Genomic DNA, 104,769 nt, shown 5'->3' on the forward strand with positions numbered 1-104,769 from the left:
TATGGTTGGCTTGATACAAAGCTGTCAACGGAAGAACAGCGTAATCTGAGGGATGCTTACCAAGAAAAATTGAATCAGTTTAATCAGACCTTGCCTGAAAATCAAGCAGTCTATGGTTCGGTAACAGCTTTTGATAAGCAAGAAATCAAAGGCATGCTGGGCGGCATGTTCTTCATCGGTATCTTCTTGTCGATCGTCTTTATGCTGGGAACCATTCTCATCATCTACTACAAGCAGATTTCAGAAGGGTACGAGGATCGGTATCGCTTTGTGATTCTACAAAAGGTCGGTCTGGATGAAAAGCAAATCAGGCAAACCATTCGGAAACAGATCTTGATTGTTTTCTTCCTGCCGCTGGCCTTTGCCTTTATCCATCTGACTTTTGCCTATCATATGCTGAGCTTGATCTTGTCTGCTCTTGGTGTTCTTAACTCAGCTCTCATGTTGGCTGTGACACTGGGTGTCTGTGCAATCTTCTTTATCAGCTATGTGATTGTCTTCATGATTACTTCCCGCAGTTATCGTAAAATTGTCTCTATGTAAGAAGTTGGGGTTTCCCAGCTTCTTTTTTGCTTTCTTTGCCCGTTGAAAAAGGGCAGATAAAAAGAGACTTTGGTAAATCCAATAATCTATGATATAATAAACCATCTATGCTTTGGAGGGAGATTTTATGAATATTTTTCGAAAAAAAGATGTCAGTAAAAACAGGACGGGAATGCGGCGGCATCTGAAGCTGATGGATTTGATTCTTTTAGGGATCGGTGCCATGGTTGGTACAGGGATTTTCACGGTTACAGGAATTGGTGCGGCGACTTATGCTGGTCCAGCTCTGATTGTGTCGATCGTGATTTCTGCCCTGTGTGTCAGCATCTCTGCCCTGTTTTATGCGGAATTTGCCTCTCGAGTTCCAGCTAATGGCGGAGCTTACAGCTATATTTACGCTGTTTTAGGAGAATTTCCGGCTTGGCTGGCTGGTTGGCTGACCATCATGGAATTTATGACAGCTATATCAGGTGTGGCTTCTGGCTGGGGTTCTTACTTGAAAGGGCTTTTGAGCGGCTTTCATATCCAGCTACCGACAGCCTTGAATGGCACATTCAATCCAAAAGCAGGTACTTATGTGGATCTGTTGCCTATTCTGGTTTTGGTCTTTGTGACAGGCGTAGTACTTCTAAACTCAAAAGCAGCCCTGCGCTTTAACTCAGCCTTGGTCGTCCTCAAATTCTCAGCCTTGGCTCTCTTTATTCTCGTTGGGCTTTTCCATCTTCGACCTGAGAATTGGTCTAACTTTGCGCCTTTCGGTTTTGGTCAGATCTATGGCGGTCAGACGGGGATTATGGCTGGAGCTTCTTTGATGTTCTTTGCCTTTCTGGGCTTTGAGTCGATTTCTATGTCTGTGGATGAGATCAAAGAGCCTCAAAAAAATGTGCCACGCGGCATTGTCCTTTCCCTTGGGATTGTGACCATCCTCTATATCTTAGTAACCTTGGTCTTGACAGGATTGGTACACTATACCAAGCTAAATGTTCCAGATGCAGTAGCCTTTTCACTTCGCAGTATTGGACTAGATTGGGCTGCCAATTATGTTTCTATCGTAGCGATTTTGACTCTGATCACGGTCTGTATCTCCATGACCTATGCCTTGTCTCGGATGATTTATAGTATAGCGCGTGACGGACTTTTACCGCGGTCTTTCAAGGAATTAACTGCTACTAGCCGTGTGCCTCAAAATGCTACTATCTTAGTGGGGATTGCCTCAGCTATTTGTGCGGGTATCTTTCCTCTTGCTAGTATCGCCTCTTTCCTCAATATCTGTACCTTGACTTATCTGATTATGCTGGCCTTTGCCATTTTGAAGTTGCGTAAGGAAAAGGGGCAGCCCAAGGCAGGAGAGTTTAAAACTCCGCTAGTGCCTCTAACTCCGATTTTATCTATTATCATCTGCCTTTCCTTTATGACTCAGTACACGTGGGATACTTGGTTGGCCTTTGGAATCGCTCTTCTTTTGGGAATTTTGATTTACTTTGGCTATGGTTACCGCCATTCAGAAATAGAAGTGAAAGAAAAATAGTGTAAAAAAGTTGTTCTGAACAGAACGTAGAAGGAGAAAAGAATGAAGAGTTTTAACCTAACGAAAAAGAAGAAAGTTTGGCTGTTTGCGCTTGCTTTGCTTGCCCTTATCTTACTAGCCATTGTAATTAATATCCAGATGAATCAACCTGAACATATGAGTGCTGACTATGTTGGGCTTTGGAAGTCAAGATGGCATGAGGAAAATAAAGACTGGCTCTATCCTCTGAAAAATATCTGTCTTGTCATTTTAGCGGTTCTAGCTGGTTCTGGTCTCATGATTGCGTTTTCCAAGAGTGAAAGATGGAAATAAGCTCTTGAAAATGAGGCAATCCAGCCCGATGATCTAACAGACCAGCCTTTAGAAGAGGCGGAATCTTGGTTGAAGGGACAGATGGGAGAATAGTTTATTGAAAGCAGTCAAAGAGACTGCTTTTCTGCTATAATAAAGAGAAGAACGAGGTGACAAATGATTCGTAAAGTAAAACTAAGAGATGCTGCAGCCATTCAGCGGCTCAATGATGAGTGTCTGGGCTATGATTTCGATAGGGAAGCGACGGAAGCGCAACTGAAGAGGCTGCTAGAGAATGACCAGCATTTGATTTTGGTTGCTGAAGAAGACGGACAGGTCATAGGTTACGCTCATGCGGCTAGCTACGACTGTCTCTATTTCCCGTCCTTGCTCAATCTCTTGGCTTTGGCCGTCGCTCAGGATTTTCAAGGGCAGGGACATGGCAGAGCGCTGATGCAAGCTTTGCGTGAAGAGGCAAAAGAGGCAGGCTACACAGGAATTCGGATTAATTCAGGCATTTCCCGCTCATCAGCCCATGAATTTTATCGCAGCCTCGGCTGCAGCGAAAAAGCAGACCAGAAACGATTTTATTGGGAATTTTAGAGAAGGGAGGAGTAGATGATGATTGAACTGCTAACCCAGCAGCATGCTTTGGAAATTGCTAACGACTGGCATTACGAGGCGCCCTATGACTTTTATGATATGAAAAATGATTTTGAGGATTATGAAGAAGTAATCTCTCCAGAAGCGCGTGGAGACCGTTATTATCAAGTTATGCGCGATGGGAAACTCTATGGATTTTTCTGCTTAGAGCAGAAAGGAGAGCGAACTTTGGAGCTTGGTTTGGGGATGAGGCCGGAGAACTGCGGAAAAGGCCAGGGCGCAGCATTTCTGCAGGAGATTCTGGACTTTATCATAGCAAATTTTGCGCCCCAAGTCCTAAGCCTATCTGTGGCTGACTTCAATCACCGAGCCCAGCAGCTGTATCTCAACATGGGCTTTGAAGTGGTGAGGCGCATTCCGCAGGAAAGCAATGGCGATATTCACCTCTTTGTGGAGATGGAGAAGAAGCTTTAACTTACCTATGACTGCTAACAGCAAATTTGTAAATGATTACCAATAAACAAAAGGAGAAAATCATGACATTTGAAGAAATTTAGAAAAACCATGATTTTATATATTCTTTAGTGTCTCTTTACAGTGATTTATAGCGGTTTATAGCAAGAATACCCATATTAGTTCATCTTTGATATTCTTCAGGAGTCCACAAAAAGGTGAACAAAAAAGCCCTCAAAAAGGGCGCAAAATTAAATGAGTTCAGCAGGCAAGAACTAGCACCCCACAAGGTGCTTTTTAATTACTTGTGGAGTTGCTGATAGATATATTATATCATGAGGTGCATGCTTTGTAGAGTTATAACCTCACAAAAGCCCCTAGATTTTTTCTAAGGGCTAGCTATAAGAAAGGATAGGCGGGACCGCCGAATGTCGCCCGCATTTCTCGACCCACTAGCTAAGTGGCGCGTTGGAGGCGGATACTTTTCAACCTCTATCCTTTATATCTCGATTATATCATATTTCCTCTTAATCTAAATCTGTGAAGAATTATTCTTATCCTTATGTCCATATCGGCCGTAAAAAGCATACTCCTTTTCTTAATTGTTCCGTGAAAAAATGTATAGTGATGGTGTGAAGGCCGTAAAGAGTAGAGGGTAGGCCCATAGCCCCTGCCTTTGATGTTATTAATCTTTTATTACTCTCGATATTTGCAGTCCTCTTTGTTCGCTCCTTGTTCAATTAAAAAATGAAAATCTTTCTTGGTCTACTCTCGGCTCGATCGTGCGTAGCTTCATCCTCACGATAACTGGAGGAATGTGTAATAACTTGTCAGTACTAGGTTGTTTTTATAAATATCCTTAGTCAATGGGTAGCCTTATAGCTAAAAAATCAACTTAAAAGCCTAATAATACCGCATTTCTTTCTGCTTTAAAATTTTCAAAAAGGGAATTTTTCGCACAGAAAAGGCCGCGTCCTTTAAAACTGAAACAATATAGCCCCGTTCAAAAAAATAGGGGGTAATTTCCGAACGTTGAACAGTATAAGTGATAGCCTGAAGCATTTGGCCAAAAGGCAAGCAGCGAAAGAAGTTGCTTTGTTAAGTAAGTTTAGAAGCTCTATCATCCATGAGCTTAGCAAGCTTCTTTATTCCTGAACTCTTTATTCTGTAAATTGTAGTTTTTGACTTTTCTATCTCGTCTTCGATATTCCAGATTTCCAAGTGATTGACATAGGACATCCGCAATACTGACCTTTCAAGAGGATCACTCAGCTTGTCAATGAGTTTAGAAGTTTCTGAACGTTCCTTGATTAGATTGGAAAGTCTGTTTTGTATATCTTCTTTCAACTTTAAAACATAGACAAGTTCATTCTCCGTATTGTTCACTCTACTAGTCTGGACTTTGGTTTGTGTCAGAGTTGATTTTTTAAATAAACCTTGATCTAAATACTGAAGTTCTAACTGCAAACTCTGAATCTCTTTATCTAACCATCTAATACCTTCTAACTTTACTTTTACTTGCTCTGGTGTCATGCCTTAGCCTCCTCTTGTGGTATAATAAATCTATCAAATCTATACCAAGGAGTCAGTCGCAAGGCTGGCTTTTTGCTTGCTATTCTCTCTGTTTTTGTATATACTTGATATATACAAGCAAAGGAGAAAAGAAATGAATACAGTAAAAACCCGTAAAGTTGGGAACTCTCTGACTGTGACCATTCCAAAGTCGCTTGATGTCCCGGAAGGTCAAGAAATGGTCGTTTACAAGGGCGTTGATAATGTGATTGTCCTAGCTCCAAAGATTGCAGATCCATTCTCTGAAGTGGCTGATCTCCGTATGGAAAATGACTTTGAAGGGGTGAAACTACTTGACAGCGAAATCTAACTATATCCCAGAAAAGCAGGATATCATCTGGATAGACTTTGATCCATCTGTCGGGCGTGAGATACAGAAGCGCCGCCCTGCTGTGGTGGTATCTCGTAAGGAATACTCAGAACGCACTGGCTTCGTTGCCGTCTGCCCTGTTACGCATGGCCAGAAGAAACTAGAAAAGCTAGGCTTGCTGGTTCCTGTTCTATCCTCTGAGGTAGACGGCTCAGTGAATCCGCTCCAGCTTTATACCTTCGACTTTCGAGAACGTCAGGCGCAAAAAATCACCACCATGGACACACCGAGCTTTCAGAAGGTTGTTCAACTCTATAACTTCATTTTTGAAGCATGAATCGATCAAGCTAAGGCGGAGCGCCTTGGCTTTTTGTATTTTAGACGACTGGCGGGTTATGTCCATAATTGTCCATGTTTGAAAGCATGTTGTAAACAGATAAGGCGAGATATTTGTTCCTTCTCTGATTGATAAATGACAGGGGATATTTTGCATTTTCTCTATGTTCGCTCGAGCTTTGATCACGCGCAGCATAACCTAAAAACTGGTATTTTTTAGAGCTTTAGCTATTCCGTTTAGTTGCCGAGAAGCTACCTCAATCTACCCAAACCATTCAGCCAAAGACTATCCCCTTTTCTAGTATAGTTCAGGAACTTTTGATAGTGCTTATAGTACCTAGCGCACTTCATATACTTTGGTCGTTCAGGAAAAGCGTCAAACATATACCCGCCACGTTTAGGACTCCAACCCGGTTCTACCTTTCTAGCCTCTCTCAGTGCTCTCTCCCAATAGTATTGACAATCTGTCTTACTGCGGTTCAGGGTTGACTTATGTATTTTCTGGCATGATCCGCAACCATAGAGCAAATATCGTTTATAAAGTATTCTACACCGCCGACCACAAATAGGGCATAGAAAGAAGTAGCGATAGCCTCCCTTAGTCCCTGGTATTCTATCTAAATCAAAGTAGTCTTTGCCAAGGGTGATACATAAATTATCTAAGTCTATTTCTAGTTTCCTGCCGTCTAACTCAGCTATGCCATGGGTTAGATTTTTAATTTTCAATGGCTTTATAAATGTCTCTACAGCTATTGATTTTATAGTTTCCATCTGCTCCAAATACCTATATATAGAAAACCCAAATCTATTGGGATAAGTAGCAATTAAGCCACAAAAAGAGGCACTGCCCCTTTTGCTGCTATTCTTCACTGAGTAAGCCGCTTACTACCACATTACGGATAAACTGAGCTTGTTTTTCTTTGGGCAGTTGCAAGGCTTCAAGTAAAGACTCCAGAGCTTGCTTGTCTGTGCTTGCAATCAACTTCTTAATGATATTCTGGAACTGCCCTTCTAGGTACTCGCAAAAATGGATCCGCTGTGCTTGTGTTGGCTGCACTGGTACTGGTGAGCTATCTGCAATCAGTAAGAAGCAGGCTTCCGCGATTTGGGCGAATAACTTTGCACGCGCTTCAGGGTGTCTGTATAATTCATAGGCGTTTATGCTGGCGTCTTCCATCTGGAGCTTCTCACCTAGTTCAATCAGTTTAGGCGTATCTGCAAGACATACTGGTGTTGCATCCGCCATAAAATCGTCACGTTTGCGATTGAGTTCCTCCAGTTCCTGATCTGCCTGTTCAAAGTATGCTGGTTCTGTCATGGGCTTCCTCCTTATTCTTTATATAGGACCAGTAGCCCCAATGTTGCACTCAAATTCTCATAGTCACCCTCAGTTGCTTCAGTGCATTTTACATCCACAACTTCAACACTTGCCATAAAGTTATTGATTTGAGCTTCGAATTCCTGCAGGCTTTGCTTCTGTTGCTGATAAAATATCTTGATTTTCATTTTTTTAGCTCCTTTTCTTCAATTTGTTACCTTCTTTAGTGATTTTGTTACCTTCTAGGTAACATACTTTAGCCTTACTGCCACAAGGCTTTAGGTCGTTTTGTTACCATGTTGACCTTCTTTTGAAGTCCTTATCCCTTATATATAAATACTGCTTTTTTCTCTATATAGAGAGTTAAAAAGAAGGTAACAAGGTCAACATAAAGGACATAAAATTAGTAGTATCAAGGCTTTAAGATGTTGACCTTCTTCAAAGCAAGGTCAACAAGAAGGTCAACAAATTTTGTAAAAACCCAGTCGTATCAATGGTTTAGAGCATTATGAGAAGGTCAACATTATTCTTTTTTAGTTATAGCGTGATTTACTCGCCCCAGTTTCGGTCTCTCAAACTCCAACGGATCTAGTTTATCAAAATCTTCAATCCTAACACGAGCTTTTTTAAGTTGATACTTATTAGGTGTTAACTGTTGTAAGTGTCTTATCGTCTCTTTTCCTGCCCCGTAAACATTTGGCTTAGGTATTCCCATATCTTCAGCATAATGTTTCAGAGATCTGGTCATTATAAATACAGGCACTACGTCCAGCTCATGCCAACCTTTTTCCATGTATTCATGCTTAACCCATGAAAGTAAGTAGTCATTATCCTCTTGGTATTCTTCTAACAGGTCTTTGACTGCTTGAGGTTCGATAAAGTGAGTAAATGGCTCTTGATTGATAGCTTTGTATAAGGCATATTCTAGGACGTCCTTATTTGCTAAAAACTCGTTTTTTATCCAAGGCTTTTCCTTTTCCCCGTTAAAGTCAGCGTTAAAAGGGACGATCATAATTCGACGATACCAGCCTTTAGTCTTGTTGCCTCCGTTGGGGATATAGTTGCCCGAAAAAATATTAAAGAGCTTAAAAGTAGCCTCAAAAGCTGGCCGCCCTTTTGGATTGACTAGCACGGTGTCCCCGCTAGTGATACTCATTAGATCAGACGGATTTTTTAAGTATTCGTTTGGGGCTTCGTCTCCAATATTGCAAACTTTACCTACTAGCGTTTCCAAGTTATGCTTTTCAGCAAACTGGGCGGGCTTCAATGCTGATACATTGCTTTCTCCTATCAGATTGATAAGGAAGCGCTGAAATGTCCCTTTACCATTGTTACCGTCCCCGTAGAAGATTGCGAACTTGTTTCGGGTGTGGTTAGGATTGATAGCCTCTAGGATAATCTGCCAAAACAGTGTTACCAGTTCAGTATCATTACAAGCGATTGAGTTTAACCAATCGTCAAATGTCTTTCCTTCCCTATCGGTCGGAACTCGTGTAGGCGCGTGGTAGGCTGTACTGATCTTGCTTGTAATGACATAGTCAGGGCTAAATGCTAGTAGCTCCTTAGTTCTTAGGTCAATAATGCCATTCTTGACGGGGACAAGGTTAGCACTCTCCAGCGGTTTCTTAATCTTGGTCAATGTCCTAACCATTAACTTAATCTGTGGCCACTCTCTAGGCTTAATTCTCACGTCAAAAGTCTTACAGAATAGGTTAAACAAGTCATTACTAGCGGTATAGATACCCTCGTCTAAATCATAGATATAGAGTAGGCTATAGTCTGCTATGTTGCTTTTACTGATAAAAGTAAACGTGACAATATCGCTTAGTATTTTAGCAACGGTGAAGGTTTGGGGCATGGCTACCTTCTCGGTAACGTCCCCTGTGGACTCGTTTACCTTTGTTTCAGTATGTTCTGCCCGCCATTCTTCACCAGCCCGAAAGATACGATTTTCAAGCTCCTTCATCGTCCTAGGGGGTTGCTCTTTCTCTCTAACCTCTAAGATTTCACTTTTTAGGTTTTCCAATTCTTCTAGTTCTATGGTTCTACTCTCTCTTTCTATATTCTGCCCGTGCTATACTGCTGAAAGTACGGTCTAGTTCCTCGATTGGTAAAGGTTCAGCCGTCACGCTATTGGCTATCTTTGTAAGCTCGTAGGCGGTCTCTAGATCACAATCAACCAACTTGTTAAAGAGTAAGCCTACAAATCGTGTCACTGCCACGTTACGCCCTCCCTCGTCTCCAAAGCCATTAAAAAGCGTGTCAATGATTCTCATAGTCATTGACCTCTGGCCACTTGCTCTAGGCTTGTAACGCTCCGTAGTTTCTTGCTTCGCTCTTGGTTCAACCTTGGGGACTGGATAATCTAGGCCATGCTCGACAATTTTCTGATATTCGGATGGTTCTCCAGTGGTTACTGGTAGCCCTTGGAGTTGTGACCAGGTCAGACTGGTCATGTCAAAGGGTAGCCCTATCTTGTCAGCAATCTCCTTGACTACCTGCTTATAGGTTGACTCATTCATCACGTTGTCAGGCTTCACCACAAGGCGAAAACGGGGCTTTTCTAAGCAATGTTTGATAGTAGGGTATAAAATATAGGAGTAGCCAAAAAGAGCACTAGAAACAGCTTTTATGAAGTCCTCAGACGTACTCAGTATCTCGTCATAGTCAAGGAAAATCAAATCACGATACACTAAACTTTGATTACTTCTGCGATAGCTGCCATTTTTTTCTGGGGTCACTTTGCCGCTTAGACAGTAGGACGCTGCAGTTCGTTTGTATTCCTCAATATCTGCACCTTCTGGGGCTGACATGGGGTTAAACTGTGCAACATAATCAAACGGCTCTAGTGTGCCTTTATATGGCCGAACTAGTGATCCAAATCCTCGGCTTTCATAGATGGCCATCCTATCGCCCCTTTCTCCGTTTCTTTTTCAGGCGTTTTAAGCGTTTTTGTTCCTCGTGTGTAAGAGGTTTAGGCTGCCGATCCTTATAGATTTTCATATCATGATACTTGCCGCCACCTTGGGCGGGATGTATGTTATACCTTGCCATTTTCCACCCCCAAAAATTTTAAAAGTTCGCTAACCCTGTAATACACTTTTCTAGCGTCCTCTAGCGGTGGCTTGTATCGCCTTAGACCCGCTTTTTCCCACCGTTGTAGTGTCTTATATTTTATGTCCAGTTCGTCCATTGCTTGCTGGGATGAAATTAACCCTGTCAAGCGTGGTTTGGTCCTCTCACGCGCTTCTAGATAGTTCTCCACAAGCTCCAGAACGCCATGAGTTAGCTCATATTCACTTTCTTTGCTGAGACTAAACATTCTGATCAGCTCCCTTCAGCAGCTCTTTGTAGCTTTCTAAATCAGCTTTAATTAGCACATCTAGACGCCTTCCTTCTGTGTCATACTGAGCTTTTAGTTCCCTGATACCTGCTAGGCGTTCAGTATCATTAGCAGGGATGTAGTAGCCGTTACCTGCCCCACGTTTGGCCACAATAGGAATACCATAGCGAACGATAAGCCGAAGAATATGATCTCGTAAGGCTCTCATCTCCAGCCCCAGTACATTGGCAATATCTCGCCCTGCGCGTGGCTCGTCCGCCCCTACTGGTATCAGTCTCAAAATTCTTTCTTCAAGCTCCGTCATGGCCCCCCTCCTTTCGGTATTTGTCAGCTAGGGCATCGTGTTCTGAGATAAGTTGTTTTAGAGCATGGTTAGCTGTATGGAGTAGGGGAAAAGTTCTCTGCCCCTCCTCTGCGCTAGCTAATTCTAAAACCTCCAGAATGTCCTTTAACTCTCCGCAAAGCCCTTCGTAGTCTACTAGAATATCATTTGTTTTATCCGTCATCCTCTGCCCTCCATTGTTTCAAGCCATTTTTCCATCTTTCTGAGTTGCCGTTTGGTGATATACCCTCGGCGTCTGTAAGCAATAGCCCAGGAGTGAAACAGCTCAGCACATACGCCAGACAGAAAGAAAAGTAGTAGTGTTAAAATTGCACCTAGTAGTTCGCTCATTTTGATAACTCCCTATGTTTTTTTATTCATGATTCTTTTATCCTTGCTTTTTGGTGGTTGTTTCTTATACAGGATTTTTTCACCACCCCAAACGCTGGGCGATTGCCCCAAGCTGGCGAACGCTTGGAAAGTGATACCAGTTTTAAGAGTTGGCGCTCTCCATATTGTCAAAGTGTCCTAGATATGCTATAATCTAGGTATAAATCTTTACTAAAACCCTTTTAATAACAGCTTGCCTGCTTGTTTATTATGTTTTAGTGATAGTGTGAAAGGCTTTGCTGATTGGTCTCGGTAAGCCTTTTTTTGTTGCTCTCACGCGCCTTGTGGTGCGTTTTCTTTTGGTCTGAAGACCATGGACTTAATATCCTGATAGGTCATGCCTAGGTTAATCATAGCGATAGCCATATCTTCCAAGGCTTGGTATCTGACAAGCTCAGTACTGGTCAAGCTATCGATACCTGTCAGACCGCCACGCGCTGCCATCAGTTGCTTTTTATTCATGCCGCTAGTACCTTTTAGCAGAAGGTTTGTGATAGTGCTATGCGGATGCTTCGGAGCTTCCCTCCAGCTTTCTATGCTGTCATGTAAAGTCTTGCGCTTTGGCTTTTCTAAAGCACGCTGCAGCTTAAACTTTGCTAGCTCGTCCCGCATTTCAAAGAATGCTTTTACTAGATTTGTCTTGAACTCAACAATTTGCGGTGTGTTGTCTAAGTAAGTGATTAGTAGAGTAGCTTGTTGCTCATTTAAACGATAGACCTTTTTAGGTCGTCCTTTTCCATCCAATTTATGGATTTCAAATCCATAAAATCCAAACGCCGTAAATCGCTCTTTGTGATTTCTTAGTAGGCGTGTTACAGTGTGGTGCTGTACTCCAGCACATTCAGCGATAATCTCGCTTGTTGTGTACGGCTCTTTTTTGCCGTCCATGTAAACTAGGTTCATTGAGGCTCCTTTCTTAATCTTCGACTTTTAGAAACTCGTCCACAGTTACGCCTAGATACTCAGAGACTTTTTGCAAGGTCTCAATATCTGGACGCTTAGTGCGTTCATAGTACAAACTAGTAAGCGTGGTCTTTGAAATCCCTGTAGCCTTATAGACGTCTGAAACTTTTTTGCGTTGCTTTGCTAAAAGAACTCTAAAGTTATTTTTCAAAACTAAACACTCTTTTATTGAGTATTGTTATATTTTAGCGTACTTGCTAATAATCAACATGTTACACTATCCGAAAACATTTGTCAATAGTCTGTTATATTTTTTTATACATTGTGTTTTTTTGAGCTTTGAGTTATAATTTAGACACGGAGGAAATTATAATGATAAAAACAAATTTTGCAGTTCTCATGGCTGAAAGAGGCTTGAAAATAGCAGATGTTTATGAAGATACTGGCATTTCCAAAACTACCCTAATGGCTTTAGCTGAAAACACTGGTAAAGGAGTTCAATTTGAAACAGTCGATAAACTATGTAATTACCTTGGGATTGAATTAAAAGATTTCTTTATATATGTTCCGTATATTTGGGAAATGTATTTTAAAGCAAACGACGAAGAAAAGAACTCTGATTACGTAGTAATAAAACTGAAAACCAAAAATACTGAAAAAGATTATTTTCTAAACCTCTGGTATCGTCATCCAAAAAACTATGATTTTCCACTTGACGACGATAGCTTCAAACTTTGGCTCTTAGTTTACATAGAACAGAGTGATGCGTATGATGAAGAAGATTTTTATAGTTTCCTTTCCAATCTGCCCGTATCGATGAAAACTGCGTTCTACTCTCAGTTATTGGAGGTAATAAAAAATAATGTACTTCGAGTCAATAATAAAATAAAAGTTTTTTGCGACTTCTTAGAACGCACTGGAGAACTTGAAGATATGTTAGAAACTACCGTCTTGGAAAAAGNGGATAAAATCTATCTGTCATTCTTTGGCGCAGGAGTAAGGCGAGGTATGGAAAAAGAATTAGAGAACACCAAAACTTTAACTATATAAACCAACAAAACTAGATTTTGTATATGACTTTATTTAATAGCAAAACTCAGCACATATATTTTTCTTTAGGGCTGCCGAAAGTGCCTATTCTAACGCCAATGCGCGTGATTTCTCGGCGTTCGCTCGGAGTTCAACGCCATATTAGAGGCTCGTAACTCAACTACTCATAATTTTTTAGAAAGGATCTCATGAACGAACTGCAGTTTTTAATCTATACGGCTGGTGAAGGTCAAGAAACAGCTAGCGTAATTATCCGCGGTGAAACAATCTGGGCTAGTCAGAAAGAAATGGCTAGACTTTTTGATGTCGGTGTTCCTGCAATCAGTAAACACCTAAAAAATATCTTTGAAGAAGGCGAGTTAGAGGAAGATTCAGTTATTTCCAAAATGGAAACAACTGCGACCGATGGTAAGAATTACCTAGTCACTTACTACAACCTTGACGCCATTATCTCCGTAGGTTATCGGGTCAACTCTCAAAAAGCCACGCGCTTCAGACAGTGGGCTACTTCGGTACTTCGTGAATACATGATAAAAGGCTTCGCCATGGATGATGAGCGCCTGAAGCAAGGCGAGAACTTGCTGGAAAAAGACTATTTCCGTGAGCTCTTGGAGCGCGTGCGCTCTATCCGGGCTAGTGAGCGCCGTATATGGTTACAGATTACAGATATTTTTGCTGAAATCTCTATCGACTATGACCCACAAAGCACATTGACTAAGCAATTCTATGCGGATGTACAGAATAAGTTTCATTATGCAATTACTGGCCAAACTGCTGCGGAAATCATCTACGCTAAAGCAGATCATACAAAGGACAATATGGGGCTTACTACATGGAAAAACTCCCCTGACGGTCGCATACTGCAATCAGATACCCAAATAGCAAAGAATTATCTAACCGAAAAACAAATCCGCTCCCTTGAAAGAGGGATCTCTAGCTATTTTGATTATCTGGAAAGGCAAATTGAACAGAGAAAAGCTCAGACAATGCAGCAATTAGCCCAAAGTATTGACCGATTTTTGACTTTCCAAGAATACGATATTTTAGAAGGTCATGGGAAAATCACTTCCAAGGCTGCCAAAGATAAAGCAAAAGCAGAGTATCAACTTTTTAACAAAACCCAAAAGATAAACTCGGACTTTGAAAAACAAATCAAGCACCTATCAGATAAATAATCTGATATCCTCACAATCTCATTTTTTGACCTAGATTATTCACCCAAAACATGCCACGTTTTAAAACGCAATATAAGCCCGTTTAAGCGCGTGTTTTCTTTTCTGGTATATTTGATCGTCCAACTCATTAAAATCGAAAATAAAGGGGCTCTCGTGCCTCCTAGCATGATATAAACCTAATTCAATATAAAATCTTTTTAATAACAGCTTGCCTGCTGATGGAAAGGTATATCATGAAAATAACAGAAGTCAAAAAGAAAGACGGTAGCAACGTATACCGCGCAAGTGTCTATCTGGGAGTGGATCAGGTAACAGGGAAGAAAGTAAAGACCAGTATCACGGGACGAACAAGAAAAGAGGTCAAGAGCAAAGCCCAGCACGCGCAGCTTGACTTTAAAGCGAACGGGTCAACGGTTCATAAAACTGTGCGGGTGAAGAATTATCAAGAATTGGCTGAGTTATGGCTAGAAAGTTACCGGCTGACTGTCAAACCACAAACCTTCATAGCGACAGAAAGGATGGTGAATAGCCACCTAGTCCCAGTCTTTGGAAAGATGAAGCTGGATAAGCTGGCCGCTAGTTATATCCAGAGTTTCATCAATGACTTATCCAGACGCTTGGTTCACTTTGGTGTGGTTCACTCGATAAACAGCCGTATCTTAAAATATGGCGTTTCGCTGCAGCTCCTACCATTCAATCCAGCGAGGGATATTATCCTGCCCAGGAAGCCAAAGCGTGAGAGTAAAGCAATCAAGTTTATCGCTCCGGAGGACTTGAAGTCTCTTTTAGGTTATATGGAGAAGCTGGCATTCAAAAAATACAGTCATTATTTTGATTATGTGCTGTATAGCCTACTGCTTGCGACTGGTTGTCGCTTTGGGGAAGCGGTGGCTCTGGAGTGGTCTGATATTGACTTGGAGAATGCCACCATCAGCATATCAAAGAATTATAATAGGCTGGTGGATCTAGTAGGCCCGCCTAAAAGTAAAGCAGGAGTTAGAGTGATTAGTATTGACCGAAAAACAGTCAATATGCTTAAGCTCTACAAAAATAGGCAGCGGCAACTATTCGTAGAAGATGGGGCGCGTGCTCCGTCCGTAGTATTTGCTATCCCGACCAAAGAATATCAGAATATGGCCACAAGGCAAGATTCCCTAGATCGGCGCTGCAAAGAAATTGGAATACCCCGCTTTACTTTCCACGCCTTCCGCCATACTCACGCTAGTTTATTGCTCAATGCTGGTATCAGCTATAAAGAATTACAATACCGGTTAGGCCATGCTACCTTGGCTATGACCATGGACATCTATAGTCATCTATCCAAGGACAAAGAAAAAGAGGCTGTTTCATACTACGAAAAAGCTATAAATGACCTGTAAGTCCACAAAAAGGTGAACAAATTTAAGAACCACCTCATTTCAGAGGTTCACAAACCTTATCAAATCAAGGTTTATAGACAATAAAGGAGAAAACTATGACATTTGAAGAAATTTTACCAGGCCTTAAGGCCAAGAAAAAATATGTGCGTGCAGGCTGGGGTGGGGCAGAGAACTACGTCCAGCTCTTTGACACGATTGAGCAGAATGGGGTGGCTCTCGAGGTGACACCTTATTTCCTCATCAATGTTTCAGGCGAAGGGGAGGGCTTCTCTATGTGGAGTCCGACTCCTTGTGATGTGCTCGCGACAGATTGGGTAGAAGTAGATGACTAAGACAGTATTGGTGACGGGAGCCAGCTCGGGCATCGGCCGAGCTCAGGCTCTGACCTTTTTGGAAAATGGCTACCGCGTTTATGGGGTAGATAAGGGTGAAAATCCGGGGTTTCTAAATGAACTACGTTTTTTTAAAATGGATTTGACAGAGGATTTGACACCTCTCTTCACTAGCTTGCCTGAAGTGGACATTCTCTGTAATACGGCCGGTATTTTGGACGATTATCGTCCCTTGCACGAGACAAGTGACGAGGATTGGGAGCGGATTTTTGCGCTGAATCTGACCGCAACCATGAAAATCACTCGTTTTTACCTTCAGAAAATGCTGGAGAAAAAGTCTGGTATCATCATTAATATGTGCTCGATTGCCAGTTTTCTGGCTGGTGGCGGCGGTGCTGCCTATACAGCCTCTAAGCATGCTCTAGCTGGCTTGACCAAGCAGATAGCCCTAGACTATGCGGATCAAAATATCCAAGTCTTTGGCCTAGCGCCAGGCGCTGTCAAGACAGCAATGACTGCCGCAGATTTTGAGCCAGGCGGAGTGGCAGACTGGGTTGCTGAGGAAACGCCGATCAAGCGCTGGCTGGCTCCTCAAGAAGTAGCTGATGTCAGCCTCTTTCTGGCAAGCGGTAAGGCAGCTGCTATGCAGGGCGAGATTATCAAAATCGACGGCGGCTGGAGTTTGAAGTAGGGGATTTACTGAGTTTAGGGACATCATCCATGGCCAAATCTACTACAAGAGAGAAGACGATTTTAAGAGCATAGGATGAAGATTAACAGGTCTTAGCATAAAAATAAATATTTTTTCTAACTTTTATAGATAAAAATAAAAGAATTTCTAGCAGAATTGCTTGAATTGTGATACAATAAAGCGATTTGTGAAAGGAAATGATTGAATGAGTGAAAATGAGTTGAAAAATAACGAGAAAACAGAAAAGAACGGGATGAAACGAGGCTTACAAAATCGGCATGTTCAGATTATAGCCATTGCTGGAACCATCGGCACGGGACTTTTCTTGGGGGCGGGGCGCTCGATTAGTTTGACGGGTCCATCTATTATCTTGATTTACATGCTGACGGGGCTTTTCATGTATCTGATGATGCGGGCGATTGGGGAAATGCTTTACTACGACCCTGACCAGCATACCTTTATCAACTTTATTACCAAATATTTGGGAACTGGCTGGGGGTATTTTTCTGGTTGGTCCTACTGGATTTCTCTGATTTTTATCGGAATGGCTGAGATTACGGCTGTTGCCCAGTATGTGCAGTACTGGTTTCCTGACTGGCCAGCTTGGATGATTCAGCTTGTCTTTCTAGCTCTTCTTAGCTTGGTCAATCTGATAGCGGTTCGAGTCTTTGGCGAGGTCGAATTTTGGTTTGCTATGATAAAGATTGTAGCTATTATTGCTTTGATTGCAACGGCTGTTTTTATGGTATTGACAGGCTTTAAAATGCCTCACGGGGTAGCTAGTCTTGGGAATATTGGCCGAGGTTTTCAGCTTTTCCCTAATGGCTTTGTAAGTTTTGTCATGGCTTTCCAGATGGTATTCTTTGCCTATCAGGCCATTGAATTTATCGGGATTACCACTTCTGAAACAGCTAATCCACGGGCGGTCTTGCCAAAGGCCATCAAAGAAATTCCTTTGCGGATTGTCTTGTTTTACGGTGGGTCTCTCCTTGCCATTATGGCCATCATTCCTTGGGAAAAACTAGCAACGGCTGACTCTCCCTTTGTTATCGTTTTTAAGTTAGCGGGTCTCAAATGGGCGGCAGCCTTGATTAACTTCGTGGTTCTGACCTCAGCGGCCTCCGCACTGAACTCGACCCTCTACTCAACAGGCCGCCATTTGTATCAGATTGCTCACGATACGCCCAATCCTTTTCTTGAGAAAATAGGAGCTGGGAAGCTATCTCGGCAAAATGTTCCGCAGAATGCGATTTTGGCTTCGGCTGCTACTATTGCCTTTGCGGCCTTTATCAAGATTCTTCCGGGAGTATCAGACTCCTTTGCTCTGATTACGGCTTCCTCATCTGGTGTTTACATCGCTATCTATGGTCTGACTATGCTGGCCCACCTTAAATATCGTAAGTCACCAGATTTTATGGCAGATGGTTATCTCATGCCAGCTTACAAGTTTCTCAATCCTTTGACCATGCTCTTCTTTGCTTTTGTCTTTGTTACTCTTTTCTTACAAGAGTCAACGGTAGTGGGCGCAATCGGATCAGCTGTCTGGATCGTCGTCTTTGGTCTTTACAGCCAGTTCAAATTCCGAAAATAACCCCTTTGTAGGAAAAACGTGTTGTCTCTCAGTCTAACTGGCTGAGAGATTTTCTTTTTAGTTGTTTCATTGGCTGTTTGGGGTATAGGTATTTGGTCGAGAAAATGATATAATGAAGAAAGAAATAATGTAAAACGAGGCTGAAATGTTAAATATTCAAGAAATTAAGAAAAATGCTGGCGGCTTGCAGTTTGATCAAGAGTTTGATTTGGCGCAAGAGCTACAAGAGCGTAATCGTGAAGTGTTAGATATCCAGAAGATCGTGGCTAGAGGTCAGGCTCAGTATGAAAATGGGCTTTATTTTTTGGATTACACCTTGACCTACAAAATTACCCTCGCTTCTAGTCGCAGTATGGCTCCAGTTGATAGGGAGGAAGCCTACACAGTTCATGAAGTCTTTGCTTCTGTCGAAGATGGATCTGTGCAAAAAGATTTGCTGGAAGATGATTTGGTTCTACCATTTGAGGGAGATGTGATCGATCTGGCAGCCAGTGTAGCGGACAATATTTTGCTTCATATTCCGCTAAAAGTTTTGACTCCTGAAGAGGAAGCTGGTGCGAGTATGCCTACAGGAAATGACTGGCAGGTGCTGACGGAGGAAGACTATCAAAAGCAGCAAATGGAGAAGAAAGAAGCCAACAGTCCTTTCGCCAGTCTTCAAGGCTTATTTGATGAATAAAAGCGTCTAAAATCTAGCAGAATTCTGGAGGATTATCAAGGAAATCTCTTTGAATCTTCTTGAAATATGAGCGCAATTTTGTTACACTAGATAGAAAGACTGTGAAGGAGATATGATGACAGAACGAGGCTTGTTAATTGTCTTTTCTGGCCCCTCAGGCGTTGGAAAAGGGACAGTAAGACGGGAGATTTTTGAGAGTACGGACAATCAGTTTCAGTATTCTGTATCTATGACGACTCGTCCGCAGCGTCCTGGAGAAGTTGATGGTGTTGATTATTTCTTTCGCACTCGTGAAGAGTTTGAGGAGTTGATCCGTCAAGGCCAAATGCTCGAGTATGCAGAGTATGTCGGCAATTATTACGGGACTCCACTCACTTATGTCAATGAGACCTTGGATAAGGGTATAGATGTTTTCTTGGAAATCGAAGTTCAAGGAGCACTCCAAGTCAAGAAAAAAGTGCCCGATGCTGTGTTTATCTTTCTGACTCCGCCAGACTTGGAAGAGTTGAAAGACCGTTTGGTTGGTCGTGGTACAGACAGCGCAGATGTTATTGCTCAGCGGATTGAGAAAGCAAAAGAAGAAATTGCCTTGATGCGAGAGTATGACTATGCCATTGTCAATGACCAAGTACCTTTGGCAGCTGAACGTGTGAAACGTGTAATTGAAGCCGAGCATTTTCGTGTGGACCGGGTCATCGGTCACTACCAAGACATGCTTCCTAAGGATGAAGTAGTTGTTCGTTAATAAAGTTAGAAATTAGGTAAATAGTTATGATGTTAAAACCGTCTATTGATACCTTGTTAGACAAGGTGCCGTCAAAATATTCTTTGGTTATCTTAGAAGCTAAGCGTGCCCATGAGCTAGAAGCTGGCGCTAAGCCAACTCAGGACTTCAAGTCAGTGAAGTCAACGCTACGTGCTTTGGAAGAAATTGAATCTGGTAATGTTGTGATTCACCCAGATCCAGAAGGAAAACGCGAAGCAGTTCGCCGTCGTGCGGAAGAAGAACGTTTGCGTAAAGAAGAAGAAGAGCGCAAGATCAAAGAACAAATTGCCAAAGAAAAAGAAGAGGGTGAGAAAATTTAAGGTTGGGGTTACTCAATCTTATTTTTCGTTTAGGGAAAGCGGGGTGAGAGTGTGAAAGTTGCCAAGGTTATTGTCGATGTTCCTCTGATGCAGACGGATAAACCATACAGCTATGCGGTTCCAGAGGAGTTTTCTGGGATGCTAGAAGCTGGGATGCGGGTGCATGTGCCTTTTGGCAAGGGCGGTCGGTTGATTCAGGGGCTGATTGTTGGCTTGTCTGATGAGGAAGCTAAAGATCTGGCGGGGCATATCGGAGAATTGAAAGATATTGCTGAAGTTCTTGACTTTAGGCCGGTTCTCAATGCCGAGCAGCTCTGGTTAGCCGACCAGCTGCGCCAGTCTGTCTTTTCCTATAAAATTTCCATCTTGAAGGCCATGTTGCCGAGTCTTCTTAATTCCAGCTATGACAAGCTGCTTTATCCAACGGAGCAGCTTTCTTCTGAGGAGCGGCAGGCCATTTTTGGTCAGGAAGCTAGTCTTCGTTTTTCTGATTTGGACAAGAAAAGTCAGTCCAAGCTCATGCGGTTGACTCAGGCTAGTAAGATTCGCTTGGAATACCAAGCGACGGACCGTAAGCATATCAAGACAGAAACTTGGTATCAGGTGGATAGAGAGAAATTGACTCAGTTTCTGCCTTCTGCCCGAGCGAAAAAGCAGCAGGAACTTCAGACTTATCTGCTGGAAAATCCGCAATCAGGTCTTCTCAAAGATTTACGCAAACTCTTTTCGCCTGCAGTGGTCAACATTCTCTTAGAAAAGGAGCTTCTCCATACAGAGGAGAGAGAGGTCAGTCGGTCTGCGGCGCATTTCCAAAAGGAGCGACAGGATAAGAAGCTGGTTCTCAATGAGGAGCAGGCAGCCGCGGTCACTGCGATTTGTGAAAAAATCGGCCAAGCTGACGCTCAGCCCGTTTTGCTAGAAGGAGTGACGGGGAGCGGCAAGACCGAAGTTTATCTCAAGGTGATTGAGGAGGCTCTAAGTCAAGGAAAGACAGCGATTATGCTGGTGCCGGAAATTTCTTTGACTCCTCAGGTGACCGACCGTTTTATCTCGCGTTTTGGTGACAAGGTGGCTATTTTGCATTCAGGCCTATCTGACGGTGAGAAGTACGATGAATGGCGCAAGGTGGAGCGGGGAGAAGCTCAGGTCGTTGTTGGTGCTCGTTCGGCCATCTTCGCTCCGCTGACAAATATCGGAGCCATCATCATTGACGAGGAGCATGAGTCTTCCTACAAGCAGGATTCCAATCCTCGCTACCATGCTAGAGAGGTGGCTCTCCTGCGAGCTCGTTACAATCAAGCTGTCTTGGTGCTGGGTTCGGCGACTCCGAGTTTGGAAAGCAGGGCCAGAGCCAGCCGTGGCGTCTATGACTTTTTGCAGCTGACCAAGCGGGCTAATCCGCTGGCGCAGATTCCTCAGGTTCAAGTGGTGGACTTCCGAGATTATATCGGGCAAAATGAAGCTAGCAATTTCACACCAGTCCTGCTAGAAGCTATTCAGGATCGTCTGGATAAGGGTGAGCAGACGGTTCTCATGCTCAACAGGCGAGGTTATTCCAGCTTTGTCATGTGTCGAGAATGTGGCACGGTGGACACCTGTCCCAACTGTGATATTTCTCTGACCTTGCATATGGATACCAAGACCATGAACTGTCACTACTGCGGCTTCACCAAGGACATTCCGCAAACCTGTCCTAATTGTGCCAGTCGCAGCATTCGCTACTATGGTACAGGAACGCAGAAAGCCTATGATGAGCTGGCGACTCTCTTTCCAGAAGCTCGTATTCTGCGGATGGATGTGGATACGACTCGTAAGAAAGGCAGTCACGAAGAAATCCTAGAGGCCTTTGGTCAGGGGCGGGCAGATATTCTGCTGGGAACTCAGATGATTGCCAAGGGACTGGATTTTCCTAATGTGACCTTGGTCGGTGTCATTAATGCGGACACGGCTCTGAATTTGCCAGATTTTCGCTCTTCTGAGCGGACTTTTCAACTGCTGACTCAGGTGGCAGGTCGGGCAGGTCGGGCTGAAAAAGCTGGGCAAGTATTTATCCAGTCTTACAATCCTCAGCACTATGCCATTGACTTTGCCAGAAAGCAGGATTACGAAGGTTTTTACGCCTATGAAATGGGAATTCGACGGCAGTTGGGCTATCCGCCTTATTACTATACAGTCGGGCTGACCCTATCCCACAAGGATGAGGAAACGGTAGTCAAGAAATCTTATCAGGTCATGGATATTTTACGGAGTGGCCTGTCGGACAAGGTGCAAATTTTGGGTCCCACACCCAAACCCATTGCTCGAACCCACAATCTCTATCACTATCAGATTTTACTGAAGTATCGCTTTGAGGATGATCTGCAAGCTACGCTCAATCGGGTCTTGGAACTAACGCAGCAAGCGGAAAACAAGGACCTGCGGCTCAGTATTGATAATGAACCCCAGAATTTTATCTGATGGCGAAAGTGAGCGAGAGCTATCAGCTTTGCTCGCTTTTTTGATATAATAGAAAGAAAAACAGTCGCAGGTGACGGGATTTTGCGACAGATTTGAGGAAATGACAGTGAAATTAATTTTTATGGGAACGCCTGACTTTTCAGCAACGGTCTTAAAAGGCCTGCTGGAAAGCGAACAATATGAAATTTTAGCGGTAGTTACTCAGCCAGACCGAGCGGTGGGCCGCAAAAAGGAAATCCGCATGACACCGGTTAAGGAAGTGGCTTTAGCTAACGGCTTGCCAGTTTATCAGCCAGAAAAGTTAGCTAAAAGCGCTGAGTTGGAAGAGATTATGAACTTGGGAGCTGACGGCATCGTGACAGCAGCCTTTGGTCAATTTCTGCCTAGCCGTTTGCTGGATAGCGTTAACTTTGCAGTGAATGTCCATGCGTCTCTCTTGCCCAAATACCGTGGCGGAGCGCCTATTCATTATGCCTTGATAAATGGTGACCAAGAAGCAGGTGTGACCATTATGGAGATGGTCAAGGAGATGGATGCTGGTGATATGATTGCCAGTCGAGCAACAGCTATTGAAGAGTCTGATAATGTCGGAACTCTCTTTGAAAAATTAGCTGTGATTGGCCGCGACCTTCTTTTAGAAGTCTTGCCAGCCTATGTGGCGGGAGAGATTCAAGCTCAGCCTCAAAATCCAGAGCTGGTGACTTTTTCACCCAATATCAGCCCAGAACAAGAGCGGATTGATTGGACAAAGACCAGTCGTCAGATTTTCAATCAGGTGCGGGGCATGAATCCTTGGCCAGTGGCCCATACCCTGCTAGCTGGCCAGCGCTTCAAGATTTACGAAGTTAGCCAAGTAGAAGGCAGCGGTCGTCCGGGTGAAATCCTGACGATCAGCAAGAAAGAATTAGTCGTCGCAGCGGGGGAGGGAGCTCTTTCACTAAAGACGGTGCAGCCATTCGGCAAGCCTAAGATGGACATCAAGGACTTTCTCAATGGTCTGGGCCGAAACTTAGCGGTAGGTGATGAATTTGGAAAGTAAGCAAAAAAGAGCCCGAGAGCTTGCTCTTGAAATTCTGGAAGAAGTTTTTGAAGAGGGAGCATATTCCAATATTGCCCTCAACAAAGCGCTGAAACAGAGTACCCTCAGTTCAGCTGATAAAAGCTTGGTTACCGAGCTGGTTTATGGTACAGTTGCTCGGAAAATCACTCTGGAATGGCAGCTGGCTCATTGGGTGGAGGATAGAGACAAGCTAGATGCTTGGCTTTATATCCTGCTTGAGCTCAGCCTTTATCAGATGCTCTATCTGGATAAAATCCCCCAGCATGCTGTTGTCAATGAAGCTGTTGAGATTGCAAAGGGCCGTAAGCGTGGCAGTGAAAAATATGTCAATGCAATCCTGCGGAAAATCGAGCGGGAAGGCGCAGCTGATCCAACTACTATCAAACGCAAGAACAAGCGCTACTCAGTCCAGTACTCTCTGCCAGTCTGGCTGGTCAAGGTGTTGATTGACGAATACGGGGAAGAACGCGCGGAAGCTATCTTTGCTAGTCTCTTTGAGCGCAACAAGGCCAGTATCCGAGTGACAGATTTGGCTCGAAAGGAAGAGGTTAAAGCAGTTCTGGGGGCAGAAACTTCGCTCTTAGCCCCTTCAGCCTTGGTCAAGAAGCAAGGCCATTTTGCTGGTCATGAGTTCTTTGAAAAAGGCTTGATCACTATTCAAGACGAGTCTAGCCAGCTAGTTGCTCCGACCTTGCAGATTGAGGGCCATGAGCAGATTTTAGATGCCTGCAGTGCGCCGGGTGGCAAGGCTGTGCACATGGCTTCTTATCTGACGAGTGGTCAGATTATGGCCTTGGATCTTTACGACCATAAGCTGGACTTGATTCGTCAAAATGCAGAACGTCTAGGCTTGACAGATAAAATCACCACTAAAAAGCTGGATGCGACCAAGGTATTTGAGACTTTTGGACCAAATGCTTTTGATAAAATCCTAGTGGACGCTCCCTGCTCTGGTATCGGTTTAATTCGCCGGAAACCAGACATTAAGTACAATAAAGAAAACGCTGATTTTGAAAATTTACAAAAAATTCAGCTGGATATACTAGACAGCGTTTGTCAAAGTCTACGTAAAGGTGGTATAATAACTTATAGTACTTGCACGATTGTGTCTGCAGAGAATTTTGATGTAGTCAAGCGATTCTTGGACAGACACCCAAATTTTGAGCAAGTTAGACTAGAACATGAAAGAGAAGATATCGTGAAAGACGGCTGTATTTTGATTACGCCGGAATTATACGGAAGCGATGGATTTTTTATCAGTCAATTTAGGAAGATATCAGACTAAGAGGAGGAAACTGACAGTATGGAAATTTCAATATTAACAGATGTTGGTCAAAAGCGGACAAATAATCAAGATTATGCCAATCTTTTTGTAAATCGGGCTGGCAAGACCATGATTATCTTGGCTGATGGTATGGGTGGTCACAGAGCTGGTAACATTGCCAGTGAAATGGCAGTAACAGACCTGGGTGCCGCATGGGTTGATACTCAGATTGACTCAGTAAACCAAGTCCGTGAATGGTTTGCAGAGCATTTGGAACAAGAAAATCAGCGCATCCACCAATTTGGTCAGGACGAAGAATACAAGGGCATGGGCACAACGCTAGAAGCCTTGGCTATCATCGATAATCAAGCCATCTATGCTCATATTGGTGATTCTCGCATTGGCTTGATTCGTGGTGAGGAATATAGCCAATTAACCAGTGACCATTCACTTGTTAATGCTTTGCTCAAGGCTGGACAGATTACACAAGAAGAGGCGGAACGCCATCCGCAGAAGAATATTATCACTCAATCTATCGGTCAAAAAGACGAAGTGCAGCCTGACTATGGCATGATCACGTTAGAAGATGGTGATTACCTTCTGCTCAACAGTGACGGTCTGACCAATATGATTTCAGACAGCGAAATTTATGATATTGTCACTAGCGATATCAGCCTATCTGAAAAAACTGAAACCTTAATTCGCTTTGCCAACAATGCTGGAGGGCTGGATAATATCACAGTTGCTCTGGTTCGTTTTGACAAGGAGGAACAGGAATGATTCAAATCGGCAAGATCTTTGCCGGGCGATATAAAATCATCAAACAGATTGGCCGTGGAGGCATGGCAGATGTCTATCTGGCCCGAGATCTGATACTTGATGGTGAAGAGGTTGCTGTAAAGGTTCTTAGAACCAATTATCAGACGGATCCTATTGCAGTTGCCCGCTTCCAAAGAGAAGCCAAAGCAATGGCGGACTTGGATCATCCTTACATTGTCCGGATTTCCGATATTGGAGAAGAAGATGGTCAGCAATATCTGGCCATGGAATATGTGTCTGGGCTTGACCTTAAGCGCTATATCAAAGAAAATTCTCCACTTTCAAACGAAGAAGCAGTTAGAATCATGGGGCAAATCCTACTGGCTATGCGCCTGGCGCATACACGCGGGATTGTCCACCGTGATCTAAAACCACAAAATGTCCTCTTGACACCAGATGGCGATGCTAAGGTGACAGATTTTGGGATTGCCGTGGCTTTCGCTGAGACCAGTCTGACTCAGACCAATTCGATGCTGGGGTCGGTGCATTATCTCTCGCCAGAGCAGGCACGGGGCTCCAAAGCCACTGTTCAGAGCGATATTTATGCCATGGGGATTATTTTCTATGAGATGCTGACAGGGCATATCCCTTATGACGGAGATAGTGCTGTGACGATAGCTTTGCAGCATTTCCAAAAGCCCCTGCCTTCAATCATCGCAGAAAATCCGAATGTACCTCAGGCCTTGGAAAATGTGGTCATTAAGGCAACGGCTAAAAAGCTGAGCGATCGCTATCAATCCGTTGCAGAGATGTATGTTGATTTGTCCAGTAGCCTATCTTATGACCGTCGAAATGAAAAGAAACTGGTCTTTGATGATGGGGCCAAGGCAGATACTAAAACTTTGCCAAAAGTTCCTCCAATTCCTCAGTCAGCTCCAAGTCCTGTCGCAGAAGCAGTGGCTCCTAAAGTTGCGGCTGATGTGAAGAGAGAGAGACCTGTTTTGAAAGCTCCAGTCAAAAAGCCGAAAAAACGTCATTTAAGAGCTAGATACAAGGTTATGTTTTTAGCTATTCTCTTAGTTTTTGCAGCCTTCTTCTTTCTGATCTACAAGAGTCCTGCCAATACTACGGTTCCAGATGTAGCAGGTCAAACAGTGGCGGAAGCTCGTTCGACCATTACTGCTAAGGGTCTTGAGGTAGGAGAGATCAAGGAGGACTACAGTGATAAAGTGGCGGAAGGTAAGATCATCAAGACAGATCCACCAGCCAATAGTCAACGTCGTGAAAATAGTAAAGTAGATTTGATTGTCTCCAAAGGAGCAAAAACCTTTACGGTAGAAAATTATGTTGGTAAGAAGTCCTCAGAGGCGATTGAAGATCTGAAAAGTACTTACAATATTCCTGAGAAGCTGATCAAGATTGTAGAAGAAGAAAGTTCTGATGCTGAAGAAGGAGTGGTCATCAGCCAAACCCCGGCTGCAGGCTCTTCTTATGATGTGACGTCCAATAAACAGATTACTCTGACCGTTGCTAAAACAGTGACTACTGTTCCAATGCCGGACTTTGGCCATCTCCAAGTTTCCTATGCCTATGCACGGGCCTATCTGGTGGAGATGGGAATTTCTGCGTCTCGAATCGAGCGTGTTATCGATAGTTCTGTAGAGTCAAGTCAAGCTGATTTGGTGATATCCCAGTCTCCAGCAGCGGGTCAAAGCATCAAATTGAAATCAAATACCAAGATTAGGTTCTACGTAACAGATGGCACGGTCACTAGCTCTTCTAGTACAAGTGAGCGAACAGAACCATCATCCTCTTCAAGCAGCACGAGCGAGGAGGAAAGTCACTCTAGCTCTTCGAGCAGCTCTTCGAGCGGCTCTACGAGCGCATCGACGAGCCATCAGTGAGGCAGCTAGTCGCAGTGATCTGATTGAGTCTATTTTAGGCTTTCTAGATAAATAAAAGTATATCCCTTGATTTTCAAGGCAGACTATGCTATAATCATTTTAGTGAATATAAAAGAGAGGCGAGGAAGTATCTTCGCCTCTTGTCTGTGAGGAGGTGCAGTCTTATCGCAACAATTGTTGAATTAGTAAGAGAAGTCATTGAGCCAGCCATCCAAGAACCCTATGAATTAGTAGATATTGAATACGGCAAGATGGGCGGTGACTATGTTCTCAGTGTTTTTGTAGACAAGCCCGAGGGGATTACGGTCAATGATACAGCAGATTTGACCGATATTATCAGTCCTCTGTTGGACTCTATCAAGCCCGATCCTTTTCCTGACCAGTATTTTCTGGAAGTGACTAGCCCAGGCTTGGAGCGTCCGCTGAAGACCAAGGAAGCTGTGGCAGCTGCAGTTGGAAGCTATATCCATGTAAGCCTTTATAAGGCACTGGATAAAAATAAGGTTTTCGAAGGAACGTTACTTGGATTTGAAGACGATGTCTTGCTCATGGAATATATGGATAAAACACGCAAAAAAGAAGTTGAAATTCCATATAGTCTAGTGTCAAAAGCAAGACTGGCCGTTAAATTTTAGTAACAGATCGCAATAATATAATGAAGAAAGGAATACTTTTGCTTCGGCAAAAGTTACATGAAGATGAGTAAAGAAATGCTAGAGGCCTTCCGTATTTTGGAAGAGGACAAAGGTATTAAAAAAGAAGATATTATCGAAGCAGTGACAGAATCCCTTCGCTCTGCTTATCGTCGTCGCTACGGTCAGGCAGACAGCGCAGCCATTGAGTTTAATGAAAAAACAGGTGATTTCCATGTTTATACTGTCCGTGAAGTCGTGGACGAGGTCTTTGACAGCCGCTTGGAAATCAGTCTCAAGGACGCCTTGGCTATCAGTTCTGCCTATGAGTTGGGAGATAAGATCAAGTTTGAAGAAGCGCCAGCTGAATTTGGACGGGTAGCAGCTCAATCTGCCAAGCAGACCATCATGGAAAAGATGCGTAAGCAAACTCGCGCCATCACTTACAATACCTACAAAGAACATGAAAATGAAATCATGTCAGGAACAGTGGAGCGCTTTGATAATCGTTTTATCTATGTCAATCTAGGCACGATTGAAGCACAATTATCTAAACAAGACCAGATTCCTGGTGAAGTCTTTGCTTCTCATGACCGCATCGAAGTTTTTGTCTACAAGGTAGAAGACAATCCGCGTGGTGTCAATGTCTTCGTTAGCCGTAGCCATCCAGAAATGATCAAGCGCTTGATGGAGCAGGAAATTCCTGAGGTTTACGACGGAACTGTTGAAATCATGAGCGTGTCTCGTGAAGCGGGCGATCGGACCAAGGTAGCGGTTCGCAGCCACAATCCAAACGTGGATGCTATCGGAACCATCGTCGGACGTGGTGGTGCCAATATCAAGAAGATCACCAGCAAATTCCACCCAGCCAAATATGATGCCAAAAGTGGTCGTATGATCCCGACTGAGGAAAATATCGATGTCATCGAATGGGTTTCCGATCCAGCCGAGTACATCTATAATGCCATTGCTCCAGCTGAGGTTGATCAAGTTATCTTCCATGCAGAAGACAACAAGCGAGCTTTGGTTGTCGTACCGGATAATAAGCTTTCACTGGCTATCGGCCGTCGTGGTCAAAACGTTCGTTTGGCAGCTCATTTGACTGGCTTTAGAATTGATATCAAGTCAGCCAGCGAATTTGAAGCAATGGAAGCAGCCAACGAGCTTGGTGGATTTGGCCAAGATTATGTACCAGCCGAAGTCGATGCCCTTTCAGCAGGATTTGAAGCAGAAGAGCTGGCAGATGGTACAGAAGTGGCAACTGAAATCGAACTCGAAGAAAGTGAAGCAGTAGCCGCAGAATAAGGGAGGCAGATATGGCAAAAACAAGAAAAATCCCTTTAAGAAAATCAGTTGTGTCAAATGAAGTGATTGACAAGCGTGATCTGTTGCGCATCGTCAAGAATAAAGAAGGTCAAGTATTCATTGATCCAACAGGCAAGGCCAATGGGCGGGGCGCTTATATCAAGCTAGATAATGAAGAAGCTCAGCAGGCCAAGAAAAAACGGGTCTTTAACCGTAGTTTCAGTATGGAAGTAGAAGAAAGCTTCTACGACGAGCTGATTGCCTATGTCGATCACAAGGTCAAGAGAAGAGAGTTGGGTCTTGAATAAAGAAAAACTAGCAAACTTGCTGGGTTTGGCCCAGCGGGCTGGCCGCGTCATTTCAGGAGAAGAATTGGTCATCAAAGCCATCCAAGAAGGAAAGGTTCATCTGATCTTTTTAGCTGAGGATGCCGGACCAAATCTGACAAAAAAGATTACTGATAAAAGCCATTATTACAAGATAGAAGTGTCAACCGTGTTTTCAACACTGGAATTAAGCACTGCGATTGGCAAAGCTCGTAAAGTAGCCGCCATCACAGATGCTGGTTTTACAAAGAAAATGAGGTCTCTTATGCAATAGAAGAGGAGGACAAGAATTGTCTAGAATTAGATTGTACGAAATCGCAAAAGAATTGGGGAAGGAAAGTAAAGAGGTAGTAGCTCGGGCTAAGGAATTAGGCCTAGAAGTCAAAAGCCATTCTTCCAGTGTAGAAGAAGAAGCAGGTCAGCGCATTAAGGCTAGCTTCGCAACTAAAGAAGTTGCTAAGCCTCTTCCAGAGAAAGAAGTGGCAGTCCAGCCCGCACCCAAAAAAGTAGCTGAGAAACCTGCTGCTCCAGTCCAAAAAGAAGTGGCCCCTGTTAAAAAAGAAGAGCCAAAAGTAGCCGACGCACCGGCAGCTGAAGCTCCTGCTAAACCGGCTCCAGCTCGGCCACAAAGTCGAAATTTTAAGGCAGAGCGTGAAGCACGTGCCAAGGAACAAGCAGAGCGTCGTAAGCAGCAACAAAATCGGAAGCCACAAAATTCTGACCAGAAGGAAAGTAATGAGCGTGATCGTCATGACCGCAAGGCTAACAATGATCGCAAAGAGCGTCGCAATGACCGTCGTGATAATCGTGGTCAAGATGGCCGTCGGAATGGTCAGAATCATCAAGGATTTACCGGTCAGAACCGCCCACAGCCTCAAGGTCCCAAAATTGACTTTAAGGCTCGGGCAGCAGCTCTGAAGGCAGAGCAAAATGCGGAGTATGCACGTTCTAGCGAGGAGCGTTTCAAACAAGCTCAAGCAGCTAAAGAGGCACAAGAACGCCAGAATAGACGAAAAGAGCCAGTTCAAGCAGAGACAACAACTGCTGAAGTATTTAAAGCTACTCCGGCTGAAACAGTCCAACCGGCTGCTCCTGCACCAGCACAAGCTGCGGTAGATACTCGTCGTAAAAAGCAAGCTCGACCAGATAAGAAGCGCGATGATTTTGATCGCGAAGAAGAAGGTCCAAGAAAACAACAAAAGAATCGAAATAGTCAAAATCAAGTGAGAAATCAAAGAAACAGTAACTGGAATAACAATAAGAAAAATAAAAAAGGAAAAGGTAACCAGAATCAGGTTCCAAAACCTGTTACAGAACGCAAGTTCCATGAGTTGCCAAGCGAATTCGAATACACAGATGGCATGACCGTTGCGGAAATCGCAAAACGAATCAAGCGCGAGCCAGCTGAAATTGTTAAGAAGCTCTTTATGATGGGCGTGATGGCAACACAAAACCAATCTCTTGACGGTGATACTATTGAGCTCCTAATGGTGGATTACGGTATCGAAGCTAAGAAGAAGGTAGAAGTGGATACGGCTGATATTGAGCGCTTCTTTGTCGAAGAAGGCTATATCAATCCAGATGAATTAGTGGAACGTCCGCCGGTTGTTACCATCATGGGACACGTTGACCATGGTAAAACAACCCTCTTGGATACCCTACGAAACTCTCGCGTTGCGACAGGTGAAGCGGGTGGTATCACTCAGCATATCGGTGCCTACCAGATTGAGGAAAATGGCAAGAAGATTACTTTCTTGGATACGCCTGGACACGCGGCCTTTACTTCGATGCGTGCGCGTGGTGCTTCTGTTACCGATATTACCATCTTGGTCGTAGCAGCTGATGACGGTGTTATGCCTCAGACTATTGAAGCGATTAACCACTCTAAAGCCGCTAATGTGCCAATTATTGTGGCCATCAACAAGATCGATAAGCCAGGTGCCAATCCTGAGCGCGTGATTGGTGAATTGGCTGAGCATGGTGTTATGTCAACTGCTTGGGGTGGAGATTCTGAGTTTGTTGAAATCTCAGCTAAATTCAACCAAAACATCGATGAACTCTTGGAAACAGTACTTCTTGTAGCAGAAATCCAAGAACTCAAAGCAGATCCGACTGTTCGCGCTATCGGTACGGTTATCGAAGCCCGTTTGGATAAAGGAAAAGGTGCAGTTGCAACCCTTCTTGTCCAACAAGGTACGCTGAATGTTCAAGATCCAATCGTTGTTGGAAATACCTTCGGACGTGTCCGTGCTATGACCAATGACTTAGGTCGTCGTGTCAAAGTGGCAGGTCCATCTACGCCAGTTTCTATCACAGGTCTCAACGAAACTCCGATGGCAGGTGACCACTTTGCCGTCTATGAAGATGAAAAAGCTGCGCGTGCAGCCGGTGAAGAACGTGCTAAACGTGCCCTTCTCAAGCAACGTCAAGCTACTCATCGTGTCAGTCTGGAAAATCTCTTTGATACCCTCAAAGCTGGTGAAGTTAAGTCTGTTAACGTCATTATCAAAGCCGACGTACAAGGTTCTGTAGAAGCCTTGGCTGCTTCCTTGCAGAAGATTGAAGTGGAAGGTGTTAAGATCACCATTGTCCACTCAGCGGTTGGTGCTATCAATGAATCCGACGTAACTTTGGCAGAAGCTTCAAATGCCTTTATCATTGGATTTAACGTTCGCCCTACACCACAAGCTCGCCAGCAAGCAGAAGCTGATGATGTAGAAATCCGTCTCCACAGCATTATCTATAAGGTTATCGAAGAAATGGAAGATGCCATGAAAGGAATGCTGGACCCAGAATACCAAGAAAAAATCATCGGGGAAGCCCTTATCCGCGAAACTTTCAAAGTTTCCAAGGTTGGTACTATCGGTGGATTTATGGTTATCAATGGTAAAGTTACCCGTGATTCCAAGGTTCGTGTCATCCGTGATGGTGTCGTGATTTACGACGGTCAGTTGGCTAGCTTGAAACACTTCAAGGATGATGTGAAAGAAGTCACTAACGGCCGCGAAGGTGGTCTCATGATTGACGGCTATAACGATATTCAAGTGGATGATACGATTGAAGCCTATATCATGGAAGAAATTAAGAAATAAGAGAACTCCGCCGAAAACTCCCAGTAAAAAGCATATTGGGTGGAAGTCGATACTTCTATCCCAAGCACCTTTTCACAAAGAGCTTAGAGCGAATTTCATTCAACCAAAATTAAAAATATGAGAGTGGGACAGAAATCGTTAATTCGTTAGAATTCGATTTCGTCGTCCCACCTCCGCACAGTTGAGTAGGGCTGTAAAAGCTGATGAAATCAGCGTAATAGAGCCCACTCAACCACTGCGTCTTGCTCGATAATCCAAAGACAATTGAGAGGCTAGGACTTTTGTCCCAGCCTCATATTGCAGAAGAAAAAATTAGAAAGGAAATTCTATGGCAAATCATTTTCGTACCGACCGTGTAGGGATGGAAATCAAGCGTGAAGTCAATGAGATTTTGCAAAAGAAAGTCCGTGATCCACGTGTCCAAGGTGTGACTATTACCGATGTCCAAATGCTGGGCGATCTGTCTATGGCCAAGGTCTACTATAGTATCATGAGTGACTTGGCTTCGGATAATCAAAAGGCACAGCTGGGCTTGGAAAAGGCAACCGGTACCATTAAGCGTGAACTGGGCCGAAACCTCAAGATGTATAAGATTCCAGACTTGACCTTCGTCAAAGATGAGTCTATTGAGTACGGTAACAAGATTGATCAGATGTTGCGCAATTTAGAAAAACATTAATGAAAAGAGTGAGATGGGGCAGTGTTTACGAGTCCTGTCTCACTTTTATTTTTGAAAATACTTTTTAAAAGTTTTGAAAAAAGGTGTTGACAAGTGGAGATTATCCTGTTATACTAGTAAAGTACTCAATCGCGGGGATGGCGGAATTGGCAGACGCGCAGGACTAAGGATCCTGTGACCGCTTTAGGTCGTGAGGGTTCAAGTCCCTCTCTCCGCATAGGATTAGCTGACTTTGGTCAGTTTTTTTATTTTCTCAAAGAAGCTGAAGATGCCTGAATTCAAAAATTGCTTGGGAATTACTTAAAATTTCAGGAAAAACTAGCAATTTTAATGAAAAAGTGATAAAATAAACAATGTAAGTGGTTCATTCCACAAAAAATAAGAGGAGGCCTATTACAAATGGCAATCGTTTCAGCAGAAAAATTTGTCCAAGCAGCTCGTGACAATGGTTATGCAGTTGGTGGATTTAACACAAATAACCTTGAGTGGACTCAAGCTATCTTGCGCGCAGCAGAAGCTAAAAAGGCACCAGTTTTGATCCAAACTTCAATGGGTGCTGCTAAATATATGGGTGGTTACAAAGTTGCTCGCAACTTGATCGCTAACCTTGTTGAATCAATGGGTATCACTGTACCAGTAGCTATCCACCTTGACCACGGTCACTACGAAGATGCACTTGAGTGTATCCAAGTTGGCTATACTTCAGTTATGTTTGATGGTTCACACCTTCCAGTTGAAGAAAACCTTGAAAAAGCTCGTAAAGTTGTAGAATTTGCTCACGCAAATGGTGTATCAGTAGAAGCTGAAGTTGGAACTATCGGTGGTGAAGAAGACGGAATCATCGGTGATGGTGAATTGGCTCCAATCGAAGATGCTAAAGCAATGGTTGCAACTGGTATCGACTTCTTGGCAGCTGGTATCGGTAATATCCACGGTCCATACCCTGCAAACTGGAAAGGTCTTCATCTTGACCACTTGCAAAAATTGACTGAAGCTGTACCAGGATTCCCAATCGTATTGCACGGTGGTTCAGGTATCCCTGATGACCAAATCCAAGCAGCTATCAAACTTGGTGTTGCAAAAGTTAACGTTAACACTGAATGCCAAATCGCATTCGCTAACGCAACTCGTAAATTTGCTCGTGACTACGAAGCAAACGAAGCAGAATACGACAAGAAGAAACTCTTCGACCCACGTAAATTCTTGGCTGACGGTGTCAAAGCTATCCAAGCATCTGTTGAAGAGCGTATCGATGTATTCGGTTCAGAAGGTAAAGCATAAGAAGTTTGTAAAAGCTTGATATAACAGGGTTTATCCAATTTGGATAAGCCTTTTTTCTTTGTTTTGTCCTTGAATTGTCAAATTAAGGACACAATTTCACCATAAAATACTTCATAAGGAGTTTTCCTGTTGAGACTTTTTCGTGGCCTATTATTTAGTTTATCCTCCCACAGCGGATCTCTTCAGTGTTGACCTGAACAAATGATCTATCGGGATTTCGTTGTGTGTGATCTTCTTCAAAAATAATATCGAGTCCTTCGATACCACGGAAAGTCAGTTTTCCAAGAATCTCTGGGACGTTCAGACCGTCTGTAATAACGCGATAGGTTTTATTCACAATTTGTAGTTTTTCTCCATAGTTTAATCCAATTTTAGCCATGTAATTTATCCTTTCATTTCTTATTTTTTAAGTACCAATTTTTCAGCAAAGACATTGAGGGCAGGAGCAACAGAATTGCCGTTTTGCGCAACCAGTTCACTTTACTATTCGGAAAAGTGCGAAAGTCCGAAATGCGTGGAAGCCCACAAATACTTGTTTTAAATCTTCACTTCAACCATCAATGGACTTGACTTTTCCTATCAAAACATTTACAATAAAGGTACGAAGTTTATGTGATGTTCTGATGATCAGTCCTCTGGTTGTCAGACGCACTTTTTATTTAATTGTCAATGATCGTAATGCCGAAAGCTAGGCGTTATTATTTTTAAAACCGATATAACTAACAGCTATATTTATATTATATAACTGATGGTTATATCTGTCAAGGAATTATTTTGAAAAAATGAAAAATTTTTTTAGAGGTTTAAAATGGAATTTTCAGAACGCTTAAAAGAACTTAGGAGACAAGTAGGACTAACCCAAGTAGAGGTGGCGGAAAAACTAGGAATTTCGCAACCAGCCTATGCTTCATGGGAACGTGGTGTAAAAAAACCAACACAGGAAAATTTAGTTAAGATTGCACAGATTTTGAATGTTTCAGTGGATTATCTAGTTGGAAACTCAGAGGAGAAAGTTGATGAACTAGATAATATTGAGTTGCTTTTCCGTATGAATTCAAAAGGATTGACCGAAGAAGAAAAAGAAGTCTTCAGGAAAGAGTTGATTGAGTTTATGGAGGAGCGGAAGAAAGTATTTGATAAAAGTAAATAGAATTATTTAAAGGTATAATGAACAAAACTATGGAAATTTTGAATATTATTGAACAAGTGAAGAAAGAATATCATGAGATTGATTGGTTTGACGGTTTGCCTGTAAAGAGGGATGGGGGATATGAAATAAAGGTTAACTTTGATTTAGAACTCTGGCGAAGAGATGACAAATACGATGTTAGAAAAATCTTGCTTATTTGTCATCTTCAAAATTCTGATAGTAGCTTGGCTAACTATATAATGATTGGTGAACTTAAAACTAAATCTAAATTATCTGATAGCTATATCTTATTGAAATTGGAAAACTTAGATGAATCGCAGGAGGAGCAGGATTATTTTCAACATAATCAAGATTGTTTTAAATTGCATTTCATTAGAATAGCCCAAAAGAAGGATAGAGTATTAAATTATGTGAGTAGTATTGTTGCTTTTAAAAATTTTGGTGATTTTATAAACGAAGTTTCTATATCAGAAGATAATTGGGATGATTATGGGTACCGTCAAATCTTTAGTATTAATGTTTGGTTGGAAGAATTCACGCTACATAGTAATCCTCGTAGTGAAGAAATGATAAAGTATATGAACACTGGGAAAGAAAAACCAAACATTGAAAATCTATGTACACTAGGAAATAGAGGATACTATGAATTTCTAAAAAAATATCTTCCGTATAATGTTCGTAAAGAGTGGTTTGAAAGAGTCAATGACCTTTCTTTTAATCTTGAAGAGTTATCAAGGATTTCTAAGTATTATAAAGAACATTCGGACTTAAAAGGGGAAAGCCTTAATCTTCGCCCACCCAAGGGTTACTTTAATAGTTTCTTTTATAATTCTTTCTTACGAACAACAACGTTAAAGGAAATAAGGGATATATTTCATCCATTAACAATATTTGGAAAACCAGGCAGTACTCACTCTGATGATGTTAGGTTAAAAAATTCAGTTGATGATAATGTTTCAGAAATCAAGTATTTATTTGAGGATAATGGTGTATCTAAAGGTCAAATAACTTTTGAGAAAGATAAAACTTCTTACTTACCTATGAATGTTTATGGAATTGTTGGCGGCAATGGAAGTGGGAAATCATACAAAATAGAAGAAATTATTAAAAAACATATTAAAAATGATAATAATTTTTCCCAGCTAATTCATTTTTCGCTAAGTCCGTTTGATAATGTAATTGAAGTTGATAATATAAAACTAACTGACGTGCATAAGGATCAAGAGGGTAGTATTATATACGAAAAAGTTGGATTTGTATCTGTAAAAACCCCCTTAATAGAAACTGTAATAAATAAATTAGAATTATTAAACTTAGAGGAAATTAAAAATTCTTTTGTTGAAAAATACAAAAACAATGAGGAAAAGAAATTACTAGACGATAGCAACAAATTATTAAATAATAAAATTCATGAAATTAATATTGGAGATAGTTTTCGTTGGTACATTCAGTCTCTACTTCTTGACTTAGTTGCATCTGAAGAAAAACTTGAATTATGGGAAAAAGCTTTATGCTATTTTTCTTTTGAACCGTGGGCACAGGATATTAGAGCCGCTTTTTGTGATAGAACCATTGAATTATCCGATTTCGAAAAGATTAGCAAACTAAGTTCGGGTCAAGCTACTATTCTACTGTATTTAACTAAACTAGTTTTTTGTGTTAATCAAGGAAGTTTGGTAATATTTGATGAACCTGAAACTTTTATGCACCCACCTATGATCAAGTCTTTCATTAGGGCTGTTTCTGAAATAGTTAATAAAGTAGGAGCTTTTTGTTTAGTTGCAACACATTCGCCTGTAGTTATTCAAGAAATTCCTCATTGTAATGTATATAAGTTGGATTCGAATCATAACATATCATCAACTATTTATAAGACTTATGGGCAAAATTTGGACGCTTTATATAAGAATATATACGGTGTAGAATTACAAAATACAGGATATAATAGCTTACTTATAGAAAGAGTAAAAGATCCGGAACGTAAAAACAATCCCTTATTATTTAAGACTGATATTCCTTATTTAGGCGATGAAGCTTATTTAAAATATCTGCTCCTTAAAGATGAGATATTGGAGTATGAGTTAGAAGAGGATGATTAAATTTGAGAAAAGTTAGTATAGACAATCTACCTACTATTGATAAAATAATCGAAGTTTTGCCAAGTTCTATAGAAGACCAAGATAAACAAAGTCTGAAATCGTACCTGAATAACTTAGATGAAAAATATCAAGAGAACATTGCTTCAAAATTATATGACATAGATATTGAAAATCTGAATCGACCTACTTTTTTTGATTATGATAAGGCAGAATATTTATACAATAATTATATTCGAAAGGAAGAAAAAGAAGTATTTATTTCATTTCCAACAGTAAAGAATATTCATAATATTGATATATGTCCGATTTGCGAGGGTGTTCTTTCGACAAAAGTAACATTAGAACACATTATTCCTAAAGGATCTAAAGGAGATTTTCGTTTTGCTATCTTACCTATTAATTTAATTAAATGTTGTGTAGAATGTAACACTTCAAAACATCAAGTAAAATCTGATAATGAAAATAATAGTGAGATTAATCCGTATGCGGTAGATTTTCGAATTGAAGAATATTTTAATGTTGATTTAGTGGAAGAAAGAGGAGGGATTTCTCCAAGAATTAATTTTTCTTTTCATCAAAATTGTTTCGATAAAAGAATTGAAAATTTTATAGACATCTATAATCTTGAAAAGACTTATAATCATCGCTTAAAGTTAGAGTATCAAAAAATCATTTCAACGTTATCCAATAATCCTGAAATTTTTAGAAGTACATTACTAAATTGTTATTTAACCAATTTAAAGGAATCATACAAAGTTAATATGGAATATGAGAAAAGTAATAGTTTTTATTGGATAGATCAAAATTATTTCGGCTTTCAAATTTGTGATAAATTAATAAATTATTGTCAAAGAAACCAAAACATTCTAGAATGCTTCAGAAGTGATATTAAGCGACTACGTTATAATCCCAATGAACTGGTATTTGAAAATAATGACTTTTTTACAGAATTTGAATCTGTAACTAATCAAATTAAATTAATTGAGTTTGTGTTAAGTAATGAAACGGATATAAAAAAATATTTTTATCACTTAAAAAAATATTCAGTAGATTTCAGCTTTCCTAATTTGTACAAAGATGTGGACTCGAATAAAAAAGATATAATTGAAGCTATTCTAAAATACTATCTTGAAACTAATAAAAGTTTCGAAACTTTTGGGGAGAAAATTTCTAATATCCTTGAATAGAAGTCACAACAGAATCAATCTTTTTAAAACTAGGTGGACAATTGTCCACTTTTTTTGTATACTAAACTCAACCAAATTGATTTAGTTTAGTAATTAATACTTAAAGGAGGTATCATTCTTTGGATGAATTGTATACAAGAGTAAGTAGTGCAACAAAACAAGTGTTATATCAGTACATGAAGAATAATGATATCTCGTTACTAAATTATAATTTCACTTATTTTTTTCAACATTGTATTCAGAAGAACCAAATCCAAGTGATTAGTCACCACTTCTCAAATCGCAAGATAGAAGGTTTGACAGTAGTTGATGAGTTAGGTGTTAGTTTTTCTTATGAGCGAGATAATCCAAAAAGTAAAACAAAATTTCACACTTTGTCATGAGTTAGGACATTTTATTCTTAAACACGAGGGAAATTATTTTACAGAATCAATAGATAATCAGGAAAATTTACTAGAACGGGAGGCTAATATTTTTTCAGCTGTGCTATTAATGCCTGACGTTGTTCTTTTATCAAAAATCTATTATAGTTGTGAGACTTTTCAACAAGTTCAAGAAAGTCTTGAAGTTTCGAAACAAGCATTGTTTTTTCGTCTTTTAGATTTGCTAAGAGAATATTGTTCTGATAAAGAGAGTGAAATTAAGCAAGCGATTGATGCATATATTGACGGGCAGAATTCTTCAATCCTCCTCTTATTTCAAAATATAAAAGAACAAATTATCGAGGAATTCAATCAATATAAACCTTCTCGTATTAATCAGATTAAGCAGGCTGTTAGTAAAACAGGGTTTGAGACTAGCCAAGATTTTCCAGAATTATTGANTCAGAAAAATTGGAAGAAAATTAAGGAAAATAGTATCAATCTAAAAACGTGGCTTGTTTATAATAAGGGAAAGTCGATTGTCTATGTTTGGNATAAGGAAAAGTTCTCAGATGAAGCGGCCAAGAAAAAAGCAGAATTGCAGTTATTATTAATGTGAGGTGAATGATGATGTATCAACCAGAAAAATTGAAAGCTCGTAGAAAAGAGCTAAAACTGACCCAAAAAGAAATTGCAGATCAATTGGGAATAAGCTATCAGGCCTATTCAGCATGGGAACGTGGAGTAAAAGCACCTTCTAAGGAAAAAGTAAGTCAGTTAGAACAAATCCTTAGTGTACCCAAAGGCTATTTTACAGAAATTGAGATAGTCCGTTTGTATAATACACTATCGAGTAAAGGTAAAGCTCAAGTGGTTACTTATGCTAGAGAACTAGTTCAAAAAGAGCAGTCACAAAAGGTTATGCCGATATCAAAAAAACTTTACGAATACCATATTTATGAAAAAATGTCTGCTGGTATCGGAGCTTCCGTTTATGATGATCGAAATTATGATACTGTTTATTTTGATGAAGAATTGGCTCATGATTTTGCTTCCTGGGTATCTGGAGATTCAATGGAACCTAAATATCATAATGGTTCAGTAGCTCTTATCCGTGAGACTGGTTTTGATTACGATGGAGCAGTTTATGCGGTTGTCTGCAATAATCAGACATATATCAAACGAGTCTATCGTGAAGAAGGCGGCCTACGATTGGTTTCAATTAACCCTAAATATAAGGATATTTTCATTTCTTATGACGAAGATCCAAGGGTAGTTGGGATTATTGTAGGAAACTTTGTGCCGATGGAGGGATAATATGGAAAAATTTGATTTGTCGTATAAATGGGATTATTATTTATCTAAGGCAACTCTGTACTTTATTTTTTTTTATATGAATTCCTTACGAGGTAAGGTAGTATGGTTGCTTTTTATATTTATGGCATTCAATTTTCTTTATTTTTCAAGGGATATTGATAGTCGACCAAATACTTGGAAAGATTTTTATGAAGAATATGTTTCTGACTTTTATATTCAATTACTCATATGTTTAGGGCACTTTGCTTTTAGAATAAAAGACTCGGCTGGAACGTGGGAGGAATTAGGAATCACTTATATAATTTTAGCTCTATCATCTTATTCGATTATATTAATCAGATATTTTAAAAATAGATGTATAGGCATATGCATAGGTTTGGGTTCTTTTAGTATTCCAACTCTATTTTTATCATCTATCAGGAATATATTATGTATGACTATTAATTATTATTTAATATCAACATTTCTGTTGTTAATATGTTGTTTTGTTTATAAAATGCTGGAAGTACGGCAAGATAGTAGAAAGAAAGAATAAATTATATGGGCTATTTTGATTATTCAAGGGAGCCAAAAAGTGACATTGCTTTTATAGATATGAAGTCCTTCTATGCTAGCGTAGAGTGTGTATCAAGAGGTCTACATCCTCTAAAGACTTCCTTATGTGTTATGAGCCGAGCGGATAATTCAGCAGGTCTTATTCTAGCATCTTCTCCCATGTTCAAGAAGGTATTTGGTAAGTCCAATGTGGGACGCTCTTATGATTTGCCATTTGATATTAATACCAGAAGGTTCTCTTATTACAATGCTAAAAGACAAGGCTTGAGAACAGATCCTGATTATATAAGATTTATAGAAGAGTGGGCCAAAGTTACATTAATAGTTCCACCTAGGATGGATGAATACATAGCTGTAAATATGGAAATTCAAAGGATATTTCAAAATTATGGAAGTCCTGACGATATTTACCCCTATTCCATTGATGAAGGTTTTATTGATCTTACAAGTTCACTAAACTATTTTATTTCAGACAAGAGTATTTCTAGGAAAGATAAGCTAGATGCCATTTCTGCAAAAATTCAAAGGGATATTTGGAGAGAAACAGGGATCTATTCAACTATAGGAATGTCTAATGCAAATCCACTTCTCGCAAAGTTAGCTTTAGACAATGAAGCAAAGATAACACCTACAATGCGGGCAAACTGGTCTTACCAAGATGTTGAAAGGAAAGTTTGGAATATCCCCAATATGACAGATTTTTGGGGTATTGGGAAACGCATGGAAAAACGTCTGAATAGTTTAGGGATTTATTCAATCAAAGAGTTGGCCAATACTAATCCAGACATGTTAAAGCAGAATTTGGGAGTGGCAGGGCTTCGATTGTGGTTCCATGCTAATGGAGTGGACGAAAGTAATGTTCATACCCCCTATAAACCAAAGTCTAAATGTTTAGGAAATTCTCAGGTTTTACCACGGGATTATGTGGAGCAAAGAGAAATTGAGATTGTACTACGAGAAATGGCGGAACAAGTCGCTATTCGTCTAAGGCGAGCAGGTAAGAAAGCAACTGTTGTCGCTATACATTTAGGTTACTCTAAACAAGAAAACAAACGTTCTATCAATACCCAAATGAAGATAGAACCAACAAATAATACGGATATACTCACAAACTATGTTTTGAAGTTATTTCATAACAAATACACTTCGGGAGCAATCCGAAATGTGGCAGTCAGCTATTCAGGATTTGTGGATGGATCCTATGGATTGATTTCACTATTTGATGATGTTGACAAAGAAGAAAAAGAAGAAAGGCTCCAGGTAGCTATTGACTCTGTTAGAAATCAGTTTGGCTTCACCTCTCTATTGAAGGCAAACTCATTAGATAAAGCATCTAGAAGTATTGCGAGAAGTAAACTGATAGGAGGTCATTCTGCTGGAGGATTGGATGGATTAAAATGATTGATCGTTCTTACTTACCATTTCAATCAGCACGAGAATATCAAGATCCTGGCATGCAAAAGTGGATGGGCTTCTTTTTATCTGAACATACCACCTCACTAGGTGAAGAGAAAAATCGTATTGATTTATCTAGTAACTTGGATAAGGCTGAAAAGCTCTTGTTGCTTTCTCAGCTTTATATTGGACAGCTAAAAGGGCGACTTACCGTCAAATACAAAGCTCAAAAAGTCACCATCATAGGAGAAGTTAGAGAATTATGTAGAAAAGAAATATCCGTCAAAACGAGTGACGGATATAAGTTAGTTCAGCTAGATGATATCCTACAAATTCATCTTTTGGAGAAGGTAGCAAATGAGTAGAAAAGAACTCTTTGAGAATAAGTTGCAGATGGCTTATTCTCAGATGACTATATCCGATTTGAAGAAGATTTCCAAAAATATTCAGCTATGGATGTGCTACTGACATTTTTGATTGATGATATTCTTAGAACAATGGCTATTAATCAAAAAAACTATTTCAAACTCAATAAAGAGAATGCAAAAGATGGGAGAGATCATTATTTTTATTTTAAAGTGATTAAAGAAAAATAATCTTTGGTTCGATATTTTAAATATAGGAAAAATAAATTTTAAAAATACTAATTAAGAAAATATTGAAATAATAGTAATTGAACATATGGTATAATAGAATGAAATCAAGTGATGGGAACTCATCTAACCTAAATCTAAACAGTATAAAATTACGAGGAGATTATAAGATGACCGATTATATAAAATTAAATGAAGATAGATGGAATAATGTAAAAAATGACTACACTGAGCCGTTGACACATGAAGAATTAGAAGAAGCCAGAAATAATCCCATTTCTGTTGCCTTAACTGTTGGAAAAAAAGTTCCGAAAGAATGGTTTGAAAAAGCCAGCGGAAAAAAGATATTAGGGTTAGCTTGTGGTGGTGGACAGCAGGGACCAGTTTTTGCTATAAAAGGTTATGATGTAACCATAATGGATTTTTCTAAATCACAATTACAAAGAGATGAGTTGGTTGCTAAAAGAGAAGGCTTAAAAATCAATACCGTTCAAGGCGATATGACAAAACCATTTCCATTTGAAAATGAAACTTTTGATATTATTTTTAATCCAGTTTCAAATGTATATATAGAAGATTTAGAAAACATGTACAAAGAAGCTTCTCGAGTATTAAAAAAGGGTGGATTGTTAATGGTCGGATTTATGAATCCTTGGATATATATGTATGATGCTGACACTGTATGGGACAAACCTGATGAGGAATTACTTTTAAAGTTTTCAATACCTTTTAATTCAAAAGAGCTTGAAGAGGAAGGCAAGATAACCATAAATCCAGAATATGGATATGAATTTAGCCATACCTTAGAAAGTCAGATTAGAGGACAACTCAAAAATGGTCTCGCTATGATAGATTTTTATGAATCGTGTGACAAAAGACATAGATTATCACGTTATGGAAATGATTATATAGCTACACTCTGCATCAAACTATAATATTATAGAATATACTTCAGGGGAATAGCCCGTTTCATTTTCTATAAGGGTTAAAATCTAAATCCCAGTTTGTCGAAGTAAAACAATTAAATAAAATTAAAGCGAGGAAGTAAAAGCAAATAGCCGCTACTTCCTTTTTTTGTTGTCAAACATTCAAAAACGGAAAGGAGAATTTATGAAAGAACTGAAAAATCCAGATAAAAAAGGCAGTAGCACAAAGAGAAAGATTGGAAAGACAACCTATGAGCTTCTTGTCCATTTCAATGAAAATGCAACTGAAATAATGCTGAGGGAGCTTAGGAGAAAATTGGATGAAAAAAAGATGATTTTGATTAAAAAGTCCTTGACAAGTAGCAACGGGAAAAACAGCGAAGTATATTCTAATTTTATGTAGTGCAAGGCTTGCATAATATAGGAAATATAAACGAATAATCAGGCTATAGATAGAAAATCTCGCTCCAGCGGGATTTTTCTTGTATAATGAAGCTAGAAAGTAGCTGATGGAGGTAAAGAAAGGTTGAAATGCAAGGAAAAGATATTTAGTGCTGTCATTGATCGGCCGGTCGGTTTTAAAGATTCTTTTGGGAATGTCTATCTGATTAACTATGGCTATATCCCTGAGCTAATGGGTGGAGATGGCGAAGAGCAGGATGTGTATATTATTTCCCGTGACCAGCAGCAGCCTCTGGAAAATTTTACAGGAAAGTTGGTTGCTATCATCCATCGGCGTGATGATATAGAAGACAAGTGGGTCTTGGCTCCTGCTAATGAGGAGATTGACAAAATTTTGATAGCGGAGCAGACTCAATTTATGGAGCAGTATTTTGATTCTTGGATTGAGATGGTGGAAGAGAGCAATGATTCAAGGCCCTAAAATCCATGATAAAGACCAGAAAACGGCTCTTGTGAGCGCTATTTTAACTGATTTAGGTTAATAATGAAAGTCTATATTCGATTAAGCTTTCCTCAATATCAGATAAAATTGCAAGATGGTCAGTCACGAAAAAAATCGCATGGATGAACCTAAAATGATTTGTCCATGCGATTTTTATATTTAAGGAACTATCGTAAGTAAAGGTTTATCTAGCAGAATAGAAATTCTTACGCTTCTTTCTTTTTGAGCAAGATGAGGCCACCACTTGTAGCCAGAAGAATCGTTGCAACTGTGAAGAGAGCAGAGTTTTCCTTGCTTCCTGTTTGTGGGAGCTGGGCCTGTTGTGTATTTGTTGCTTTTTGAGCTGCAGCGGTAGGCTGTGCTTCGCTTGTTTTCTGAGCGAGGCTTTCTAGTTGCTCTTCTTTTGCTTTCGGAGTTGTCGGTTTGTCGGCTGGTTTGCCTGCTTGTTTTGGTTGAGGTTTTTGGTTCAAAATTTCAACAATTTTGACACTTGGTTTATGAGTGACAGGCATATCTTTCAGCTCAGCCAATTGATTGCCAAAGACAGCGTTCGATACCCAACGGTAGAAGTGAATGGTATGTAGACGATTGGTTGGATTTCCAGCATAAACGAAGAGTGGATGTTCCTTGTAATTACCAGAAATAGCAACGATTTTATTGGCTAATTTTTCGTTGCCTGGCCACCAGCCTGCAATGTAATAGTCACTGTCTGCAATAGTCGCCAAAGTCTTGAAGTTGGCAGGAGCTTTTGCGATCCAGTTTCCAGAATTAGAATAGAAGAGATCATTCTTCTTATAGCCGCTAGTCAATGGATCTTTGTCGTCTATAATAGCCTTCATCAGACCTTCAAAATCGCTACCGCCGGAGAATCTTTCCGCATCAAATCCATCTAGAACACCCAGTTTTTCAAGGCGTTGCATAGCAGAGCCACCCACTACAATGGTTGGTTTGCGACCAAGAATAGACTTGTCAAATTTGTTGCTTTCAAGGACGATGACATCAGCTTCATCAGGCGTATCGACAATATCAAAGCCTAGATTTTTCAGTGCCAGAGCGGTATGAGTAGGTGAGTCCACTCCTGCCCAGTAGAATTGATGAGGGGGTGCATAGACCTTCAGTGCTTTTAAGCTTGGCCCTTCCGGAACCTTATACAAGGCATCTCCATAAATAGCATAATCACCTAAAAGATTTGCAAAGGTTGATGTATCAACGATATAGCCATCTTCTGTCAGATAGACCTTCTTACCTTGGCGAATAGCTTGGTTGACAGCTTTGACTGCGCTGTCAGATGTATTAGCGATGACATAGTAAGGTGCTGAGTAGTTGATATCGCGCGTCCGAGTAGCACGGAGAGCAGTGACTTCGCCGAGTTTGCCATCAAAGAGTTTATCTTTAAAGATAGGTTCAGCTTTAAAGCCTCTCATATCTGGGAAGTTTACCAAAAGTTCAGCATACATGGCAGCCCAAGCAGATTCGTTTGAACCTTTATAGAGGATATGGTTGGCATAGCCACGCTTAGCTTGAGCCATATCGACAATTAGGTCGCCCTTCTTATAGTTGCCAACATCTTCCTTCAATTCTTGAATGACAACACCATTTCTCTTGAAGTATTCAATCATATTAAAGGCTTGTTGGGAATCATTGTCTTTGTCGAGCCCCATAGGGATGACATAATAGTCAGGGAAGAATTTTTTCTGACCATCTTTTACCCGTCCAACAACCTTGCCGTCAGGTCCGACCAATTCATTTTCAGCTTTTGGCTCTTCAACCTTGTTGATGCCACGGAGATAGAAGTTGAGGCGCATTTCCATGAGCTTGTCAGGATCTTGGGACAGGTAAGAGATACCTCCAAGGACAGCGTGATAGCCAGCCTTATAGGATTCCTGATTGCCCTCAGGGATTTCAATGGTATGTCCTAATATGCCGTGGTACATGGCATAGACACCAGTGTAGCCTGAGAAGGAGTCATCCCAGCCATCGCCCCAGTCTAGTTTAGGGATGATATAGCTGCCATACTTAGAGTTAGCGACGCCGGCACGTCCCATGTGGTGGGCATTTTCCAGCATATTTTTTGACAGAAGGTCGTATTCAAAGTTTGGATCATGCGGCGGTGTCGCTGGCTCGATCAAGAATTCTTTAACGAATCCATGAATGTCATAAAGTGCAATTGGATTCCATTTGTTAATGAGTCCAGCTACAGTACGGGTTTCTGGGTTAGCCTGATAGCTAGTGTCGCGGTTTGGATCGATTCCGTTGGCAAGAGTACGCGTATTGGCAACATCTCCGTCAGGATTTTCAGTAAAGTCAAAGAGGAAAATAAATTTCTTGAGGAGTTCTTTGACATTGAGGGTGATATTTTTAGCAGCACCGTTGGCATCAGTTGTTTGGAAGGAAATTTGCTCCTTGGTCGCAAAAGTATTGAAGAGCCCAGTGATGATGTCGATGGCTGGCTGTTCGTCAGCATGGGTGTTATTGATAAGGACTGGAAGTTTATAGTCCAGCGTACCATTTTTCAGAGCAGCTAACATTTCAGCTGGTTTGATCAAGGCCTGCGGATTAGTTGTGCTGAGATAGTCGTCAATGCTCTTTTGGTCGGAGCTGATGATACCCAACTTGATATCGCGACCCTGAGCACTCTTTCCGATGTTCTCAATCTGTACCAAGCGATCCGTTTTAGCATCTTGGAGACTCTTTTCAATAGCTGCCAGCATTTCATCGTGGGTATGGAAATCTTCGTAGGGACGAAGGACAATATTCTTGCGAATAGTCAGGCCAAGATCTTCGCTGGTTCCGACTAATTCATGAGTTCCCATAAAGTTGCGGTAGGTTCTACGGATATTGTTTGGTGTCCGCAGGCTTAAGTCTTGCCCAAATAATTCATTAAATTTGAGGGAAACTTTGAGGTCATTTCCATTAGCTTTTTCTTCGACAGTGACAAATGGGTCGCCTGTGAAGGTGCCGTCCTCCATCTTCCAAGTTTTCCACTCGCTAATAGGCTTGTTGTCCAGTGTCCAAGTGATTTTACCAGCTTGCGCTCCTTGCTCTTGAATAGTTTCTTCAATACTAGCTTTTTCGGACATATAAACCTTACTGTCGGCAAGCTGAACCTTGTTTTCTTGGGAGCTAGCTGCGCGGACTTCTGTTTTAGTTGTAGTATCCAGTTTTTGGCTAGCATCAGCTGCTTTTTCATCTAGGGCTGTAGAAGGAAGACTTGGAGACTTGCTGTCCGTAGCTTCAGATGGGCTACTTTTCTCTAGTGGTTAAGCTTGTGGAGTATCCGAAGTTTCTTCAGCTTTCTCTGTACTTGCAGGTGTAGGCTGTTCCACAAGAGTACTGATTTTGCTGCTGTCTTGCGGAGGTTCAGCAGGGTTAAGCGTATCAGCTGCCGCATTTCCTTGAGTTAAAACGGCCAATAGAACCGCAGCGGATAGGCTGAGGGCTTGTGTATATAAGCGTTTCTTATAAGAATTTTTCATAAGAAACCTCCTTTTTAATGTGTTCTTAAATTCAGTATAACAAAGTTTGAAATCGTTTACAAACAAAAACATAGATAAAAAATAAACTTCTAACGAAAGGATGAGATATGTGTAATTTCTGAAGAGTATCTGAGTCTGATATTTAAACAGCCCGCGATATTCGCAGTTTGGGTTTCTGCAAATTCATGCAAAAAACAGGCATTTATGCTACAATATTAGCAATAAAGATGATTGGAGCAAACGATGAAAGCGATTATTACGGTTGTTGGAAAAGATAAGGCAGGGATTGTGGCTGGTGTAGCTAGTAAAATTGCCGAGCTAGGGCTCAATATTGACGATATTTCTCAAACTGTTTTGGATGAGTTTTTTACCATGATGGCTGTCGTGTCTAGCGACGAAAAGCAGGATTTTGCAGCGCTTCGTAGTGAGTTTGAGGCCTTTGGTCGGACCCTCAATGTCAAAATCAATATTCAAAGTGCAGCCATTTTTGACGCTATGTACAATATCTAAGGAGAGGGCGCATGGATATTAGACAAGTTACAGAAACCATTGCCATGATTGAGGAGCAGAATTTTGATATTCGGACTATCACCATGGGCATTTCTCTCTTGGACTGTATTGACTCGGATATTGAGCGGGCAGCGGATAAGGTGTACCAAAAGATTATGACCAAGGCTAAAGATTTAGTTTCAGTCGGGAATGAGATTGCAGCTGAGCTGGGGATTCCCATCGTCAACAAGCGGGTCTCAGTGACTCCAATTTCTCTGATTGGGGCAGCTACGGATGCTACGGACTATCTGCCTCTGGCTCATGCTCTGGATCGGGCAGCAAAAGAAATCGGTGTGGACTTTATCGGTGGCTTTTCTGCCTTGGTACAAAAAGGCTATCAAAAAGGCGATGAAATCCTCATTAATTCTATTCCGCGTGCTTTGGCTGAGACGGACAAGGTCTGCTCCTCTGTCAATATCGGCTCAACCAAGACTGGCATCAATATGACGGCAGTTGCGGATATGGGGCGGATTATCAAGGAAACAGCCCAGCTTTCTGACATGGGGGCGGCCAAGTTGGTCGTCTTTGCCAATGCGGTAGAGGACAATCCTTTCATGGCGGGCGCTTTTCATGGTGTCGGTGAAGCGGATGTGGTCATCAATGTCGGTGTTTCTGGGCCAGGTGTTGTCAAGCGAGCCTTGGAAAAGGTCCGTGGTGAGAGCTTTGATGTGGTGGCTGAAACGGTCAAGAAAACGGCCTTCAAAATCACCCGTATCGGCCAGTTGGTCGGTCAGATGGCCAGCGAGCGTCTGGGCGTCAAGTTCGGGATTGTTGACTTGAGTTTGGCGCCGACGCCAGCAGTCGGGGATTCAGTGGCCCGTGTCTTGGAAGAAATGGGTTTGGAAACAGTCGGTACCCACGGTACGACAGCGGCGCTTGCCCTGCTCAATGACCAAGTCAAAAAAGGCGGTGTCATGGCCTGCAATCAAGTGGGCGGACTATCTGGTGCATTCATTCCTGTTTCTGAAGATGAGGGCATGATTTCAGCTGTGCAAAATGGCTCGCTCAATCTAGAAAAGTTAGAAGCTATGACAGCAATCTGCTCGGTCGGTTTGGATATGATTGCCATTCCAGAGGAAACGCCAGCTGAGACCATCGCAGCCATGATTGCGGATGAAGCAGCGATTGGTGTCATCAATCAAAAGACGACTGCTGTGCGGATTATTCCGAAGGGCAAGGAAGGCGAAATGATTGAATTTGGCGGACTCTTGGGAACAGCTCCAGTCATGAAGGTCAATCAGGCTTCGTCAGCCGCCTTTATCGCGCGGGGTGGTCAGATTCCAGCGCCGATTCACAGTTTTAAAAACTAAGCAATAGGAGGCTGGGACAAAATCCTAGCCTCTCAATTGTCTTTGGATTGTCGAGCAAGACGAAGGGATTGAGTGGGCTCTACTAGGCTGATTTCATCAGCTTTTACAGCCCTACTCAACTGTGCGGAGGTGGGACGACGAAATCGAATTCTAACGAATTACTGATTTCTGTCCCACTCTCTTTCCCTCTGTCTTGCTCAGTCAAATGCGAGATAAATAAGCCACTCTTAGTTGGGTGGCCTTGATGAGAAAAGGAGACATTCATGGCAAAAACGAAATTATACATCATCCGGCATGGGAAGACTATGTTTAACACCATTGGTCGAGCTCAGGGCTGGTCGGACACTCCCTTAACTGAAGAAGGTGAACGTGGCATCCGTGAGCTAGGGATTGGGCTAAGAGAGTCTGGTTTGGAATTTACCAAGGCTTTCTCAAGCGACTCTGGTCGAACTATTCAGACCATGGGGATTATCCTAGAAGAGCTGGATTTGGTCGGGAAGATTCCTTATAAGTTTGACAAGCGCATCCGAGAGTGGTGCTTTGGGAGCTTTGACGTGGCCTATGGTGGCGATCTTTTCCGTGGAGTGATTCCAAGGGTGCGTGACACCGATAATTATAAAGAGCTGACTTTCCCAGAATTGGCAGACGGCTTGGTTGAAGTGGATACGGCTGGCTGGGCTGAGCCCTGGGAGCAACTGAGCGAGCGGATTTTAGCTGGATTTACAGCTATTGCCCAAGAAGTGGAAGCCGCTGGTGGAGGCAATGCTTTGGTTGTCAGCCATAGTATGACCATTGGGACTTTTGCCTACCTGCTGGACAAATCCATTAGCAAAAATCCTGAGGTTGACAACGGCAGTGTGACAGTTGTTGAATATGAAAAAGGGCAATTTACGATTCAGATCTTGGGAGATGTATCCTATCGTGAAGTTGGTGCCAAAATTTTGGACGCTGAAATAAACAGTTAAAAGAAATCATGGAAATAGTTGAGTTTTATTGAGCTGTCTTCTTTCAATCTTAGAAACTGCTTTTTTTCAGAAACGTGATATAATGAGAGGAGAATAAGGGGGGAAGTGTATGGCAAAAACAAGATTATACCTCATCCGGCATGGCAAAACGATGTTTAATACAATCGGACGAGCTCAGGGCTGGAGTGATAGTCCGTTGACAGCAGAAGGTGAACGTGGCATCCATGAACTAGGAATTGGTTTGCGAAAAGCGGGTATTGATTTTAAACTAGCTAGATCCAGTGATTCGGGTCGAACCATTCAGACCATGGGAATTATTCTGGAAGAGCTGGGCTTGACTGGAAAGATTCCTTATAGGTTTGACAAGCGCATTCGAGAGTGGTGTTTTGGCAGTTTTGATGGTGGCTATGATGGCGAGCTCTTTATGGGGGTCATGCCTAGGGTCTTTAATATCGATCATGTCCATCAACTCAGCTATGCCGAGCTGGCAGAAGGTTTAGTAGAAGTCGACACGGCTGGCTGGACTGAGAATTGGGAAAAACTCAGTGGCCGAATTTGGCAAGGCTTCTCAGAGATTGCTGAGGAGCTGGAGGCTGCGGGCGGTGGCAATGCTTTGGTAGTTAGTCATGGCATGACCATCGGAACTTTTGTCTACCTTATTAATCGCATGCAACCTCATGGCCTAGGCAATGGTAGTGTGACCATCGTAGACTATGAAGATGGACAATTTTCGGTTGTTTCCATCGGTGATATGTCCTATCGTGAAGTTGGAGCGAAAGAGCTGGAGGACAAGGCTTGAGAAGAGGTCGCCACGAAAGAAAGAGAAAACTCTCTTTGTTTCGACTAATAAATAGGCTCTTATTTCTAGGAATTGGGATCAGTTTGCTGTTTGCTCTATTGCGAGTGCAAGATATGGATGAAGACTTCTTAACTTTTATTAGTCGTGGTTTGGGAGTCTGGACCTCTGACTTGCCCAAGGTGTCAGTTGATGATTGGGAGTTGACTTTAATCAATCGTAACCATTTACAGGAAGAGTCTCATCCTAAGTTGACCCAAATCGATGATATTCAGGTAGATAGTCGTATTGCTGCAAATACCAGACAATTTTTAGCTGCAGCTCGAACCATTGCACCAGGAGAAACCTTGATTTCGGGTTATCGTAGCCGAGCAGAGCAGACAGAGCTCTATGAAGAAGCGCTAGCCTTGGCCGAAGAAGAGGGCTTATCTCGGCAAGAAGCGGAGCAAGAAGTGCAAAAGCGGATCCAGCTGCCAGGCGCCAGCGAGCATCAGACAGGCTTGGCGATTGATATGAGTGAGCCAGAAGGTCAGAATGATGAAGTAGCACATAAGATTGCAGAAATTGCCCCTAAATACGGCTTTATTCTGCGCTATCCTGAAGGGAAAAGCGATATTACTGATGTGAATTTTGAAAATTGGCACTATCGTTATGTTGGCGTAGAGTCGGCCCAATACATGCAAAAACATCATCTAGTTTTAGAGGAGTATCTGACTCTTTTGAAAGAGTCAGCTCGGTAAAGTGTCACAATCCATTGATAGACAAAAAATCAGCTGCTCAAATGAGCAAGCTGATTTTAAGGCTCTTTGTCAACTGTAGTGAGTTTCAAAAAGTTACTAGAATTTTGATATAAATTCAATTTTCTTATTGACCCTGACCTTGGGGAAGGGGGATACTAATACAAGATAAGAAAGGAGAATATTATGCAAATCAATATGATTCGTTCAGAAGAAGCAATTTTAGAGGCGACGAAAGACTTTTGGAAATGATACATTTTTGCTTGAAAATCTACCAGAACCTGATATAATGTAGGTAGTTTCTGGAGGTATCAGTATGCATTACAAAAGAATTGAGTTAAAAGTCACAAATCAAGGTATCCATGAGCGCAAGATTTTTCAGGGTGTTAAGATTTTCAGCCGCAGCAAGCTGTCCAAAGATCAGAAAAGCATTCTGACGCAGAAGATTTACCTGACACCGAAGCAAAACATTGTTTACTATCAACGGACAGATGTCAACTATGACCAGAACTGGCACCATAAGAAGGATTATTACGAACTAACTTATGGCCAGTTGGACAGAGAAACTGTCTTTAAGGTTTGCCAAGATTTTGACGAACTAAGTCCTTTCCTGGAGAATGAGCTGCTTGAGAAGCTAAAAGAAAAGCAGTCAGCAGGCAAATTTTTTGAAAAATTAGATATATAAAAATCCGACTGCTTTTATAAGCAGTCGGATTTCTTTGAGTTATAGTTAAATAGTACTTAAACAGGACCTTGCGCAATCATAGCGTTGGCCACGTTTTAGAAAGCAGCAATGTTAGCACCAGCCAGGTAGTCTTTGTCAAGTCCGTAAGTTTCAGCGGTAGTTTTAGCTGTGTTGAGGATGTTGGTCATGATGTCTTTGAGACGACCAGAGTATACTAACATCTATTCATCTGGTAAGAGGGATTTTATCATCCAGATATTCATAGCTGGATGTCCGGCGGAGTTAGTAAGTGGTTGTTGCAGTGATGTGAAACTATAGTGTTGATAGATGGACACAGCCGTAGCCAGTTCAGTAGCGGTTTCTAGATAAAGCTGTTCATAACCTGCTAGACGTGCTTCTTGGAAAATCTGCTTTATCAGCCGACTGGAATAACCTTTGCCACGACTATTTTTAGTGACATACAATTTTTGTAATTCAGCAATCTTATCAGAAACAGGTGCAAAGCCACCACAGCCAACCAGCTGACCTTCGTCTTCCAGAACAAAGTAAGCTGCCCTCTCTTGCTGTTGATAATAGTCGGCCAAATGATCCAGATGAGAATCAAAGTAGACAGTTCCTGGTTTGTCAAGCCCGAATTCTTCTAGGCTAGCTCGAATGAGCTGCGCTACAGCTGGATTGTCTCTCATTTCTATTGGCCGTAAGTTCATGATAGTCCTCCGATAGGATGTATCGACTAATTAAACAATACCTTGTGCAATCATAGCGTTTGCTACGTTTTCGAAGGCAGCGATATTTGCTCCTGCAAGGTAATCAGTACCAAGTCCGTATGTTTCAGCAGTTGTTTTAGCTGTGTTGAAGATGTTGGTCATGATGTCTTTGAGACGGCCGTCCACTTCTTCACGAGTCCATGAGAGGCGAAGGCTGTTTTGGCTCATTTCAAGGGCAGATACAGCTACACCGCCAGCGTTGGCAGCTTTGGCTGGTCCATAAAGGATTCCGTTTTCTTTATAGACTTTAATCGCATCAAGGTCACTCGGCATGTTGGCACCTTCTGATACGCAGATAACACCTTGAGCAACCAAACGTTTAGCCGCTTCACCATTGATTTCGTTTTGAGTCGCACATGGAAGAGCAATATCGTAGTTACCAGCGTAAGTCCATACAGAACCTTCATGGTAAGTAGCAGTTGCTTTTTCAGCAGCATACTCAGTCAAGCGAGCACGGCGTTTCTCTTTGACATCTGTAAGGAGGTCGAAGTCAATACCATTTTCGTCGATGACATAGCCGTTTGAATCAGATACTGAGATAACAGTAGCGCCAAGTTCAGTCGCTTTTTGAAGAGCATATTGAGCTACGTTACCAGAACCGGAAATCACCACTTTCTTACCAGCAAAACTGTTACCATTTGCTTTGAGCATTTCTTCAGTATAGTAAACCAAACCGTAACCAGTAGCTTCTGGGCGAATCAAGCTACCACCGAATCCAAGAGGTTTACCAGTCAAGACACCAGCATCAAATTGGTTAAGGCGTTTGTATTGACCGTAGAGGTAGCCAATTTCACGTCCACCAACACCGATATCACCAGCTGGGACGTCAAGTGATGGTCCGATGTATTTTTGCAATTCAGTCATGAAGCTTTGGCAGAAGCGCATCACTTCAGCATCAGTCTTACCTTTAGGATCGAAGTCTGATCCCCCTTTACCTCCACCGATTGGAAGTCCAGTCAAGACGTTTTTAAAGATTTGCTCAAATCCGAGGAATTTCAAGATCCCTTGGTTTACAGTTGGGTGGAAACGAAGTCCGCCTTTATATGGTCCAACAGCTGAGTTGAATTGAACACGGTAACCACGGTTGACTTGCACTTTTCCATCACGGTCAACCCAAGGAACACGGAAAGAAATCACGCGCTCAGGCTCAGTGATACGTGCCAAGATGTTTTCTTCGATATACTCAGGGTGTTTTTCAAATACAGGTTCCAAAGTGCTGAAGAATTCTTCAACCGCCTGGAGAAATTCGGCCTCATGCCCGTTACGAGCTTTCACAGTTGCAAATACGCTTTGGATATATTCTTTAGCAGATGTCATATCGTTCTCCTTTTTGTTGTTATATTTTATTACACGAGCCATTATAGCAGAATTTTTTTTGAGTGTAAAGAAAAAAGTTGAATTTTCTGAAAATTTCCATAATATTTTTTTGAAGATTCTAGGTGGAAATGCCGAACCTTTTGCTAGAAAATTAGGATAAATTTTTTATAGGAAGAATTTTAATGATATAATAGAGAAAATTAAGGAATAAGAGGTCAAGATAATGACGACAACCAAGACAAAAATTACAGGTTTTGAATTTGATAACTGCCTGATGAATGCGGCAGGAGTGGCTTGTATGACAGTGGAAGAATTAGAAGAAGTCAAAAACTCTGCTGCAGGAACCTTTGTGACAAAGACGGCGACGCTGGACTTTCGTCAGGGAAACCCAGAGCCTCGCTATCAGGATGTGCCATTGGGTTCTATCAACTCCATGGGCCTGCCCAACAATGGTTTAGACTACTATCTTGACTACCTGCTGGAACTCCAGGAAAGCGAACCAAATCGCACTTTCTTCCTCTCTTTGGTCGGTATGTCGCCAGAAGAAACCCACATCATTCTTAAGAAAGTTCAGGCAAGTGAATTTAAAGGGATTACTGAGCTTAATCTCTCCTGCCCCAATGTTCCTGGCAAGCCGCAGATTGCTTATGATTTTGAAACGACGGAAAAGATTTTGTCAGAGGTTTTTGCTTATTTCACTAAGCCATTGGGAATCAAGCTGCCACCTTACTTTGATATTGTACATTTTGATCAGGCTGCCGCGATTTTCAACAACTATCCGCTCAAATTTGTCAATTGTGTCAACTCGATCGGAAATGGTCTTTATATAGAAGATGAGTCAGTGGTCATTCGTCCGAAAAATGGTTTTGGCGGTATTGGCGGCCAGTACATCAAGCCGACTGCTTTGGCCAATGTCCATGCCTTTTACCAACGCCTGAAACCGGAAATCCAAATCATCGGAACAGGTGGTGTCCTGACGGGGCGTGATGCCTTCGAGCATATCCTCTGTGGTGCTAGTATGGTGCAAGTAGGAACAACCCTTCATAAAGAAGGCGTGGCAGCCTTCGAGCGCATCACCGCCGAACTCAAGGCGATTATGGAAGAAAAAGGCTATGAAAGCCTAGAAGATTTCCGTGGAAAATTGAAGTATATTGATTAAAAGTTTAAGAAAGAGAGAGTGGGACAGAAATCGCTAATTCGTTAGAATTCGATTTCATCGTCCCACCTCCGCACAGTTGAGTAGGGCTGTAAAAGCTGATGAAATCAGCGTAGTAGAGCCCACTCAACCACTGCGTCTTGCTCGACAATCCAAAGACAATTGAGAGGCTAGGACTTTTGTTCCAGCCTCTCTTTTAGTATTGTTAGGGGGAATAGAAAAAGCCCTCCAAGATTAGATAGGAAATCTTGGAGGGAGATGGATAATTTATTTATCTAGAACGTTGTTTACCAGCGTTGCGATTCTTTTTCTTTTTATTGTTTTGAGTGATTGCTTGGCTCGCTTTTGGTGTCACATCCTTGATGCGGCCTGCATTGCTCATGGCTTTCGGAGGATTCTTTTCATATTCTTCAGCTACTTGCTTTCTAATCCGCGGACGAAGCAAGTAGTTAATGATGAATTGTTGGATAATTTGAACGAAACCACCGACTACCCAGTAGAGCGTCACAGCTGCTGGTGACATGAAAGAGAAGACTACGATCATAATCGGGCTCATGTAAGTTGCACTCTTCATCTGCGCTTTTTGGGTCTCATCTTCGATACCATGTAGGGAGAGAAGTGACTGGATGTAGTAGAGTACACCGACAATGAGAGTCAAGGCTAGACTAGGTTTTCCAAGATTGATGCCAAGGAATGTACTGCTGGCTACACCGTTTGTGTATTGGGCAGCAAAGAAGAGGGCTGAGAAGAAAGGCATTTGAATGAGTAGAGGGAGGCAGCCGATACCGCCAAACATACTCAGACCATTTTCTCTTTGAGCAGCCATAAGTTCTTGCTGCGCTTCTAGTTTTTCTTCTTGAGTTTCGGCATTATTGATTCGTTCTTGGATAGGGGCAAAGATGGGCTTGAAGTAGTTCATCTTTTCTGACTGAAGAGTAGCCTTCCAAGACTGATAGATTCCCAGTGGGAAAATAATCAGCCGCACGATGAGTGTAACGATAATAATCGCTAGACCATAACCGAGGCCTGAATTCTTAGCAAAGAACTGGATGCTATCTGCCATAGGCCGACCAAGCACGTCCCAAATAATACCAGAAGGATTACCGGCCTTGTCTCGTCCGACACACCCTGTCAATAATAGTAGGAGGGACAAGCTCATTCCAGAGAATAAAATACGTTTAAATGTTTTCACGAGTTCATTTCCTTTGTTTCTAAAAAAATAATACCTATCTATTCTACTGTTTTTTAAGGAAATATACAATAGTTCTCCAGACCTAATTTGCAATTTTAAAGTCAGTATAGGAATCAAAATTGGCCATGGTGACATCTAAATAGCTGACTCTTGAAAAAGGAGTTGGTCCCTTGCGGATTTCTTGAATGAACTTGGCCATGAGGGCAGAGCTTTCAGCTTGAGCCAAAATTTCGACTGTACCGTCGTCATTATTCCAGACACGACCGGTAATCCCGCCAATCTGCAAAGCAAGGGAGTAAACGCCCCAACGAAAGCCGACGCCTTGGACTCGTCCTTGCGCAATCATTCTTACTTTTTGCATCGTTACCTCCTTTTGTAGCGGTTTGAAACTCGCTTCTCAGCCCATAGCGTAGCGAGCAGTTGCTTGCTGGAGACAATATTTTCTCTGAAGCTAAGTCTAGAGGATGAGTTCAAAACCGCTAGATTGTGTTATAATGTATTTATGAATATTATAACCTCAAAAGCCAATAATGTGGTAAAAAAAGCTAAAAAGCTGCATCAAAAAAAATATCGTAGCGAGTCGTATTTGATTGAGGGCTGGCATCTTTTTGAGGAGGCTCTGGCCAGTCAGGCACGGATTCTGCGAATTTTTGCCTTGGCAGAGTACGAAGAGCGCTTGGCAGCATTTTCCCAGACGATTTTTGTCAGTCCTGAGATTCTGAGTGATTTGGCAGATAGTAAGACACCTCAGGGAATCGTTGCAGAATTAGCCTTTGAGGAGCAAACGATTCCAGAAAAGCTGGAAGGTGCCTATCTCTTTTTAGAAGATGTGCAGGATCCTGGTAATGTCGGAACCATCATCCGAACAGCGGATGCGGCGGGTTATCAAGGAGTTTTCATCTCTAGCCACTCCGCTGACATTTACAATCTCAAAACCTTGCGTTCTATGCAAGGTAGCCATTTTCATCTACCCATTTATCGCGTGAGCAGAGAGGATATGCTGACGTTGGCTCGTCAGAATGACTTACAGATTTTGGCTTCGACTTTATCAGAAGATTCTGTGGATTATCAAAAGGTCGAAAAACATGAAGATTTCCTCTTAGTCATGGGTAATGAAGGGCAAGGAATCAGCCAAGAGATGACGGAGGTGGCTGATGTTTTGGTTCATATTTCCATGAAGGGGCAGGCTGAAAGTCTTAATGTTGCTGTGGCAGCCGGCATTCTGATGTTTGCTTTAAGCTAGCTTTTAGAAATCTCTCTATAATAAAACTAAATGGAGGTGATGATATGCCTTACAGAGAAGATGATGAATTTATGGCCTATGTGGGGCATTTGATCGAGAAGCCCAGCGTCCAACGCTTAAAAGGAATTACCCATCATATTCATTCTAATCGGCTTGAACATTCGATCAATGTCAGTTATACTAGTTATAAGATTGCTAAAAAATTTGGCTGGAATGCCCGCAGTACAGCACGAGGTGCTCTTCTGCATGATCTATTTTATTATGACTGGCGCGAAACCAAGTTTAAAAAGAGTCATGCCTGGGTTCATCCCCGCCTAGCAGTCCGAAATGCCCGCAAGATTACCAAGCTCAATCGAGTTGAGGAAGATATTATCATCAAGCACATGTGGGGAGCGACCTTAGCACCACCCCGCTACAAGGAGTCCTTCGTTGTAACCATGGTGGACAAGTATTGGGCGATCAAAGAAGCGACGGCGCCTTGGCGACAAAAGCTGAGTGGGCGTAAAAAGTATCATCGAAAGATGATGAAAAGTTAAAATGTAAAAAGGAGACATTATGAACAATACAATTATTCAAGAAAACAGTGGACTTTCTAGTTTTTATTCTAAGGTCTACGGATTTGTTGGGATGGGAATTGCCATCTCTGCTCTGGTTTCAGGCTTAATGCTGACGACCTTCCAGACAGCTCTAGTTGAGATTCTACTCCATTATAGCTGGATTTACTATGGAGCTATCTTTATTGAACTGGCCTTGGTTTGGTCAGCTTCCAGCAGAGGCCTCCGCAATAGTCCAGCTGCTCTTCCCCTCTTTTTGAGCTACTCAGCCCTAAACGGATTTACCATGAGTTTCATTGTGGCCATGTACACAGGAGGCGTGGTCTTCAAAGCATTTGCAGTTAGTGCGGCTGTTTTCCTTGTCATGGCAGCCATGGGCATCGTCATCAAAAAAGATTTGTCTGGTATGGGCCGTGCTATGATTGCAGGTCTGATTGGGATTGTGATCGCGAGTTTTGTCAATATTTTCCTGGGTAGCGACATGATAGACTATATTGTCAGCTATGTCAGTGTCGTCATTTTTGCAGGGTTGATTGCTTGGGACAATCAAAAAATCCGCTATGTCTATGAGCAGACAGGGGGACAAGCTGGACTTGGTTGGGCCCTTTCTCTGGCTTTGAGCCTTTATCTCGACTTTATCAATCTCTTCCTCAGCATCCTTCGTATTTTTGGAAGAAATGACTAATAAAAGATGGATAGCTTCCTCGATAAATGAGGAGCTATCTTTTTGTTTGAAGGGGCATTTGGGAAGTTGAATAGGATTAGCAGTAAAAGTTTTGCAAACTGTTAATTTTTTGATATACTAACTAAAAATATATTTGGGCAATGCATTCGTCTATTGCTCTGGAAAAAGAAAGGAAGTTTCTATGGATATGTTATTTATCCCAGGCTGGTTGATTTTTGCAATCGTTGCAGCCATCGTGCTTATTATTCTTTTGGCTAAGGGGTATGTCAATGCTAAGCCAAATGAAGTAGTCGTTATTACTGGTCTGCGTAAGCAGCGCCATTTGAGAGGTAAGGCTGGCTTCATGATTCCTTTTGTAGAGCAGCGCTCTTATCTGGATATTGAGCAGTTTTCTACAGACGTCCGTACTTCTGAGTCTGTGCCAACACTTGATTTTATCAACGTTCGTGCTGATGCGGCTGTTAAGTTGAAGATTGGTACTACGGATGAAATGATTGACCGTGCGGCAGAAAACTTCCTTAATTGGAATACCACTGATATTTCTAACTCTGTCCAAGATGTACTAGAAGGAAATCTTCGTGAAGTAATCGGTCAGATGGAATTACGCAAGATGGTCAATGACCGTCAGGAATTTGCTTCTAAAGTGCAAGATAACGTAGCGCCAGATTTGGCTAAGATGGGTCTGGAAGTCATTGCCTTTACCGTTCAATCCTTCTCTGATGAAGGTGGCGTGATTGATAACCTCGGTATTGAAAATGTCGAAACGATCAAGAAAGACGCCCTGATTGCCAAGGCTAAGGCTGAACGTGAGCGCAAGGAAGTTGAAGCTGAGCAGGACAAGTTGGCTAACGACAAGCGTGTGGCTGCTGACTTGGAAATTGCTCAAAAGCAAAATGAACTCAAACTGAAACAAGCTGCCCTTAAGCAGGAAGCAGATATCGCGCAAGCTAAAGCGGACGCAGCTAAAGGGATTGAGGCTGAAATCCAGCGTCGTGAACAAGAACGTGTGGCAGCAGAAGCCAACATCATGAAGCAGGAGAAAGAAGCGGAAGTCAAAGAACGGGAAGTTAAGGTTCGTGAGCAGGAATTGGATGCCAATATCCGCAAGCAAGCCGAAGCTGAAAAATATGCCCGTCAACAGGCCGCAGAAGCGCAATTGATTGAACGTCAGCGTCAGGCCGAAGCGGAACTCTTTGAAACGCAGAAAGAAGCGGAAGCCCGCAAGGCTCAAGCCGAGGCTGAGAAATTTGCGCAACTGCAAGAAGCAGAAGCTATTGAAGCCAAAGGACGTGCAGAAGCGGAAGCCATTCGTCTTAAACTAGAAGCGGAAGCCCAAGGTTTGGACAAGAAAGCAGAAGCCATGAAGAAGATGCAGGAAGCTGCGATTACGGAGATGATTGTCGATAAATTGCCAGAAATCGCTCGTGCGGTGGCAGAGCCATTGACCAAGGTAGATAAGATTACCATGTATGGTGAAGGCAACGCTTCTAAAATGGTCGGCGACATCATGCAGAGCATTGATCAAGTTTCTCAAGGGGCAGGCTTTGACATTCGTCAACTGTTAGCTGGAGCACTTGGTGTCAATATGACTGTCAACAAGCTCAAACAAGATGAACAAGCGATCATCGAAGTTGATGAGAAATAAATCCAAATGTATCTATGATATCCAAACAGCTGGGAGTTGCAACTTCTGGCTGTTTGCGTATCCTCCCACAGAAAAGCATTTCTATCAGCTAAATACTTTTCATTACCATGTAAAAATGTTAAAATATAACAGATTAAACAACTAAGTCTATAGGAGTAGAAAATGACAAAAGCTAATTTTGGTGTCGTAGGTATGGCCGTAATGGGTCGTAACCTTGCCCTAAATATCGAATCTCGTGGTTATACAGTTGCCATTTACAACCGTAGTAAAGAAAAAACAGAAGACGTAATCGCTTGCCATCCTGAAAAGAAATTTGTTCCAAGCTACGATGTAGAGTCTTTCGTTCAATCCATTGAAAAACCTCGCCGTATCATGCTCATGGTTCAAGCTGGACCTGGTACAGACGCAACTATCCAAGCTCTTCTTCCACACCTTGACAAGGGCGATATCTTGATCGACGGCGGAAACACTTTCTATAAAGATACAATCCGTCGTAATGAAGAATTGGCAAACTCAGGCATTAACTTTATCGGAACTGGTGTTTCTGGTGGTGAAAAAGGTGCCCTTGAAGGTCCTTCTATCATGCCTGGTGGACAAAAAGAAGCCTACGAATTGGTTGCTGATGTTCTCGAAGAAATCTCAGCTAAAGCACCTGAAGATGGTAAACCATGTGTGACTTACATCGGTCCTGACGGAGCTGGTCACTATGTGAAAATGGTCCACAACGGTATCGAGTATGGTGATATGCAATTGATTGCAGAAAGCTATGACCTCATGCAACACTTGCTTGGTCTTTCTGCAGAAGACATGGCTGAAATCTTCACTGAGTGGAATAAAGGCGAGCTTGATAGCTACTTGATCGAAATCACAGCTGATATCTTGAGCCGTAAAGACGATGAAGGGCAAGATGGACCAATCGTAGACTACATCCTTGATGCTGCAGGTAACAAGGGAACTGGTAAATGGACCAGCCAATCATCACTTGACCTTGGTGTGCCATTGTCACTGATCACTGAGTCAGTATTTGCCCGTTACATCTCTACTTACAAAGAAGAGCGTGTACATGCTAGCAAGGTGCTTCCAAAACCAGCTGCCTTCAAATTTGAAGGTGACAAGGCTGAGTTGATCGAAAAAATCCGTCAAGCTCTGTACTTCTCAAAAATTATTTCATACGCACAAGGTTTTGCTCAATTGCGTGTGGCATCTAAAGAAAACAACTGGAACTTGCCATTTGCGGACATCGCATCTATCTGGCGTGATGGCTGTATCATCCGTTCTCGTTTCTTGCAAAAGATCACAGATGCCTACAACCGTGATGCTGATCTTGCTAACCTTCTCTTGGATGAATACTTCTTGGATGTTACTGCCAAGTACCAACAAGCAGTGCGTGATATCGTAGCTCTTGCGGTCCAAGCTGGCGTACCAGTACCAACCTTCTCAGCAGCTATTACTTACTTTGATAGCTACCGTTCAGCGGACCTTCCAGCTAACTTGATCCAAGCACAACGTGACTACTTTGGTGCTCACACTTACCAACGTAAAGACAAAGAAGGAACCTTCCACTACTCTTGGTATGACGAAAAATAGGATAGGCCTATGGCAAAGCGAATTTTATTAGTAGAAAATGAAAAGAATCTTGCACGATTTGTGACTTTGGAACTGCAAAAGGAAGCATTTCTTTTGGATGTAGTTGAGACAGGAAGTCAAGGTTTGGCACTAGCTAGAGAAAATGACTATGATCTATTTTTGCTTAATTATGACCTGCAGGATATGACCGCTAGTGAGTTTGCTAGGCAACTGAGTTTGTTCAAGCCGGCCTCAGTTATTATCGTCTTAGCCAGCCGTGAAGAAATCAAAGAACATGCAGATGAGATTCAGCGCTTTGCTGTTTCCTATACCGTCAAGCCTTTTATTATCAGCGATTTGGTTGAGAAAGTTTCCGATATTTTTCGAGGTCGAGACTTTATCGACCAGCATTGTAGCAAGCTAAAAACACCGACTGCTTACCGCAATCTACGAGTTGATTTGAAAAATCATATCGTCTATCGTGGAGAGGAAGTGATTGCCTTGACACGACGAGAATATGATCTATTAGTGACGTTGATGAGCAAGCAAAAGGTCATGAGTCGCGAGCAGCTTCTAGAACGTGTCTGGAAGTATGAAGGTGCCACTGAAACTAATGTAGTAGATGTCTATATTCGCTACCTACGGAGTAAGATTGACGTTGCTGGGCAGACCAGCTATATCAAAACTGTCCGTGGTATCGGCTATGCTATGCAGGAATAATAAGAACAAACCCGCCCTCTGTCTCCAGAAGGGCGGGTTGATTTTTTCATTTTTAGCACAAATAATACAATCTTAGAAACTAAAATCTCTCTGCTTAGAGGACATGGCGCTCGAAAGCATTGTCAGAGATCCCTTGGCTGAGAATGAGTTTCGCCCATTCTTTGGCAGAAAAAAGGCTGTGATCCTTGTAATTACCACAGGATTCGATAGTAGTGCCAGGGACATCCTCCCAAGTAGTCGTTTCAGCGATTTCTTCTAAGCAAGATTTGATGACTTTAGCAATTTCAGTCGCTGAGTGTTGTCCCCACATGATCATATGGAAGCCTGTGCGGCAACCGAAAGGTGAGCAGTCAATCATACCGTCAATCCGCTTGCGAATCAGCATAGCCAGTAAATGCTCGATGGTATGCAGGCCAGCCGTCGGAATAGAGTCTTCATTTGGCTGCACCAAGCGAATATCAAAGTTAGAGATAATATCTCCTTTGGGACCAGTTTCCTCGCCAATGAGACGAACATAAGGTGCTTTTACGATTGTATGGTCAAGCTCAAAACTTTCAACGATGACTTCTTTAGACATGATTTCTCCTTTAAAATTTTAAAATTGGAACCTGAAAATGAGATCAGATTTCAAAAGCGACATTTCAAACACTTCCTTTTGATTATAGCATAAAAAAATGAGAGTTAGGAAATAAAAAAATTTTATATATTAAATTCTTTGATTTAGCGCCTTTTCGACCAATAATAGGCAAAAAACGGCCTTCTTTTTCAAAAAATTGATTTGTGAATTTCTGCTATTTATGATAGAATAAAAAGGAATTTTGAATTCAATAATTAAATAGATTTGGAGTAAAAACATGGGCTTATATACTATAGCTGCTTTTGTTTTTGCTGCCATCATTGGTTTAGTGATTGGGTATGTAGGAACCGCGGTTAAGATGAAAGCATCTAAAGAAGCCGCGGAACTTACTCTTTTAAATGCTGAACAAGAAGCAACCAATTTACGCGGTCAGGCAGAACGCGAAGCGGATTTGATTGTCAAAGAAGCGATGCGCGAAACCAGTTCGCTTAAAAAAGAAGCACTTTTGGAGGCAAAAGAAGAAGCCAGAAAATATCGTGAAGAGGTTGATGCAGAATTTAAGTCTGAGCGTCAAGAGTTAAAACAAATTGAAAGCCGCTTGACAGAGCGTGCAAGTAGCCTTGATCGCAAAGATGATAATTTAACCAACAAGGAAAAGACTTTGGAGCACAAAGAACAAAGTCTGACTGATAAAGCTAAACACATTGATGCGCGTGAAGCACAAGTAGCTGAGCTAGAGAAGCAAAAAGAAGCTGAGCTTGAGCGGGTAGCGTCCTTGACTCAGACGGAAGCGCGTGAGATTATCTTGACCAAGACCGAGGACAAGCTGTCCAAGGAGATTGCGACTCGTATTCGGGAAGCAGAGCAGGATATCAAAGAGCGTTCGGACAAGGTAGCCAAGGATATCTTGGTTCAAGCTATGCAGCGGATTGCTGGTGACTATGTGGCTGAGCAGACCAATTCAACGGTTCATCTTCCTGATGACAGTATGAAGGGACGGATTATCGGACGTGAAGGCCGAAATATTCGAACCTTTGAAAGCTTGACAGGAATTGATGTTATCATTGATGATACGCCTGAAGTGGTTACTCTTTCAGGTTTCGATCCAGTTCGCCGTGAGATTGCTCGGATGACTATGGAAGCTCTTCTCAAGGATGGTCGGATTCATCCGGCTCGTATCGAGGAATTGGTCGAAAAGAATCGCTTAGAGATTGACAATCGTATTCGAGAGTATGGTGAAGCCGCAGCTTATGAAATTGGAGCACCAAACTTGCATCCTGATTTGATGAAGATCATGGGTCGCTTGCAGTTCCGTACTTCTTACGGGCAAAATGTTCTCCGTCACTCGATTGAGGTTGCCAAACTGGCTGGAGTTATTGCTGGAGAGTTGGGTGAAAATGTTAACTTGGCTCGTCGTGCTGGTTTCCTCCATGATATTGGTAAGGCCATCGATCGAGAAGTAGAAGGCAGCCACGTAGAAATTGGAACTGAGTTGGCTCGCAAGTATAAGGAGCATCCAGTTGTTATCAATACCATTGCTAGCCACCACGGAGATGTGGAACCTGAGAGTGTTATTGCAGTCATCGTTGCAGCAGCTGATGCCCTAAGTGCAGCTCGTCCAGGAGCTCGCAGTGAATCGCTGGAAAGCTACATCAAGAGATTGCAAGATTTGGAAGAAATTGCGAACAGCTTTGAAGGAGTTAAGACAAGCTTTGCCCTTCAAGCAGGTCGTGAAATCCGAATCATGGTTAGTCCAGAGAAAATCAAGGACGATAAGATTACAATCTTGGCGCATGATGTGCGTGAAAAGATTGAAAATAACTTGGAGTATCCAGGAAATATCAAGGTCACAGTCATTCGCGAAATGCGAGCAGTTGATTATGCAAAATAAAGTACTAGGACCTTGTCCTAGTCTTTTTTGAAAAGCTGAGGAAACGAATAAAGAAAGGAGACGTAATGGTAGAAATTATCGACAATGATTTATATGCTCAAAATGCGAGAAATTGCCAATTAAGCGGAGATCAAAAAAAGCAAGAAGCAGATAATGTAGGCTCAAAAATAGAGCGATTAGAGGCTGCAAAGAAAATTTTAGACGAACAGCTCGTTCTACTAAATGGAAAAATTGATGGTGCAGAAAATCTTTTCAATGGATCTGCAGGAGATATGTCTCCTGCTGGTAATTGGAAAGGAGATTTAAAAAAAGAATGTAAATTTCATTTCGAGCGTGGAATTACAAATCTGACTGATATGGAAAACAATTATCAGGATACCTTGAAAAACATTAATGGTGAATTAGTGAAATTGAAAGCCTCTCAGTTAGATTTATTGGGAGCGGCGCAGAGTTTTTGGGATCAAGCTCAGTCTTGGTGGAATTCCATTCAATAAAAGGAGGAAACATGTCTCAAGATAAAGTAGGTGTACAACCCGAAGAATGGTCTAGTGTTGTCAGTAATGCTAAGAAAAGTGTTCATGGGCTAGTAGCTTTGTCAAAAAAAGAAGTTAGCTCGACAACTCTTTCTCGTTTTAAAAAATTTAATACAATTCAAGATACTTGGAACTCAGCCTTGACTGCTTATAAAACGTATGGAGAAGCAAGGGCAGATATGATGGCTAAGATGGGTGAGAAAATCATTGAGGATGATGCTGTCTATGCTAGTCAAATTGATAAGAATAAGAATTATGTGAGGTTTAACTAATGGCAGATACTCAAGAGTTGGAGGACTTTCGCACAGTCTTGTCTACGTGGCCGGATACTGATTTCGAAATAACAGATACTATTATCAAATTCGGAGATTTTCTGGGAGCACGGCCCCCTTTGATGAGAGAATTATACAAGTTAATCAAGCTGAAAGGATCTCAATACGAATACAATTCTTTGCTTGGAACGACTATTCTTTTTACCCGTACTCAGAACGGTCAGATTACCTTCTCTTTTAACGGGGAAGAGCAGGTGTGGTCGGAAGATTCATTTTTTCTATTTTTGGCTATTCTAGATGTCTATTTTGGAAAGATTTATCCGATTGGTTCAGTTGTTGAGCTTGATTTGGATTTGCTGAACAGTGAGCTTAAGGAAATGTTTTCTGAGGAGCCAGGAGCGTTGGTCATGCTGACTGGACGCAAGGCACCGTTAGCAGAAGGTTTTGACCCTTATGTGATCGATTATTTTGGTCGAGTATGGCCATTTGGTGAAGTTGCTGCTTTTCCGCCTGTATTTGTTAGCAACATGATGATTAAGAATGTTGTTCATTTTGGCTATGAAAATGAATGGGAGGAAAGAATTTCAGAAGAAGTCATTCGCCAGACTTATATCAAAAGCCACCAGTTGTCAACCGCCTTTATGACTAGGGTAGATCAGTTGGCTTATTTAGCCTTTTTGAATGAGAAGTTAGTAGAGAAGGAGGGATTAGATGAGTGATGGATTTTACGTCGATGTAGAAGAACTATATAATGTTTTTGAGGGGCTTCAATCGCAATCTAAAAAATTAATTAGTAGTTTGGAAGCTGCTAAAAGCTCTTATAATTCTGTGATCACTTCTAATTCCATGTATGGTAATGTGGGGCAAGCAATCGCGGGCGAGATTAATAGTTCGCATAATATGCTGCTAATGCAACTAAAGGATCTTCTTTATAGTCTGCAAAGTGACTTTTCTAAGGAAGTGGAGAGCTTTCAATCAGCGACTGGCGAGAAGTCAAGTACAGCGATAATTAGCCATAGTTATTTGAAGTCTACAAGCGAATATTTTGATACCCTAAAAGGTGAGATTGATCAAATTAGAAAAACAATCAACAGCGCAACGGATAGCGTCAGTGACCTAGTCTCTGTGACCAGCGATGCTAAGAACTATGAGTATTTTGGAGGTAATCTCTCGAATGCTAAGGAAGTGATAACGACTACGATAGAAAAAGTCTCAACCTGGGATGGCCAAGGCACCGCATTGGCAACGGAGACTAGTCTCCAATATCTGCAAGAATTGCTGGGTCAACTGCAGCAGACAAATGAGCTAGACTATAGCGATCCTATTATCAGCCAAGTAGTGAACAATCTTTCCCCCATGGCAGATAAGGTCAAGGAGATAGATGATCAGATAGATGAGAGTGTCCAGAAAGCCGAGCTAGAGGCACAAAAAGCCAAGGAATTGGAAGACAAGGAAAAGGAGAGGATAGAAAAGGATTGGCGCCTTCACCATCCAATTCAGGCCACGTTGCGAGATTGGCGTAAGGGCTTCTCTGATAGTTTAGACGGAATGACTGAATGGATGAAGGATGATCCGAACTGGGCCTACATCAAAGGTTTTGGGGATGCAGCCTTTGGCGTTTTAGGTGATGCAACGTTTGGAGCTGTAGAATTTGGTGTTGATCTTGCCCAATACACCCACGAAGGTCTGACGTTTGGTTATAATTCTCTCATGGGGAAAGAAACTCCGCAGTGGATGAAGGATGATCTAGAAGGTGGGAAGAATGCTCTTGGCGAAGCCTTACTAAATACGCTTGGGACTGCTTATGGATTAGTCACAATGATTCCAGAAGTGAATGATTTGATTAATGCCTTAGACGACAGTACTCGCGATGGCAGTCTCATGGGGTCGATTCTACATGATGCCCGTCATGCCAAAGATTTGAAACAGCAACCGATTCGTGATAAAATTAAATTGGTTGGACAGTTTTCGGGTTACGAAAGTGGACAGGCTGCGGGAGAAATCATCAGTGAGATCGTTTCATTTATTGGTCCTACTAAGTTAGCCAAGATAGCCGGCAAGAGCAAGCTGGTAAGCCGATTGTCACAGGTGCCCAAGATTGAAAAGGGTCTATCTTATATAAAACAAGCTCGTACGATGTTGTCTGACAACTATCTGAGTACACTAGCACGGGAGAGCTATGGTGCGACCAAGGACTTCTTTAGAAGTCGTTTGGGGAATCTATGGGATGACTTGAGTTACAAGAAGTTCTCCTTTGCGGGGTTGGATGATTTCCGCTATGGAGATGACATTGGCAAGCATACCGCTCGACTTTACCAGAGTACGGGTGAGAGTGCGGAGTTTCAGCGTATACGCCAGAAACTCTATGGCGAGGCAAGCGAGCAGAGCGGTCGGAAGGTTAGTCGAGAATTCAGCAAGGAAGCTAGTGAGCAGTTAGCTAAGCATAGTGATGATGTAGCTAAAAGTGCGAAAGAGGCTGCAGAGCAAGCAGGCAAGAAAGCTCGTCAAGAGTTCAGCAAAGAAGCCAGTGAACAACTATCTAAGCATAGTGATGATGTGGCTAAGGGTGCGAAAGAGGCTGCAGAACAAGCTGGTAAGAAAGTTGGCAAGGAGTTCAGCAAGGAAGCTAGTGAGCAGTTAGCTAAACATGGCGATGAAGTAGCTAAGGGTGCGAAAGAAGCTGCAGAACAAGCAGGCAAGAAAGCTCGTCAAGAGTTCAGCAAAGAAGCCAGTGAACAACTGACTAAGCATGGCGATGATGTAGCTAAAGGTCTGGAAGAAAACGCTGAGAACACTAGTAAAACTGTTAAAGAGGTTGAATATGGCGAGCACTTTACTAAAGGAGTCAATGGCCGTAAGGAACTCTTGCCAAACGTTCAGTATGTGACAGAGAGTGGTTACCGCTATACGACAGACGAGTTTGGCCGTATTTCTCGTGTTGAAGTGGACGAATTGATTCTCAAGAAGGGGAAACGTAATGCCCATAGTCAACGTGTGGCTGGTCGTGAGTATCGGATTACGGAAGCCGAGCTTTGGGAAGGTCTGGATGATGGTGGACACTTGATTGGGACTCGTTTCAATGGTTCTGGAGACTTTGATAATGTTGTGGCTATGAACCGTGAAATCAACCGTCCTGGTGGAACCTGGTACAATATGGAAGAAGAATGGGCGAGTGCACTTAAGGAAGTACCACCTAGAAAAGTCACAGTAGACATTCAGCCAGTCTACTCAGGTAAGTCATTGAGACCGGATTCATTTGAGGTTATCTATCAAATAGGCGATGAGAGACCGCGTATTAAATCAATCTTAAACCAAATCGGAGGATAAAATGGAAAAACAAATTAATGAAAAAATTCGTGAGATCGCACAGAGTGTTAATGAGACAATACCAGTAGCTTGGGATAATCTTTTTATTAACATAAGTTTAGCTTTTGATGGGGGAGAGGTATATTATTTCTTTAATGAAGAGGGGAAAAACGAGTATATCTACAATCTCTATATTCCAAAGCGGTATGGTATTCCCAATTTAGAATTTCGGAATCAAGAAAGACGCACCTTTAGATTGGCTTGGGAATTGAGAGAAATTTTTGAGAAAGAAGAACAACCTTTGTGGACTTCTTGTACGATAAAGGTAATTGGCACGAAATTATCTGCTGAATTTGACTATGCACCTTGGAATGAAAGTGATTTTAGCTCAGGTCAACAAATGGATTTTTTTGAATATAAATATCTCGGAAAGCAACCAGCGAATGAAAAAGAACTAGAGCACTTCAAAGCAATGGAAGCCTTCCAGCAGGAACATAACGGCAAATAGTTTGCTTGGATAAAAGACTGCCTTAAGGTGGTCTTTTATGGTTTTCCAACCGCTGGTCCATAGGTTTTGTGGTATACTGAGATTGTAGTGGAGCACTGATAGAACTAAATCGGAGGATAAAATGGAAGAACAAATTAATGGAAAAATTATCGAAATCGTACATCAAGCCAACGATATGATTCCAGTTGAGTGGGATGATTTGTATATTGTAATCGAGATGGATAAGACATACAGTGGAGAAGTTTATTTTTATTTTAAATATAAGAATGAATATCACTATTATTTATACATTCCTAGAGATTTTGGTGTAGATAAATTCGAAATTTATAGCCAAACAGATCGATTATTTGAGAAGTCACAAGAATTAAAAAAAGTATTTGTTGAGAATGATTTGACAGATTGGTATATTTGTATCATTCATTTGGATGAAAATAATAAGCTGTCAGTAGACTTTGACTACGCGCCATGGTTGGAAAGCGGTTATGGTCCAAGCGCTCGAATGGACTTGTTTGAGTATAAATACTTAGGCAAGCAGCCAGCCAATGAAAAAGAACTAGAACAGTTCAAGGCCATGGAAGCCTTTCAGCAGGAACATAATGGAAAGTAATTTGCTTGGATAAAAGACCACCTTAAGGTGGTCTTTTATGGTTTGACAAACGGCAGTCTCATGGGGTCGATTCTACATGATATCCGTCATGCCAAAGATTTGAAACAGCAACCGATTCGTGATAAAATCGAGCTAGCTGGACAGTTTTCGGGTTACGAAAGTGGACAGGCTGCGGGAGAAATCATCAGTGAAATCGTTTCATTTATTGGTCCTGCTAAGTTAGCCAAGATAGCCGGCAAGAGCAAGCTGATTAGCCGATTGTCACAGGTGCCCAAGATTGAAAAGGGCTTATCTTATATAAAACAAGCTCGTACGATGTTGTCTGACAACTATCTGAGCACACTAGCACGGGAGAGCTACGGTGCGACCAAGGACTTCTTTAGAAGTCGTTTGGGGAATCTTTGGGATGACTTGAGTTACAAGAAGTTCTCCTTTGCGGGGTTGGATAAATTCCGTCATGGAGAGGACATTGGCAAACATACCGCTCGACTTTACCAGAGTACGGGTGAGAGTGCGGAGTTTCAGCGTATACGTCGGGATCTTTATGGCGAGGCAAGCGAGCAGAGCGGTCGGAAGGTTGGCCGAGAGTTCAGCAAGGAAGCCGGTGCGCAAGCTCATCCTGAAGTCCATTGGGAAGGCCACAAGTGGGAAAGCCATTTGGATGACCTCCATCAGAAAATGTTGAAGAATAATGTTCCGGTAACTTCTGAAGTACATACGATAGAAGAGATAGCTAAACAACAAGCTGAGATATTAAAAGTCCGCTATGGCGAGGAGGCGCTTTCTTCAAGTTTGAAGAAAGGTAACTTCGGTGAAATGGTTCAGGATGAGTACTATCGTCAGTTTGGTTATGAACGTATCAGTAAGGACATAGTAACGGGATTGGGTGATGCTGGTCATCAGGGGATTGATGGTGTTTACTACAATCCTAATGGCCACCCACCATACATCATTTCGGAGGCTAAGTATAATAAAGCTAGACTTGGTAAAACTAAAGATGGGAAACAGATGAATAAACGGTGGATAAGGAATAGACTTAAAAAAGCAGTCAATTCAGAACACTACGATGCGATTCTTAAAGCGCAATATGCGGGTGATATCCAAAATCACTTATTCAATGTCAAAAAGAATGGGAATATTATTGTTAATCAACTGGATGATGCCGCTAAAAAGATGAAATGAGGAGTTTATGTTACGAGATAAAATTAAATCAAAGAATTATTTTATTGGTATTAAGAATGAAGGAGTAGATTGGTTGGAAAATTTAAGAGAGATGAGACCAATAATAACTTCAAATAAATTGAGTACCTATTATATTGATTTAGATGTTACAAATAATGAATTATTGAGAACTTGTTATTCATTAGGAGATAGCATAAATAGTATTTTCGAATATTTCAAGGAAGGTCTACATTATTATAGCTTATCTTATACTGAAAATGATGGTATTTTCACCACTATTGACTATCTGTCCCTAGCGGTTCTTTTTGAAAATCGTAAAGAAGAGTTTATAGATGATGTAAAAATTTTGTTTGATAAATATGTACAATATTCTGAGGAAGACGAAAGTATTCAAGACGGCTACATTGATACCCTGGCCCTCTATTTATTGGAAGGAAAGGTAGAAAACTTCCGTTCTCACCTAGAGTATCTCAATATGATTGGGGATGATGCAGATAGTGTCATTGAAGCACAGAAGTTCTGGTACTATGCCCACTCAGAAGCATCATGGTATGACACACATAAGACAGAGGATGCCTATTATGGTTACTGGAGTTTTGATACCGCTGCCCTTTGCAAGATGCGTGGTATCTATGATGAACGTCTCAAAGATTTGGATTTCTTCCCATACGACCTATTGGTTCAGAACGATAAATAATATCTAAGTTGACCGCCCTTTTGGGCGGTTTTTAGCTGAGAAAGCTTGGAAGGTATGCTTTGTGGTATACTAGAGATACAGGAAAGTTGATGATAAATCAAGCTGGAGGTGAAGATGGATAAAATGGTAAATGAAAAGATTGCGTTTTTAAATAAATACACGCTATCGCCTGAGAAAAAAGTGGAGTTTATAACCGGTAGATCTACTATTTTGAATGCTCCCATTCCAGAATATTGGAAGGATGTTTTTCTAACGGATGATTTAGACGATAGAAAAGCAGTTATTCTAGGAGTTTTGGGGAAATATCTTGCAGAGGAATTGAGCAATACGATTCTTTATCTACAAACATATTTGACTGATATTGAGTTGATGAAAATCGGCGATGAATACTCTATTTTATATACTATTCTTAGTTACAAGACTCAAAAAACAGTTTTCTATGAAGGGAAAAATCCACTGCCAGAATCAGAATTTAGTGAGAAATTTGACTGTCCGATTGAAAATATAGATAAAACGATTGTAGACTTTTACACAAAAGTTCATAATGGCTTTTACTACTACCCTAGTAAAACAATGGGCTTGGATAACACTGAAAATATTGATTCCATGGCTGATTTTGAATGGGAGTATGGAGACCAGTTGGAGATGGATTTAACATCTTGTTATAATTTTTTCAGTAACGGGATGGGGACCTATGTGGTACTTGATTTAAACCAAAATCTGGAGACAGGAGCATATCTTTGGTCCACCAAAGAGCTTCCCAAAGGAAACTTAAATTTTTGGGATATCATCGATGAATGGATTATCATTGGACTGGATTTTTAAAAGAATCGTCAATAAGGTTAAGAATGGACAAGATTTGCTAGCTGCAATTTAGCGAGTTAGAAAGAGAATAATATGGAAAAACAAATTAATGAGAAGATTATCGAGATTGTGCATCAAGCCAATGATATGATTCCAGTTGAGTGGGATGATTTGTATATTGTAATCGAGATTGACAAGACTTACAGTGGAGGGGCTTATTTCTTTTTCAAATATAAAAATCAATATCATTACCATCTTGAAATGTCAGAAGATTTTGGTCTATCTATGGTAGAAGTTTTAAACGAAAATAAGATTTTATTTAAAAAATCTGAAGAACTGAAAAAGGTGTTTGTTGAAAATGACTTGGCAGATTGGTATATTTGTATCATTCATTTGGATGAAAACAATAGGTTATCAGTAGACTTTGACTACGCGCCGTGGTTAGAAAGTGACTTTGGCCCAAGTGCACGTATGGATTTCTTTGAGTATAAATATTTAGGCAAGCAGCCAGCTAACGAAAAAGAACTAGAACAGTTCAAGGCCATGGAAGCCTTCCAGCAAGAACATAATGGAAAATAGTTTACTTGGATAAAAGACCACCTTGAGGTGGTCTTTTATGGTTTAATCAAACCTTATATATATTGTTTGTGGCATACTAGAACCATAATGAAGCGTGAAAAGGAAATCAGTAGCAAGCCCAATCGGAGGATAACATGGAAAAATAAATTAATGAGAAATTATGTATCAAGTAAATGACATGATTAGTATATTATATATTCGAGATAACAAAATAGGCTCCATAATTCCTACAGTGTTTTATTCACTACAGAAATTATAGAGCTTTTGTTTTTGAACTTGATAATAAACTTAAGTATTATACTATAGTTATTCCTGCTATCTATTAGACCAGGTTCTTGGTAGGAATAGAAGCAGGATAGGATATATTTCTAAACGTCCTGCAATCATGGCAAGAGAGAGGAGGAATTTAGAAAATGGGCTATAGATAGAGAAAGTCTCGGTTGTCCCAATCATTGGTCCGATATTATTGAAACAGCTGATGACAGCACTGGTAACAGTCATTAGATTGTTATTGTCCAGACTGATGATGAAAATCAAAGCTGCGATAATCAAAATATAAACTGCCAAATATTTGAGAACCTTGTGTTGGGTATCTTTATCCAAAACAGCACCGTTGATATGCATGGTTAGAACGCGGTTTGGCGAAATCGTGGAAAGGATTTGGTTTTTAGCGATGCGACCGATGATAATGGCACGGATCACTTTGAAACCGCCAGCGGTGGAGCCAGCAGAACCACCTAGACACATGAGCAGCAGCAGAATGACTTGTGAGAAGAGGGGCCACTGTACGGTATCTCCATAGCCGAATCCTGTCGTAGTAATGATGTTGGAAACTTGGAAAAATGAAATTTCTAAGCTTTTTGCAAATTCCCCGTAAATATGGAGAACATTGAAGCTAATCAAAATGGTGGCAGTGAGGACAATCCAGAGATAGCCTTTCAACTCCTCATCATGAAAACAGGCTTTAAATCTTCGAATCAAGAGATAATAGTAGAGATTGAAGTTTACCCCAAAGGTCAGAACGCCAAAGCTGACAAGGTAGGTGATTAGAGAACTGTTGTAGTGGGCAATTCCGTCGTTAAAGACAGTGAAGCCTCCCGTACCAGCTGTTCCCATTGCGATGACGATACTATCAAAGAGTGGCATGCCGGCGAGGAAATAAAGAAAAGTAAAAAGAGCAAAGAGCGCTAGATAGATAATATAAAGAATCTGGGCGGTGTTTCTTAATTTCGACACAACCTTACCAAAGACTGGTCCAGGAACTTCCGCTTTCATGACTTCTAAGTGGCCATTTTTAGCATTGTCCATGATAGCCAAGGCAAAGACCAGCACCCCCATTCCTCCAATCAAGTGGGTAAAACTACGCCAAAAGAGGAGGGAATGGGAAAGGACAGATACATCATTTAAAATCGTAGCACCAGTAGTGGTAAAGCCAGAGCTAACTTCAAAGAAAGCATCAATTAGATTAGGAATCTGACCAGAAAAGACAAAAGGCAGAGCGCCAAAGAAGGACCAGAGAATCCAGCAAAGGGCAACAATCAGTACCCCTTCCTTGGTGTAAATGTGGGCATCCTTAGGCTTAAAGGCTGAACCTAATCCACCCAAGATCACTAAAATAATCATTGTCGCGCCGATCGAAAGGAAGACTTCAAGATCTTCATGGTAGATCAGGGCAACGATTGTTGGAACCAACAAGAGAGCCGCTTCGATGAGCAGGAGTTTAGAGAGGAGAAAGCGAATCATAGGTCTATTCATGGGGCTACCTCTCTAACAAATCGTAAACCTTATCGATGTTTTGAATCAAGGTTGTCACGATGATCTTATCTCCGACTTCCAAATAGTCATCTCCACTTGGGAAGATGGCTACGCCTTGACGAATGATAGCAGCAATCAGCACCCCGCTCCTCAATTTGAGCTGAGAAAGTGGCTGTTCGACCATTTTATTTCCTTCATTGATCTGGAATTGAAGCGTTTCAATTTGGCCATTTGCTACATGGTGCAAGGCTTCTAGGCTGGAGAATTGCGCGTTATTCCGTCCGCGGATAAAGTGCATAATGGTATCAACAGCAATCCCTTTTGGCGTGACAATACTTGCGAAGTCTTGATTGTCAATAATCTCGAGGAGGCTTGTCCGGTTGATCTTGGTAATGTTTTTTTGAACTCCAAGATTGTTGAGGAACATTGAGGTGATGATATTTTCTTCATCGACGCCTGTCAGAGTAGCTATTGCATCGTAATGTGCAGCTCTTTCCTCGAGTAGAATATCTTTGGCTGTACCGTCTCCATTGACCACATAGAGCTCAGGAAATTCTTGGCTGAAGAACTCTGCCCGCTGGCGATTGATTTCGACGACCTTGAGCTCAATCTTACTATTTTTGAGAATATTTAAGAGATAATAGGCAATCTTGCCTGCCCCGATAATCATGAGGCTCTTGATGACTCTTGGTCGGATTTTATTGTGGAAGCGGACAATTTCTGAACGATTTCCAGTCAGGAAGATTTTATCAGATGGCTGCAAGGTGAAATCCCCATCTGGAATACTGAGTTTGCCCTCTCTCTCAATAGCACAGATAATAACGTGAGGGAAATGCTTCCTAAATTGCGAGAGATTCATTTGGCAGAGATAACTTTCTGGCTTGATTTTGAACTCCATCAAGGTCACTCGACCATTGGCAAAATGCTCCAATGACAGAGCATTAGGAAAATCAATAATATTGGCAATATAACGAGCAGCGAGGAGTTCAGGATTGACCATCAGAGAGAAGCCTAGAATATTTTTTTCTTTAAAATAAGCATTAGAGTATTCAGGATTTCTCACGCGGACAATGGTTTCTTTGGCTCCCATTTTCTTTGCGAGAACGGCTGAAACCATGTTGACCTCATCCTGCTCAGTCATGGCAATAAAGATATCACAGTGGGCAACATCTGCCTGCTCCAAGATTTTAAAATTAGCACCATTTCCAACGATGCCCATAATATCGTAACGTTTTGTAATATGATTTAGAACAGCTTCATTTTGTTCAATTAAAACGACATCATGCTTTTCAGCAACGAGCGAGCGACAAAGGGCGGCTCCGACCTTCCCGCTTCCGACGACGATAATTTTCATATTATTCCTCCCGAATATGTATCTATCATACCTTTTTTTATATAAAATTTCATCTATAAATCTCAATAAAGTCGTTTTTTACAGAATAGGAAGCTGTTTCAAAAGAAATCCTACAAAAATCTCACTTTTTGAGGTCATTTTTATTGACTTGTCGGAAGAAAATGATATACTAGGAAAGTACCCTCATTGATTTACATCAAACCTGTTGTGATGTAAGTTAATGATGCCTTAACCACGCTGTTTGCTGAGCTTGACTCCGGGCAGTGTGGCTATTTTTTTATTCTAATGAAAATCAGGAAAAAATCATGTCTCAGCAAAATCATATCGTCCTTTTTGAACCACAAATTCCACAGAATACAGGCAATATTGCTCGTACTTGCGCAGCGACCAATTCTCCCCTCCATATCATCAAGCCCATGGGATTTCCTATTGACGATCGTAAGATGAAGCGGGCAGGGCTGGATTATTGGGATAAGCTAGATATTAGCTTCTATGAGAGTCTGGATGACTTTATGAAGCGGATGGACGGACGACTCTATCTGATTTCTAAGTTTGCCGAGAAGGTCTACTCGGAGGAGAATTTTGCTGCAGAAGGGCCGCATTATTTTATGTTTGGCCGTGAGGACAAAGGCTTACCAGAGGAATTTATGCGCCAGCATCCAGAAAAAGCCTTACGCATTCCCATGAATGACCAGCATGTCCGCAGCTTAAATGTCTCTAATACGGTCTGCATGATTGTCTATGAAGCCCTGCGCCAACAGAACTTTGCAGGACTGGACTTGGTGCATGAATACGAAGCGGATAAGTTGAAATAAAAGAAAAATAGTTGAATTGAAATAATATTTATTACATCAATCAAAAAGCTTGCTCTGGCAAGCTTTTTTTGTTATGATAAGAGTGTCTTCAGGGCAGGGTGAAATTCCCGACCGGCGGTAAATTTGACTAGCTATTTTTGCTTTCTCGTCTTTGTCTTGTCTCGATATACTTTAAGTATTATCTTCGACTGCGACGCCTAGATAAATCTAAAATATCTTAGCCAAATAAGTCCGCGAGCGAAAGCTGATGTGGTGCGATTCCACAACCGACAGTATAGTCTGGATGGGAGAAGACGAAAGGCGTTATTGCCTGGCCGGTTGGTCGTTTTAATCTTATTTTAAGGGGCATTTTATATACTCTTATAAATTGTGAAAGGATTTTTTGGGCCTTGTGTTAACAGCCTTCCAGCTTCTCTAATTTTTATAAATTGGAGGAACCTGTTATGACAAATACGCGCAAAATGGCGATAGTAGCGGCTTTATCTGCACTATCTTTTCTGCTCATGTTCTATCAAATCCCTTTGGTAGCCGAGTTTCTAAAATTGGATTTTTCGATTATTCCGATTTTATTAGCCTTGGTTCTCTTGGATTTTAAGAGTTCTGTAGCAGTTCTGCTCATCCGCTCTGTTTTAAAATTGTCCTTAAATGGTCATGGAGTGGAAACCTTGATCGGTTTGCCAATCAATATTGTGGCGATTCTGGTCTATGTCATCTTCTTTGCTCTTTTCTGGGAAAAGAAGAGAGATTTGATGAGCTATTTGCTTGCATCTTTCCTAGGGATTCTTTCCTTGACTGCAAGTATGCTGGCGCTGAATGCTTTTTATGCCATTCCGCTTTATGCTCGTTTCGCAAACTTTGATATTGGTCAGATCATCGGTGTAAGTAAGTATCTGCTGACTATGATTGTTCCCTTTAACCTATTAGAAGGAGTAATCTGGGCGGTGGCTTTCTGGCTGATTTACACGCTTTTGACGCCCGTTCTAAAACGCTATGAAAAATAAACAATCTTATCTAACAAAGGGCTCTTTTGCCCTTTTACTTTTCGTCATATTAGGCTACATGGTCAAGTTTTATCCAGAGCAGCTAGTTGGCTTTGATGGTCCGATTCAAACTTGGCTGCGAGGGGACTTGCCCACAGCTTTGACGACATTTTTCAAACTGGTTACTAGTTTGATTGACCCGCTAGGGATTATTATCTGGGTGTCTGCCCTTGTCCTATTTTTCCTTTATAAAAAATGGAAGCTGGAAGCTGCCTTGCTGGCGGGAAATCTGGTTTTACATGGGATTTTGATTAAGCTGATTAAACTCGTCTACCAAAGAAGTCGGCCTAGTATTTCTCATTTGGTCGAAGAGGGTGGTTACTCTTTCCCGAGCGGACATGCCATGGCGACAGCTATTGTGGTAGGGACTTTGATCATTACCGTCCAGCAACGGGTGCAAAATCAACAAATCAAACGTCTGGTACAGGGCCTGCTCTTGCTCTTTATCTTAACCATTATGGCATCCAGAGTCTATCTGGGCGTGCATTACCCGACGGATGTAATCGGAGGAGCCTTGCTGGGCTTTGCCATTCTCAATATCGAATTTCCCTTTTATGACAAGCTGCGCTTTCAATGGCGTTTCAGGGGAAAACAGAAATAAATAGAGATGTGAAAGGTTGGCTTTGCCAGCCTTTTTGTCTTGACAAAGAAGACCTCTTCTTTTAAGATAGGAGCAAGTGAGGTTAGGAGGAGGTTGTCCGTTTTGAATCCAGAAATCATCAAGTCGGTTTTAGCTCTTGTGGATGAGATTCCCTCTGGGCGCGTGGTGACCTATGGTCAGATTGCCCGTTTGATTGGGCGACCTAAAAACGCCCGTTTGGTCGGGAAGATTCTCAGTCAGTCGGAGCTTTATGGTGGCAAGCATCCTTGCCATCGGGTAGTCAATGCGGCAGGGCGTCTCGCACCAGGCTGGGAAGAGCAAGCGCACTTGCTTTGGGCAGAGGGAGTGGACTTGAAGTCCAATGGCTGTGTGAATCTCAAGCATTATCAATGGGAGCGATGAATTTCTTCTTTCTTGGTGAAAGAGGAAATTTTTGTTTCTAGGCTCCTTTTTGTGGTAGAATGGAAGGTATGAAATCTTACAATTCTTTGAATGATTATTATCGAAAACTTTTTGGAGAGAAGACTTTTAAGGTGCCCATTGATGCGGGCTTTGACTGTCCCAACCGGGATGGTACGGTAGCGCATGGAGGCTGTACTTTCTGTACTGTTTCGGGTTCTGGTGATGCCATCGTGGCGCCTGATGCGCCCATTCGCGAGCAGTTCTATAAGGAAATTGACTTCATGCACCGCAAGTGGCCGGATGTTCGTAAGTATCTGGTTTATTTCCAGAACTTCACCAATACCCATGAGAAGCTTGAAGTGATCCGTGAGCGGTATGAGCAAGCCATTAACGAGCCAGGTGTCGTTGGCCTCAATATCGGAACTCGGCCCGACTGTTTGCCTGATGAGACCATCGCCTACTTAGCTGACCTGTCTGAGCGCATGCATGTGACCGTGGAGCTGGGGCTTCAGACTACCTATGAGGAGACTTCAGACCTTATCAACCGTGCTCATTCCTATGAGCTTTATGTGGAGACGGTCCAGCGCATTCGTAAGCTGGCCCCCAAGGCGGAGATTGTCTCTCACTTGATCAATGGCCTGCCGGGCGAAACCCATGAGATGATGCTGGAAAATGTCCGTCGCTGTGTAACGGACAATGACATTCAGGGAATCAAGCTCCACTTGCTTCACTTGATGACCAATACCCGCATGCAGCGGGATTATCATGAGGGGCGACTGCAGCTGCTCAGTCAGGAGGAGTATGTCTCCATCATCTGCGACCAGCTTGAGATTATCCCCGAGCATATCGTTATCCACCGTATCACAGGCGATGCCCCGCGGGATATGTTGATTGGCCCCATGTGGAGCCTTAATAAATGGGAAGTTCTCAATGCCATCGAGGCAGAAATGCGTCGTCGTGGCAGCAAGCAAGGCTGTAAAGCAAAGGAGCAGAAATTCGTATGTTAAGACCTTTACAAATGGCCCATGCCTTTTTAGCAGAAGTTGTGACCAAGGAAGATGTCGTTGTGGATGCCACTATGGGCAATGGGCATGACACCCTCTTTCTGGCTCAGTTGGCCAAGCAAGTCTATGCTTTTGACATTCAGCAGCAGGCTGTGGAAAAGACCCGCCAGCGTTTGTTAGAAGCTGGCTTGGACAATGCTCAGCTAATCTTGGCTGGCCATGAGAGTCTGGACCAATACACAGACCATTTCAAGGCTGCTATTTTTAATCTTGGCTACCTGCCTTCGGCGGACAAGTCTGTCATTACCCGACCCGATACGACGCTGGAAGCTCTAGAAAAGGTCAGCCGAGGCTTAGAAAAAGGTGGCCGTGCAGCTATCATGATTTACTACGGGCATGAAGGTGGCGAAATTGAAAAAGATGCGGTGCTGGACTTTGTCAGTCAGCTGCCTCAGCAGGACTTCACTGTTGCCCTCTACAAGACCATCAATCAGATTAACAATCCGCCTTTTTTGGTTATGATTGAGAAATTAAAAGAAAAATAAGGATTCCAAAGTTGCTAAAAACTTTCTGGGGAATCATTTGGAGAAAAATGGATAAACAATATTTGCATGAAAAATTGGCTGGCTTACGAAACAAATACGTCGAGTCTGCCAATGAAGAAACGACTGTTGGCCTTTTGGACGAGGCCAAAATGAATAGAAAAATGCTGCGAATCAAGAAAAAATTGGTGAATTTAGAAATGGAGCGTTGCCAAAAGATGATTGAGCACCGCGACCTATCCAAAATTGATCAAAAGATTTCAGCGCAAAAAGAATTGTTTAAAGAGTGCTGCCAGCAGAGATAAAGGAGGTTCAAAGTGGAAATCCTTCTCTACACGATTGTTTTTCTACTCCTGTTGGTTGTATCGAATGTGACCAACCGCTTGCTGCCCCAGCTTCCTTTACCTCTAGTGCAAATTGTGCTGGGAATTTCGCTTGGTTTTCTCCTTCCTCAGGGGAAATTTCATTTAGATACAGAGCTATTTTTGGCCTTGGTGATCGGCCCCTTGCTCTTTCGGGAGGCTGAGGAAAGCAATACTACCAGTATTCTCAAGCACTGGCGAATCATTTTGTATTTGATTTTTCCAGTTATCTTTATTTCAACGCTTGGTTTGGGCTATCTGGCTCATCTTCTCTGGGGGGCCTTGCCCTTGGCGGCCTGCATTGCCGTAGGAGCCGCTTTGGGTCCAACAGACTTGGTTGCCTTTGCTTCCCTATCAGAACGTTTTTCCTTCCCCAAGCGGGTGGAAAATATCCTAAAAGGAGAGGGATTGCTCAACGATGCGTCTGGTCTAGTTGCTTTTCGTGTGGCTCTTTTGGCCTGGACTACAGGAAGTTTTTCCCTAGGAAAAGCTAGTATATCCTTAGTTCTTTCCATTATCGGTGGTTTTGCCGTCGGGATGGCCAGCGCAGCTCTTAATCGCTGGTTGCATAAATTGCTGATGAGTGCCCAAGTATCAGATATTGCTAGTGAGCTCTTGCTGGAGCTGAGCCTACCCTTGGTTACCTTCTTTTTAGCAGAGGAGATTCATGTCTCAGGGATTATCGCAGTAGTCGTTGCAGGTATCTTTAAGGCTAGCCGCTTCAAGCGGATAACGCTTCTGGAAGCTCAGGTGGATTCGGTCACGGAAACCATCTGGAATACAGTGAACTTTATGCTCAATGGCTCTGTCTTTATCATTTTAGGAATAGAGCTGGAGATGATTGCAGAGCCAATCTTAAAGAGCCCGATTTACGATAATCTCTTGCTACTCGTGAGCATTGTCCTTCTGACTTTCCTACTCTTTGCCCTTCGGTTTGTCATGTTGTTCACTTTTTACTTCATTCGAATCAGAAGATTGCACAAGAATGTTGGAAACTACCTGAAGGAAATGCTGCTGCTGACCTTTTCAGGTGTCAAAGGAACCGTCTCCATTGCGACTATTCTTTTGATTCCGAGTCAATTGGAGCAAGATCATCCTTTGTTGCTTTTCTTGGTAGCGGGTGTGATCTTTCTTAGCTTTCTGACAGGTTTGCTCACTCTTCCTCATCTGTCTGAAGAAAGAGAAGAGGAAAATGAGCACCTGATGCACATCGCTATTTTAAATGAGGTAGTGAGTGAGCTGGAAGCAGGCCTCAAGCAAACCAAGGCTAAGGCACCTCTCTATGCGGCTATTGACAATTACCATGGTCGTATCGAAAACCTAATCCTTGAACAGGAAGATAAGGCCACTCAGCGAGACTTAGCAGCTCTGAAATTATTGATTTTGAGTATCGAAAATGATGGTTTGGAGCAAGCTTTTGAGGAAGGAAAAATCAGCGATCGTAGCTATCATCTTTATCAGCGTTACCTACATAATATTGAGCAGGGCATCAATCGAAACTTAGTTTCTCGCTTTACCTATATGTTTCTCGTTACACTGCGCGTATTGCGCATGTTGCTCCATGAAATCGTCACCCTTGGTGCTAGATGGCGCTCTTGGAGGCAAGGTGGAGCTAAGCATCTAACTGCTGAGGATATGGAGGATATAGCAGAGCTTTATCTGTCCAATACCGAAGTCATTATCGAAAGTTTGGAACATCTAAAGGGTATCTATAAGCCTTCTCTAATTACTTTTTTGCAGGAATCTCGACTAAGAGAAACGGAGATCATCGGTAGTGGTGCCTTCGTCGAGCGTGTTATTGCGCGATTCAAGCCCAATAACATCTCAGAAATGATCTGGGGCTATTATTTGGAGAGAAAAATTATCTTTGAATATGAGAAAAAGAAATTGATCTCAAGTAGCTATGCTAAACGCCTGCGCCAAAATGTCAATAATTTAGAAAATTACTCACTGAAAGAAAGAGCCAATACTCTACCTTATGACATGGTTAATTACGCTAGAGAGCGCTAGAAGATAAGGCTATCCAGTGAGCTCCACTAAAAATTAATAGAATTCAAAAAGAGAACAGAATACTTTATCCGTTCTCTTTTTGGGCTCTATAATTTCTGTAGTGGGTAACACCACTGTAGGAATTATGGAGCCTATTTGTTGTAGAAAAAAAGTCCCATAAGACTTATAATGAAAAGCGACCAAACCATCATTAGAAAGACTCTTATGGAGCAATTAAATTTTATCACAAACTTACTCGGAATAAAAGACCCTAACATCACTATTTTAGATTATGTAGATGCTGGTACACATAAAGAAATCATCGCTAAGCTAGATTACCCCGCACCTAAATGCCCTCACTGTCAAGGACAAATGGCTAAATATGATTTCCAGAAAGAATCAAAAATTCCCTACCTAGAGTGTGCGGGATATAAGACATTGATTCGGTTGAGAAAACAGCGCTTCCGCTGTCAGGATTGCGGAAAAATGGCTGTCGCAGAAACTTCTTTAGTCAAGAAAAACCACCAAATCGCAACCATTGTCAAGCAGAAAATCGCCCAAAAATTGATCGAGAAAGTCTCTATGACGGCCATCGCTGAAAGCTTAGCAGTTTCCACGTCAACAGTCATTCGTAAGTTGAAAGAATTCGAGTTCACAACTGACCTCAACTACCTTCCAGAACACATGAGCTGGGATGAATACAGCTTCAAGAAAGGTAAAATAAGCTTCATTGCACAGGATTTTGATTCAAGAAGGATCCTAGCTATCTTAGATGGGCGGACACAAGTGACCATTAGCAATCATTTCCTTCGTTATTCTAGACAGGTGAGAAGTCGCGTGAAAGTCATTACCATGGACATGTTTAGCCCCTACTACGACTTGGCTAAACAACTTTTTCCAAACGCTAAAATCGTCCTCGATCGCTTTCATATTGTACAACATCTCATCCGGGCTATGAGCCGTGTTCGTGTTCAAATCATGAATCAATTGGATCGAAAATCACACGAGTACAAGGCAATCAAACGCTACTGGAAACTGATCCAACAAGATAGTCGGAAACTAAGTCATAAACGCTTTTATCGCCCGACTTTTCGCATGCACTTGACCAACAGAGAGATTCTGGAAAAGTTGCTCTCGTACTCTCAAGAACTAAGGGAACATTATGAGCTCTACCAACTCTTACTCTTTCATTTTCAAGAGAGACAAGCTGAACATTTCTTTGGTCTCATTGAAGAAAGAATTGCTTGTATAAATCCTATCTTTCAGACTGTTTTTAAGACCTTTCTTAAGGACAAAGATAAAATCATAAACGCTTTAGAACTGCCATACTCAAACGCAAAACTAGAAGCTACGAATAATCTCATCAAGGTCATCAAGCGCAACGCTTTTGGCTTCCGAAACTTTGACAACTTTAAAACTAGAATTCTCATCGCTTTGAATATTAAAAAGGAGAGAACCAATTCGGTCCTCTCCAGGGTATGACTTTTTGGGAACCCACTACAGTTGACAAAGAGCTCACTTTTTATTTGCTGATCATTAATTGTATAATAATTACGATAAATCTTCGCTTTCTTCATGTTTTTCACTATAAATGAGATTAAATAAATCTCTTTTTAAGCTGTCTAACTGCTAAGGTATAGAAGACAAAAATATAAGCACTATTGACAACTAAGAAAAGGATAAATTCAGATAAGGTAAAAGGGACTAAGGAACGAGCTCGATCACCAACAGCAATCTGAGCATAAGGGAAAATTCTAAAAAGACCTTGTCCAATAAAGAGGGTCATAAGTCCTGCCATAGCCAAAATAGCTGATATAAGAATAGGCACTGCGAAATTTTTTAAGCGAATACTAAGAAAAATTTGAATGGTGACAATAGTAATGGTTGCTAGCCAACCTGTGATAGACCAAAGCAAAAAGTCCAGTAGATAATTTGCAAAAGGTACCTTCAAAACCAAAGCGCTGATAATATATAAGAGAAGAACTATCAGTTGACTAATAGCCATGACTAGTGATAAGCTGGTGATTTTTGATAAAATGATACGATTGGCCTTAACCGGAATACTTAATAAGCGCTGCCAGTTTTTATTACTTTCCTCGAATTGACAACTGATGGAACAGATAATCCCGATCAGAATAGGAGTAAATACCTGCGAGGAATAGAAAACTGTTTGTCCCCAAAGGACGCGAGCTTGTGTACCATCTAGGAGCACCTTTTGATTGAGAGCGTAAATCATTGCTCCCAATAAGGACCCAACAAGGTTAAAGAAGATTAGCGTTATCGGAATAGCACTTTTTTTGATTTTTTTAAATTCAAAAGTAATCATAATAGATCCGCCTTTCCAATGAGTTTTTTACTGGCAAAGATGCTTAAAAAAATGATAAGCAATAATACGACTAATTTAAAGGGATAAGCATTATCGTATTGAAAAAGATAAGTGTTAGTTCCAGCCACCCGTTTAGCGATTCCCATCATAGAGAAATATTGCCAAGGAATGAAAATACGAATAGGAACTGGTAACGCACCGATACCTACAAATGACAGGAAGGAACCAATTAAGCCTGTTACTACTGTCACACTTGGCTTTGGATAGATAAAAGCTAAGCAAAGATGTAAACAAGACAGAAAGAGACAAACCAAAAAAGTTGTGAACAAAAAGAGACTCAATGAAACAGGTGTCACACTGACCTGCATGCCTTGAATAATAAATTTCAGAAAAAGCGTTTGAATCAAACTGACAACAAAGGCAAAAATAGCCATCACAGTCAATTTAGCTTTAAAAAGTTGCCAAGGACTTTCGTTACTGGTTTGCAAGAGTTTAAAAGTTTTGCCTAGATGTTCCAATTCCAGTAGTCTAGACGCTAAAACTGCAATGAAAAGTGGCAAAATAAAATCATTCAAGTAAGTCATGGTATAAATGGCATTATAGGCCTCATGTGTTTTAGGTAATTCATATTTGATAACAACGCTACTCCAAATCAAGCCCACTGCTACAATAGCAATCAAAGATAACAAGAAAGACCGTCTTTTTAGTTTGATAAATTCTAATTGTAAATTCAGCATTACAAGACACTTCCTTCCCGTCCTGTCATATCAAGGAAAACATCTTCCAGCGATCGACGAATCATACGAACTTGATAAATATCAACATTATTTTCAACTAAGAGTCGAATAGCAGTGGCTATATTAACTTTATTGTTATCGTTGATAATCAATTTTGGGTCATCATCCAAATTAAAACCATTGAACATTAGTATTCTTTTAGCAGTTACATCATCACTGGTCTCAAACAGATATTTTTCATCTTCTTCAAGGTCAGATAGGTGGCCTTCAAAAAGTAATTGACCATGATTGATAATGCCAACAGTTGTAGCCATCTGTTCAATTTCTGAAAGAATATGGCTAGAAACGATGATAGTCATATCGTATTTTTGTGGTAAAGACTTGATAAGCTCACGAATTTCTTGAATACCGGCAGGGTCTAAACCATTAGTTGGCTCATCCAAAATCAGTAATTTAGGAAATTTAACAATAGCTAACGCAATTCCTAAACGTTGTTTCATGCCTAGTGAATAGTTTTTAACTAGCTTGTCTTTTTGATCGAAAAGCCTGACAATCTTTAAGACTTCATCAATATTTCTTTTTGGTAATTTAAGCAATTTTTGGATAATTTCAAGATTTTCATAACCGGTCAAATTAGCATAGTAAGAGGGCTCTTCAATGAGGGAACCTACATTTGAGAGGAGTGATATTTGATTGCTATTAAAGGTTTTGCCAAAGAGCTTAATGGAACCATGGCTTGGTTGCAACAATCCTAAAAGCATTTTCATAGCAGTACTCTTACCAGCACCATTTGGTCCTAAAAAACCATAAATTTCATTTTTTCTAATATGAATAGAGAGCTGATTAACGGCTACTTCACCTGAAAAATCCTTACTTAATTGGTTGGTTTCAACGATATAATTGTTCATTTGTTTTCTCCTTTAAAAATCTTAGAGTGATGTTATATCCTTTCGCTATTTTTATTATAATGAAACTCCTTTATTTTAACCTGTTCATTACTTTAATTCTTCCTTAATTTTTACTTTAAAGTCCTTGACTAAGGAAGCAATGTGTTATACTAGTCTTGTTGAGGTAATAGTATGAATTATAAAGAAAAGAAGATTTTAATTTTAGACGATAACCCAGAAATTTTAGAAATGGTGCAAGAATCATTGATCATTGCTGGGTTTAGCAATCTAACAAGTGTACAATCACAAAAAGAAGCTTTGGAGCAATTTGAAGAAAAATCTTTTGATTTAGTTATTTTAGACATTATGCTGCCTGAAGGATCAGGATTTGAAGTTTTAAAAGGTATCCGTAAGACTTCAACGGTTCCTGTTTTGTTTTTGTCGGCAATCTCCGATATAGAAAAACAATATCAGGGCTTTGAGCTAGGGGCAGATGACTATATTATCAAGCCTTTCCGCCCAAGAGATTTGGAGCTGCGTATTCTTTCCATCTTAAAAAGAGCCTATCCCGAAAAGGAAGATACCCTTGTTTTGCCTGCTTGCCAGGTGCATTTTAGCCAAGCCTTGATTACCAAAGGAAAACTAGAGATTCAGCTGACAGCTAAGGAATACAGTATTCTTAAGATCCTATATGATAATAAGAATCGCATTGTCACTTTTGACCAACTCTTAGAAAAGGTCTGGGGATTACAATACCAAGGCTATGATAATACCCTAATGGCTCATATTCGTAAGATTCGACAAAAGATTGAAGCCAATCCTTCTAAACCAGAAAGCTTAATAACGGTTAAAGGTTTGGGTTACAAACTAAAGGTGAATTAAATGGATACCGTTAAATTTTTTACTAAGTTATTAACCAGGTATGTTCTATTAATCTTGGCTTTAATCATAGGACTTGTTTTTGTTTATGGTTTGGTTTTCTCAGCCTATTTTAGTTTCTATGGAAAGGAAAAACCGGAACTACTTTACACTAAAATCGCTCAATCGAGTCAAGAGAATAATTTCAATTTTGATAAAAGCAGCAAAATTGAAATGGATAAACAAAATACTTGGGCTATGGTACTGAATCAAGATGGCAATATTGTCCAATCTTATCATTTACCTAAAGGACTCAAAAAGCATTATACGAATGCTGATATGGTTAAATTTTCACGTTGGTATTTAGAAGATTACCCTGTTTTCTCCTATGTACGTGGTCAGCAAATTTTAGTTTTGGGCTATCCTAAAAAGCATTCCTTAGCAAAATTTAATTTCTATGCTAATACGCAATTTATTAGGAATTTTCTCAGTTTGGGACTTGTTTTCTTGGGTATTATTCTTTTACTTATTTTTATTCTTTTGAGTCGATCAAAGTTGCGTATTAAAAAGGAGATGGAGCCGATTATTACTGCTGTCACTTCTTTATCTCAAGGTCAAAATATCGTTCTTAAAGAAAAGGGAAATTTCTCTGAAATTAAGACGGCTCTCAATGAGACATCTCATATTTTGGAAGAAAGCAACACGATGAAAGAGCAATGGATTAGAGGGGTCAGTCATGATTTACGCAATCCTCTTATGCTCATATCAGGTTATAACAGTCAGTTAGAGCAGCAATATGGCAAAGGAAAGCAGACAGAGGAAATTGAAAATCAGATTCAAACTATGAGAGAAATGATTTCTAATCTCAATATGAGCTACTTATTGGATAACCAAAAGCGTCACTCCGAATTTTCCAATCTTGATTTGGTTACTGTCCTACGAACAGTAATTGCCGATATATTGAATAATTATGAAACAATTACACTTCATTTTGATTTGCCTGCCGAGACAGTGTTGGTAAAAGGAGAGGTAACTTTATTAGCAAGAGCTTTTAGAAATCTCTTACTTAATAGTATTATGCACAGCGGCTCTAACCAGATTGATCTGACTTATCAATTATCTGATAATAAAGTGCTCATCGTCATTGCGGATCAAGGAGATATTACAGCTCAAAAAATTACTGAGCTAAATCAAAAATCAACTAATTATGAATCACATGGTATGGGAACAGTTATCACCAAACAAATTATTAAATTACATCAAGGTGAAATTGTTTTTTTAGACAATCATCCAGGCTTAAAAGTCACCATTTCTTTACCTTTAGTAAAGGAATAATGACCTGCCCCTAAGAACAAGCTTACACTTAGAACACTAACCATTTAGAGCATTGCGACACATTATTTATCTTCTAAATATTTCTAAATGCTATTTTTGGGGCAAAGTATTCTTTCGTCTAATCATCGTAAATTTTTGATAAATAAGTAGCAATACTATTCTATTTATCAAAAATTTTTCTNTTATACGCAAAAAAAGAGTGAACAAATAAAGTTGCACTCTTTTACTGTTAAAATGTTTTGTCAACAACTATATACGAATTACACTAAAAACGCTTTAGATACTGTCAATAATTATGTGTAAACACTCAAGTAGAGTTATGGAGTGCTAATCAAATAAGCTTTCAAGTGTGTCAGAACATTGACCAAACCCTTTATGGATTCGTTGACTTTGCTTGAAATTATAATCTTCAAACAAAGTAACTAAGTAACGGTCCAGGGCTTCTTCGTTAGGAAAAAGAACCTTCTTTTTCGTTTGACGTTTAATTTCTTTGTTGAGAGACTCAATGAGCTTTGTCGAATAAATGCTGTGCCAAATTTGGTAGGGAAACTAGAAAAAAGTTAAAAGATTATCCGTATTCTCCAGACTTTCTATGACTTTCCTATACTTTGGCTTCCATTCAGCGATAAAGTTCTCTAAAGCTTGTACTGCCATTTCTAAATTTTCAGCACGATAAATCGTTTTTAATTACCCTAGAATAACCACTCGATTAGATCGTTTCACCTTACTAGCCCTTTTCATCAACCCACTACAGTTGACAAAGAGCTCCTTTTTGCTTTGTTTTAAAAAGTTTATCAAGACGCAGAGTTAAAGTCAGTTAGCTTTGGCTTTCATCGGGCTTGGTTTTTTCTGCTTCAGCCTTTTTGGCTGACTTGATGAGAATCTTGCCATTGCTGGTCATGATAGCTTTGAGCTCTTTTTCGCTTGGATTTTCCAGATAGAAGTCAGTAATAGCATCTTCGATATGGTCTTGAATGGTGCGGCGCAATGGACGAGCACCCATTTTCGGATCGTAGCCAAGATCAACCAATTTTTCTTTGACTTTCTCTGTAACATCCAGATGAATGTCGTTGGTTGCCAAGCGCTGGTTAACATCGTCCAGCATGAGGTTGACGATCTGCAGCAGATTGTCCTTGCTGAGTGGCTTGAATTCGATAATGCCGTCGAAGCGGTTCATAAACTCAGGACTGAAGAAGTTACCCAGCTCACCCAAGACGGAATTGGTACGGCCTTCACGAGCTGCCCCAAAGCCAACGCTGGCTTCAGCTTTGCCCGTTCCGGCATTGGATGTCATGATGATAATGGTGTCCTTGAAGCTGACAGTCCGGCCTTGGCCATCGGTCAGGCGGCCATCATCCAGAACCTGTAGGAACATGTGCATAACGTCAGGGTGGGCCTTTTCTACCTCATCCAGCAGAATGAGCGAGTATGGATTACGACGGACGCGCTCAGTCAACTGGCCAGCTTCCTCATAGCCGACGTAGCCTGGAGGGGCACCGACCAGCTTGGCCACGCTGTGTTTTTCCATGTATTCACTCATATCAAAGCGAATCATGCTGTCAGCCGAGCCAAAGAGCTCAATGGCCAGTTGCTTAGAAAGCTCAGTCTTACCGACACCAGTTGGTCCGACAAAGAGGAAACTTCCGATTGGGCGATTAGGACTTCCTAGTCCGACCCGATTCCGGCGGATGGCCTTGGCAATCTTATCCACTGCATCGTCTTGACCGATGACATGGGCCTTTAGGTCGCTGGCGAGATTGACTAGTTGAGACTGTTCTTTTTCCTTCAGGTCGCCAACTGGGATATTGGTCTTTTGCTCCACGATATGCTCAATGGTCTTCTCGCTGATAATTGGAATATCGTTATCCAGCACGCTCGTCTTTTGGAGTTCCTTGTATTTGGCAATCTGATCACGGAAGTAAGCCGCTTTTTCAAAGTCTTCGTCGCGAGTAGCCTGAGCCTTGAGATTTTCTGCCTCAATCAGCCGCTGGTCAATAACTTTAGGATCAACAAAGTTGAGGGTCAGATTCATCTTAGAGCCAGCCTCGTCCAAGAGGTCGATAGCCTTGTCTGGCAGGAAGCGGTCTTGGATGTAGCGGTTGGAGAGAAGGGCAGCTGCTTCAATGGCCGCATCTGTGTACTTGACATGATGGTAGTCTTCGTATTTTTTCTGAATCCCTTTGAGGATGGTAATGGTTTCTTCTACTGTTGGCTCATCTACCTTAACGGGCTGCATGCGGCGCTCGAGGGCTGCATCCTTCTCGATGATACGGTATTCATTGAGGGTAGTCGCTCCAACCATTTGGAGTTCTCCGCGAGCCAGAGCTGGTTTAAGGATATTTCCGGCGTCCATATTGCCATCGCCAGCAGAACCCGCTCCGACAATTTCATGGATTTCATCAATGAAGAGAATGACATCTTGACGAGAGCGAATCTCGTCCATGAGCTTCTGCATCCGCTCTTCAAATTGACCTCGGATACCAGTCCCTTGTACTAGGCTGACAACGTCCAGGCGGATAACTTCCTTGCCTTGGAGTTTATGAGGTACATCCCCATCCACAATCTTCTGGGCTAGGCCTTCGACCACAGCCGTTTTTCCGACACCGGGCTCTCCAATAAGGACAGGATTGTTTTTGGTGCGGCGGTTGAGGATTTCAATGACACGAGTAATCTCTTCGTCCCGACCGATGACAGGGTCAATTTCTCCTTTACGGGCGATCTCAGTCACATTGATACCAAACTCTTCTAGGAGACCTTTTGGCTTTTGCGGAGCCTGTTGGCGTGCTCCGCCTCCATGATTGGAATTGCCACCATAGCCACCGCCACCGTAGCCTCCTCCAGATTGAGTTGGCGGGATATTTGGTTCTTGGGGTTGTTGGAAATTACCAAGACTGTTAAAGAAATCGTCAATAGGATCAATTCCTTGGTTGTTAGCCTGAGTCAGTCCTCGAAAAAGGCTATTGTTAGGGTCTGTCTTCATGATTTGGTAGCAGTTTTGACAAAGGTCAATCTGCTGCTTGTTTCCGTTTACATTTGTATAGAGATGGATGGTTGATTCATTGATTTTACAATTTTGACAAAGCATATTCTACCTCTTTCTTTGGCCGTAGATCCACCTATTTTTAAATGGTCAAAAATAGTCAAAGTATTATAGTTTCATTATATCAGTATTCTTGCACAATGCAAGAATTTACTACAAAATCCTCCCTGAGACTGATTTTTTGAGAAATTATAGCGCGAAAAAGATAAAAAAATGGTCTTTTACTGGTATTTCAGTTTCTTTTTATGGTAAAATAGGAGAGAAGCAAGTAAATAGGAGAAATAAAATGGAATCACATTTAGTTAGAATCATCAATCGTTTGGAAGCTATGGCCAAAGATGGTGGAAATTTAAAACGTAATTTTGAACGTGAAGGAGTAGTTGTTGCCGAAGTGGCATACAGCTACGACGAAGAAAATGGACCAATTTTTACTCTGCGTGATGTGGCAGCGCGTGAGACTTATACTTTCGATAGTATTGACTTGATTGCCATGGAAATTTATGAATTATTATACTAAAAAGCAGACTTCTGCTTTTTTATTTTGCTCGCCAAGCTCAGTCTTTAATCTTATAACTCTATATAAGAAAAATGTATAAGTGCGACAGTAGGATTTCTGATATAATGAATAAATATAGTGAAAAAGAAATGAGAAAAGAATGGCAAACATTATTGACGGGAAAGCTTTAGCAGAAAAGCTTCAAGCGAAACTTGCAGAAAAAACAGCAAAGTTAAAAGCAGAGACAGGTCAGGAACCTGGTTTAGTGGTGATTTTGGTGGGAGAAAATCCAGCCAGTCAGCTTTATGTGAGAAATAAAGAACGATCTGCTCTAGCTGCAGGCTTCCGCAGTGAAGTTGTGCGTCTGCCTGAGTCAACGAGTCAGGAAGAATTGCTGACCTTGATTGCTAAATATAATCAGGATCCAGCTTGGCATGGCATCTTAGTTCAACTTCCTCTGCCAGCCCATATTGATGATGAAGCGGTTCTATTAGCTATTGATCCAGAGAAGGATGTAGATGGCTTTCATCCGACCAATATGGGGCGACTTTGGTCAGGACATCCCTTGATGATCCCTTCTACACCAGCAGGAATCATGGAAATGTTCCGCGAATATAAGGTGGACTTGGAAGGAAGGAATGCGGTGGTGATTGGCCGTAGTAATATTGTCGGCAAACCCATGGCTCAGCTTCTGTTGTCTAAAAATGCGACCGTTACTTTGACGCACTCAAGGACCCACCATTTAGCAAAAATTGCAAAGAAAGCTGATATTTTAGTGGTGGCTATCGGACGAGGACACTTTGTAACCAAGGACTTTGTCAAGGAGGGAGCTGTCGTTATTGATGTCGGCATGAACCGGGATGAAAATGGCAAGCTGATTGGCGATGTTAAATTTGACGAAGTGGCAGAAGTGGCTAGTCTCATTACTCCAGTTCCAAAGGGAGTCGGGCCGATGACGATTACCATGCTAATGGAACAGACTTACCAGGCCTTTGTCAGAAGTTTAGAGAAATAATAGAAAAGTAGCATTTGGCTGATCGATTTTCTCTTTCAATTGTTTTTGGTCATCTTGTCGCTAGAGGTATTAGACAAGAAACTATAGAGATAGTCTAAAGCGAGGCTGGGTCAAACGTTCCCCCTCGTTTTTTCATAGGAGAATCTAGCTTTTTTATAGGTAACCTGCCTGATTTTTCTAAATTTTGAAAACATAAGAGAAAACCGTGAAAGCGTTTGAAATTAGTTGGAAAATACAGTATAATAAGATTAGAAAAAGAAACTAGAGGAGGCTTCTCATGGCAGTAAAAGATTTTATGACATGCAAGGTTGTATACATTAGTCCAGACACAACGATTGCGCATGCGGCAGATATTATGCGCGACCAAAAATTGCATCGCTTGCCCGTGATTGAAAATGATAAGCTGGTGGGTCTTGTGACAGAAGGAACAATCGCGGAAGCAAGTCCATCAAAGGCAACGAGCCTATCAATTTATGAAATGAACTATCTTCTAAATAAAACCAAGGTAAAAGATGTGATGATTCACGATGTTGTTACTATTTCCCAGTATGCTAGTTTGGAAGATGCGACTTATTTGATGCTGAAAAATAAAATTGGAATCTTACCAGTTGTTGACAATGAGCAGGTCTATGGAATCATTACAGATCGCGACATTTTCAAGGCTTTTCTAGAAGTGTCTGGTTATGGCGAAAAGGGCGTTCGAATGCGCTTTGTCACAGAAGACGAGGTTGGTGTCCTATCGCATATTATCGCCTTGCTTGTCGAAGAAAACCTCAATATTTCAAACACGGTCAATATTCCTCGTAAGGACGGTAGAGTTGTCATTGAGGTACAAATTGACGGAGACATTGACTTGGTTTCCTTGAAGTCCAAGTTTGAAGCACACAATATAAAAGTAGAAGATATTACCCGCACCAGTGCAAAAATTTTATAAAGTTAGAGAGAGTGGGACAGAAATCGGTAATTCGTTAGAATTCGATTTCGTCGTCCCACCTCCGCACAGTTGAGTAGGGCTGTAAAAGCTGATGAAATCAGCGTAGTAGAGCCCACTCAACCACTGCGTCTTGCTCGACAATCCAAAGACAATTGAGAGGCTAGGACTTTTGTCCCAGCCTCTTTTATTTTCTTGCCAATTGGCTTCCTAAGATGGTATAATCAAGGAACTGCAATCAATGATAGAGGAGAAAAGATGAGTATTTTAGAAGTAAAAAATCTCAGCCACGGTTTTGGTGACCGGGCTATTTTTGAGGATGTATCCTTCCGTCTGCTCAAGGGGGAGCATATCGGTCTAGTCGGTGCCAACGGTGAGGGGAAGTCAACCTTTATGAGCATTGTGACGGGTAAAATGCTGCCGGATGAAGGCAAGGTCGAGTGGTCCAAGTATGTGACGGCTGATTATCTGGACCAGCATGCTGTATTGGAGCAGGGCCAAACTGTCCGCGATGTGCTGCGGACAGCCTTTGACGAGCTGTTCAAGACTGAGGCCCGTATCAATGAAATCTATATGAGCATGGCTGAGGATGGAGCGGATGTGGATGCCCTCATGGAAGAAGTGGGCGAGCTACAGGACCGCTTGGAGAGCCGGGATTTCTATACGCTAGATGCCAAGATTGACGAAGTCGCACGGGCTCTGGGTGTCATGGACTACGGTATGGAAAGCGATGTGACGGAGCTATCTGGTGGGCAGCGGACTAAGGTTCTCTTGGCTAAGCTGCTTCTGGAAAAGCCAGATATCCTGCTCTTGGACGAGCCAACCAACTATCTAGATGCGGAGCATATTGACTGGCTCAAGCGTTACCTTCAGAACTATGAAAATGCCTTTGTCCTGATCTCGCATGATATTCCTTTCTTGAATGACGTCATCAATATCGTCTACCATGTAGAAAATCAGCAGTTGACCCGCTATTCTGGGGATTATTACCAGTTCTTAGAAGTCTATGAGATGAAAAAATCTCAGCTGGAAGCAGCCTACGAGCGCCAGCAGAAGGAAATTGCGGATCTCAAAGACTTTGTGGCCCGCAATAAAGCTCGTGTAGCGACTCGTAATATGGCCATGTCTCGCCAAAAGAAACTCGATAAGATGGACATTATTGAGCTGCAAAGTGAGAAACCAAAACCATCCTTCGATTTCAAGCCTGCCCGTACACCTGGCCGCTTTATCTTCCAAGCTAAGGACTTGCAGATTGGCTACGACCGGCCTCTAACTCAACCTCTTAACCTGACTTTTGAGCGTAACCAAAAGGTGGCTATCATCGGGGCAAATGGGATCGGAAAAACCACTCTTCTTAAGAGTCTACTAGGTATTATCCCATCAATCGCAGGTCAAGTTGAGCGCGGAGACTATTTAGAGCTGGGCTATTTCGAGCAGGAAGTCGAGGGCGGCAATCGTCAGACACCGCTCGAAGCCGTTTGGAATGCCTTTCCTGCTCTAAATCAAGCAGAAGTCCGAGCAGCTCTGGCCAGATGTGGTCTGACTTCCAAGCACATCGAGAGTCAGATTCAGGTTCTTTCAGGTGGCGAGCAGGCCAAGGTTCGACTTTGCCTCCTTATGAACCGAGAAAATAATGTTCTGGTGCTGGACGAGCCGACTAACCACTTGGATGTAGATGCCAAGGAGGAGCTCAAGCGCGCTCTGAAAGAATACAAGGGCAGCATTCTCATGGTCTGCCACGAGCCTGATTTCTATGAAGGCTGGATGGATCAGATCTGGGATTTCAATCAACTAACTTAAAAAGCTATTAAGGCGGTTTTGCTTGCAGAGACTAGGAGGACTCACTTAGTCACTTGCAAGCAGCCGCTTTTAATAGCTTTAGTTTTTAATATCACATAGTTGCAAATGCAATTATGTTATGTTATACTTCTTCTTGTTGGGAGTTTTGGATTTTCTGTAAGATATGATCCAACTGAAAGAGTTCAGATGAAGTCAGTTGATGTAGACTAGCCTGAATATATCTGGCCTCGTAGCCAATCAGCTTATCATATACTTTTAGTGCAGGAGTCAGTGGATAGAGCTCCTTGAATTTCTTATTCTCTTGCTTGGTCTTTTTGATAATCAATCCTCTTTCTTCCAGCTTTCTTAGAGAGCGGCTTAGAGTAGTCTTGTCAATCTGAACCAGCTCTGCTAGCTGAGATTGATGGATGGCGGGGTGTTCGACAATGCGAGTAAGAATGAGAAAGAGATTATTATCAAGCCCGTATTGGCTAGCTTCTTGATTCATTTTCATCATAGCTTGACGGGAGATGAATCCCATTTGACGAAATAACTGACGGTAATCCATAAGAACTCCTTTGATAGTTGCATTTACAATGATTATATAATAAAGCAAGGACGGAAACAAGCATGTGGCATAAAAAATATTTGCAAGAGTTGGATATACTAGAATTTTACAAGATTTTAAAACTGCGGATCGATACCTTTGTCGTCGAGCAAGAGCGAATCTATCATGAATTGGACGAAAAAGACTTGAAAGCTGTTCATATTTTTCATGTTAATGAGCAAGAGGAAGTAGACGCCTATGCCCGCGTGTTTGAGGAAGATGAAAAAGTCGTTTTTGGTCGCCTTGTGACAGCCCCGTCAGCCCGGGGAAAGGGCTTAGGGAGTAGATTGGTAAAGGAAATTTTGATTCTTTGTGAGAAAAAATGGCCGGGAAAAATGATTGAAATTGAAGCTCAGGAGCAAGTCGTGGGGCTTTATGAAAAATTCGGCTTTGTAACTCAAGGAGAGCCTTTTATCTTTGAATCAACGCCTCATATCAAAATGATTTACAAAAAATAAAAAAATCCAGTTGAAGAACCGCTCATAATGGCAGTGTCTCAACTGGATTTTGCTTTCTTAAAACATGGAGTATTCATCGGCTAACATGACCGTCTCTCTGCCGTTATTATCCACAACGTAGATCATGCGAGGGTAGAATGGGTCAAATTTATAGGTGAAATCAAAGGAGATGAGTGTATCGAGATGGTCCTCAGAAAAGCGAAAAGTCAGTTTCCCTTCGTTATTGATCAACTCGAAGCGAATCAGATTATTCAAAGGGAAAACATCTTTAAGAAAGTTGTCGATGATGTACCAGAAAGTGTCAATCACATCATCTGGAAGGCTAGTGATAGCGCCAAAGCTGGCATAGCGACCACGAGTATTGGTAAAAGCCATGAGACTCACTCCTTTCTAGAAATTTGCTGTGGAGGACCAGAAATTGTTCCTCTAGTGCTTTACTAGCAGCATTGATGGTTCTATCATACAAGAAATAAGTAGGAATTGCAAGAAATTGCTTCCTTGCTAGACAAAGGATTTTTGAGAAAGAAAGCAAGAAAAAAGAGCTTACGCTCTTTGACAACTTTATCGATTCTTTAGTTCAACATAACGTTTGTACCAAATTTTCACATAAGCATCGGAGAAAGGACCGCGTTCGTTGTTGATCCAGTCAACCAGAATCTTGACGTTTTCCTTGAGAATGAAATCCAAATCATCCGAATAGTTCATTTGCCTTTTATGGCGCTCATACTCTTCTACATCAAGCAGCCGTTTTTCTCCGTCTGTGAAGACCTTGACATCTAAATCATAGTCGATGTATTTTAGGGCTTCATTGTCCAGATAGTAGGGGCTGGCAAGGTTGCAGTAGTATGAAGTGCCATTATCACGAATCATGGCAATGATATTAAACCAATATTTCTTATGAAAATAGACAATGGCAGGCTCTCGTGTTACCCAGCGCCGGCCATCACTTTCTGTTACCAGTGTGTGGTCATTAACGCCAATAATGGCATTTTCTGTTGTCTTTAGTACCATGGTATCTCGCCAAGTGCGGTGAAGATTCCCATCATGCTTATAACTTTGAATTGTAATAAAGTCGCCTTCTTTGGGAAGTTTCATAACCTACCAACTTTCTACAATTTTTAAGTTTATCCTCTTTATTGTAACATATTTTCATAAAAATGCCTAAGTTTTCATAGAAAATCTTAAAGATATTCTCTTAGAGCGCTGGCAATGTCCGAAAAATCATAGCCTTTGCGAGCCAGAGCTTGGGTCAGACGCTGTTTTAAGTCGTAGCCCTCGTATTTTTTTGAGTACTTGCGGTATTGCTTGTCTAGCTCTTTATAGAGCAGTTCTTGCTGGGTTTCTTGATCTTCTTCGATTTCTAAATGCTGATAGGCCGTTTTGGCTTGTCCATAGGAAAATCCTTTGTTTATCAAGGATTGAAGGATTTTATCTTGTAAGGCCTTGCTGGGCAGTTTTCCCTGGTATTTTTTGAGTAACTTTTCGGCAACCTTGTCTGTTAATTCAGTGAAATCAAACTGGTTTAATTCCTCTTCTATGATAGTACTAGAAATCCCTTTTTGACTGAGTTTTTGTTTGAGAACAAAAGCGCCTTTGTCACCAGTGAGAAGGTTGGATTGGATAAAAGAATTGGCATATTTTCTGTCGTTGATCCAATTTTCTTGTTTCAAAGCGTCCAAGACTTGGCTGATGATGTCTGGCTGGATATCGTGCTGGGTTAGGTAGTCCTTGATTTCCTTGGCAGTTCTTTGCTTGAAGGAGAGATGGTAGAGGGCTAGATTTTTTCCGTAGGAAAATTGGGCGTAAGTTTGAATCTCTTTTAACTCCTGCTCCGTGATTTCCATCCCTTTAGACAGCATGAAGCGGACGATAGTGTCTTCTGTAATATAGAGCTTCTCACTGTCGTCCAACTCCAAGAGGTAGAGCCTTTTTTTCTTTTCAATTTTTATGATTTTCATAGAGAATTTTGGTAAAGTCCTTTCTTTTAGCCAAATGCTTCAAAGGCAGCTATCAAGCGCAGTTTGTCTGTATCAACATTCTTCCGGCTATAGTAGTCGAGAAAGAGCTCTGCATATTGAGGGTCAGATAAATTATAAGTAAGGGACCAGATCGCCCAGTAAAGGTCAATGTGGTGATCGCTAAAGCCTGCGAGTCCAACGTCAATGAAGCAGGAAAAGTTTGCTGCGTCTTTCAGAATGAAATTAGGCAAGCAGGTATCTCCATGGATCAAGGCATCCACCGTCAGTAAGTGTCCCTGCTCTTGGAAAAGCTGGTATGCTTCCTCACGGCTTTGGATATGAAATTGAGGCAGCAAGGCTTTTTGATAAAAGCAACCTTTCTGATAATTTTCCTCTGCTTGCTCTTTATAGTGTTGGAGGCGATGCTGGATTGGAAAATGCTGGGGTTGGAGGCTGTGAAGTTTTTTGAGTTCGGCAGCCATTGTTTGGCAAAGCTCTTCTGGCTGTTGGAGAAAGGTTAGGGCGTCCTTGCCCTCGGCTTCTCTAGTCAGCAGGTAGTCATGGTCTGCTGACAGGTAGTGAATGACAGGTACGCCGAGTTCTTGCTTCTCAAACCATTTGGCAAGTGTGGCTTCTTGGGCTAACTGGCCTTTTTGATCGATTTTCAGATAATAGCCCGTATCGGCATAGAAAACACGGGCGCTTGAATGTGAGGAGCTGTCGTAAAAGTTGGCTCCCTCTAGATAAGTTCGGATTTGCTCAGGGAAATGTGCGAGTGGAAGAGATATTTTTTCTGCTTTCATACTTTTATTGTAACATATTCTCAACGAATCGACTCTAGCGTGGTATAATAGAGGCATGAATGTAAAAGTGAAGCAAAGAATCCCTCTCAAAATCAAAAAAATGGGAATTAATGGAGAAGGAATTGGATTTTATAAGAAAACGCTGGTCTTTGTGCCGGGGGCTTTGAAAGGCGAGGAAGTCTACTGTCAGGTGACCAAGGTGCAGCGGAATTTTATTGAGGCCAAGCTCTTGACCATCAATAAGCGGTCAAAATTTCGGGTGGAAGCGCCGTGTGAGATTTATGAAAGCTGCGGAGGCTGTCAAATCATGCACCTCCACTATGACAAGCAGTTGGAGTTTAAGGAAGATTTGCTGCGTCAGGCTCTGAAAAAGTTTGCACCAGCTGGTTACGAAAACTATGAAATCCGTCCGACCATCGGTATGCAGGAGCCGCTCTATTATCGAGCCAAGCTGCAGTTTCAGACTCGGAAGTTCAAGGATGAGGTCAAGGCAGGACTCTATGCCCAGAATTCCCACTATCTGGTCTCGCTGAAAAACTGTCTGGTTCAGGACAAGGTAACGCAACAGATCATCAATAAGGTGGCTCGGCTTTTAGGCAAGTACAGGCTGCCCATCTATGATGAGCGCAAGACTGCTGGAGTGCGTACCGTTATGATTCGCAGGGCCAGAAAGACGGGGCAGGTGCAGATGATTTTTGTGACAGGGCGCAAGCTGGACTTTTCTCCAGTCGTTCGAGACCTGGTGGCTGAATTTCCAGAGTTAGAGACAGTGGCGGTCAATTATCATACGAGCAAGTCCAGTGAGATTTACGGGGATAAGACAGAGATTATCTGGGGCGAGGAGGCTATCCAAGAAGGTGTGCTGGACTATGAGTTCTCCCTGTCGCCTCGCGCTTTCTATCAGCTCAATCCTGAGCAGACAGAGGTGCTCTACGGGGAGGCGGTTAAGGCGCTGGATGTGACGGAAGAAGATCATTTGATTGATGCCTATTGCGGAGTGGGGACCATCGGCTTTGCCTTTGCTAAAAGGGTCAAGTCTCTGCGGGGCATGGACATCATCCCTGAGGCCATTGAAGATGCCAAGCGCAATGCGAAAAAGATGGGCTTTGACAATACGCTCTACGAAGCTGGGACGGCAGAGGAGATTATTCCTCGCTGGTACGCTGAAGGTTATAGGGCGGATGCCTTGATTGTCGATCCGCCGCGAACAGGTCTGGATGATAAGCTGTTGGAGACGATTGTCCGCTATGCACCTGAAAAGATGGTCTACGTTTCCTGCAATGTCTCAACCCTGGCTCGCGATTTGGTCAAGCTATGTCAGGTCTACGATGTCCACTATATCCAGTCGGTTGATATGTTTCCACATACTGCTCGGACCGAAGCAGTGGTGAAATTGGTCAAAAAAGTATATTGATGTGAACGTCTGTTTTGATGTCGACTGCGTAGACAAAAAATAGATACGTCAGTAATAAATTAACTCAACGAGAACATTTTAATAAGTGTTCTCGCTTTTTTATTTTCAGGAGAAAAGCATGCAAAAGTAAGAACAGTCATTACAACAAATCGTAATGTGCCATCTTATGGCTATCATGGGAATAAATATTGAGAAAGCAACTCAGTTAATTGCTGAAATGGAAGAGTCAGGGCTAATCCAATTTGATGAGTTAGGAAATGTCGGTTTATTAGTGTTCAAAAAACACTAGAGAGGTATCAAAATCAGTCGGGGTCGGTCTTAAATTCAGCCACTAGTGAGACTGAAGTTAGTGAGACTGAAGTTAGTGAGACTGATATGAGTGAAACTAAAGGGAGTGAGTCTGTCATTGAGGACGAGGAGGAGAAAGAAAGTCAAACAAGTAGGAAAAGCGATAATGAACATTTTCATCGAAAGGTGGACCGATTCACAAGATACGACAGAGATTATATTTGGGGATTGGTTAACGACCAGTTGAGACAATGATTTCATTTATTTTTTGTTTACTAGTTTATTAAAATGGTCAGTATAGTATAATTTTAACTTGTCTTCTCTTAAAATATCGAATACTTGTATGGCCTGTTTCATTTTTTCAATTCCACTACTTAATTGGCGTTTAAATTCATAGTAGCCAGTTGCATAGAGAAAAACTGTCTGTTCATAGAAGTTCAATTCATTATCTAATAATGTTTTTATCTCACTAATTAAATAGCAACAATTAGAAAATTTTTCCTCATCTATAC

The 104,769-nt window shown here is 41.5% G+C and carries 109 protein-coding genes, 1 tRNA gene, 6 pseudogenes and 1 riboswitch (1 of these 117 cut by a window edge); of the genes and pseudogenes, 84 read left to right on the forward strand and 32 right to left on the reverse strand.

Going from position 1 to position 104,769, the window contains the following annotated elements:
* From D8793_RS05815 to D8793_RS05835, 5 genes are all read left to right on the forward strand, one after another.
* Nucleotides 1-543 carry the final stretch of an ABC transporter permease gene (locus tag D8793_RS05815; protein ID WP_125371521.1) on the forward strand. Its footprint begins 1,446 nt before the window's first position, so the window shows 543 of its 1,989 coding nt (coding positions 1,447-1,989); its start codon lies beyond the left edge, outside the window; the stop codon is at nucleotides 541-543.
* A gap of 127 nt (nucleotides 544-670) precedes the next feature.
* Entirely contained in the window at nucleotides 671-2,071 is a 1,401-nt protein-coding gene (locus tag D8793_RS05820) for an amino acid permease (protein ID WP_125371522.1), read from the forward strand.
* A gap of 42 nt (nucleotides 2,072-2,113) precedes the next feature.
* On the forward strand, nucleotides 2,114-2,383 hold the full coding sequence (locus D8793_RS05825) for a hypothetical protein (RefSeq protein WP_125371523.1): 270 nt from the start codon (nucleotides 2,114-2,116) through the stop codon (nucleotides 2,381-2,383).
* A 156-nt stretch (nucleotides 2,384-2,539) separates the two neighbouring features.
* Nucleotides 2,540-2,965, forward strand: coding sequence for a GNAT family N-acetyltransferase (locus tag D8793_RS05830; protein ID WP_125371524.1), 426 nt, complete (start codon nucleotides 2,540-2,542; stop codon nucleotides 2,963-2,965).
* A gap of 15 nt (nucleotides 2,966-2,980) precedes the next feature.
* On the forward strand, nucleotides 2,981-3,439 hold the full coding sequence (locus D8793_RS05835) for a GNAT family N-acetyltransferase (protein WP_125371525.1): 459 nt from the start codon (nucleotides 2,981-2,983) through the stop codon (nucleotides 3,437-3,439).
* Between the two features lie 1,077 nt (nucleotides 3,440-4,516).
* Here the strand turns inward: D8793_RS05835 and D8793_RS05840 are convergent.
* Nucleotides 4,517-4,951 carry a DUF1492 domain-containing protein gene (locus tag D8793_RS05840; protein WP_125371526.1) on the reverse strand — a complete coding sequence of 145 codons (435 nt, stop codon included), beginning with the start codon at nucleotides 4,949-4,951 and terminating at the stop codon, nucleotides 4,517-4,519.
* A 133-nt stretch (nucleotides 4,952-5,084) separates the two neighbouring features.
* Between D8793_RS05840 and mazE the strand changes: the two genes are divergently transcribed.
* Complete coding sequence (gene mazE / locus D8793_RS05845) at nucleotides 5,085-5,300, forward strand: type II toxin-antitoxin system PemI/MazE family antitoxin (RefSeq protein ID WP_125371527.1); 216 nt, start codon at nucleotides 5,085-5,087, stop codon at nucleotides 5,298-5,300.
* On the forward strand, nucleotides 5,284-5,637 hold the full coding sequence (locus D8793_RS05850; RefSeq protein WP_062198914.1) for a type II toxin-antitoxin system PemK/MazF family toxin: 354 nt from the start codon (nucleotides 5,284-5,286) through the stop codon (nucleotides 5,635-5,637). Before mazE ends, D8793_RS05850 begins: the two co-directional genes overlap by 17 nt.
* A 251-nt stretch (nucleotides 5,638-5,888) precedes the next feature.
* Here D8793_RS05850 and D8793_RS12165 read toward each other — a convergent pair whose 3' ends face one another.
* The 10 genes from D8793_RS12165 to D8793_RS05895 all read right to left on the reverse strand — a co-directional run bounded on the left by D8793_RS12165 (nucleotide 5,889) and on the right by D8793_RS05895 (nucleotide 12,123).
* Nucleotides 5,889-6,398, reverse strand: coding sequence for a hypothetical protein (locus D8793_RS12165; protein WP_260471154.1), 510 nt, complete (start codon nucleotides 6,396-6,398; stop codon nucleotides 5,889-5,891).
* Between the two features lie 97 nt (nucleotides 6,399-6,495).
* Nucleotides 6,496-6,954 carry a hypothetical protein gene (locus D8793_RS05860; protein ID WP_125371529.1) on the reverse strand — a complete coding sequence of 153 codons (459 nt, stop codon included), beginning with the start codon at nucleotides 6,952-6,954 and terminating at the stop codon, nucleotides 6,496-6,498.
* An 11-nt stretch (nucleotides 6,955-6,965) separates the two neighbouring features.
* Nucleotides 6,966-7,142 (reverse strand): hypothetical protein, encoded by a 177-nt coding sequence (locus D8793_RS11880; RefSeq protein WP_185761044.1) that lies wholly within the window; start codon nucleotides 7,140-7,142, stop codon nucleotides 6,966-6,968.
* Between the two features lie 335 nt (nucleotides 7,143-7,477).
* Nucleotides 7,478-8,980 carry a DNA primase family protein gene (locus tag D8793_RS05865; protein WP_125371530.1) on the reverse strand — a complete coding sequence of 501 codons (1,503 nt, stop codon included), beginning with the start codon at nucleotides 8,978-8,980 and terminating at the stop codon, nucleotides 7,478-7,480.
* 19 nt (nucleotides 8,981-8,999) lie between these two features.
* A complete protein-coding gene (locus D8793_RS05870; protein WP_125371531.1) occupies nucleotides 9,000-9,860 on the reverse strand; it encodes a primase alpha helix C-terminal domain-containing protein in 861 nt (286 codons plus the stop codon).
* Nucleotides 9,861-9,994: 134 nt separating this feature from the next.
* Nucleotides 9,995-10,276 carry an XRE family transcriptional regulator gene (locus tag D8793_RS05875; RefSeq protein WP_125371532.1) on the reverse strand — a complete coding sequence of 94 codons (282 nt, stop codon included), beginning with the start codon at nucleotides 10,274-10,276 and terminating at the stop codon, nucleotides 9,995-9,997.
* Nucleotides 10,269-10,601, reverse strand: coding sequence for a DNA-binding protein (locus D8793_RS05880; RefSeq protein WP_125371533.1), 333 nt, complete (start codon nucleotides 10,599-10,601; stop codon nucleotides 10,269-10,271). The genes D8793_RS05875 and D8793_RS05880 overlap by 8 nt, the downstream gene beginning before the upstream one ends.
* Nucleotides 10,588-10,803, reverse strand: coding sequence for a hypothetical protein (locus tag D8793_RS05885; RefSeq protein ID WP_125371534.1), 216 nt, complete (start codon nucleotides 10,801-10,803; stop codon nucleotides 10,588-10,590). Before D8793_RS05885 ends, D8793_RS05880 begins: the two co-directional genes overlap by 14 nt.
* Before the next feature lie 479 nt (nucleotides 10,804-11,282).
* The gene (locus tag D8793_RS05890; protein ID WP_125371535.1) at nucleotides 11,283-11,912 is read right to left on the reverse strand and encodes a Rha family transcriptional regulator; all 630 of its coding nucleotides are present in this window, start codon (nucleotides 11,910-11,912) and stop codon (nucleotides 11,283-11,285) included.
* A 13-nt stretch (nucleotides 11,913-11,925) separates the two neighbouring features.
* Nucleotides 11,926-12,123 (reverse strand): helix-turn-helix domain-containing protein, encoded by a 198-nt coding sequence (locus D8793_RS05895; RefSeq protein WP_125371536.1) that lies wholly within the window; start codon nucleotides 12,121-12,123, stop codon nucleotides 11,926-11,928.
* A 188-nt stretch (nucleotides 12,124-12,311) separates the two neighbouring features.
* On the opposite strand from D8793_RS05895, the gene D8793_RS05900 reads away from it, so the two are divergent.
* The 22 genes from D8793_RS05900 (at nucleotide 12,312) to D8793_RS06010 (ending at nucleotide 34,654) form a co-directional block, all read left to right on the forward strand.
* Nucleotides 12,312-12,962 carry a helix-turn-helix domain-containing protein gene (locus D8793_RS05900; RefSeq protein ID WP_446677589.1) on the forward strand — a complete coding sequence of 217 codons (651 nt, stop codon included), beginning with the start codon at nucleotides 12,312-12,314 and terminating at the stop codon, nucleotides 12,960-12,962.
* 188 nt (nucleotides 12,963-13,150) lie between these two features.
* Nucleotides 13,151-14,137, forward strand: coding sequence for a RhuM family protein (gene rhuM / locus D8793_RS05905; protein ID WP_125371538.1), 987 nt, complete (start codon nucleotides 13,151-13,153; stop codon nucleotides 14,135-14,137).
* 233 nt (nucleotides 14,138-14,370) lie between these two features.
* Nucleotides 14,371-15,516: a tyrosine-type recombinase/integrase gene (locus D8793_RS05910; RefSeq protein ID WP_125371539.1), complete on the forward strand. Its 1,146-nt coding sequence runs from the start codon at nucleotides 14,371-14,373 to the stop codon at nucleotides 15,514-15,516.
* Between the two features lie 95 nt (nucleotides 15,517-15,611).
* Nucleotides 15,612-15,848 (forward strand): DUF2829 domain-containing protein, encoded by a 237-nt coding sequence (locus D8793_RS05915; protein WP_061601320.1) that lies wholly within the window; start codon nucleotides 15,612-15,614, stop codon nucleotides 15,846-15,848.
* The gene (locus tag D8793_RS05920; protein ID WP_005590941.1) at nucleotides 15,841-16,539 is read left to right on the forward strand and encodes a 3-oxoacyl-ACP reductase; all 699 of its coding nucleotides are present in this window, start codon (nucleotides 15,841-15,843) and stop codon (nucleotides 16,537-16,539) included. Before D8793_RS05915 ends, D8793_RS05920 begins: the two co-directional genes overlap by 8 nt.
* A gap of 205 nt (nucleotides 16,540-16,744) precedes the next feature.
* Nucleotides 16,745-18,130: an amino acid permease gene (locus tag D8793_RS05925; protein WP_185761045.1), complete on the forward strand. Its 1,386-nt coding sequence runs from the start codon at nucleotides 16,745-16,747 to the stop codon at nucleotides 18,128-18,130.
* Nucleotides 18,131-18,275: 145 nt separating this feature from the next.
* Nucleotides 18,276-18,809 (forward strand): DUF177 domain-containing protein, encoded by a 534-nt coding sequence (locus D8793_RS05930; RefSeq protein WP_125371540.1) that lies wholly within the window; start codon nucleotides 18,276-18,278, stop codon nucleotides 18,807-18,809.
* Between the two features lie 112 nt (nucleotides 18,810-18,921).
* Nucleotides 18,922-19,554, forward strand: coding sequence for a guanylate kinase (gene gmk / locus D8793_RS05935; protein ID WP_185761046.1), 633 nt, complete (start codon nucleotides 18,922-18,924; stop codon nucleotides 19,552-19,554).
* 26 nt (nucleotides 19,555-19,580) lie between these two features.
* A complete protein-coding gene (gene rpoZ / locus D8793_RS05940) occupies nucleotides 19,581-19,895 on the forward strand; it encodes a DNA-directed RNA polymerase subunit omega (RefSeq protein WP_005590937.1) in 315 nt (104 codons plus the stop codon).
* Nucleotides 19,896-19,946: 51 nt separating this feature from the next.
* On the forward strand, nucleotides 19,947-22,352 hold the full coding sequence (locus tag D8793_RS05945) for a primosomal protein N' (RefSeq protein WP_125371541.1): 2,406 nt from the start codon (nucleotides 19,947-19,949) through the stop codon (nucleotides 22,350-22,352).
* 100 nt (nucleotides 22,353-22,452) lie between these two features.
* On the forward strand, nucleotides 22,453-23,391 hold the full coding sequence (gene fmt, locus D8793_RS05950; protein ID WP_125371542.1) for a methionyl-tRNA formyltransferase: 939 nt from the start codon (nucleotides 22,453-22,455) through the stop codon (nucleotides 23,389-23,391).
* Nucleotides 23,381-24,697 (forward strand): 16S rRNA (cytosine(967)-C(5))-methyltransferase RsmB, encoded by a 1,317-nt coding sequence (rsmB, locus tag D8793_RS05955; RefSeq protein ID WP_185761047.1) that lies wholly within the window; start codon nucleotides 23,381-23,383, stop codon nucleotides 24,695-24,697. The genes fmt and rsmB overlap by 11 nt, the downstream gene beginning before the upstream one ends.
* An 18-nt stretch (nucleotides 24,698-24,715) precedes the next feature.
* The gene (locus D8793_RS05960; protein ID WP_045498827.1) at nucleotides 24,716-25,456 is read left to right on the forward strand and encodes a Stp1/IreP family PP2C-type Ser/Thr phosphatase; all 741 of its coding nucleotides are present in this window, start codon (nucleotides 24,716-24,718) and stop codon (nucleotides 25,454-25,456) included.
* Nucleotides 25,453-27,339 (forward strand): Stk1 family PASTA domain-containing Ser/Thr kinase, encoded by a 1,887-nt coding sequence (pknB, locus tag D8793_RS05965; RefSeq protein ID WP_125371544.1) that lies wholly within the window; start codon nucleotides 25,453-25,455, stop codon nucleotides 27,337-27,339. Before D8793_RS05960 ends, pknB begins: the two co-directional genes overlap by 4 nt.
* 146 nt (nucleotides 27,340-27,485) lie before the next feature.
* On the forward strand, nucleotides 27,486-27,974 hold the full coding sequence (rimP, locus tag D8793_RS05970) for a ribosome maturation factor RimP (protein WP_185761049.1): 489 nt from the start codon (nucleotides 27,486-27,488) through the stop codon (nucleotides 27,972-27,974).
* Nucleotides 27,975-28,037: 63 nt separating this feature from the next.
* On the forward strand, nucleotides 28,038-29,276 hold the full coding sequence (nusA, locus tag D8793_RS05975; RefSeq protein ID WP_260471120.1) for a transcription termination factor NusA: 1,239 nt from the start codon (nucleotides 28,038-28,040) through the stop codon (nucleotides 29,274-29,276).
* Nucleotides 29,277-29,287: 11 nt separating this feature from the next.
* Nucleotides 29,288-29,584 (forward strand): RNase P modulator RnpM, encoded by a 297-nt coding sequence (rnpM, locus tag D8793_RS05980; protein WP_045498837.1) that lies wholly within the window; start codon nucleotides 29,288-29,290, stop codon nucleotides 29,582-29,584.
* Entirely contained in the window at nucleotides 29,577-29,876 is a 300-nt protein-coding gene (locus D8793_RS05985) for a YlxQ-related RNA-binding protein (RefSeq protein ID WP_045498840.1), read from the forward strand. Before rnpM ends, D8793_RS05985 begins: the two co-directional genes overlap by 8 nt.
* A gap of 16 nt (nucleotides 29,877-29,892) precedes the next feature.
* A complete protein-coding gene (gene infB / locus D8793_RS05990; RefSeq protein ID WP_125371547.1) occupies nucleotides 29,893-32,694 on the forward strand; it encodes a translation initiation factor IF-2 in 2,802 nt (933 codons plus the stop codon).
* 328 nt (nucleotides 32,695-33,022) lie between these two features.
* Nucleotides 33,023-33,373, forward strand: coding sequence for a 30S ribosome-binding factor RbfA (gene rbfA / locus D8793_RS06000; RefSeq protein WP_005590924.1), 351 nt, complete (start codon nucleotides 33,023-33,025; stop codon nucleotides 33,371-33,373).
* 131 nt (nucleotides 33,374-33,504) lie between these two features.
* Nucleotides 33,505-33,590 (forward strand) — tRNA-Leu (locus tag D8793_RS06005).
* Nucleotides 33,591-33,772: 182 nt separating this feature from the next.
* A complete protein-coding gene (locus tag D8793_RS06010) occupies nucleotides 33,773-34,654 on the forward strand; it encodes a class II fructose-bisphosphate aldolase (RefSeq protein WP_001019005.1) in 882 nt (293 codons plus the stop codon).
* A 172-nt stretch (nucleotides 34,655-34,826) separates the two neighbouring features.
* Here the strand turns inward: D8793_RS06010 and D8793_RS06015 are convergent.
* Nucleotides 34,827-35,033 (reverse strand): annotated as a pseudogene (locus tag D8793_RS06015) (conjugal transfer protein); the annotation flags it as partial.
* 429 nt (nucleotides 35,034-35,462) lie between these two features.
* Here D8793_RS06015 and relB point away from each other — a divergent pair.
* The 12 genes and pseudogenes from relB (at nucleotide 35,463) to D8793_RS06080 (ending at nucleotide 45,121) form a co-directional block, all read left to right on the forward strand.
* Nucleotides 35,463-35,804, forward strand: coding sequence for a type II toxin-antitoxin system RelB family anti-toxin (gene relB, locus D8793_RS06025; RefSeq protein WP_125371548.1), 342 nt, complete (start codon nucleotides 35,463-35,465; stop codon nucleotides 35,802-35,804).
* Between the two features lie 17 nt (nucleotides 35,805-35,821).
* Nucleotides 35,822-37,903 carry an AAA family ATPase gene (locus D8793_RS06030; RefSeq protein WP_260471121.1) on the forward strand — a complete coding sequence of 694 codons (2,082 nt, stop codon included), beginning with the start codon at nucleotides 35,822-35,824 and terminating at the stop codon, nucleotides 37,901-37,903.
* A 2-nt stretch (nucleotides 37,904-37,905) separates the two neighbouring features.
* A complete protein-coding gene (locus D8793_RS06035) occupies nucleotides 37,906-39,090 on the forward strand; it encodes an HNH endonuclease signature motif containing protein (RefSeq protein ID WP_125383792.1) in 1,185 nt (394 codons plus the stop codon).
* Nucleotides 39,091-39,209: 119 nt separating this feature from the next.
* Nucleotides 39,210-40,071, forward strand: a pseudogene (locus D8793_RS06040) (ImmA/IrrE family metallo-endopeptidase).
* An 11-nt stretch (nucleotides 40,072-40,082) separates the two neighbouring features.
* Complete coding sequence (locus D8793_RS06045; protein ID WP_125371910.1) at nucleotides 40,083-40,769, forward strand: XRE family transcriptional regulator; 687 nt, start codon at nucleotides 40,083-40,085, stop codon at nucleotides 40,767-40,769.
* A 1-nt stretch (nucleotide 40,770) separates the two neighbouring features.
* Nucleotides 40,771-41,304 (forward strand): hypothetical protein, encoded by a 534-nt coding sequence (locus tag D8793_RS06050; protein WP_125383793.1) that lies wholly within the window; start codon nucleotides 40,771-40,773, stop codon nucleotides 41,302-41,304.
* 5 nt (nucleotides 41,305-41,309) lie between these two features.
* Nucleotides 41,310-42,725: a Y-family DNA polymerase gene (locus tag D8793_RS06055; RefSeq protein ID WP_125371906.1), complete on the forward strand. Its 1,416-nt coding sequence runs from the start codon at nucleotides 41,310-41,312 to the stop codon at nucleotides 42,723-42,725.
* Complete coding sequence (locus tag D8793_RS06060; protein ID WP_125371904.1) at nucleotides 42,722-43,084, forward strand: hypothetical protein; 363 nt, start codon at nucleotides 42,722-42,724, stop codon at nucleotides 43,082-43,084. Before D8793_RS06055 ends, D8793_RS06060 begins: the two co-directional genes overlap by 4 nt.
* A pseudogene (locus D8793_RS06065) lies at nucleotides 43,077-43,315 on the forward strand (DUF5960 family protein). Before D8793_RS06060 ends, D8793_RS06065 begins: the two are co-directional and overlap by 8 nt.
* A gap of 167 nt (nucleotides 43,316-43,482) precedes the next feature.
* A complete protein-coding gene (locus tag D8793_RS06070; RefSeq protein ID WP_125371902.1) occupies nucleotides 43,483-44,247 on the forward strand; it encodes a class I SAM-dependent methyltransferase in 765 nt (254 codons plus the stop codon).
* A gap of 175 nt (nucleotides 44,248-44,422) precedes the next feature.
* Nucleotides 44,423-44,641, forward strand: a complete 219-nt coding sequence (locus D8793_RS06075) for a TnpW family protein (protein WP_125371900.1) — start codon at nucleotides 44,423-44,425, stop codon at nucleotides 44,639-44,641.
* 123 nt (nucleotides 44,642-44,764) lie between these two features.
* Entirely contained in the window at nucleotides 44,765-45,121 is a 357-nt protein-coding gene (locus D8793_RS06080) for an inorganic diphosphatase (RefSeq protein WP_125371897.1), read from the forward strand.
* Between the two features lie 227 nt (nucleotides 45,122-45,348).
* On the opposite strand, the pseudogene D8793_RS06085 reads toward D8793_RS06080, so the two are convergent.
* Nucleotides 45,349-48,618 (reverse strand): annotated as a pseudogene (locus D8793_RS06085) (LPXTG-anchored zinc carboxypeptidase).
* Nucleotides 48,619-48,861: 243 nt separating this feature from the next.
* Here D8793_RS06085 and D8793_RS06090 point away from each other — a divergent pair.
* From D8793_RS06090 to D8793_RS06120, 6 genes are all read left to right on the forward strand, one after another.
* Nucleotides 48,862-49,128 (forward strand): ACT domain-containing protein, encoded by a 267-nt coding sequence (locus D8793_RS06090; RefSeq protein ID WP_125371895.1) that lies wholly within the window; start codon nucleotides 48,862-48,864, stop codon nucleotides 49,126-49,128.
* 11 nt (nucleotides 49,129-49,139) lie between these two features.
* Nucleotides 49,140-50,477, forward strand: coding sequence for a PFL family protein (locus D8793_RS06095; protein ID WP_125371893.1), 1,338 nt, complete (start codon nucleotides 49,140-49,142; stop codon nucleotides 50,475-50,477).
* Nucleotides 50,478-50,740: 263 nt separating this feature from the next.
* Nucleotides 50,741-51,442, forward strand: coding sequence for a histidine phosphatase family protein (locus tag D8793_RS06105; RefSeq protein WP_125371892.1), 702 nt, complete (start codon nucleotides 50,741-50,743; stop codon nucleotides 51,440-51,442).
* Between the two features lie 109 nt (nucleotides 51,443-51,551).
* A complete protein-coding gene (locus tag D8793_RS06110; protein WP_125371891.1) occupies nucleotides 51,552-52,241 on the forward strand; it encodes a histidine phosphatase family protein in 690 nt (229 codons plus the stop codon).
* Nucleotides 52,238-52,978, forward strand: a complete 741-nt coding sequence (locus D8793_RS06115; RefSeq protein ID WP_312023595.1) for a M15 family metallopeptidase — start codon at nucleotides 52,238-52,240, stop codon at nucleotides 52,976-52,978. Before D8793_RS06110 ends, D8793_RS06115 begins: the two co-directional genes overlap by 4 nt.
* 313 nt (nucleotides 52,979-53,291) lie before the next feature.
* Nucleotides 53,292-53,660 carry an EXLDI protein gene (locus tag D8793_RS06120; protein ID WP_125371887.1) on the forward strand — a complete coding sequence of 123 codons (369 nt, stop codon included), beginning with the start codon at nucleotides 53,292-53,294 and terminating at the stop codon, nucleotides 53,658-53,660.
* 95 nt (nucleotides 53,661-53,755) lie between these two features.
* Here the strand turns inward: D8793_RS06120 and D8793_RS06125 are convergent, their stop codons facing one another.
* Genes D8793_RS06125 through gdhA form a run of 3 tightly spaced genes read right to left on the reverse strand, consistent with a single transcriptional unit; the run spans nucleotide 53,756 to nucleotide 55,744 of the window.
* On the reverse strand, nucleotides 53,756-53,881 hold the full coding sequence (locus tag D8793_RS06125; protein WP_125371885.1) for an NADP oxidoreductase: 126 nt from the start codon (nucleotides 53,879-53,881) through the stop codon (nucleotides 53,756-53,758).
* Complete coding sequence (locus tag D8793_RS06130) at nucleotides 53,882-54,367, reverse strand: GNAT family N-acetyltransferase (protein ID WP_125371883.1); 486 nt, start codon at nucleotides 54,365-54,367, stop codon at nucleotides 53,882-53,884.
* Nucleotides 54,368-54,397: 30 nt separating this feature from the next.
* Nucleotides 54,398-55,744, reverse strand: a complete 1,347-nt coding sequence (gene gdhA / locus D8793_RS06135; protein WP_061594412.1) for an NADP-specific glutamate dehydrogenase — start codon at nucleotides 55,742-55,744, stop codon at nucleotides 54,398-54,400.
* 223 nt (nucleotides 55,745-55,967) lie between these two features.
* Between gdhA and D8793_RS06140 the strand changes: the two genes are divergently transcribed.
* Complete coding sequence (locus D8793_RS06140) at nucleotides 55,968-56,903, forward strand: dihydroorotate oxidase (RefSeq protein WP_125371880.1); 936 nt, start codon at nucleotides 55,968-55,970, stop codon at nucleotides 56,901-56,903.
* A 268-nt stretch (nucleotides 56,904-57,171) separates the two neighbouring features.
* On the opposite strand, the gene yidC is transcribed toward D8793_RS06140, so the two are convergent.
* Both yidC and D8793_RS06150 read right to left on the reverse strand, forming a co-directional pair.
* Nucleotides 57,172-58,092 carry a membrane protein insertase YidC gene (yidC, locus tag D8793_RS06145; protein WP_125371878.1) on the reverse strand — a complete coding sequence of 307 codons (921 nt, stop codon included), beginning with the start codon at nucleotides 58,090-58,092 and terminating at the stop codon, nucleotides 57,172-57,174.
* An 82-nt stretch (nucleotides 58,093-58,174) separates the two neighbouring features.
* On the reverse strand, nucleotides 58,175-58,453 hold the full coding sequence (locus D8793_RS06150) for an acylphosphatase (protein WP_045498888.1): 279 nt from the start codon (nucleotides 58,451-58,453) through the stop codon (nucleotides 58,175-58,177).
* 141 nt (nucleotides 58,454-58,594) lie between these two features.
* Here D8793_RS06150 and D8793_RS06155 point away from each other — a divergent pair, with 141 nt between their 5' ends.
* The 6 genes from D8793_RS06155 to D8793_RS06180 all read left to right on the forward strand — a co-directional run bounded on the left by D8793_RS06155 (nucleotide 58,595) and on the right by D8793_RS06180 (nucleotide 64,505).
* On the forward strand, nucleotides 58,595-59,335 hold the full coding sequence (locus tag D8793_RS06155; protein ID WP_125371876.1) for a TrmH family RNA methyltransferase: 741 nt from the start codon (nucleotides 58,595-58,597) through the stop codon (nucleotides 59,333-59,335).
* 44 nt (nucleotides 59,336-59,379) lie between these two features.
* Nucleotides 59,380-59,871, forward strand: coding sequence for an HDIG domain-containing metalloprotein (locus tag D8793_RS06160; RefSeq protein ID WP_048766208.1), 492 nt, complete (start codon nucleotides 59,380-59,382; stop codon nucleotides 59,869-59,871).
* A 19-nt stretch (nucleotides 59,872-59,890) separates the two neighbouring features.
* Nucleotides 59,891-60,574 (forward strand): Bax inhibitor-1/YccA family protein, encoded by a 684-nt coding sequence (locus D8793_RS06165; RefSeq protein ID WP_125371874.1) that lies wholly within the window; start codon nucleotides 59,891-59,893, stop codon nucleotides 60,572-60,574.
* 181 nt (nucleotides 60,575-60,755) lie between these two features.
* Nucleotides 60,756-62,219 (forward strand): flotillin family protein, encoded by a 1,464-nt coding sequence (locus tag D8793_RS06170; protein ID WP_125371871.1) that lies wholly within the window; start codon nucleotides 60,756-60,758, stop codon nucleotides 62,217-62,219.
* Between the two features lie 162 nt (nucleotides 62,220-62,381).
* Complete coding sequence (gene gnd, locus D8793_RS06175) at nucleotides 62,382-63,806, forward strand: NADP-dependent phosphogluconate dehydrogenase (protein ID WP_045498904.1); 1,425 nt, start codon at nucleotides 62,382-62,384, stop codon at nucleotides 63,804-63,806.
* 9 nt (nucleotides 63,807-63,815) lie between these two features.
* Entirely contained in the window at nucleotides 63,816-64,505 is a 690-nt protein-coding gene (locus D8793_RS06180) for a response regulator transcription factor (protein WP_125371869.1), read from the forward strand.
* A gap of 94 nt (nucleotides 64,506-64,599) precedes the next feature.
* Here the strand turns inward: D8793_RS06180 and D8793_RS06185 are convergent, their stop codons facing one another.
* Entirely contained in the window at nucleotides 64,600-65,082 is a 483-nt protein-coding gene (locus D8793_RS06185; protein ID WP_125371867.1) for an S-ribosylhomocysteine lyase, read from the reverse strand.
* A gap of 277 nt (nucleotides 65,083-65,359) precedes the next feature.
* Here D8793_RS06185 and D8793_RS06195 point away from each other — a divergent pair, with 277 nt between their 5' ends.
* The 11 genes from D8793_RS06195 to D8793_RS06255 all read left to right on the forward strand — a co-directional run bounded on the left by D8793_RS06195 (nucleotide 65,360) and on the right by D8793_RS06255 (nucleotide 75,461).
* Nucleotides 65,360-66,973 carry a ribonuclease Y gene (locus D8793_RS06195; protein ID WP_125371863.1) on the forward strand — a complete coding sequence of 538 codons (1,614 nt, stop codon included), beginning with the start codon at nucleotides 65,360-65,362 and terminating at the stop codon, nucleotides 66,971-66,973.
* Nucleotides 66,974-67,038: 65 nt separating this feature from the next.
* The gene (locus D8793_RS06200; RefSeq protein WP_125371860.1) at nucleotides 67,039-67,467 is read left to right on the forward strand and encodes a hypothetical protein; all 429 of its coding nucleotides are present in this window, start codon (nucleotides 67,039-67,041) and stop codon (nucleotides 67,465-67,467) included.
* 11 nt (nucleotides 67,468-67,478) lie between these two features.
* Entirely contained in the window at nucleotides 67,479-67,778 is a 300-nt protein-coding gene (locus tag D8793_RS06205; protein ID WP_015605577.1) for a hypothetical protein, read from the forward strand.
* Nucleotides 67,778-68,497, forward strand: a complete 720-nt coding sequence (locus D8793_RS06210; protein WP_015605576.1) for a DUF4176 domain-containing protein — start codon at nucleotides 67,778-67,780, stop codon at nucleotides 68,495-68,497. Before D8793_RS06205 ends, D8793_RS06210 begins: the two co-directional genes overlap by 1 nt.
* A complete protein-coding gene (locus D8793_RS06215; protein WP_260471129.1) occupies nucleotides 68,490-71,105 on the forward strand; it encodes a DNA/RNA non-specific endonuclease in 2,616 nt (871 codons plus the stop codon). Before D8793_RS06210 ends, D8793_RS06215 begins: the two co-directional genes overlap by 8 nt.
* A 1-nt stretch (nucleotide 71,106) precedes the next feature.
* Nucleotides 71,107-71,592 carry an immunity protein YezG family protein gene (locus D8793_RS06225; protein WP_125371858.1) on the forward strand — a complete coding sequence of 162 codons (486 nt, stop codon included), beginning with the start codon at nucleotides 71,107-71,109 and terminating at the stop codon, nucleotides 71,590-71,592.
* A gap of 121 nt (nucleotides 71,593-71,713) precedes the next feature.
* A complete protein-coding gene (locus D8793_RS06230; protein WP_125371856.1) occupies nucleotides 71,714-72,199 on the forward strand; it encodes an immunity protein YezG family protein in 486 nt (161 codons plus the stop codon).
* Between the two features lie 42 nt (nucleotides 72,200-72,241).
* Entirely contained in the window at nucleotides 72,242-73,381 is a 1,140-nt protein-coding gene (locus tag D8793_RS12170; protein WP_260471128.1) for a hypothetical protein, read from the forward strand.
* 118 nt (nucleotides 73,382-73,499) lie between these two features.
* Nucleotides 73,500-74,078, forward strand: coding sequence for a PoNe immunity protein domain-containing protein (locus D8793_RS06245; protein ID WP_514133002.1), 579 nt, complete (start codon nucleotides 73,500-73,502; stop codon nucleotides 74,076-74,078).
* A gap of 114 nt (nucleotides 74,079-74,192) precedes the next feature.
* Nucleotides 74,193-74,903 (forward strand): hypothetical protein, encoded by a 711-nt coding sequence (locus D8793_RS06250; RefSeq protein WP_125371852.1) that lies wholly within the window; start codon nucleotides 74,193-74,195, stop codon nucleotides 74,901-74,903.
* Nucleotides 74,904-74,975: 72 nt separating this feature from the next.
* Nucleotides 74,976-75,461: an immunity protein YezG family protein gene (locus tag D8793_RS06255; RefSeq protein WP_125371850.1), complete on the forward strand. Its 486-nt coding sequence runs from the start codon at nucleotides 74,976-74,978 to the stop codon at nucleotides 75,459-75,461.
* A gap of 315 nt (nucleotides 75,462-75,776) precedes the next feature.
* Here D8793_RS06255 and D8793_RS06260 read toward each other — a convergent pair whose 3' ends face one another.
* Nucleotides 75,777-77,216 (reverse strand): TrkH family potassium uptake protein, encoded by a 1,440-nt coding sequence (locus tag D8793_RS06260; protein ID WP_125371848.1) that lies wholly within the window; start codon nucleotides 77,214-77,216, stop codon nucleotides 75,777-75,779.
* 4 nt (nucleotides 77,217-77,220) lie between these two features.
* Nucleotides 77,221-78,570: a Trk system potassium transporter TrkA gene (gene trkA / locus D8793_RS06265; protein WP_125371846.1), complete on the reverse strand. Its 1,350-nt coding sequence runs from the start codon at nucleotides 78,568-78,570 to the stop codon at nucleotides 77,221-77,223.
* 305 nt (nucleotides 78,571-78,875) lie between these two features.
* Between trkA and D8793_RS06270 the strand changes: the two genes are divergently transcribed.
* The 9 genes from D8793_RS06270 to D8793_RS06310 all read left to right on the forward strand — a co-directional run bounded on the left by D8793_RS06270 (nucleotide 78,876) and on the right by D8793_RS06310 (nucleotide 86,807).
* Nucleotides 78,876-79,385: a tRNA (cytidine(34)-2'-O)-methyltransferase gene (locus D8793_RS06270; protein WP_061910590.1), complete on the forward strand. Its 510-nt coding sequence runs from the start codon at nucleotides 78,876-78,878 to the stop codon at nucleotides 79,383-79,385.
* 80 nt (nucleotides 79,386-79,465) lie between these two features.
* A riboswitch (FMN riboswitch) is annotated at nucleotides 79,466-79,684 on the forward strand.
* A 144-nt stretch (nucleotides 79,685-79,828) separates the two neighbouring features.
* On the forward strand, nucleotides 79,829-80,386 hold the full coding sequence (locus D8793_RS06275; protein WP_048766230.1) for an ECF transporter S component: 558 nt from the start codon (nucleotides 79,829-79,831) through the stop codon (nucleotides 80,384-80,386).
* Nucleotides 80,376-81,026: a phosphatase PAP2 family protein gene (locus D8793_RS06280; protein ID WP_125371841.1), complete on the forward strand. Its 651-nt coding sequence runs from the start codon at nucleotides 80,376-80,378 to the stop codon at nucleotides 81,024-81,026. Before D8793_RS06275 ends, D8793_RS06280 begins: the two co-directional genes overlap by 11 nt.
* A 102-nt stretch (nucleotides 81,027-81,128) precedes the next feature.
* A complete protein-coding gene (locus tag D8793_RS06285; RefSeq protein WP_125371839.1) occupies nucleotides 81,129-81,428 on the forward strand; it encodes an MGMT family protein in 300 nt (99 codons plus the stop codon).
* Between the two features lie 59 nt (nucleotides 81,429-81,487).
* Nucleotides 81,488-82,435 carry a tRNA modification radical SAM protein MnmL/YtqA gene (gene mnmL, locus D8793_RS06290; RefSeq protein ID WP_125371837.1) on the forward strand — a complete coding sequence of 316 codons (948 nt, stop codon included), beginning with the start codon at nucleotides 81,488-81,490 and terminating at the stop codon, nucleotides 82,433-82,435.
* Complete coding sequence (mnmM, locus tag D8793_RS06295; protein WP_125371835.1) at nucleotides 82,429-82,977, forward strand: tRNA 5-(aminomethyl)-2-thiouridylate-methyltransferase MnmM; 549 nt, start codon at nucleotides 82,429-82,431, stop codon at nucleotides 82,975-82,977. Before mnmL ends, mnmM begins: the two co-directional genes overlap by 7 nt.
* A 47-nt stretch (nucleotides 82,978-83,024) precedes the next feature.
* The gene (locus D8793_RS06300) at nucleotides 83,025-83,279 is read left to right on the forward strand and encodes a hypothetical protein (RefSeq protein WP_062122638.1); all 255 of its coding nucleotides are present in this window, start codon (nucleotides 83,025-83,027) and stop codon (nucleotides 83,277-83,279) included.
* Between the two features lie 12 nt (nucleotides 83,280-83,291).
* Entirely contained in the window at nucleotides 83,292-85,346 is a 2,055-nt protein-coding gene (locus D8793_RS06305) for a cation:proton antiporter (RefSeq protein WP_125371834.1), read from the forward strand.
* 204 nt (nucleotides 85,347-85,550) lie between these two features.
* Entirely contained in the window at nucleotides 85,551-86,807 is a 1,257-nt protein-coding gene (locus D8793_RS06310) for an ISL3 family transposase (RefSeq protein ID WP_045499770.1), read from the forward strand.
* A 115-nt stretch (nucleotides 86,808-86,922) separates the two neighbouring features.
* Here the strand turns inward: D8793_RS06310 and D8793_RS06315 are convergent, their stop codons facing one another.
* The 3 genes from D8793_RS06315 to D8793_RS06325 are packed head-to-tail and all read right to left on the reverse strand — an operon-like array spanning nucleotide 86,923 to nucleotide 89,296.
* Entirely contained in the window at nucleotides 86,923-87,651 is a 729-nt protein-coding gene (locus D8793_RS06315; RefSeq protein WP_045498955.1) for an ABC transporter permease, read from the reverse strand.
* Nucleotides 87,648-88,388, reverse strand: coding sequence for an ABC transporter permease (locus D8793_RS06320; RefSeq protein ID WP_045498958.1), 741 nt, complete (start codon nucleotides 88,386-88,388; stop codon nucleotides 87,648-87,650). The genes D8793_RS06315 and D8793_RS06320 overlap by 4 nt, the downstream gene beginning before the upstream one ends.
* Complete coding sequence (locus D8793_RS06325; RefSeq protein WP_008809655.1) at nucleotides 88,388-89,296, reverse strand: ABC transporter ATP-binding protein; 909 nt, start codon at nucleotides 89,294-89,296, stop codon at nucleotides 88,388-88,390. The genes D8793_RS06320 and D8793_RS06325 overlap by 1 nt, the downstream gene beginning before the upstream one ends.
* Nucleotides 89,297-89,467: 171 nt before the next feature.
* On the opposite strand from D8793_RS06325, the gene D8793_RS06330 reads away from it, so the two are divergent.
* Nucleotides 89,468-90,157 carry a response regulator transcription factor gene (locus tag D8793_RS06330; RefSeq protein ID WP_045498965.1) on the forward strand — a complete coding sequence of 230 codons (690 nt, stop codon included), beginning with the start codon at nucleotides 89,468-89,470 and terminating at the stop codon, nucleotides 90,155-90,157.
* Nucleotides 90,158-91,468, forward strand: a complete 1,311-nt coding sequence (locus D8793_RS06335; RefSeq protein ID WP_125371832.1) for a sensor histidine kinase — start codon at nucleotides 90,158-90,160, stop codon at nucleotides 91,466-91,468. It abuts the gene before it with no gap.
* Between the two features lie 327 nt (nucleotides 91,469-91,795).
* Here D8793_RS06335 and D8793_RS06340 read toward each other — a convergent pair.
* Nucleotides 91,796-92,200 (reverse strand): annotated as a pseudogene (locus D8793_RS06340) (transposase); the annotation flags it as partial.
* Between the two features lie 85 nt (nucleotides 92,201-92,285).
* Nucleotides 92,286-94,553, reverse strand: a complete 2,268-nt coding sequence (locus tag D8793_RS06345) for an ATP-dependent Clp protease ATP-binding subunit (RefSeq protein ID WP_125371831.1) — start codon at nucleotides 94,551-94,553, stop codon at nucleotides 92,286-92,288.
* Nucleotides 94,554-94,794: 241 nt separating this feature from the next.
* Between D8793_RS06345 and D8793_RS06350 the strand changes: the two genes are divergently transcribed.
* The 4 genes from D8793_RS06350 (at nucleotide 94,795) to D8793_RS06370 (ending at nucleotide 98,750) form a co-directional block, all read left to right on the forward strand.
* Nucleotides 94,795-95,025, forward strand: a complete 231-nt coding sequence (locus D8793_RS06350) for a DUF1797 family protein (protein WP_005592360.1) — start codon at nucleotides 94,795-94,797, stop codon at nucleotides 95,023-95,025.
* Between the two features lie 139 nt (nucleotides 95,026-95,164).
* Nucleotides 95,165-96,019 (forward strand): bifunctional methylenetetrahydrofolate dehydrogenase/methenyltetrahydrofolate cyclohydrolase, encoded by an 855-nt coding sequence (locus D8793_RS06355; protein WP_125371830.1) that lies wholly within the window; start codon nucleotides 95,165-95,167, stop codon nucleotides 96,017-96,019.
* 277 nt (nucleotides 96,020-96,296) lie between these two features.
* On the forward strand, nucleotides 96,297-96,953 hold the full coding sequence (locus D8793_RS06360) for a CBS domain-containing protein (RefSeq protein WP_125371829.1): 657 nt from the start codon (nucleotides 96,297-96,299) through the stop codon (nucleotides 96,951-96,953).
* Nucleotides 96,954-97,208: 255 nt separating this feature from the next.
* A complete protein-coding gene (locus D8793_RS06370; protein WP_125371828.1) occupies nucleotides 97,209-98,750 on the forward strand; it encodes an ABC-F family ATP-binding cassette domain-containing protein in 1,542 nt (513 codons plus the stop codon).
* Nucleotides 98,751-98,871: 121 nt separating this feature from the next.
* Here D8793_RS06370 and D8793_RS06375 read toward each other — a convergent pair whose 3' ends face one another.
* A complete protein-coding gene (locus D8793_RS06375) occupies nucleotides 98,872-99,297 on the reverse strand; it encodes a MarR family winged helix-turn-helix transcriptional regulator (RefSeq protein ID WP_125371827.1) in 426 nt (141 codons plus the stop codon).
* Nucleotides 99,298-99,359: 62 nt separating this feature from the next.
* On the opposite strand from D8793_RS06375, the gene D8793_RS06380 reads away from it, so the two are divergent.
* Nucleotides 99,360-99,794, forward strand: a complete 435-nt coding sequence (locus D8793_RS06380; protein WP_125371826.1) for a GNAT family N-acetyltransferase — start codon at nucleotides 99,360-99,362, stop codon at nucleotides 99,792-99,794.
* Between the two features lie 57 nt (nucleotides 99,795-99,851).
* On the opposite strand, the gene D8793_RS06385 is transcribed toward D8793_RS06380, so the two are convergent.
* From D8793_RS06385 to D8793_RS06400, 4 genes are all read right to left on the reverse strand, one after another.
* Nucleotides 99,852-100,169: a DUF960 domain-containing protein gene (locus D8793_RS06385; protein WP_045498988.1), complete on the reverse strand. Its 318-nt coding sequence runs from the start codon at nucleotides 100,167-100,169 to the stop codon at nucleotides 99,852-99,854.
* A 186-nt stretch (nucleotides 100,170-100,355) separates the two neighbouring features.
* Nucleotides 100,356-100,889: a nucleoside tri-diphosphate phosphatase gene (ntdP, locus tag D8793_RS06390; protein ID WP_005590859.1), complete on the reverse strand. Its 534-nt coding sequence runs from the start codon at nucleotides 100,887-100,889 to the stop codon at nucleotides 100,356-100,358.
* Nucleotides 100,890-100,975: 86 nt separating this feature from the next.
* A complete protein-coding gene (recX, locus tag D8793_RS06395) occupies nucleotides 100,976-101,752 on the reverse strand; it encodes a recombination regulator RecX (protein WP_125371825.1) in 777 nt (258 codons plus the stop codon).
* Nucleotides 101,753-101,778: 26 nt separating this feature from the next.
* Nucleotides 101,779-102,555, reverse strand: coding sequence for an aminoglycoside 3'-phosphotransferase (locus D8793_RS06400; protein ID WP_125371824.1), 777 nt, complete (start codon nucleotides 102,553-102,555; stop codon nucleotides 101,779-101,781).
* 55 nt (nucleotides 102,556-102,610) lie between these two features.
* Between D8793_RS06400 and rlmD the strand changes: the two genes are divergently transcribed.
* From rlmD to D8793_RS06415, 3 genes and pseudogenes are all read left to right on the forward strand, one after another.
* On the forward strand, nucleotides 102,611-103,969 hold the full coding sequence (rlmD, locus tag D8793_RS06405) for a 23S rRNA (uracil(1939)-C(5))-methyltransferase RlmD (RefSeq protein WP_125371823.1): 1,359 nt from the start codon (nucleotides 102,611-102,613) through the stop codon (nucleotides 103,967-103,969).
* Between the two features lie 166 nt (nucleotides 103,970-104,135).
* The gene (locus tag D8793_RS12175; protein WP_260471130.1) at nucleotides 104,136-104,258 is read left to right on the forward strand and encodes a hypothetical protein; all 123 of its coding nucleotides are present in this window, start codon (nucleotides 104,136-104,138) and stop codon (nucleotides 104,256-104,258) included.
* Nucleotides 104,240-104,509: pseudogene (locus D8793_RS06415) on the forward strand (replication initiator protein A); the annotation flags it as partial. The gene D8793_RS12175 and the pseudogene D8793_RS06415, both read left to right, overlap by 19 nt.
* 9 nt (nucleotides 104,510-104,518) lie before the next feature.
* On the opposite strand, the gene D8793_RS06420 reads toward D8793_RS06415, so the two are convergent.
* A partial coding sequence (locus tag D8793_RS06420; RefSeq protein WP_446677588.1) for an Rgg family transcriptional regulator occupies nucleotides 104,519-104,769 on the reverse strand: 251 nt, incomplete at its 5' end.

Source organism: Streptococcus cristatus, assembly GCF_003943465.1.
Lineage (GTDB): Bacteria > Bacillota > Bacilli > Lactobacillales > Streptococcaceae > Streptococcus > Streptococcus cristatus_C.

Bases quoted from the DNA above. Each gene is read 5' to 3' on its own strand.
- D8793_RS05820 (WP_125371522.1), top strand. From the start codon at position 671: ATGAATATTTTTCGAAAAAAAGATGTCAGTAAAAACAGGACGGGAATG.
- D8793_RS05825 (WP_125371523.1), top strand. From the start codon at position 2,114: ATGAAGAGTTTTAACCTAACGAAAAAGAAGAAAGTTTGGCTGTTTGCG.
- D8793_RS05830 (WP_125371524.1), top strand. From the start codon at position 2,540: ATGATTCGTAAAGTAAAACTAAGAGATGCTGCAGCCATTCAGCGGCTC.
- D8793_RS05835 (WP_125371525.1), top strand. From the start codon at position 2,981: ATGATGATTGAACTGCTAACCCAGCAGCATGCTTTGGAAATTGCTAAC.
- D8793_RS05840 (WP_125371526.1), bottom strand. From the start codon at position 4,951: ATGACACCAGAGCAAGTAAAAGTAAAGTTAGAAGGTATTAGATGGTTA.
- mazE (WP_125371527.1), top strand. From the start codon at position 5,085: ATGAATACAGTAAAAACCCGTAAAGTTGGGAACTCTCTGACTGTGACC.
- D8793_RS05860 (WP_125371529.1), bottom strand. From the start codon at position 6,954: ATGACAGAACCAGCATACTTTGAACAGGCAGATCAGGAACTGGAGGAA.
- D8793_RS11880 (WP_185761044.1), bottom strand. From the start codon at position 7,142: ATGAAAATCAAGATATTTTATCAGCAACAGAAGCAAAGCCTGCAGGAA.
- D8793_RS05870 (WP_125371531.1), bottom strand. From the start codon at position 9,860: ATGGCCATCTATGAAAGCCGAGGATTTGGATCACTAGTTCGGCCATAT.
- D8793_RS05875 (WP_125371532.1), bottom strand. From the start codon at position 10,276: ATGTTTAGTCTCAGCAAAGAAAGTGAATATGAGCTAACTCATGGCGTT.
- D8793_RS05880 (WP_125371533.1), bottom strand. From the start codon at position 10,601: ATGACGGAGCTTGAAGAAAGAATTTTGAGACTGATACCAGTAGGGGCG.
- D8793_RS05885 (WP_125371534.1), bottom strand. From the start codon at position 10,803: ATGACGGATAAAACAAATGATATTCTAGTAGACTACGAAGGGCTTTGC.
- D8793_RS05890 (WP_125371535.1), bottom strand. From the start codon at position 11,912: ATGAACCTAGTTTACATGGACGGCAAAAAAGAGCCGTACACAACAAGC.
- rhuM (WP_125371538.1), top strand. From the start codon at position 13,151: ATGAACGAACTGCAGTTTTTAATCTATACGGCTGGTGAAGGTCAAGAA.
- D8793_RS05910 (WP_125371539.1), top strand. From the start codon at position 14,371: ATGAAAATAACAGAAGTCAAAAAGAAAGACGGTAGCAACGTATACCGC.
- D8793_RS05915 (WP_061601320.1), top strand. From the start codon at position 15,612: ATGACATTTGAAGAAATTTTACCAGGCCTTAAGGCCAAGAAAAAATAT.
- D8793_RS05920 (WP_005590941.1), top strand. From the start codon at position 15,841: ATGACTAAGACAGTATTGGTGACGGGAGCCAGCTCGGGCATCGGCCGA.
- D8793_RS05925 (WP_185761045.1), top strand. From the start codon at position 16,745: ATGAGTGAAAATGAGTTGAAAAATAACGAGAAAACAGAAAAGAACGGG.
- D8793_RS05930 (WP_125371540.1), top strand. From the start codon at position 18,276: ATGTTAAATATTCAAGAAATTAAGAAAAATGCTGGCGGCTTGCAGTTT.
- gmk (WP_185761046.1), top strand. From the start codon at position 18,922: ATGATGACAGAACGAGGCTTGTTAATTGTCTTTTCTGGCCCCTCAGGC.
- rpoZ (WP_005590937.1), top strand. From the start codon at position 19,581: ATGATGTTAAAACCGTCTATTGATACCTTGTTAGACAAGGTGCCGTCA.
- fmt (WP_125371542.1), top strand. From the start codon at position 22,453: ATGACAGTGAAATTAATTTTTATGGGAACGCCTGACTTTTCAGCAACG.
- D8793_RS05960 (WP_045498827.1), top strand. From the start codon at position 24,716: ATGGAAATTTCAATATTAACAGATGTTGGTCAAAAGCGGACAAATAAT.
- pknB (WP_125371544.1), top strand. From the start codon at position 25,453: ATGATTCAAATCGGCAAGATCTTTGCCGGGCGATATAAAATCATCAAA.
- nusA (WP_260471120.1), top strand. From the start codon at position 28,038: ATGAGTAAAGAAATGCTAGAGGCCTTCCGTATTTTGGAAGAGGACAAA.
- rnpM (WP_045498837.1), top strand. From the start codon at position 29,288: ATGGCAAAAACAAGAAAAATCCCTTTAAGAAAATCAGTTGTGTCAAAT.
- rbfA (WP_005590924.1), top strand. From the start codon at position 33,023: ATGGCAAATCATTTTCGTACCGACCGTGTAGGGATGGAAATCAAGCGT.
- D8793_RS06010 (WP_001019005.1), top strand. From the start codon at position 33,773: ATGGCAATCGTTTCAGCAGAAAAATTTGTCCAAGCAGCTCGTGACAAT.
- relB (WP_125371548.1), top strand. From the start codon at position 35,463: ATGGAATTTTCAGAACGCTTAAAAGAACTTAGGAGACAAGTAGGACTA.
- D8793_RS06030 (WP_260471121.1), top strand. From the start codon at position 35,822: ATGAACAAAACTATGGAAATTTTGAATATTATTGAACAAGTGAAGAAA.
- D8793_RS06045 (WP_125371910.1), top strand. From the start codon at position 40,083: ATGTATCAACCAGAAAAATTGAAAGCTCGTAGAAAAGAGCTAAAACTG.
- D8793_RS06050 (WP_125383793.1), top strand. From the start codon at position 40,771: ATGGAAAAATTTGATTTGTCGTATAAATGGGATTATTATTTATCTAAG.
- D8793_RS06055 (WP_125371906.1), top strand. From the start codon at position 41,310: ATGGGCTATTTTGATTATTCAAGGGAGCCAAAAAGTGACATTGCTTTT.
- D8793_RS06060 (WP_125371904.1), top strand. From the start codon at position 42,722: ATGATTGATCGTTCTTACTTACCATTTCAATCAGCACGAGAATATCAA.
- D8793_RS06070 (WP_125371902.1), top strand. From the start codon at position 43,483: ATGACCGATTATATAAAATTAAATGAAGATAGATGGAATAATGTAAAA.
- D8793_RS06075 (WP_125371900.1), top strand. From the start codon at position 44,423: ATGAAAGAACTGAAAAATCCAGATAAAAAAGGCAGTAGCACAAAGAGA.
- D8793_RS06090 (WP_125371895.1), top strand. From the start codon at position 48,862: ATGAAAGCGATTATTACGGTTGTTGGAAAAGATAAGGCAGGGATTGTG.
- D8793_RS06095 (WP_125371893.1), top strand. From the start codon at position 49,140: ATGGATATTAGACAAGTTACAGAAACCATTGCCATGATTGAGGAGCAG.
- D8793_RS06105 (WP_125371892.1), top strand. From the start codon at position 50,741: ATGGCAAAAACGAAATTATACATCATCCGGCATGGGAAGACTATGTTT.
- D8793_RS06110 (WP_125371891.1), top strand. From the start codon at position 51,552: ATGGCAAAAACAAGATTATACCTCATCCGGCATGGCAAAACGATGTTT.
- D8793_RS06120 (WP_125371887.1), top strand. From the start codon at position 53,292: ATGCATTACAAAAGAATTGAGTTAAAAGTCACAAATCAAGGTATCCAT.
- D8793_RS06125 (WP_125371885.1), bottom strand. From the start codon at position 53,881: ATGTTAGTATACTCTGGTCGTCTCAAAGACATCATGACCAACATCCTC.
- D8793_RS06130 (WP_125371883.1), bottom strand. From the start codon at position 54,367: ATGAACTTACGGCCAATAGAAATGAGAGACAATCCAGCTGTAGCGCAG.
- gdhA (WP_061594412.1), bottom strand. From the start codon at position 55,744: ATGACATCTGCTAAAGAATATATCCAAAGCGTATTTGCAACTGTGAAA.
- D8793_RS06140 (WP_125371880.1), top strand. From the start codon at position 55,968: ATGACGACAACCAAGACAAAAATTACAGGTTTTGAATTTGATAACTGC.
- D8793_RS06150 (WP_045498888.1), bottom strand. From the start codon at position 58,453: ATGCAAAAAGTAAGAATGATTGCGCAAGGACGAGTCCAAGGCGTCGGC.
- D8793_RS06155 (WP_125371876.1), top strand. From the start codon at position 58,595: ATGAATATTATAACCTCAAAAGCCAATAATGTGGTAAAAAAAGCTAAA.
- D8793_RS06160 (WP_048766208.1), top strand. From the start codon at position 59,380: ATGCCTTACAGAGAAGATGATGAATTTATGGCCTATGTGGGGCATTTG.
- D8793_RS06165 (WP_125371874.1), top strand. From the start codon at position 59,891: ATGAACAATACAATTATTCAAGAAAACAGTGGACTTTCTAGTTTTTAT.
- D8793_RS06170 (WP_125371871.1), top strand. From the start codon at position 60,756: ATGGATATGTTATTTATCCCAGGCTGGTTGATTTTTGCAATCGTTGCA.
- gnd (WP_045498904.1), top strand. From the start codon at position 62,382: ATGACAAAAGCTAATTTTGGTGTCGTAGGTATGGCCGTAATGGGTCGT.
- D8793_RS06180 (WP_125371869.1), top strand. From the start codon at position 63,816: ATGGCAAAGCGAATTTTATTAGTAGAAAATGAAAAGAATCTTGCACGA.
- D8793_RS06185 (WP_125371867.1), bottom strand. From the start codon at position 65,082: ATGTCTAAAGAAGTCATCGTTGAAAGTTTTGAGCTTGACCATACAATC.
- D8793_RS06195 (WP_125371863.1), top strand. From the start codon at position 65,360: ATGGGCTTATATACTATAGCTGCTTTTGTTTTTGCTGCCATCATTGGT.
- D8793_RS06200 (WP_125371860.1), top strand. From the start codon at position 67,039: ATGGTAGAAATTATCGACAATGATTTATATGCTCAAAATGCGAGAAAT.
- D8793_RS06205 (WP_015605577.1), top strand. From the start codon at position 67,479: ATGTCTCAAGATAAAGTAGGTGTACAACCCGAAGAATGGTCTAGTGTT.
- D8793_RS06210 (WP_015605576.1), top strand. From the start codon at position 67,778: ATGGCAGATACTCAAGAGTTGGAGGACTTTCGCACAGTCTTGTCTACG.
- D8793_RS06215 (WP_260471129.1), top strand. From the start codon at position 68,490: ATGAGTGATGGATTTTACGTCGATGTAGAAGAACTATATAATGTTTTT.
- D8793_RS06225 (WP_125371858.1), top strand. From the start codon at position 71,107: ATGGAAAAACAAATTAATGAAAAAATTCGTGAGATCGCACAGAGTGTT.
- D8793_RS06230 (WP_125371856.1), top strand. From the start codon at position 71,714: ATGGAAGAACAAATTAATGGAAAAATTATCGAAATCGTACATCAAGCC.
- D8793_RS06250 (WP_125371852.1), top strand. From the start codon at position 74,193: ATGGATAAAATGGTAAATGAAAAGATTGCGTTTTTAAATAAATACACG.
- D8793_RS06255 (WP_125371850.1), top strand. From the start codon at position 74,976: ATGGAAAAACAAATTAATGAGAAGATTATCGAGATTGTGCATCAAGCC.
- D8793_RS06260 (WP_125371848.1), bottom strand. From the start codon at position 77,216: ATGAATAGACCTATGATTCGCTTTCTCCTCTCTAAACTCCTGCTCATC.
- trkA (WP_125371846.1), bottom strand. From the start codon at position 78,570: ATGAAAATTATCGTCGTCGGAAGCGGGAAGGTCGGAGCCGCCCTTTGT.
- D8793_RS06270 (WP_061910590.1), top strand. From the start codon at position 78,876: ATGTCTCAGCAAAATCATATCGTCCTTTTTGAACCACAAATTCCACAG.
- D8793_RS06275 (WP_048766230.1), top strand. From the start codon at position 79,829: ATGACAAATACGCGCAAAATGGCGATAGTAGCGGCTTTATCTGCACTA.
- D8793_RS06280 (WP_125371841.1), top strand. From the start codon at position 80,376: ATGAAAAATAAACAATCTTATCTAACAAAGGGCTCTTTTGCCCTTTTA.
- mnmL (WP_125371837.1), top strand. From the start codon at position 81,488: ATGGAAGGTATGAAATCTTACAATTCTTTGAATGATTATTATCGAAAA.
- mnmM (WP_125371835.1), top strand. From the start codon at position 82,429: ATGTTAAGACCTTTACAAATGGCCCATGCCTTTTTAGCAGAAGTTGTG.
- D8793_RS06300 (WP_062122638.1), top strand. From the start codon at position 83,025: ATGGATAAACAATATTTGCATGAAAAATTGGCTGGCTTACGAAACAAA.
- D8793_RS06310 (WP_045499770.1), top strand. From the start codon at position 85,551: ATGGAGCAATTAAATTTTATCACAAACTTACTCGGAATAAAAGACCCT.
- D8793_RS06315 (WP_045498955.1), bottom strand. From the start codon at position 87,651: ATGATTACTTTTGAATTTAAAAAAATCAAAAAAAGTGCTATTCCGATA.
- D8793_RS06320 (WP_045498958.1), bottom strand. From the start codon at position 88,388: ATGCTGAATTTACAATTAGAATTTATCAAACTAAAAAGACGGTCTTTC.
- D8793_RS06325 (WP_008809655.1), bottom strand. From the start codon at position 89,296: ATGAACAATTATATCGTTGAAACCAACCAATTAAGTAAGGATTTTTCA.
- D8793_RS06330 (WP_045498965.1), top strand. From the start codon at position 89,468: ATGAATTATAAAGAAAAGAAGATTTTAATTTTAGACGATAACCCAGAA.
- D8793_RS06335 (WP_125371832.1), top strand. From the start codon at position 90,158: ATGGATACCGTTAAATTTTTTACTAAGTTATTAACCAGGTATGTTCTA.
- D8793_RS06345 (WP_125371831.1), bottom strand. From the start codon at position 94,553: ATGCTTTGTCAAAATTGTAAAATCAATGAATCAACCATCCATCTCTAT.
- D8793_RS06350 (WP_005592360.1), top strand. From the start codon at position 94,795: ATGGAATCACATTTAGTTAGAATCATCAATCGTTTGGAAGCTATGGCC.
- D8793_RS06355 (WP_125371830.1), top strand. From the start codon at position 95,165: ATGGCAAACATTATTGACGGGAAAGCTTTAGCAGAAAAGCTTCAAGCG.
- D8793_RS06360 (WP_125371829.1), top strand. From the start codon at position 96,297: ATGGCAGTAAAAGATTTTATGACATGCAAGGTTGTATACATTAGTCCA.
- D8793_RS06370 (WP_125371828.1), top strand. From the start codon at position 97,209: ATGAGTATTTTAGAAGTAAAAAATCTCAGCCACGGTTTTGGTGACCGG.
- D8793_RS06375 (WP_125371827.1), bottom strand. From the start codon at position 99,297: ATGGATTACCGTCAGTTATTTCGTCAAATGGGATTCATCTCCCGTCAA.
- D8793_RS06380 (WP_125371826.1), top strand. From the start codon at position 99,360: ATGTGGCATAAAAAATATTTGCAAGAGTTGGATATACTAGAATTTTAC.
- D8793_RS06385 (WP_045498988.1), bottom strand. From the start codon at position 100,169: ATGGCTTTTACCAATACTCGTGGTCGCTATGCCAGCTTTGGCGCTATC.
- ntdP (WP_005590859.1), bottom strand. From the start codon at position 100,889: ATGAAACTTCCCAAAGAAGGCGACTTTATTACAATTCAAAGTTATAAG.
- recX (WP_125371825.1), bottom strand. From the start codon at position 101,752: ATGAAAATCATAAAAATTGAAAAGAAAAAAAGGCTCTACCTCTTGGAG.
- D8793_RS06400 (WP_125371824.1), bottom strand. From the start codon at position 102,555: ATGAAAGCAGAAAAAATATCTCTTCCACTCGCACATTTCCCTGAGCAA.
- rlmD (WP_125371823.1), top strand. From the start codon at position 102,611: ATGAATGTAAAAGTGAAGCAAAGAATCCCTCTCAAAATCAAAAAAATG.
- D8793_RS12175 (WP_260471130.1), top strand. From the start codon at position 104,136: ATGGCTATCATGGGAATAAATATTGAGAAAGCAACTCAGTTAATTGCT.